The organism is Sphingobacterium prati (assembly GCF_013167215.1).
Classification (GTDB): Bacteria; Bacteroidota; Bacteroidia; order Sphingobacteriales; family Sphingobacteriaceae; genus Sphingobacterium; species Sphingobacterium prati.
The window spans coordinates 323,778-439,120 of the sequence record NZ_JABJWY010000038.1 but is presented as its reverse complement, the minus strand read 5'-3'; the positions used below and the strand labels follow the sequence as shown (position 1 = coordinate 439,120).

Genomic DNA, 115,343 nt, shown 5'->3' with positions numbered 1-115,343 from the left:
TTGACGGTATGATGCTTTTCGTTCACTTTGTCGGTAAGGACCATATTGGCCACCTTGTAAGGGACTTTCATCTGGAGTCAGGCCACACCAAGCTAAACATTCATTGATATACTCCTCTGCGCCTGGGACAAAACGAGTTTGATCCGTATCCTCGACACGTAAAATAAAATCACCCTGATGCTGACGTGCATAGAGAAAATTAAATAAAGCTGTACGTACGCCTCCAAGGTGCAGACCACCAGTAGGACTCGGTGCAAATCGCACCCTTACTCTTCTTTCTGAACTCATGTCGCAAAATTACCACAAAATTTTTGATTTGGATAACAGGATCACTTCTAAGGTAAAATAAAAGTGCAGAAACCAGACATTTATTCATTAATTTGCAATAGAGTACAAAATACGGAATCATGAAACCCTCTCAGATAAGCCAACAACGCTGGAAATTTATTTTGCTCATCTTTGCGGCAATCATCGCGATCGCATCCCTGGTTTACACCAATTATCTTGTCCGAAACCTTGCGCATGCCGAACGTTCAAAAGCTGAAGTTTGGGCAATGAGCACCAAAAACATTATGACGATGCCCGATGTCGACGATGAATTCATTACATTCATCTATGCCGTCAGGGATAGTTTAAATTTACCCGCAATTATTACCGACGATAAAGAGGAGATTATTTTTTGGCGTAATCTAGATTCTACCAAGACGAATATCAAACCAATCCACAACGACAGTGTTACAAAACATCTGGATTATGACCCTGCTTATTTCCAGAAACAGCTTGCCTTTATGAAGAAAAGTCATCCGCCCATTACCCTCGAATTGGAGAATGGTCAAAAGTGGCATGTTTACTATAAAGACTCCTGGTTTTTGCAACAATTACGGGTATTCCCTTATGTTCAGTTATCACTGATTGCTCTTTTCCTGATTATTGCTTATACCGTTTTCAATTCCATTCGAAAATCCGAGCAGAACCTTGTCTGGGTGGGGCTAACAAAAGAAGCTGCCCATCAATTGGGCACCCCAATATCTTCATTGATGGGCTGGCTGGAGCTGATTCGCATCAAATTTGACGCCGAAGACGATGATACCCTGAATGAAATGGAAAACGATATTAAAAGATTAGAAATCGTTGCCGATCGTTTTTCAAAAATAGGGTCAACACCGGTATTGACCACCCACAACCTGTATGATGTCATCAAAAATTACATTGATTATTTCCGCATACGTACCAGTAATAAAATTACATTCGAATTAACCGGAGATACCCATGTAGAGGCCAAACTTAATGTTCCCCTCTTTGATTGGATCATTGAGAATTTATTGAAAAACGGCGTAAATGCAATTGGTACCGAAGGCAAGATAACTGTTAATATTTCAGAAAATATTGCGAAAGAAGAAATTTTTATAGACATTAGTGATACGGGCAAAGGAATTTCAAGGTCAAATTTTGATTCTGTCTTTCAGCCAGGTTTTACAACGCGCAAAAGAGGTTGGGGACTTGGCCTTAGCCTAACCAAACGGATGGTACGGTATCATCAAGGACAAATCTTTGTTAAAGAATCTGAAATAGGTAAAGGAACAACATTTCGAATAATCTTAAAAAGCAACTTAAAATATGAAGCCACTCAAATCTGATGAATATCCAGCAGTTTATGCTCCTTATATTGAGACTGTAGTCGATAACGTATTAGATACATTAGAAGAACAAACACTCTCCTTTCCGGCATTTTTGGATACCATCCCAGAAGAAAGGGGGAATTTCAAATATGCAGAAGACAAATGGACAATTAAAGAAGTCGTGGGACATGTTATTGACAATGAACGTATCATGGCCTACCGTGCATTACGTTTTTCACGCAACGATCTGAAAGAGCTGGCTGGTTACGATCAAGACTATTTAATTCAATATTCCCGTTACAATGATCGCACATTGGAAAGTCTAAGCAAGGAATTTACTTATCTACGTAAGGCAAATCTAATGCTCTTCCGCAGCTTTAACGATGCAGAATTAGAACGCAAAGGCATGGCTTCGGAGCGACTGACCAGTGTAAAAGCATTATTATACGTGATTGCAGGGCATCTCAATCACCATCGTATTATCATCCAGGAACGTTATTTAAATTCAGACGATGTCAAAAATTTGGTTTCAGCCTTACAACATTGAGGAGATAAATGTCTTTTTCAACAAATACCTCTCGGGACTATTGGAAATCAGGGCAACCGAAATAGACGATGATAGTATTACGGCTACCATGCCTGTCACGGACAATGTGAAACAACCACATGGGATCCTGCATGGTGGTGCCTCGGTCGTACTTGCAGAATCTTTAGGAAGTATTGCATCCAATTTGGTGGTCGATCCGGATAAATATCGAGGTGTAGGACTCGAAGTCAATGCAAATCATATTAGACCGGTAAGCAGTGGAATTATTACGGCAAAATGCAGCCCAATTCATATCGGGCGATCGACTCATATTTGGGAGATAAAAATGTATGACCGCTTCAATAAATTGAATTGTATCTCAAGACTAACAGTGGCTATAGTACCAAAGTAACCAGCTACGGCTAGCTCGAATTATAAATACCGCACAATTCAAAATCAACAATATTTGCGCATAAAGAAGGATAATAACCATAATTTATTCTTCTTTTTTTTGCCAAATAATTATCAAAATACCCCTTTATTTATTTCCAATATTCAAGAAAATTAAGTAGTCTTGTAAGATGGATATTTTAAAAATCAACAAAAATAGCATGCAATCGTTTGTTTAAAGCTATTTTTTTCTGATTGACAATCCGTCAACGATAACTTAACTAAATATATAAAACAAAACATGACCACTAATCCTAACGTTGGTAAAACAGCTTTTCGCCCTATGGCCATTTGCTGTGGATTATTTTTTATCCTCGGTTTTATTACCTGGGCAAATGGAACACTAATTCCATTCCTGAAAATTGCATGTAACCTAGAAACAGACTTGCAGGCATTTTTCGTAACCTTCGCTTCCTATATTGCTTATTTTTTTCTGGCACTTCCAAGTTCAGTTATAATTAAAAAAATAGGCTTCCAAAATGGCTTAGTCGTCAGTCTTGTTATATTAGGCTTGGGATCATTGATTTTCATACCTGCTGCTGACAGCAGAAGTTATGCCTTATTCTTAACGGGTATATTCATTCAGGGATCCGGAATGGCCTTACTTCAAACTGCTGTCAATCCTTATTTAAGTATTATTGGCCCGATTGATAGCGCTGCACAACGGATTTCAATTGCGGGATTCTTTAATAAATCAGCGGGAATCATCGTTCCTATACTATTTGGAACACTTTTTTTGAAAGATGCACAAAATGTGACGGCAAAATTAGAAGCGACGGCAGATATAGTACAAAAAAACGCTATTTTGGATGATCTTCTTCAACGCGTTCATACCCCTTACATCTCCCTTGCAGTAATCTTCGTTGCATTCGCAATTTTCTTAAAATTCACCCATCTTCCAGAAGTTGATGTCGATGCAGAAGAAGAAAGTGGAGAAGAAAATGGTGCTGTCACAGTGAAAAAGACTTCGATCTTCCAATTCCCACATCTATTTTTGGGATCATTGGCGATCTTCTTCTGTGTTGCGGTTGAAGTAATGGCGGGCGATATTATTGGCGTATATGCACGCGAGCTAAAAGTTGATCCGTTCTTTACGACCTATGCCACAGCTTTTACACTTTCATGCATGTTGATCGGGTACATCATCGGTATCATCTCGATTCCTAAATATGTGTCCCAACAAATGGCATTACGGATCTGTACAATTATTGGAATTACATTTACACTGATCTCTGTATTTACGACAGGAACCACATCATTCGTCTTTGTTGCTTTGTTGGGGATTGCAAACTCCTTAATGTGGCCAGCGATCTTCCCACTAGGAATCAAAGGTCTTGGAAAGTTCACCAAAACTGGTTCTGCTATTATGATTATGGGGATTGCGGGAGGGGCAATTTGGCCTTTAGTATACGGCTATTTAAAAGACCACCTACATATTGATTTCCAACATGCATTCCTTTATGCGATGATTCCAGGATACCTGTATATCATGTATTTTTCAATAGCTGGCCATAAAATTGGTAAAAAAGCGTAATGTAATACAAAAACTATATAATTTCACAAAAACGGGCATCTAAAAATAGATGCCCGTTTTTGTGAAATTCTTGTTATTTTTAAGAAATGAATCCGAGTTAATTGCAACAGGCTTCATTCATACAATCATGCGAAATGTTTTTATAAAATAAGAAAGCGTTAGCCATTAATTAGCAATTCAACATGCATAAATAATCGGGCTGAAAAGCTCAAACAATAATTATCGAACAAATGAAAAAGAAATTCTTTGCCATTGCTTTTGCAGCAGCCTTACTATTTACTGCGAATGAATCTTTTGCCCAGTTAAAACTACCGGCAGCAAGTAGCGCCCAAACCATCACACAAGGTTTAGGAATTGAAAATGTAACGCTTAACTACAGCCGTCCAAGTATGAACGGCCGTAAGATTTTTGGTGAGCTCGTACCTTACAACGAGGTATGGCGTACAGGTGCCAATACCAATACAACCTTGACATTTGAAGGCGATGTCACGCTAAATGGACATACACTCCCTGCTGGAACATATGCATTATTCACCATTCCAAACAAAACTGAATGGACCGTTATTATTAGCAAGAATACCAAACAATGGGGTGCTTATACCTACAATCAATCCGAAGACGCTGTTCGTTTTAACGTTAAACCACAGCCTTTAAGCAACCCCGTAGAAACATTTACACTGTCTTTTGACAATGTTACTCCAACGGACGCCGTATTAACGCTTGCGTGGGAAAAAACAGCAGTAAAGATTGACCTTAAAGTCAATCAACAGGCAAAAATTATTGCATCCATCGACGAAGCAATGAAAGGGGAGAAAAAACCATATTTCGCCGCTGCCCAATACTATTTCAACAACAATCTGGATTTAAATAAGGCATTAACATGGTTTGATGAAGCAGCCAAAGCACAACCTAAGGCAGCCCATGTATTGTACTGGAAAGCAAAAGCGCAACTTAAAGCTGGAGATAAAAAGGGAGCTATAGAAACCGCCACCAAGGGAGTTGAAGTCGCTACAGAAGGTAAAAATAGCGAATACATCAAGCTGAATACGCAAGTAATCAATGCCGCAAAAAAATAAGGCATTTGAATAATTTTAAATTATAAAAAACGGCATCGTATTTACGGTGCCGTTTTTTATAACTCATCTTTTAGCAACTGTTCCAATTCTTCGGGTGAAACATTCATATTCACGTTTCCGTCTTTTGCAAAAGATATCTCGCCAGTTTCTTCAGAAACAATGACCGCAATTGCATCAGAGATCTCCGTCACGCCGATTGCCGCACGGTGCCGCAATCCAAACTGAAGGGGTAGGTCGTCACTATCCGAAAGCGGCAATACACAGGAAGCCGTCATAATCTTGAAGTCGACAATCACAACTGCCCCATCATGTAGGGGACTGTTTTTATGGAAGATACTTTCTATTAACCGTTTCGAAATATGGGCATCAATATATTCGCCGCTGCTCTGGTAATATTCTTCATCAAAATATTTTGAGAAGACCAGTAAGGCCCCTGTCCGTGTACGTGACATACTCCTGCAGGCCTCGACAATTGGTTTTAGATCTTCAGTCAGATCCTTCTGTATCGCTTTTTTATTTCCTAAAAAAGACCAGAATACCTTTTTCCGCTTCATCGATATATTTTTACCCACGTGAAGTAAAAAGCGCCTGATTTCCTGCTGGAATACCACAATAAGCGCAATGGATCCTACGGATATAAATCCGCCAAATATCTCGGTCAATAGACGCATGTGCATCTGTTTGACAACAATATAGACACCATAAAACAAGGCAACTCCGATCAAGATATTCACGGCGATGGTACCGCGAATCAAACTATAGATATAGTAGATAATAATCGCCACCAATATAATATCGATAACGTCCAATAGGCGAAAGCCACTAAACAAGCTATAATCGATTCCATCCATACATGCAAGTTAAAAAAAAATAGATATTATTTGTATTTTTACGGTATAACATACAGGAAAATGACTAGACTTTCAGTAAATATCAATAAAATCGCAACACTCAGAAATTCCAGAGGGGGCAACAACCCTAATCTTGTATCTGCAGCATTAGCTTGTGAACGTTTTGGGGCACAAGGCATCACGGTACATCCAAGACCGGATGAACGGCATATCCGTTATCAGGACGTATTCGATCTAAAAGCTGAAATTCAGACTGAGCTTAATATTGAAGGCAATTGTCAGGAACAGAAATTCGTTGACCTTGTATTGGCGAACAAACCTGCCCAAGTCACATTAGTTCCTGATGCTGAAGGACAATTGACCTCCAATCACGGTTGGGATACCATCAAAAACAGCGCTTATTTAAAGGATATGTGCCAATTGTTCAAAGATGCGGGCATCCGGGTATCAATCTTTGTAGATCCCATTGAAGACATGGTTGAGGCTGCTGCAGAGACAGGCACAGATCGAATCGAGTTATATACCGAAGGTTTTGCCAGCGAATATGGTTTTGATAAAGAAGCTGCGATCCAACCTTATTTCAAAGCGGCGCTTAAAGCACGCGAGGTAGGACTGGGTTTGAATGCCGGTCATGATTTGGACCTCAATAATCTCCAGTATTTCAATCAGCATATACCTGAACTATTGGAGGTGAGTATTGGTCACGCCTTAATTTCAGATGCTTTATACTTGGGGCTCGAGGAGACAATCAAACGTTATCTGGCCTGTTTAAAATAAACGGGACAATGGGATTGCACCTATTCCGCCATTCGGGGATCTCTTTCAGTTTTTCTGAAAGAAAAAATTATTCAAAAAAAGGCTTTCTTGCAGAAAGCCCTTTTTTATTCAAATCATTTATCAAAACGAACGCCCCCCCTTAACGCTATTAATGAATTCCTTTAAATATACGGTTCCAGCGAATTTTAGAAAGGCCCGAACCAATCTCATCCCAACTCATCCAGGTAAATAATGCTTTACCTACGATATGATCTTCAGGAACAAAACCCCAGCCTCTGGAATCCAACGAATTGTGGCGGTTATCCCCCATCATCCAGAAATAGTCCATTTTAAAGGTATAACTATCTGCTTTAACATCGTTGATATAGATCCCGTCGGCGCGCTTTTCGAGTTTATTGTTTTCATAGACGCGAATTGCGCGCTCATAGATTGGTAAAGTTTGTGTATTTAAAGCAACCGTCCAGCCCTTTTTCGGAATCAAGATCGGCCCAAAATTATCAAAATTCCATTTATATTGAGGATCGTACGGATAGGCACCTTCTCCAACCGGGCTTCTCCTGATTTCTTTCACATTGGACCATGACTTCACCAATGCCAACTCATCCTTGGTCATAAACAACTGGTATAAGCCAGGCTGTTGGTCAGAACCAACGGCTTCAATTCGCAGTTCACGTAGACGGTCCATATTCAATGGTGTCCCATCGGTCAATACCATATAATCCAGCTGGCTTTCGGGCGGATCAAATCCTGGCTGGTCATTGATAAAAAGTTTGGCATCCTTCATCGCTATCTTATCGCCTGGCAAACCCACACAACGTTTGATATAATTTTCGCGTTTATCGATTGGTCGAGCCTGGATGGTAAATTGCGAATTGACGGTCTGCCAACCGTAGGCCCTTACAAGATCATAATAACTCGCATTCTGATTTTCCAGAGCGACTGTATCTCCTGCGGGGAAGTTAAAAACCACAACATCATTTCGTTCGATCTTTTGAAATCCCGGAAGACGTTTATAAGGCAATTCAATCAGTTCTGAATAGGCCTTACCTCCTGTTATTGGCATGGTATGATGCGCAAAAGGAAAAGCAATGGGTGTATTGGGGACGCGAGGGCCATAATTCAGTTTGCTCACAAAAAGAAAATCTCCGATCAATAGCGTGCGCTCCATCGATCCCGTAGGAATCATATAAGCTTCAATTAAAAACCCACGAATAAGTGATGCTGCAACAGTGGCAAACACAATGGCATCCGCCCATTCACGCACCATAGATTTTTTATAAGGATACTTAATTTTATACTCCTGATAAGACTCCTGTTCAATCTCTGCCCGCTTTTCTGCAGTTAATTCCAGCCCCTCCTGAGTGGCAGCCTTCAGATTTTTAGCGTACAAACCATTCAAAAAACGTACGTTATTATCTTTCGCCCACATGGGTAATACAATGAATGGTACCACAACAGCAGCAGCATTTTCCCAAAAACGGCGTTTGCCAAAACAATGGATAAAGTCGAGATAAAGGTTATAGAAAACAAAGATATTGACGATAGGCACCAGCAGTAAGATCACCCACCATGTTGGCCTCCCTGTTAATTTAGCTTGAATATATTGACTATAAAAAGGTACGATTGCTTCCCAGCCTTTTCTGCCAGCTTTAACAAACAATTGCCACAATCCATATCCCGCTATTGCTGTTAAAACCGCAAAGATAATTAACCACATAATCTATTTATTAGTACTATTTATTAAAATCAAAAATTTCCGTCACCTGATAGAATCCTTTTCTACCATTCAACCATTCGGCGGCGACTACAGCGCCTAAAGCAAAGCCATCACGGCTATGGGCAGTATGTTTAAATTCTATCTGATCCACTTCGGAACTGTACAACACAGTATGCGTACCCGGTACTTCTTCAATTCGATGGCTCTCTATAAGAAGTTCCTGTGGTTTAGGAATAATTTCATCTTGCTCTCCAACAACGGTATTCACCCAGTTTGTCTTCACATCACTGTTATCTAAGATACCTTCAGCAATGGTAATCGCTGTACCACTCGGTGCGTCCAATTTGTGGATATGGTGAATTTCTTCTACCTGAACATCATATTGTTTATAAGGCTGTAAAGCCTGTGCCAACATACGGTTGATATGGAAGAACACATTCACGCCGATTGAAAAATTTGAACCATATAAAATAGTTCCCTCCATGTCCAAACATTTTTCTCGGACGCTTTCCAGCTGATCGTACCAGCCTGTTGTACCGACTACAATCGGCACCCCTGCTTCCAAACAAAGGTTCATATTATCCAAAGCAGCAGATGGTACACTAAAGTCGATTGCTACATCAGCCCCCTTGATATCATCAACTGTCAGGCCAGGGCGATTATTTTCATCCACAACTAAAAAAATTTGATGGCCTCTTTTCAGTGCATACCTTTCGATAATCTGCCCCATTTTGCCATATCCCAAGAGAATGATGTTCATATATCTAGAAAATAAGTATAGTTTATTTTTAAAATTAAAAAATTCCAGTGAAAAACAGACACAAAACCGTGGTAAACAACGTTTTTTTTATCAGGTGCATGCCTATTCAAAGATTAATAACATCTCAAGTCTCCCTGGTTTATTGCTTGCGCGGCCCGTGGGAGTAAGTTATTAATTGAATTTCATGGACAACTTTAATCCAACTGTAGGCTTAAAAGTAGACGTTCCGGATGCGAGACTGGCATCCATCAATGTAGGTCCAATAGAAAAAGCGGTCTTCTTAGGTTTGTCGTCCCCGATACTCCATCTATATTTTAGCATAGAATCGATATAAGCTTCGGCAACATTCAATCCATAGACGCCAAGGGTAAGCAGTACCATCAGATCCCGGTTTCGCCTTGCATTATCCTTTGCCCGAATAATGGACTCATCTGGAATATTGAGATAAAAAGGATCTACTGGCCGACCTTCGGCTCTATCTTGCAATACCCCCAATAGTTCTTTATAGTACCGATTATTAAAATCAAAAACGAGGACTGTGGTAGCCAATCCCCCATAGATTACAGGCACTTTTATCCACCACACACCGCCATTGGTATATTGTCCCCAGCCCGGAAGCACCAGAGAACGTTTCCAGGCCTGTTTATTTTTTGCCTCAATAGCTAATCGGGTTGAATCTTTAAACACAACCTTCTCCTTGGCTTTAGCTTCCTCTTTTTCACGCTTTTTGCGCTCTTTTCGGGATTCTTTTTTAACCGTATCCTGTGCTGCTTTGGGATTCAAACCTTCCTTTTTGATTGTCTGAACCGGTTTTTTGGAAATTGTATCGGTAGTTTGTCCCTGTACCATAAGTACAGCAAATACAGCAAAGAACAAGCTTATTAACTTGGTCATGTTACCAGTCTAAAAGTTCAAGAATACGGCTCAAATCATCCTCCGATTCAAAAGGAATCTCAATAGCCCCCTTACCTTTGGTGCTCTTTAAGTTCAACTTGACTCTTGAAGAAAATTTTGAAGCCAGATCATCTTCTATTTTCTGTAGCTGAAAGGACTTTGGAGCTTTGTCCTTATTTGCTTTTTTCTTGCCTCCTTTTTGGATTTCACGGACAAGTTCTTCGGCTTTTCTAACGGAGAGCCCCTGATCGATAATCAATTTAAAGATATATAGCTGCTTATCGACTTCTGCGATATTGATCAATGCACGTGCGTGCCCCATGGTCAATGCGCCATCACGAATAGCCGCTTGAATAACGGGTGGAAGTTTCAATAAGCGCAAATAATTCGTGACTGTTGAACGGTTCTTGCTAACACGTTCCCCCAATTCCTCTTGCTTTAAATTACACTCCTCAATCATGCGCTGAAAACTCAAAGCAACTTCAATAGCATTTAAGTTTTCACGTTGGATATTTTCGATCAATGCCATTTCCAGCATTTGCTGATCATTGGCCGTACGTATATAAGCTGGAATTTCTGTTAATCCCGCTAATCTTGAAGCCCGAAGACGTCGCTCCCCAGAGATCAATTGATAGTTTCCGTCCGAAATCTTACGTACTGTAATCGGCTGGATTAAACCCTGTAAGATAATGGATTCAGCTAATTCCTGTAATGCAACCGGATCGAATTCCGTACGGGGCTGAAATGGGTTCACCGATATTTCTTCTACCCGGACATGACTGATGCTGCCGTTCTCTTTCGTTGTATTTATTACAGAAGAAGTCACTAATGGTGCCTCTTCAACTTGCTGATTACTTTTAGCAGGAGCTTCTACACTATCGTTTAATAGCGCACCTAAACCTCTCCCCAGTCCTGTTTTACGCTGATGTGCTGCCATATTATGCGGTTACTGTTGTATTCATTTCATTAAGATGCCCGTTTTTCTGTAATATTTCACGCGCTAAATTCAAATAATTGATCGCACCTTTACAGGAAGCGTCATGCATGATAACAGAAATACCGAAGCTAGGAGCTTCACTTAAACGGGTATTACGTTGAATGATGGTGTCAAAAACTAAATCCGTAAAATGTGTCTTTACTTCTTCGACAACCTGATTGGAGAGTCTTAAACGAACATCATACATCGTCAATAAAATCCCCTCAATCTCCAAACTAGTATTTAAACGGTTTTGAACAATTTTAATTGTGTTCAGCAATTTACCAAGTCCTTCCAAGGCAAAATATTCACATTGAACAGGGATGATTACGGAGTCAGATGCCGACAGGGCATTAATGGTAATTAAGCCCAATGAAGGGGAGCAGTCGATGATTATAAAATCATAATCGTTTTTCACTTGATCCAAGATCTTTTTCATCTTGTACTCGCGCTCGTGCATATTGATCATTTCAATCTCTGCACCAACCAAGTCGATGTGAGCGGGCAACAGATCCAGATTTGGCGTTTCAGTTGATTGAATAGCGTCTCTCGGGTTTAGATCGTTAACCAAACATTCATATATACTCTCATTGATTGTACGAGGGTCAAAACCAATCCCAGAAGTTGAGTTCGCTTGAGGATCCGCATCCACCAACAATGTTTTATATTCTAAAACCGCCAAACTAGCCGCCAAGTTAATTGACGTTGTGGTTTTTCCGACCCCACCTTTTTGGTTTGCGATTGCGATTACTTTTCCCATCTTGAATGAAAACCTTTCTTAATTAAAATGTCATTTTACACTACATTTCACTTTCCTGAAGATTTATTTGTCCAAATATTTACACTAAATTTAAATTAGCCTAACAAATTCAGCATATTTTGTACTTTTGATTGATCAAAAGCACATATCCTCAGGATGCTAAGATACAAAAAATCAAGATATGTATCCACTTTGAAATAGTGCTTTTTATAAGTATCAACAACACAATGATTTTAATAATATCCGGAACAAACCGTCCTCATAGTAAGACGTTAAAAATAGCAAAATGCTACCAACAGCTACTTAATCGTAAATCCATTGAGAACGAGATCTTTTCCCTATCAGATCTGCCTGCAAATATTTTAGAAACAGACCTTTACGGCAAAAGAAGCGCAGCTTTTGAACCTATACAGAAAAAGGTTAGCGAAGCTGATATGTTTATTTTTGTGGCACCAGAATATAATGGGAGCATACCAGGTGCCCTCAAGCTGTTTATTGACTGCTGCTCCTTTCCCATCAGTTTTTACCACAAAAAAGTTGCGTTGGTCGGATTATCTTCTGGAAGATATGGCAACCTACGCGGGATAGACCATCTCACCGGCATATGCCACTACCTCAGAATGCATGTTCTCCCTCTCAAGATCTTCCTTCCCAATGTACAGCAGGAATTAAACGAAAATGGGGAATTATTTAAAGAGGATACACTGCAGTTTATCAACGAACAGATTGAAGAAATCGCGCGGTTTTGATTCGCCTTCTGGGAACATCTTCAAATCACACCATCCCTTTATACGCACTACCCTCTTCCGCTTTCCTGAGGTAACGGCAGGCTCAAGCGTTGAAGATAAAGATACAGTAATAACAAGAAGGCCCTCGATACATATCGAAAGCCTTCTTATTCAAGTAACCTAAAGAAAGGAGACGTTAGTCAGCCAAAGGATAAAAAAACTAACGTCTCCTTTCTACAAACTAATACCCAAACAACTCGTTTAAGTCTAGTTTTTTTACTTCGCCTAATTTTGCAAGATCTTCTTGCTTAAGATTAGTCTCCTTTGCTACAATACAATATACATACGACTTTTGGCTCATCTCTTTCTTATGAAACGTGCTTAGGTCACCGTACGTCAACTTAGGAGCCTGCTCATACACCGTTTTACGAATATCCGTTGCATTCCCCAAACGCTGAGCGGCCAAGTAGCTGCTTAAAACAGACGCATTTAGCACACGCTCACTGGCAATCGATTTCTGCAAGCTTACCTTAGCGATATCCAAGCCTTTCGCACTTTCAGGCAACAGGTCCAGTAATTCATTCATCCCCTTTATAGCTTCATTGAATTTATCAGCCTGTGTACCGACATAAGCACCTACCGTATAATGATTTTGCTTTTTATAAGGCTGCCCATAAAATGCGTAAGTCGAGTAAGCCAACGCTTTTGATTCACGGATAGTCTGGAACACGATACTTCCCATACCTCCTCCAAAGTAGTTATTGAACAATGACACGGTAGGGGTTAGTACTGCAGAATAAACTCCTGATGTCCTGTACCAGAATACCTCAGCTTGCTTCATATCAAAATCTGCAAACAACACTTGATTTTTACTGGTCGGCTGCTCAGTGAACACCATAGCTTTCGCTCCTTGAACATAGTCCCCTGAACCTTGTTTTAACGGTTTTGCCTTTGCAACAAATTCACCGACACTCAAGGGCCCAAAATAAAGCAAAGTATGTTTCATATTAGCCAGATCATGAAGTGCTTTCACCAAATCCTCTGCTTTCAATGCATCCAATTCTGCATCCGTGAACACGTTATTGAATGGATTTTTGGCCCCATATTTTGCATACGATTTCAGCCCCTCCATAATAGCAGCCTTATTTTCCTTGGCATTAGCTCTTGATTTTTTAAGACGCGCGATATACATCTTGAAAGCTTCCTGGTCAGCAACACAATTGCGCAATAAGTCTTGGATTAAAGTTTGCGTGGCGATAAAATTCGAATTTAGCCCCGAGATCGAAACCAATGTCTCTTCGTTTCCAGCCGATACCGAAAAATCAGATGCTAATTGATAAAAATCTTTACTGAATTGCTCACTGGACTTGTCTTTCGTACCTAAAAATTCCAGGTAACCAGCCGCCAGCGAAAGTAATTTATTATTCCATTTACCCACATCAAAACGATAAGACAGGGAAAATAATTCGTTATCATTATTCTTGACAGCAAGTACCGGCAATCCATTAGCTGCAGCTTTCTGAACATCTTTATTATAGTCTACCCACACCGGTTGGATTTTGTCCTCGGGCATTGCCGCCACTGTTTTCAAGAAATCAGATTGATCGTCACGATTCACAGTGACAGGCGTAATTTCCGGTTTCACGACTTTAACTACGTTATTATCTACGCCCTTGCGTTTATACACCACGACATAGTTGTTCTCGTTTAGGTACTTATTGGCAAAATCGACGATATCCTGTTTTGTGATTTTGTTCAATCCATCAGAATAACTCACTACCGATGCCCAGTCCTGGCCAGATGTGAAAGCATCCATCAGTGCTTCAGCCCGCTCACCATAACTTTCATGCTGTTTGATCTCATCTTTTTTCTCATTGTTGACAATTGCACCGATCAAATCATCCGAAAACTCGCCTTTACGCAGTTTTTCCAATTCTTTTAACAGCAACTGCTGCACTTCCTCCAGGCTCTGTCCCTGGCTAGGATTCCCCTGCAGGATCAATAGCGAGTAATCTTTCAATACATACGGAAAGGCTCCTGCCCCCAATAATTTCTGGTTCTTCACTAAATCCAGATCAATCAGACCAGCGGAACCGTTGGTCAAAATCTGACTCATCAGATTTAACAGCTGCGCATCCTTGGTCGCTGCCCCGGGAAAACGAAAGCCCATAAACATAAATTCAGCATCGGGACCTTTCACCTCACGGACAATTGGACTTAAAATCGGCTTTTCCGGATCAAAAGTATATGCAGGTATTTCTTTTGGCTGCATATAGGCAAAACTCCGCTCTACCTTCTTGACCACTTCTGTGGGATCAAAATCCCCGGACATGATCACCCCCATATTGTTGGGCACATAATAAGTATGAAAATATTCACGGATTGCTTTTAATGACGGGTTTTTCAGGTGTTCCACTGTCCCAATAGTAGTTTGCTTTCCGTAATTATTATTTGGGAATGCAGCTTCAAACATAGCTTCAACAGCCTTGCGGCTATCTTTATCCAATCCAATATTTTTCTCTTCATATACCGCTTCTAGCTCTGTATGAAAAAGGCGGAGGATAGGGTTTCTGAAACGCTCGGCTTGGACAGCAAGATACTTATCCACCACATTGCTTGGGATCTGCTCTTGATATACCGTCTGTTCAAACGAAGTAAATGCGTTGGTACCTTCTGCCCCCATGGAAGCCATCAGCTTATCGTATTCATTTGCAATTGCATACTTTGCAGCTTCGCCAGACACACGATCGATCTCTTTATATATCGCTTTCCGCTGTGCTTCATCAGTTGTACTATTATACTTCTCATACAGTGCGTCGATCTGATCCAATAAAGGCTTTTCCTTGGCCCAATCTTTAGATCCGAATTTGTCCGTACCCTTGAAGAGCATATGTTCCAGATAGTGGGCCAAACCTGTGTGATCTTTTGGATCCGTTTTACTCCCTGCTTTGGTTGCGATGTAGGTTTGGATACGCGGTTCCTTTTTGGTTGGACTGAGGATAACGGTTAAGCCATTTTTAAGTTTATAAAACCTTGAATGGGTAGGATCATTGGTCACGTACTTGTAGGTATACCCGCCCTCTGTGGTTTCTTTCCAGTCAAACTTGGCGTTTTGGGCAAACAAAGTAACCCCCGCTGTTGTTAAGGCAAACGTAACAGCGGTAATTTTAAATAGGTTTTTAATCATATTTCCTTTTTCTTTTCAATTCAAACTTAGATAAATTGCTGTGGATATACAATATATTTAAATACACGACAAAAACAATTTATGCTGCTGCGCTGTTGCATGTTGTTCGCTGTGGCTGGAATACGGCAATTTATCAATTATATTTCCCAATAGTTTAATGAATATTGTTACAATGGTTAATCATTCTTATTTTTGCACAAGTTAAAAAAACGCTAACGTTTTAATTCATGAGATCAAGCATACTTGTTTTTGTGGTCTTCGCGCTCTTTTCCGTTTGTGCAAAAGCGCAGGTCACCCCCAGAATCGAAAATCAAAAAGACACATCAAATAGCCATAAACCTGCAAAAACAAGGCTAATATTTCAAGTTGAGCATGAGAGCGGAGGCGAACTCAAATTCAACGAACGAACCAAGGAAACCCTGGCCGATTCTTATTATAGCGGCCTAAACTTTCGCGTTGGCTTTCAGACACAATTTCAAGATTCGCTAAAAAGTATCTATAACGAAATATACAATTATCCGATCTATGGCGTGGGCGTCTATAGCAGCACATTTGGCCAGGAACACTTGGGCAGACCCTTTGCGCTTTATGGATTTGTTGCGATCCCCATCAAACCGAAAATCAATAGTAAATGGAACTTTAACTACCGAATTGCGCTGGGCCTTTCGGGCAGGTTCAACCCCTATAATGAGGAGGAAAATCCCTTCAACCTTATTATAGGGAGCAAAAACAATGTATTTATTGATCTCGGTCTTCAGGCCAATTATAGATTGAGCCAAAAATTCCAGGTCGGTGCCGGTGTGGCTTTCCACCATTTCAGTAATGGTGCATTAGCCTTACCGAATACAGGAATCAATCTACTCCCCTTGAGTTTGTCGGTATCTTATACCCCAACAAGCAAACCATTTGACTTCAGAAAAAGCGCCATTCCAAAAATGGAAGAAACGGAAGAGCTCCACTTCAACTATGCCTTTGGATTTAAGCAGATCGACCGGGAACATGATGGTCAATATTTTAAATCAACATTTGGTGCCTATTACAGCAAGCATTTAGGTTACAAATGGCGTCTTGGCGCCGGGCTGGATGCATTCTATTCAGCAAGTGGTAACGATGAGAAAATTGCAGGTGACAAAGCAGGCAACTTTGCTTCATTGTTTTCCTATGGCCCTGCTTTTTACATAGACCATGTCCTCAACTCCAGATTATATATTAATGGAAATGTGGGCGTATACCTGCACCGTAACAAGTTTAATGGGGAAAGCACTCCTGTATATTTAAGAGCTGGCTTACGCTACAAAGTATATAAAGAGTTCTTTGCTGGAGTTTCCATTAAAGCACATGGTGGTAAGGCAGACTTTATTGAATGGACTACTGGCTACGGTTTTAAATTAGGCAAGAAACGCACAAACCCAGCCTACCATTAAAAGCAAAAACGCCCCATCGTTTTAAAGACAGCGGAGAACTTAAATAAAAAAAGCGTTCATAAGAACGCTTTTTTTATTGTGGACCCAACTGGGCGCTTCTCGAACCATTTCCTATCTGATTTGTGCTTAATCGCCGATTTAGCAAAAAAAATCGTATAAACCTTACTATGAGTAATCTAGCAAATAGTTATCAAAAGGAAATTTAAGGGTGTATAATTTAGAAGCGTTCAAAATATCAAATACTCATCATCAAAAACGAAAAATGAGATTTGATTAATGGAATGAGTTTATGATAATCCATAATTAAAATAACAATGCAGCAGGAATTATAAGGCCAAATAAATACAATTATCTCTGAAGTACTGATTTTATTACAAAATGAGGGAATATTGATAATGCCAGTTTCAGCTGTTATTAAATTTTATTTGTACAGTTTGGATTGTCTTGCAATTAATTTTAAATCTTTTATTTCTAAAATGTTTTTGTTGTATCCAAGTGTCAGTGTCCGCATTAATGCAGTTCCGATTTCATCATAGGTCAAGGTTTTATTTGGAAAAACAAAAGGGTAGATAAGGTTAAGTCCTTTATAAATCAATCTTACATTTTTTTGTGCTTTCAACGGAATAATAAAACCTGGTCGGAAACTGTAAGCGGCTTTAAAATGTAGCTCTTTTAATGCGTTCTCTGTTTTGCCTTTTATCCTTGCCCACATTATTTTTCCATTTTCCGAACTATCTGCATACACTCCAGATAAGTAAAAGAAAACCATATTTGAATTGAAACGGGCAAGCTCCTTTGCAAACATTATTGTGGTATAAAAAGTGATGAAGTTGTACTTCTGCTCCTTCATTCCAAAGGAACTTATTCCTGCGCAATAAAAACAGCCATCGTAGCCAGTCAATTTAGCGCTATATCCGGCTAAATCTGTAAAATCTTTTACGATCAATTCAGAAAGTTTCGGATGCTTTAATGGAGAAGCTCTTCTGTTCACCATCAATACCTCAGTAATATTGGGATGATAAAGAGAAGCTAGCAAAATGCCTTCCCCTATCATCCCGGTGGCTCCTGTAATTATTATTTTCATTTTCTCATTTTCATTACGTTGCTCATCAGCGTTCAATCATTTTCCAAAACATAAAGAATGTATCCTGAATGATGTTGTGCTGTTCTTTTTTGGTGAATTTATTTGCCGAAAGGAATTGATTTACACCAAATACTTGATTACTAATCAATGCATACAATAAATTTACATCAATATCAACGATCTGTTGTTCCTCGATAGCCAGACGAAAGTGTGGTAGTACGGGAGCTATCTGAGCCGAAATTTCATCAGCACCAATTTTTTTCAGATAGGGCGAATTGGAGAACTGAGCAAGAAATGAAAATTCGTTGGGATTACGAAGCGACCATTTCAGCGATTGTTCATAGTAAGTTTTGATGACTTCCTTTGTTGATTTAACTTCTGTCAGTGCAACATTTATACTTTCTGTCGCCTGCCCTTTTACTTTCAAGTAAAGTGAAATAATCAACTCATCTTTAGTCGGAAAAAAATAAAACAAAGTCCCTGTTGCTATACCTGCCTCTTTTGCTATTTTACTTGTTGGTGTATCATTAAATCCTTGTTTTACAAATAATTCTAATGCTGTTTGAAGTAGCTTCTCCCTTTTATCCATAGATTCAGATTGCATTCCTAATGTTGTTAACTATTACTTTTCATCATCCATCGGGCCACAGAATAATTCATTAACCATAATGGTATCCAAATACTCATAAAGCCCGGTAATTAAGCCGTCGTTGAAGGTTAAAAGTAGTATCACATTGTTTTCGTAAATACGACCATCCTTTCTAGTTCCCACGATATGAACATAAAGTGCTGCCCGCTCTTCGTCTGCTGTGAGAGATTTAAGCGTCATCTTCATTCCCCCCGGAAACCGTTCTGCTACGGTGCCCCATAATTTTGCTTGGTTTTCTAACGATTGGTAACCTCCAAATGGCCACGATCCATCTCCACTCAACCAATAAACACAATCAGGCGTTTTTAATTTGGTCATTTCATCGAACTTTCCGGCCACCATTGCATTGAAATATTTTTCTGCGATTTCTTTTGTTCCCATATTTATAATTTAGTGACTGTTTAGTCAGTCATTCAAATGTACAACAATTTATTTATGGAATAACTAATAAAAAGGTTTAAAGCGTTTGTCTTAAATCTTAAGCTAAGTCGAGTTAGATCAATGGTGAATAATGGACGCGGTCTTCACCTTACTAACAAGTAGAAAAATTGGTAATTATCAAGATTACTTAAAAGCTTTGTGATTATCTCTTGTACCATAAGACAAGTTTAGGTACAGAATATGAAATCGATGAGGTAGCGCATGTTACTGACGAAATTCAATTTAATAACCAATTAATGCTTATGATATTTGACTGTTTTTTAGTTCAAAAGTTATCGGATAAAGGTATAGCACCTTTGTCCGGCTATAAAATTCTCTTTATCAAATAACGGTCGTTTTTTGATGTACACTTTTGTATTTCTCAAATGACTACTACGTTCAGATCGTAAAATTTATATAACATTGTTTATGATCGTATTCCAATCTTTAACACTTAGTCGGAATTTACTAGTCTATCTGACCAAAAACCTCAATGGGCTCGAATCAAAAAACAGCCTTTACACTACTATTAAAGCCAATAAATTTTCCGCCAAAAATACAAAACCCTCTTTACGGACTGTAAAGAGGGTTTGTGGGGATTACTGGGTTCGAACCAGTGACCCCTACCTTGTCGAGGTAGTGCTCTAAACCAGCTGAGCTAAACCCCCTAACGAAAAAAAAAGCACCAGTTGAGATGCTTTTGTGGAGGCTACTGGATTCGAACCAGTGACCCTCTGCTTGTAAGGCAGATGCTCTGAACCAGCTGAGCTAAGCCTCCGTTTTGGATTGGTGGAGAATACTGGATTCGAACCAGTGACCCTCTGCTTGTAAGGCAGATGCTCTGAACCAGCTGAGCTAATTCTCCGACTTTGTATGGTGGAGGCTACTGGATTCGAACCAGTGACCCTCTGCTTGTAAGGCAGATGCTCTGAACCAGCTGAGCTAAGCCTCCGTTTTGGATTGGTGGAGAATACTGGATTCGAACCAGTGACCCTCTGCTTGTAAGGCAGATGCTCTGAACCAGCTGAGCTAATTCTCCGACTTTGTATGGTGGAGGCTACTGGATTCGAACCAGTGACCCTCTGCTTGTAAGGCAGATGCTCTGAACCAGCTGAGCTAAGCCTCCATACTTTTTTAAAGAACGCCGTTCCCTAATTGCGTGTGCAAATATAGCTTAAAAATTCTATTCTCAAAATTATTTTCGAAGATTTTCCACATCAAAACCCGCAACAAGCTAAGAAACACCCATATAATTTTCACAGAAATTAATCGTAAAACTTCCATGAAATACCAAATCTAAAGTTTGCCGTATTCATCGGATAACGTCTCACCGTATAATAACCATTTGGATAAAAATTCTGATTTAGAAAATTATAACTTAAAAACATATTAACACGCTGTATATTTGCAGTGATCCATAAGTCCATAATCGGATAAGTAGAAAATTCGATCTGCTGATAAGCGTTATAAAACTGTCCTGTTGGTATTGAATAATTTGGATTGGCATAAGGTGTATTAAATTTAGCGTCAATCCCGATACTGTAGTCAATGACTTTATAAAAGAGATTGCTATAATACAGGCTGTGCCAAGTATAAAGTTCGGGAACAGCCAGCACATTCTGTTGATCAGTCTTTTGGTAAACGACCAAGTTATCGAATGTAAAATGGTTGAGTTTAAATTTCTGTCCCACGCTCACCTTCAACAGGTTGGCATTATCCAATTGCGCCGGATTGATCCATTTGTCCTTTTTTCGGTCATTCTGCGGATTCGACAACTCCTCAAAATAAGTATAGTTATTCATTAGGAAATACTCCACTTTTCCATTAAATCCAAGCGTAGGGTTACGATATTGAAAGGCTACATTTTGAATTTTGATCTTTTTAAAATCCAGGTCATTCCACTTGGCATAGGTATAGTTTAGGTTTTCAAAAACCATTTCAGGTGATTTGTTCTGCGAATAAGCAGAAAGCGTTACCTTTCCGATTTTATCTCCCATGGAAATATCCGCTTTTGCTTCATAGAGAAAATCACCAATATTATGTCCAAAAACAATTTGATTAGCTTTCACACTAAAATCTAACCGATCTGAAAATTTGTAGCCCAACTCTCCTTTAACGATTCCATTTTGATAGAAACGGTCAAATGTTGTACTATCCGGCAATTTCTTCAGTGGTTCGGGATAGGCAGCCTGGTTGGTATAGAAACGCAAAGAATCTAATTGGCTCTGCTCTACCCAATTCATATCGTGTTGAAAAGCAAGATTTAGCTTAGCTTCATTTTTAAAAATTGATTTACCACGCAAAAAAAAGCTGTATTCGAATTCATTAGACACGTTTGTGATGCCCGTTTTATCACTATTGAGCGTCAAAGCTTTGTTATTATAAGGCAAGGCAGCATTTTCATCAGGCATATTTTTGAAAAAGTTATACGTCTGCTTTCTGATCCGCGTATTATGCGCCATGCTGTTTGTCGGATAAATCTGCTGGGTAGGCTTCCCCTTATCCACGGTATCAATCCGGCCAACATAGAGCGACTGCCGCAGGAACAGTGAATTATCCCACCATTTGGATCTTGGTATAGTCGCATTGGAAGGATCCCTAAATTTAGTAGGAAACCGATCCGGAGCCTGTTTGTTCTCCGCGGCAAATGGCCGATCTTCAATGATAGATCCATTTTCCATAGCATCCAATCGGTTGAAAACCGCATTGATCAACAAATTATAACGGTTGTTTTTCGATTCATACCATGAGGCCACCGATGCTTTCAGATCTGCATAGCTTTGATTAAGATAAAATCCATCTGTTTTCGTTGAATGGAAATCAACATTCATATTCCATTGCGAATTGATATTTTGCGCCACCCGGGCCCGAAAGACCTGATCATTGAAAAAGAATCCCACCGCCGACAATTCAGAATAACGCGCCCGCGCCCTAAAATATTGAACAGAGTCCGGATTTAACAAATATCGTTCAAGGGCAGAAAACCCAGATTGAAATCCTATTGTTTTTTTGGGCTGAAATAATAAATCGCGTGTTGCGAGGCCGTAAGCACCCAGATTTACACTTGGGTTCCAGGGTTGGTTTTGGGGATTATAATATTGGTAATTGCGATGTGAAGTATCTATTTGTCTTGTATAGGTGCCCTTTTTCAGCATATCCAATGTTGCATAACGGATATACTTTGCAGACAGGATAACCGAATCTTTTTTACCATCTTCTTTGGCTCTCGCCGAATCCAATGCGCTGCTCCAATCCTCATTGCTTTGCGCAACAACATCCAAGGAACAAACCAGTAAGACACACAGTGCGGCTAATACGCGTACGATCAACTTCATCTAAAATTGTATATAGTCTAAATTTACTGCAAAGCTATCAATTCTTTCAAAATTAATGTCATCTTAGGTTCTGCTTTCTCTGCAACGGCGACGATTTCCTGCAAGGAGACAGGTTTTAGCTCATTGTGAAAACCTTCGTCGGTAACAACAGAGATTGCAAACACCGGAAGAGCCATATGATTGGCAACAATGACTTCAGGCACTGTGCTCATCCCAACGACGTCACCACCGATCAGTCGCATATATTTATATTCTGCTTTTGTTTCCAGATTTGGCCCGGGAGAAGAGACATAAACAACCCTTCGTGCTGTAATTTTATGTTTTGAAGCAATCTCAAGCGCCTGTTCAATCATTTCACGGCTATAGGGTTCGCTCATATCTGGAAAACGAGGACCAAATTCGGCTAGATTCTGTCCACGTAAGGGATTATCAGGCAAGAGGTTGATATGATCTTCGATAATACCCAGATCACCCATTCTGACATCCGGGTTCAGCGATCCGGCAGCGTTTGACACAAAGAGCTTGTTGACACCCAGCACTTTCATGATACGGATAGGAAAAGTAATCTGCTGCATATCATAACCTTCATAATAATGAAGTCTACCTTGCATGGCAACCACATTTCTACCATTCAATTTTCCAAAAATCAATTTACCGGAATGAAATTCGACTGTAGAGATGGGAAAATTAGGGATATTGGAATACATCAGCTGATACTCGACTTCAATCTCATCAACCAATTTACCCAAACCAGTACCTAGGATGATACCGAATTCTGGAGTAAAATCTCCAATTTTTCTACGGATAAACTCCGTCGTTTCATTTATGCTATGATACATACGTACAAAAAAACTAAGTATCTCAAACTTAACTTAATTTTTTTGTACGCACAAATCAAATATAGCAGCTTAATTATGGGAAAGCGCCTTCTCGTCCGCTTTACCTGGAGAGCTGACCAAAAGCATCAAGAAAGTGATAAAACCATTGATGATAATCAAGTCGAGCCCGATAACATACGGTGTATATACTTCAATCACATAAGTTTTCAATACATACAATACCGTAGGGGACAGCACACAGATATAAGGCACTGCCTTGTCCCGCACCGCATATTTGGTAAAGATCCCAAACACAAATAATCCCAATAGTGGTCCATAAGTGTAGCTGGCTGCAGTAAATATCGCATTTACTACAGAATCATCATTGATCAGTTTAAATACAAGTATGACCAATAACATAACGATCGAGAAGCCAAAGTGAACGTAATTACGCTTTTTGACAAGAGCAGGATCATTTGGGTTTTCCTTCTTATTGAAGTTCAGGAAATCTACACAGAATGAAGTTGTCAACGCTGTAAGCGCACTATCAGTAGTTGCAAATGTTGCCGCAGTCAATCCCATCATAAAGATGATTGCCGGAACAATCGCCAGGTGGTTCAATGCAATCTCTGGGTACAGGTAGTCACGTGTGGCTAACTGCGATACATCAATGCCATTTTTGGCAGCATAGATATACAACAGGGCTCCCACGGCCAAAAAGAAAATATTGATTACCACAAACACACTTGTGAATGTAATCATGTTCTTTTGTGCTTCTTTGATCGTTCCCATTGACAGATTCTTTTGCATGAGATCCTGATCAAGCCCTGTCATGGCAATGGTAACAAAAATTCCGCCCAGGAACTGTTTCCAAAAATTGGCTTTGCTTCCTACAAAGTCATCCCAAAAAAATATTTTGGAGTAGCTACTTTCTTTGACTGCTTCGAAAGTATCCACAATTCCAAAATCCAGTCCCTTAGCCATAAAATAGATCGATAGAATGACAGCGGTCACTAAAAAGGTCGTCTGAAGGGTGTCCGTCACAATGATGGTCTTTAAGCCGCCCTTATTGGTATACAACCAGATAAGCACCAGGCAGATCATCACTGTGATTGCAAAGGGCACATTCCAAGCGTCAAAAATAAAGTGCTGCAAAACAATAGCGACCAGGTATAAGCGAAAGGCCGAACCGATGGTACGGGAAACCAAGAAAATCGCCGCACCGGTTTTATAAGTTGTATGTCCAAAACGTTCTTCCAAATACGTATAGATGGAGGTTAGGTTCATCCTGTAATATAGTGGGAGCAATACATAAGCAATAATAACGAAGCCCACTGCATTGCCCAGAACAAATTGAAAATAGCTAAATTCAGAGGCACCGACTGCCCCCGGGACGGAGATAAAGGTTACACCGGAGAGTGCGGTACCGATCATCCCGAAGGCCACCATATACCATTTCGAATTTCGGTTAGCCACAAAAAAGGTGGAATTATCTGAAGATCCTTTTGAGGTAAAGTGTGCTACGGCGAGTAAGACCGCAAAATAGATTACGATAAAGGATAATAATATGACTGGTGACATAGTTTGTTTTTAATGGGTGAGTGAAAGGTCATGATTTTAATGTGTCGCCTGATAGGCTTCGATCGCTTGTCTTACATTGCCAAATTGTTCCAGCAAAGCGGCAGCATCCTCTTCTGCTGCACCTGTCTGATCCATGATGATACGAACACCGCGACCCACCAATTTGTGGTTTGACAACTGCATATCGACCATTTTATTCCCCTTAACGCGGCCAAGCTGAATCATTACGGCCGTGCTAAACATATTTAATACAAGCTTTTGGGCTGTACCAGATTTCATACGGGTAGACCCCGTCACAAACTCCGGACCGACAATAACCTCAATTGGATATTGCGCAACTTCGGCAATCGGAGAGCCATCATTACAAACGATACACCCCGTTACAAGTCCTTTTTCGTTTGCGGTCTTCAAACCACCGATGACATAAGGTGTTGTACCCGAAGCAGCAATACCGATAACAACATCATTCTCGTCAATATCGTAAGCTTCCATATCCTTCCAAGCCTGCTCTAGATCATCTTCGGCAAACTCCACTGCCTTTCGGATTGCGGTATCACCACCCGCAATTAATCCAATGATCCATTCAAATGGCACACCATAAGTTGGAGGTAATTCAGATGCATCTAAGACCCCAAGTCTACCACTGGTACCCGCCCCGATATAAAACGTTCGGCCTCCAGCTTTCATTTTCTCCACAGTAACCTTAACCAATGCTTCGATCTGAGGAATTGACTTTTCAACAGCTAGCGGCACAGATTTATCCTCGTTATTGATATTAGTCAATAATTCATGTACAGACATCTTGTCCAAATCCTGATAATTCGAATCTTTCTCCGTTGTATTAACCATTCTTAATATATATTGTATTTCTTAATTCAATAAACTTGGTATATCCACTATTTGATAACCTTTCTTTTTTAATATTGTGATGATATCATCCAAATGATGATATAGCTTATCTTTTCGTCTGGCATCGGTACCCATATGGATCAAAATCATAAAACCATTCAGGCCGAACCGCTCTTCATAAGACCAAAGTCCCTCCAAAATCGCCACTGAAGACAGATAACGTTTACCCATTCCCGGATAAGTGTAATCTGCGGCAGTCCGTATTCCGGGCGTATAATTGATGGAAGACAGCCCGATTTCTTTTGCCCAATCAACCGTCTGATTGTTATACCATTCGTAAGACGGCATATAATAGTGCAGTCGCCCTGTATCTATCCCCGAAAGTGCCAGCTCATCCAGATTGGTCTTCAAATCCCGCAGGAACGAATCCCGGCTGACCAGCAATTCATCCCGGCTTCCCCAGTCACTGACCAGGAGATGCTTATCGGAATGCCCTGACAGCACATGTCCATCTTTTAACATCCGTCGAACATAAGGTTTGAAACCTGCATTCCGCAGATAGTCCCCTGTAAGGAAAAAATTCCCTTTCACATGATGACGCGTTAAACTATTCAAAACCGCATCCGTCCCCTCCGATAAATCGTGCCCCGTAAAAAGCAAGGCCACTTTTTTGACTAGGGAATCACCTCGGACAATAGCACCGAAGGGGTCCCTACTTACTTTTTTCCAGCAGGCTCCCCCAACGCCTTTCCTTCTTTCGCTGCCAACAAGTAAATCAGTGAAGCCGTTCCATCCATCGTAGGTTCATTGGTACTGTAATCACCATAATCGTCATGATAAACTGCTAGGTCACTCTGAAAATCTGCATAACTATCGGGGTTATTCAACTTAATACCGATCAAGTTACGATAAGTAGACGCCATAATCGGACCATCCACCAATCCACCGTCAATCGGGTGCTTGCCCAAATAGGTAAAAGCAGAATGCGGATCAACGGGTGTGTCGCCCCAAGACGGAAGTCCGTATACCATACTTGTTCCCCAAGGGTTGGCACCAAAAAGCCAGTCAAAGTTGGCCTGCTCCAGTTCATCAAAACGATTATCTCCTGTCAACTCTTTATACCAGAGACATTGAATAGCGAAAGAAGCCGTCAAATTATTGCTACACCAAATAAAAGGGATTCCTCTTAAAAATGCATTTTGCTCAGCCCTCTTAGTCACCTCTTCAATACCTTGCCTGTAGTATGAGACAATCTCCTCGCGATCCTGTCCTTTTAATTTTTTAGCCAATTCATAATGTCCCAAATTGATAAAAGGATACCACTGATAATGTGCGGCAGTATCTGTTACCATCCAAGGCGTTATTTTTTCCTGTCTGGCATACCGCAGCGCTTCTTCAGCAAACTTCCTTTTCGCTGTTACCGAAAACCCCATGGCTGCCGCCAGCTGCATATCATCCACCCAATTGTCCTCGGCATAGATATAGGGTGATTTGACGGACACCGTCTGTGTCACCCCCGGTTTTATATTTGCATACGCATAAGCCGTCTCTGCCTTCCGAGACAACAGCTTTGCATAATTTTTATCATCTTTTCCAAAAAGTACCGATCCCAAGCGGAAGGCACTGCTGAATTTCCCCGCAGTAGAGCTTGTCCCCGTCGTATTATTCATAAACTTGCCCCGTTGTTGCGGATCACCATCAATAAAATACACCGGGCGTTCGTAGCCCCTACCATAATACGGATCTTCCTTAGGCATACGCATACTTGCATGATCCCGATCATCCGCGATCTGATTGTACATCTGATTCGCTTTTGGATGCATCTTCAACAACCAGTCCAATCCCCATTTGGCTTCATCCAGCACATCAGCACGACCATTCTTTCCATCTAAGCCATTTGCCTGCTTTTGATCAGCAAACACCTGTGGAAAGTCCCGATAGGCTGCCAGCAGGTGAAATGTCGCATTGGCCGAGGTAGTTGCATACTGCAAATAATCAGACGCGTCATGCCATCCTCCGCCAGCATCAATATGCGTACTATCCGCTATCCCCACTTTACCTGCATACAGCGTAAAACCATCGTGCGTATGGCAACTATCCTTCAAAAAAGGATTGAACAATGTTCGTTGTTGACGCATATAGCGTAATACAAAGTCTGCGGCACCCTTATAAACATCAGGGGAAATTCTAAAATATGGAGATTTAATTTCAGCCGCTTGAATAAAAAAACTTCCCGTATCCTGTATGGCCGAAAAATCAAATCGAAAACTTTGAACGAACGGGCCATATGCGCCATAATCCCTTCCTACAGGATGGGCGTAGACTGTTTTGCCTGTCTTTGCATTCTTAACCTCAAAAGAACGAAGCTGCCTGATTGATTTCCCGCCCCATACTGCGACCTTTTTGCCTGCCGGAGTATAGCCTAATTGGTTTATTCGAATCCAAGCATTTTGCTGTGCTTGCGCAAAGTTAAAAACAAAACATGCAAAAACAAGCAAAAAAGCTTGACGTAAATTTAAGAAGTTTAGACATTCTTTTATCATAATAAGGCATTTATTTTTAATAAAATCGATTCAAACGGTTGTTTAGAAACGCAAAGAAACTATTTTCCCATCCATCGTACTCGCCACGACCTCCATATTTCCGTGAACAGCAACAGGATTAACCATACCGTTGGAAATTTTGTATTGCCAGATAACCGCGCCTGTTTTTGCATCCACCGCCGAAAGCAAACCCGAATGACTCGGCACAAACACCAGTTTGCGGTTTGTCTTAATCGCAGAAGGAGTTAGCTCATAAGGTAATTTCAGCTTTGATCTCCAAACCACATTCATCTGCCCTCCCTTTGTAGCGATGCCCAATAAATCGCCATCCATTGTCTTTACGTACACCTGTTTTTTATTCACCCCTAATCCCATAGACTCACGTACACGAATCGAATCTTTCTTTTCGCGCCAGATTACAGCACCATTCTTTGCATCCAGCGCAGTCATAAAGCGATCCGGTGCAACGACAAAAACACGATTATTTACCCCAACAGGATTACAGGCAGCAGCTGAAAACATCCGGTTCGCGTGTCCGTTATTCCATTCCCAGGATAGTTTTCCAGTTTCTGCATCCAATGCATAAAATCCGTTCCCCCAAGAGCCAAAAATGACATTGCCCAAATAATACGTTGGCAAAGTAGACACAAAACCCTTGACTCCGTTAAAACTCCATTTTAATTGTCCAGTCTTTACATCCAAGGCTCTGAATTTACCATCTGATCCGCCGATAAAAGCAACACCATCCTGTATCAGGGGTGATCCCAATACAGCTTTATCTGTTTGCACCTTCCAGAGGAGTTTTCCATTTTCTGCATCGACAGCATAAATAAAATGATCTGAAGATCCTGCCACGACAATACCCTTCCAGACGCCAGGAGTGGAATACACCTTTCCTCCAGTCCGATAAGACCAAAGTTTTTTACCAGATCTAAGATCCAGCGCAAAAATATCCCCAGCAGTATTTGAAGTAATTACTTTGTTTTTATCAATGGTCAGTCCGGCACCTATGTCGCTCGCGTCTTCGAAAGTCCAGTTCACATGAACGGCATCCGCATATTTTTCGTTGACAGCATAGCTTGGACGTGGGTAAACAGCAGTCTCCTTTTCATAATGATGATCAAACAAAGGCACCTCCAGCCAAGGTTTTTCTTGCGTCCCTACGCCTGGATTACGTTCCTGATAGGAAGCTTTCCCATCGGCAATGGTGACGATATTATATCCACCCACAGCTTGATTTGCGCGCAGATTAGACCGTCCCATCACACCCGGAATTCCTTCCCAATCGTAGGCCTTATTACTATGACCATGTCCACAGAACGCCAATTGAACATTTCGTGTCTTGACACGTTTTAATGCATCAAACCAATTGTTCAGGGAAGAATCTTGGGGATAGTGATTGATATAAATTAATGGTGTTCTTTTATCTGGATTCGCAGCAAAGATAGAGTCCATCCACACCAAATTTTCACGCGGGATCTGCCCCGGACTCATACGCATATTCGGACCCGAATTGGTGCCTATAAATTGATAGCCCTTATGTTTAAAGAAAAAAGTCTCCCCCCCAAAGACAGTACGAAAGGTATTGGCTCCATTTTCAGACCAGTTGCCATCGTGATTGCCCGGAATTACGTACCAGGGTAGCTGCAAGCTATCCAAAATCCGCTTTGCCAATTTCAGTTCCTGATCAGCGCCAAACTCCGTGATATCTCCGGAGAGAATAACAAAATCAATATCTGTCAATGTATTTAGATCCTTTACAGTACGGCGCAGATCGTCCGCTCCTGTTGCACCACCAACATGCGTATCCGTCACATGGGCAAATTTAAAAGATTGCGCAAAGGAGAAGTTGAAAATGCATAATAATGCAATAATAACAGCAGTAAACTTCGGTTTCATGGATTAAGTTTTCTTAAAAATAGCGTTTTTATGCGCAAATAAAAAATAAAAATGCGTTTTTATGCATGATATTATATACCAATAAATTGGTTATTTAATAAAAAGCCTTTCTGAATATTTCAGAAAGGCTTAGACAATTCGCCATCAGCGTTACCAACCTGGTGTTTGTGCCAAAATATAGCCCAAATCAGCATACTGCTGGATTTGATTTAATCCGACAGGTGACAAATAAACACGATCAGTAAAACTCACCCGGTTTGCAAATTTCGGAACCATATAGTAGCCAACCATAGCATCCCCGTTCGTGCCATTGTAAGTTATTGTATTACCCGCAGCATCACGAACTTTCAAAACACCCTCGTAAGCTTTTGTCAAACGATTAGGAAGATCTTTTTTAATATTCACCCACGGACCTAAAGAATAATCCACATTTCGGGAGAAATTCATGTAATCCAATTTCTTCCATCGACGAATATCATTCAACCTCGCATATTCATAAACAAATTCCATCCTCCTCTCTCTCCGGATCTCCCACATCAACGGCGAAACATCTGCATCGCGCTGCGGATCATTTGGCAAAGCACCCAACAACAAAGGAGCTGTTTTTTTAACACCTTTTGCTATAGCGTCAGCATCCAAAGGCCTATTTCTAACTGCATTAATGGATTTATCCAAATCAGCTTGCGTAACCGCTGCACCGCCAAAAAACTCCGCGAGAATCTGTTTCGCTTCAATCCAATTGAGCACGACTTCACCTAAGCGAGCAACAGGAGCATCATTTGTATTTGTATTGCTACTCCATTTTGCCGGATACGTCTTACCAATGTAAGAAAGAACTTCTCTTGCCGCAAACTTATGACCATAAGCCAAGGTAGATGAAGCCGTATTGACAACGTTCATAAAAGTCGCCTCAAAACGAGGATCTCTGGTCTCTGCCAAAGATTTCATAGAGAAATCAGATGCATTTGCAACAGCCGAACTCTGCCAAACCTTACCATCATTACAGATAAATGATTTTAACAAATCCAAGTTAACACCCTTTTGCCCTTCAGTTCCATTGCTATAGGAACCTACTGCATGGGTTACTTTCAATGCATCATTATATGTTCGGAAGAAAATCACTTCCGCATTGCTCGATAAGTCCTCTGACGCAAACAAACTTTTGAAATCGCTACTAAAAGACCATTTACCACTATTCATAACCACCTCTGCAGCTTTTAGAGCGAGACCAAGGTATTTTTTGGCACGCTCCTGATCTAGTCCATGATATTTTTGCCAAGACCCCTCAAATAGCATAAGATTAGAGATCAAAGCAGCTGCCGCATATTTATTTACATACCCCTTGCCGTCATCTGCACGCATATTATCTAATACATACTCAAAATCAAGATAAACCTTATCCATGACCTCGCCACGTTTTGTCCGCTCTTTATACATCATAGCTTGATCCATCGGATCAACTTCTACATCAAAATAAGGAACATCACCGAATACCGAAACTAGCCTTGAATATTCATAGCCTCTAAAAAAACGAGCCACAGCAGTCCAATGCTTATACTCCGTTTCGGTCATATTTGCTTTCGCTTTTGTATCAACTCTATTCAGCATGATATTCGCCTTTCTCACCCAATAAAAATTCCATGTTGGGCCAGAATAGGTCGTCAATATATCCGGAGCGGGAGTACCACCTGTCAACGATGGTGTCGTCCCCCGCGTTGTCGGAACAATTGTTTCAAATCCCCCTTGGGTACCCTCCGAGGTAAAATCATCCGCATAGTTATAACCTACCAAAGGCGCATATGCTGTACCATAAAACGTATTATAGCCAACAAAGTAGTTTAGGTAAAAATCATTTGCATATAAGCGAACATCTGCTTCATTACGCCAAAAATCCTTATCAATTACCTTCGTTTTATCCGGTCTATCGAGAACATCTTTATTACACCCAGTGCCCAGCAATACTGCAGACAGGATGATAGATCCAATTTTTATTCTATTTAATTTCATCTGTCAAATTCGTTTAAAAGTTTAACTGAACACCAAATGATGCACTTTTAAAAGTTGGCGTTCCTACCCCAGTACGCCCACTGTTGTAATTCGTCTCATTAAAAAGCGAATACCCTTCAACTTCCTCCGGATCGATAGGCAATCCTCGCAGTTTGTCCCAGGTGAAGAAATTCTCTAAAGAAACATACACTCTTAAATTATTCAGCTTCGCCCGTTTGAGCACATCCTGAGGAAGAGAATAGCCTAATGTTAAGTTTTTAATCCTCAAATATGACATATCTAACAAATAACGGGATTGTATCTGCATATTATTTACATTTAAACTTCCACCATTATTAAATGCAGCCGGATAAAACGCATCCTGATTATCTTCGGTCCAATAATCGTTTACAAAAGTAGCTGGCATAGCACCATCCGAAGTATTGAAACCCGGTATAGCTAAGAATCCTGCTCCCCAAACTTTTCGTTGGCCAACCCCCTGGAAGAAAATAGACAAATCAAAGCCCTTCCAGTCTGCTCCCGCTCTAAAACCATACTGATAACGCGGTGTAGAGTTACCGATAATTTTCATATCCCCAGGATTATCAATAGTACCGTCGCCATTATCAATTTCTCCATCACCATTTAAGTCTTTGAATTTCACATCCCCAGGACCAAAATAAAAATTGGTAGAATTTTGGAAACGAGGCTGATAAACAGGTTTTTCACCATTCGAACCTTCTTTTAACAGATAAGCACTTCCTGTAGCATACTTACTCATCCCTGCATTCATCTCCACGAGCTGCGGTTTGCCGTCACCACCTAAAACGAAGTCGCTATATTGATACAAACGATCCGTCTCATACCCCCAAATATCGCCATACACCCTACCATCATAATTTATACCTGTTGTTCTTGAAGACGTATAACCACTAAATACAGATTTCGCATCATCAAAGTTGGCCCTAAAATTGACCCCTAAACCATTTTCAAAACGATGGTTAAAATCTACAGCAAGCTCAAAACCTTTTGTCGTCAATGTACCGAAATTCCCAAGCGGTGCAGGTGCACCCAACGTATATGTAGTACCCTCTAATGGCGCAAACATATTTTTGGTTTTTTTCTGATACCAATCAAACGTAATTCCTAGTTTATTTTTAAAGAAGCGGGCATCAGCACCAAAATCCAATGTCTCAATATTTTCCCAGCTCACATCTGGCCAATTCAATTTAGGCGAACCGACCGCGTTCAACAGCGCCCCATTCACGATATAGTTAATTTGCCCAGCCGACATATTTGCAATATATAGGTCTGAATCTACAGTTTGGTTTCCGATTACCCCCCAAGACCCTCTAAATTTCAGATGACTAAGTGCAGATCTTGACCAGTCCATAAATTTCTCTTCCGAAGCTACCCAACCCGCCGAGAAAGATGGGTACCACCTCCATTTCAAATCCCCTGGAAATTTTGATGCTCCATCATAGCGAAGATTACCTTCGAACAGATATTTATTTTTATAAGCATAATTTATCCGGCCAAAATATCCCAATTGCGACTCCCAGTACTCGCCGCCACTACCAGTAACCTGCCCTACTGCCAAATCAAATTGAGGATTTTTAATATCCAATAAATCTGCACGCTGTGTCCAATGATAAGAACCATCGTTTGTCACCCGGTTCAACCCTAAAATAAACTTAAAGTTGTGGTCTTCGTTCAGAGCAAGCTCATATGTCGTAAAGGCATTCACTGTATGTTTATGTTCGTTTTGCGAACGCATATAAATATGATCCTGCGCGGAACCATTGGCTGTATACATATCATTAGAAAGATCATAAGCCAAACTTGCACCATCATCACCCTTATTGACAACAGTGCCTTCTCCATTCACATAAACAGGATTTCCCTGTGCGTCAAACCGCTGTTTGGCAGCTACCCAAGAGTTTGCAGCCGTATAACGTGTTCCATTCTTCCGCCAGTTATAATCTTCATTGGTAAATGTATAGTCAATATCAACTTTCCAGTTTTTCATGATATTAACCGTAGCACCAGCACTTAAATTAATATAATTGCGCAACATAGAAGCTTGGTTAGCAGCTTCATTTTCACTCCATGGACTTCTTATCGGGTTATTATTTTCGTCATAGCCCATTGGATAAAGGGAACTCCAACGATACATATATAACCACGGATCTGCAGTAGTCGAGTTTGTCGCATATGGATAAACCTTGTTCCGTTGTGCAAACATAGCCCCTGCCCTCACAGTTACAAACTTATTTAATTCTGTATTTAAGCGCAGAGCTGCATTATATCTTTTAAATTTATCTGAATCACCGGCCTTCAACATACCACTTTGATTTAAAGAACCGAATGAAGCTGTATATTGTGTTTTATTTATAGAACCATTTAAGGATAGGTTATGCGTTTGTGTCGGAGCCCATTCACGCACCATATAATCATATGGATCATAGGTCCTAACACCATACTTTTTCGTCGGCGCCCCTGGATCAACATACCAATCCCGACCGTATACTGTCGGATCATCTTTACCTATAGATGACCCATATTTTTTGTCCCATTCAACAGCCCGCTCATAACTTTCCCTATTAACCTTATAGAAAGCACCAGTCTCGGTTCCACCAATACGCTCGAGTGCATCAATTGTATATTTCAATGCATTTACACGGCCCATCTCCAATTTTTTATATGGATTTTGGAATGAGAAGTTGTTCGAGTAATTTACTGTAACTTTTTCCGAGCCACCACCGGTTTTTGTCTTAATCAATACAACGCCAAAAGCGGCCTTTGCACCATAAATAGAAGCAGAAGCGGCATCCTTTAATACAGTAATTGATTCCACATCATCAGGGTTAACATACTGAATACTTGGAATCTCAACATTATCCACTAAAATCAACGGACTACTATTTCCTTGAATAGATGATATTGCACCCCGGATACGCATTGTCGGGTCAGATCCTACTTCACCACTGGGCACTGTCACACTAAATCCTGGCGTCGTACCTTGAATGGCCCTTCCGACATCTGCAATCGGACGGCTTTGTAAATTTTCTTTCACATTAATTGTTGAAACAGCCCCGGTCAAATTCCCTTTTCTTTGAGTACCGTAACCGACTACAACAACTTCGTCCAACGCTTGGTCATCGCTAACCAAGGTCACATTAAGCGAATTCGAAGTAACGGCAATATCTTTTGAGATATAGCCTACCGATGAAAATCGCAACCTGCTTCCCACAGCAGCTATAATTTTGAAATGCCCCTGTGCATCAGTCTTAGTTGACACCCCTCCGCCAATAACAGATACACTTACATCAGAGACTGGACCTTTTCCATCCGTTACAGTACCTTGCACCGTATTTTGAACCGTAGTTTTCGATAAAGAGCGAAGAAGAGCGCTCGGTAAGTTAGAGCCACTCAAAGCGCCTTCTTTCTTTACGAAAGAATAGGATTCAGAAGGAAAACTCAATCCAAGAGCAACAGAAAATAGTACTAATTTTCTCATTGATTATAGAGTTTTAAAATAAATGATTTTAGTTAATATTGTTAGTTATTCGTTATTATTGCTTGCTATACCTCATTCAAAATCAGTGTACAGCAGATACTTTTTGCGCATTTGCTTGTAAGCCTTTAAGTCAGCAGCCCAAGAATCCCGGATCTGCATCTCAGATTCCCCCGCAATAATTTGCTTGCGCAGTTGGTCTGTACCAGCCAGCTTGTCAAAAAACTCAGGTCTCGCAAAAAACGTGGACTTGTCTGGTGTTTTCTGATAGAAGTCTAAAAGATATTTTAGTGTGAATTTTTGCTCATTAGGATTCAGATCACGTAGATCTATACCATAATTCTTGACTCCTTTTCCTTCCACATGTTTTGACATACCGTGACGCTCACCAGGCGTAAACGTAAAAGATCCATACACTGGATTTGTATATCCGAGAACCTGGAAAGGCCAATCAGTACCGCGGCCTACCGAGATATCCGTACCTTCAAACAAGCATAAAGACAGATACAGACGCACGGAAAGCTGATTAGGCAAACTCGGAGATGGAATTACCGGCAAGTCATACATCTTCTTATGATCCCAGTTTTGAACTTTTATGATCTCTAGGTCAGCCTGACGCCCATTCTCCAACCATTTTTCCCCATTGATCATCTGCGCGAGTTCACCGATCGTTAACCCATGGATCATTGCGATTTTATGCCAGGAAACATCAGACTTGAATTTATCGTCGTGCCGCACAGGCCCATCCACCTGATCACCATTTGGATTGGGGCGATCCAGCACAATGAGTTTTTTATTATGCTTTGCACATAACTCCATGACACGGTGCAACGAAGTAATATACGTATAGAAACGTGCACCAACATCTTGTAAATCAAAAATCATCACATCAATGGAATTGACAATCGAATCTTGTTTTTTATTTCCTCCATACAGGGTAAACAAAGGCAATCCTGTTTTGCGATCTATGTCATTACCAAATTTCTCCCCACGTTCAACATTACCACGAAAACCATGCTCTGGAGCAAAGGCAAACTTCAGATCCACCTTATTTTCAAGCAGAACATCCACTAAGTGCCTTTTATCCACCCCTACGATGGAAGTTTGATTCCCCATAATACCAACTTTCTTACCTTTTAGCTGCGGTAAATAAGACGATAATCGATCAGCTCCGGGAGTAATAGCAACAGCAGCAATATCGTTCACAGTGCCAATCGCATTCTTATCACCCATCTGAACAGATCTTCGTGTTTGACCACAAGAGGCTAGAGAAAGAAAAGAGACCACACAGGTTAACATTAGTAAGGTATATTTCATCATAAATAGACTATTTGCTCACACATAAATGCAGTTTTATGCATGAATAATTGAAAATCAGAATAAAAGTAAGTAGAAGTTTTCGTTTTTAAAACAAAATCCCCTATAAAAACGCAAAAGAAAGTAAGTGAACACTTACAAATAACAAAAAGATAGAGTATTAAATATTCAATTTATAAAGCAAAAAAAATAAATTCTAAAATACAATACACTTATAAACAGCTAATTAAATACTATAAAATATTTAATTAGCTGTTTATAAAACAACAGAAAAGAAACAGAAAAATGGAAAAGTTTATATTAACACCTTCTTAACAATTCGGCAAAATACGGCAAATATGCAAAATCACAAGGCAAACCCAAAATTGTTATAGAGAAAATCAGGCTCCAATAATGGTGTCAATTGATGTACTGTAAATCGTTAGGGTAAGGGTTTTAGCTTTAATTCAGACAAATGACCTCTCAGGGCATTCATAAATATATCTCCTGGATCGTCTTTACCCGTGATATATTTTGGATCAGTTTCCTTCCACCAGGAAGTCTTTTTAAAGCGCTGATATTCATGATGACCGATCACATATTCAATAGGATATTTCTTACTAAGATAACGTATAAGTTCCTCATTTGCCTTTAGCTGCGCATCAGTTAAAGGATTCTGCCGACTACCTATATTTTCGATGCCAATCGCACAATAGTTGAGACCAATGGTGTGTCTGGCAAAAATTGTATCTGGCAAAAATTGATAGATTGTTCCATCGCGATCAATGACAAATTGAGAAGAAACATTCAGGGCACTGGCTTTCGTCAGTTCGGGTCTTCCCGGTAGTTTCACCGGATTGAATGTATTAAAGGTTGCCTTTACGCTGTTGTTTGCCGTCCAATGTACCACAACTATTTTAGGATGAATAGTTGGCGTAGCTTGGCTTAACCCATGTCTATTCTTCAAATAATCCATGGACAATTGTATACGTTCTTGATTCCAAGTGATTGGCTTTTGGACAATCTTGGGCGATTGGGCAAATCCCACAGATGTTAACATCAGCATAACACCTGTCATTAAATAACTAGCGAATTTCATAAGTCAAAATTAAAAAACAAAGCCGTTATAAAACGGCTTTGCACAATCCATATTATATTAGTCAGCAATATCCCACCATACAGGATAAGACCAAATATCATCACTTAAAGCATTTGGATGCGACGCCATTAGACTTTCTGCATTATAGTTAATCTCATGTGAAACTTGCCTAACACGCCTAAACTGTTTACCATCAGGTATTTTTGTCTTCGCCGCTGCGGTAACCTTATATTCATAGGGAACGCTCCAGCCAGGATATACATTTGCGCTAAAGTCATAACGACGCATATCATTCCAGTTCTGTTGCGTAAATGACATGGCTATAAATTTTTGAGTCATAATCTTTGCCAACGTAATATCTGCCGCAGTTCCGATACCTTTATTGATAAATTCGTCAATTTTACTTTCAACCATTGGCGATTTACTTTGATTTACATTTCCATAAGTGGCCAACTTAAGGTTCATCAAGTCAATGTGCCCCTGAATAGCGGACTTATAAGCTGCAAATGCTCCTGCCTTATCACCCTTTTTAAACAATACCTCAGCTTTGATAAAATCCATTTCAAATGCCGTCAACAGATGAGTTGGCGCATCAGGTCTAGAATAAAAAGTTCCACTTGCAGCTATGACACCATCATCCCATTTATAAATATCAGGTGTTTTCTCTGCCTTTGCATTAGAAGTACTTCGAAACGAAACATAAACGGTATCACCCCATCGACCAGTATTCGCCGAATTGATATACCAACTATGCGGAGCTACAGAGCGATTATTACTTGTAATAGCAACATCTTTGGCATTATATGACGCTACGATTGGTCCGGATTGCATACGGATATCCGATTGCATATCAACACCCTTGGAACGCACCATTTTTTTCGGAATGCCATATTCCGCCCAAGGAATCAATTTATCGGCTCTTGGGTCCTCAATATTTTTATTGTCAAAATTGGTCAATAAATTCTCATACCATTTAGTAATCAGAATATTTGAGTTCATTCCCACGTTATCATAAATAATTGAAGTTTTCACAGGATCGGCAAACAAAATATCACCGAGATTGTCCCCCTGCACGTCAACATGATTTACAATTGTACTTTCATTAATAGATAGAGGTGCATTGTTCAATGCAGCCAAAATATCATCGGGTTTGTACAAACTTGACTTTTTGGACAAATTATTCAGCCACCGCGCTTTTACCCCATAGCACATCTTTATCCATTTTGAAACATCTCCCCCGTTCCAGCTATCTCCTGCGGACAAAGCTGTTGCTGTTGCTGGCTGTTCCATTTTAAAATAAGCAATAGCCTCATCAATTTCTTTCAAACAGCCCTCAAAAATCGTTTTCCCATTATCAAACTTAGGTGTAATTGCGGTACCCAACGCCTCCGTATAAGGCATCTCCCCATACCAATCCGTCATCAGCATAAAACCCATTGCCCGAATAGCCTTCATTGCGCCAATATAATGGTATGCATTTTCCGCCTTGGCTTTTGCTTCTAAATCGGAAAAATTAGCTCCTGCCCCTACAAAGAAAAACTGATAGGGAGTTGTGGACATACCCGCAATAGGATTCCAGCCCGCAATCATGCTATTGGATGCAGTACTATTTGTAAAACTTAGTTGCTGAGTTACATATCCCGCTCGCGCGCCAGCGGTACCTTGAGCATATAAATAATAATGCTGAATCCAGGCCAATCGACTATCAACCGACGCCACAGTACTAGAAGGTGTATTAGGATCCACATTGATATCCAACCAACCCTTACTACAAGAAGAGAGACTCGCCAATCCTATCAACAAGGCCAATAAATATTTTGATTTTTTCATAATGTGCTTAGAATTTTAAATTAACACCAAAAGTTACGCCGGCAGTACTTGGCACTCCATTAAAATCTATACCAACAGAACTTGACCCTGTAACGCCTGACCCTGCTGCGCTTGCTTCGGGATCCAAACCTTTGTAATTAGTTAACAGCCATAAATTCGTCCCTGTCAGCGTCGCAGTCAAACCTTTAATAACTTTCGATACATTGGATCTTTTAAAGAAAGAATTTCCAAAATCATAAGAAACAGAGACCGTGCGCAATCGCAGCCAATTTGTATTCGTCATAAAATTAGCGCTTTCTTTTACATAATGTGTTCCCCAATAATCCTGAATTATCTTTTTACCACTTGTTTGCGCGCCACTTACCAGATAAGATTCATTTGCATTGAATGTAAATGTTTTATCCTCATAGACTGGCGCGGCGGTTGTTCCAGTATTTACAACACCAGAAAGTGTCAATTCATCACGCTCCAATGTACGCATACTCAAACCATTAAGTGTCATTGCATAATCTGTTCCATTATAGATATCACCTCCAATACGATAATCTAGCAAAAAGGATAAGTTGAAATTCTTGTACGTAAAACTATTATTTAAGCCTCCTATTAATTTCGGCTCACGATTCCCAATGTTATAAGTGGCCGCATTATCACTTGTAGGCATACCAGTATTCGCATCGAGGATTAATTTACCATCCGCAGTTCGCGCCCATTTGGATCCGGAAATCCCCATAAAGTTTCCCCCATTAAATGATGCTGCCTTAGCATTGCCAACTTGCACATCAGTCACATAAAGAATATCCACTCCAGAAATTAGATTATCTACAGTCCCTCTATTTCCAGACATGTTCAACGTAAGGTCCCACTCAAAATTCTCTCTTTTTATAGGCTTACCTGTCAAAGAGAGCTCCATCCCTTTATTATAAATATCACCTGCATTTACCGACACAAAAATATAACCTGTCGATTGCCCTAGACGAGGAGATAGGATCTGGTTGTAAGAGTTATTGGTATAATAAGCATAATCTATCCCTAATCGGCCATTTAGGAACCTTAATTCAGCACCAATTTCAAAAGACCCTGTTGTTTCTGGCTTAAGGTATGGGTTTCCTTTTGTCCAGCTGTTTCCAGTTCCAATAATTCCGCCAAGAGATTCTCTAGGTGTCCACAAATAGGTATTTGTAGCATAGGGCGTCGCATCCTTTCCAACACGTGCCCAGGAAGCGCGCAGCTTACCAAAACTCAACCAATTTAGCCCCTTGTCTTTCAATAACTCCGTAAAAACAAAACTTCCCCCTACAGAAGGATAAAAATAGGATTGGTTCGCAACCGGAAGTGTGGATGTCCAGTCATTTCTTCCTGTTACGTTTAAGAAAAGGAAATTTTTATAAGAAGCTCTTAGTTCCCCGTATAGACCGTACAGCCTTTTCTTAGAGGTCACTTCATCAAAAAGCTTATTTGCCTTATCGATATTTCCAAAACTGTAGAAGTTATTAACAACAAAATCATACCCCATCCTTCTGTTCGTATTCACTTTTGTTTCCTCTGCAAAATAGCCGACCATAGCTCCCAAATCAAAATCACCAAATTTTTTATTGAAATTGGACATTAAATTAGAAGACCAATAATTAAACTTCAAATCATTTTCAGACATCATACCATTTTGCCAAAGCTGTTTGACGGCGCCATTTTCAGCAATTAATGTCGAATTTTTTGTTAAATAGCTATCCATACCAACGCGGTAAGACACATTCCACCAATCAAAAATGTTCATATTGGCATTGATACTTCCTGTAATCCGCTCGGTATTATCGGTTAATTTATTTTTATTGATGGTCCAATAAGGATTTTCTATATCGTCCTGAAGTTCTTGCAGACCTTCGAACATCCGATATTTCGTCCCATCGTCATTAAGATATTTCTTCATATCGTCACTTCTAGACCAACCGTAGACTGAAGAAATTGCTCCAGCTCCGCCTGAGCCATACAACCCTGCAGAAGTTAAGGTTTTATCGGTACTTGCTAAAGTATAGGCCACGTTAGCTCCCACACTTAATTTACCAAATTTTTGATCACCATTGAAACGAAAAGCTGTTTTTCCATAACCTGTTTCCGGGATAATACCTTGTTGATCAAAACGTGATCCAGATAAATAAAACGAGCCATTCTTATTACCACCGGTAACATTGACGGTATTATCAAAAATAGTCGCTGTCTGAAAAAAGTCTCCTATGTTATCATAAATCCTCTCTCCTGATTTGAATTCATCCCCCCAAGATTGTGTTGTATAAGTATCTAAAGTCCCAGCACTATTGTAGTAACCGCGTTTATATCTCCCTTGTTGTTCAGGTAAACGATTCGCCCAATTTGCCGAGAAGCGGCTTGAAAAACCAACTTCCATGCGTCCCTCACTTCCACGTTTTGTAGTAATGACAACAGCTCCAGCCGCAGCACGAGAACCATATAAAGCCGCCGCCGCCGGGCCCTTCAATACGGAAACATTCTCGATATCTTCGGGATTAATATCCATGACACGGTTACTATTGGAGGTTGAGGTAGCTTGCATTCCATCAAATCCACTATTTCCACCAATAGGTGTTGAGTTATCGTAGATAATTCCATCAACGACAAACAGCGGCTGGTTATCTCGCTCAAGAGAAGTCCCCCCACGCAGAATGATCTGCGCGCCCGCACCTGCAGCACCGGAAGATTGAGTTACGTTGACACCGGCTATCTTGCCCGCCAATGAGTTAACCACATTGGCAGTCTTATTCTTCATCAATTCATCAGCCTTAATATCTTGAACAGCATAACCTAAGGCTTTCTTCTCTTTTTTAATCCCCATCGCTGTCACAACTACCTCCTCAAGAGCTTCCTCGCTACCAGCGAGAGAAATATTGATTGTAGCATCCGAGCCCACGAGTTGCTGCCTTTCTTTAGAACCAACAGCCCTAAATATTAAAATATCTCCGGACTCGGCTTTAATTGTGAAACTTCCATCTGGATTAGTTTGCGTACTGACAGGTTTACCTTTGATGCTTACCGTAACGTTTGCCATCGATCCACCATCTGAGGCATTCGTTACCTTACCAGTAACTGTTTTGGTCTGCGCCCATAAACTGGTAGATAGCATCACTCCTGAGCAGATTAAGAGTAATTTTTTATTCATGGTATTTAGTTAGTTGTTAATAACTGATCATAACGGGAGATTCCAACCCGAGGTTTACACCAATTATAATACAATACTATAAAAAGTGAAGTATTTATGCAAGTTTATGCGTAATTATTTGAAAAAGAAATAAAAATAAAAACACTAACGCACGATTCGACATAAAATAACTCAAAAATCAATCGTATAAACAATACAAAAACGCAAGCATCAGCAAAATTTAAGATCAAAACGAGATTAACAACATTTTAATCTTACCTGACTCTGCTTAAACAAACTATTATATCGCGTATAGCGTATTGTATCAAGCAAAACCTAATAAAACAGCAAACTCCACAAACAAAAAAATCCATACCAATGCATGAGACGCTTATATTTAATATAAAAAATGGTGATAGAAAGAATAGTATTAGCAAGATTTAAGTAATTACCAGATGTTTCTATACTGCTGAGAAGGGACTAATAAGCAATGTCTTTGCAAATGAAAGCGGCAACATCCTCAAGCACAAGTCGCAATCTGTCGAGTTAAGCGAAACCCAACATATCGAAACGTACCATATCTATGTATATTTCTTTAAAACAAATGGAAGTAATAAACGTACAGACAGTAAATATTTTGGTACCTTCGAATGGCAGAAGATGCAAACCTAAGGTGCCAAATTAATCTTAACATCATAATGTTTTTTAATATAGGCCTGTTGCTCGGCAGAATCTGTCTCCAGATCATGAATAGCACGATCACGCTCCTTATCCACCTCCATCTTGACAACACAGCGATAAAATCGGAATACATCCTTTTCGTTCTCCAGAATCAACCGTGGTACGCGGGCAGGTTTACCGGTTTCATCCTTGGCAACCATCGTAAAATAAGAGGAGTTACAGTGCTTTGTTTCACCTGTCTGAATATTCATGGCCTCCACACGGATCCCCACTTCCATCGATGAATTACCGACATAATTAACCGAAGCAATTAACGTAACCAGTTCTCCCACTTCGATTGGTTTCAAGAAATCAACCTTGCCAACAGAGGCTGTAACGCAATAATGTGCCGAAAACTTAGACGCTACCGCAAAGGCTATTTGATCCATCAAAGACAAAATATATCCTCCATGTATTTTTCCTCCAAAATTAGCATTAGATGGTAACATTAGCTGTGAAATTCGGATCACCGACTCACTAACAGTTTTATAGATCTCTTCCATATCCCTAAATTTACTCCGGACAGACCATAAATCAAAACAAAAATCACTGTGTTTCAGCAAATACGGTCTTTTTTGATCAAAAAGAGACAAAATCCTCGGCAATGAAGTGGAAAACTATAAAAAAGCAAAAGGGATACCCGAATTGATGGATACCCCTTTAAAATAGTACAAAATTCTTTATTTGATTTTTTCAGCGATATAAGGACTTTCGTTACTCAAACGATCAATAGCCTTTACAGCAACATATTGCAATTTTTTGTTATTCAATGTTGTCGGCACATCTTTCGTTGTCACCCCAGGTTCCAAAATCTCATATTTCCATTCGCCACCGTAATTCAGGTATAAAACCCATCGTGCGACCTGGTCAATTTGCTGATGTTGCCATTTTAAGAACATATTATTTCCCTGTGGCGTCAGTAGCAAAGTCGGCTTCAACAAAGGATTTGCATTGAGCCACGGACTTGGCGGAACCAAGGCTTTAGATCGATAAGGCCCCTCCACAAGCGCCTGCGTCATTGCTGGATTTTTGGTCAGCCCGGCCAAACTCCAATGGATGACGCCATCGCGGTTATCCGGCAAAATATTACGTGCTGCGGCAACCTGATTCACAATCTCCTGCACATATTCAGGGCCACGTCTTCCGACTGTATTAATACCCGGCCAAAGGTGCCGCCCCATTGTATTCTCACTTTCCCACCATTTTAATAAAGCCGTATAGCTTTGTTTCGCCGGTTGGATAGGCCAATAAAGCTGTGGCGCAAAATAATCAATCCAGCCTTTATTCAACCACAATTTAGCATCCGCATACAACATATCATATTGACTCGATCCCTGAATTCCAGCAGGATATCCCGGCTTCCAAATTCCAAAAGGGCTAATACCGAATTTCACAAAGTTCTTTTCCCTTTTGATATCCTTATAGATACGCTCAATAAAGGTGTTCACACTGTTTCTTCTAAAATCACCACGTGACAAGGTGCCACCATTGCGTTTAAACTCATTATAGCTTTCCGAATCCGGAAAATCTTGTCCACCATTGTATTCGGCATAGGGATAAAAATAATCGTCGAAATGCACCCCGTCAATATCATAACGCTTAACGATATCCATCACAACACGTGCGGCATGCTCTTGCGTCGATTGTTTGGATGGATCAAACCAGTAATAGCCCTGTTTTAGCTTAACCACAGACTCTGGCATTTTACGCGCCATCGAAGCTGATGTCACAGCCCCACCAGCAGTATGATGCGCACGATAAGGATTCAACCAAACATGAAGTTCAATTCCCCGCTTGTGTGCCTGCTCAACCCAAAAATCAAGTGGATCATAATAAGGTGAGGGAGCTTGGCCTTCCGTTCCTGTCAAAAAATACGACCAGGGCTCAAGATCACTCTTATAAAAAGCATCAGCCGAAGGACGCACCTGAAAAATAACTGCATTGAAATTATTAGTCTTCAAAAAGTCGAGGATACCAATCGCTTCTTGCTGCTGTTCGGCAGTACTGAGATTATTTTTGCTCGGCCAGTTGATGTTGGCTACAGAAGCAACCCAGGCCGCACGAAACTCACGGGCCACGGGGGGAAGATCAACAACGATATCCTTCTTTTTCTCAACCGTCGGCTGCTCTTTTGTTTCTATCGTATTTTTCATCCGCTCCCTCTTCGGAACTGAAGGGGGATCTTTTTTTACAATTTCAACATTAGTATTCGTGTTCACAGGTTCTTGCTTTTTATTTTTCTTGGAGGAACAAGAAGACAAAAGAAAGAGTGCCGTAGTTAAAAATAATAAGGAACGTTTCATCAAGCTATAGAATATTGTGTTTTTTTCAAACTAACCCCAAAACTAAGCTAAATTTCAATAGAAAAGAAATTTAGCGACTCCTCATCCCTGTTTAAAATATATTTCGGTCGGATGAAAAGACACTGCATATAGTTGCTTATGGGATTAAATACAAGCTATGCGAATCTTCAGATCAATAACGTAGTTCCCCCTTAAAGATAACATGCTCCAGCTTGAGGTCGTCCGTAAAAACAATGATGTTAGCAATGCTTCCTGGATTTAAATTCCCAATATCGCTTCGTTGCAATAGCTTAGCTGGATAAGTCGTAGACATCCGGATTGCCTCATCCAGCGGAATCCCAACATGTTCCACACAGTTTCTGATTCCTTCAAATAGGGAAATTGCCGCACCCGAAATGGTGCCATCTGGCAAGGCGTAATAGCCATCATTCAGGACATGCTGATAGATCCCTTTAGTACATGCCGCAACCGCGTCGGTAATCATAAACAAACGCTCCCCCATTTGTCGTTTGGCAATTTTTACAGCTTCAAAGCTGACATGATGCCCATCCACAATAATGCTCGCACAGGCGCTGTTGTGGTTAAAAATAGCTCCGACCAACCCTGCTTCACGATGGTGTAGCGGCGACATGGCATTGAACAGATGTGTACTCGTCGGAATTCCCAAATCGTAGCCATGTGTGCCTTCCTCGAAAGTAGCATTGCTATGCCCCGCACTAAGCAGCAACTGGTATTCTTGCAAATATTCCAGCACATCGTCCGAAATACATTCAGGGGCAATGGTCATCATTTTGACAACTTTATTTCCCTCCAACAGATCTTTGATCCTTTCCTTTGTTGGCGTTATAATCAGTTCTTCAGGATGAGCGCCCCGTTTTTTTGCATTCAGAAAGGGCCCCTCTAGATGCAGACCTAAAAAGGCATCATGATAATAGTCCTCAGCGATACGAATGGCTTCTTTGAATACTTGAATCGTATTTGTTGCCAAAGTCATCATATAGGAAGTCGTCCCTTTATCAATCAACCCGTTGGAGATCCGTTCCAAAGAATCCAAGGTAAGTTCGGCAGAATACAAATCCGAACCATCACCATACAATTGCAGGTCAACCAAACCCGCGCAAATATTGGATCCTTTGACATCAAGCAGCTGATATCCTTCTGGAAGATCCTGCTCGTCGACGATCCCTACAATTTTTCCTTCATCCAGAAGCAATGCCCGCTGTTCTATAATTTCACTACCGGTATAGATCTTACCGCCAATCAATGCTGTTTTTTTCATCAAAAATAATTATTACATGTTATCCGGTCTAACGGCAAAATTCATTACACTTCCTCAGCTAAAGTTAGGATTTGTGTCTTCGTTATCCCAAAATTTTTGCTTTTTAATTTTAACTTTTTAATTTACTGTTGTAACTTAGTTCCATGTACTTCTTCAGAAAGCGCAATGCCGATCGCCCTACAAATGGCAGCATTAAAGCCATGCATATCATTAATGCAACGGCCATTATTGTGTTTTTATTGGGGTTGATCTACAAAATATTTTTTTCATCCTAAACAAGCAACCATGTCAAAAAAAGAGATTTTCAACACAGACAAAGCTCCTGCGGCAATAGGCCCCTATAACCAAGCAATTAAAGCTGGCAATACCCTTTATGTTTCCGGGCAGATTCCACTTGTCCCAGAAACGATGGAATTGATTTCATCGGGCGTTAAAGATGAAGCGCATCAGGTGTTGAAAAATTTGGAAGCCATTTTAACGCACGCTGGGTATACATTTCAGGATGTCGTTAAGGCATCAATCTTTTTAAGCGATATGGACAACTTTAGCCTAGTGAATGACGTTTATGCCGAATATTTCAAGGAAGCCCAACCGGCACGTGAATGTGTCGCTGTGAAGACATTGCCAAAAAATGTCAATGTCGAGATTTCGGTCATTGCCTGGAAAGATTAATCCGTGGAAAATAACAACGAAACAGTAAGCCGCGGAAAATATCTTTTCGCGGCTTTTTTGGCTCCCTTCATGTGGGGGTTCATGTCTATTCCCGTCCGCTGGATACGGGAATATCCTGCCGAGGACATTCTATATTTTAGGATAGTTACGGCCTTAGCTGTGCTTTGGTTCTATATCCTGCTCTTCCAACGGAAGACTTTGCGCTCAGATATTCAGAAATTTAAAGATCTATCAAAAAATGGTAAAATTAAGCAAACGGCCTTAATTGTCCTTGCTTCCCTGTTGATCTTCGGCAACTGGTTCACCTATATTTATGCCGTCAACCACATCAGTATCCAGTCCGCAGCCCTGGCTTATCTAACTTGCCCCTTGATTACCGCAGCAGCAGCCTATTTCATCTTAAAAGAAGAACTGCGCTCGATGCAGAAGGTGGCTCTTCTCATTGCCTTTGGCAGTGTCTGTCTGCTGGCCAAAGGATCGCTGAATGATGTTTTATGGGCAGCCACCATCGCCACCTGTTACGCCTTCTATCTTATCGTACAGCGCATAGCCACAGGGTTTAATAAACTCAACCTGTTGGTTGTGCAATTGACTATCTGTGCGCTATTCGTTATCCCCAAATTGATCTATAATCATCATGAGATCCCCACAGATCCTGTCTTCTGGGGTACAATCATACTGATTGCAGTTATTTTTACCATTATTCCACTATTTCTGAGTATGTACGCTTTGATTGGTATTTCCTCTACCACCACAGGTGTATTGCTATACATCAATCCAATCATTGCCTTCACCTTGGCAGCAACCTATTTTCAGGAACCTGTCCCCTTCGTCACGTATCTGGCTTATGGAATTATATTGATGGCAATCGTCCTTTTCAATAGTATCAATTTCCGCCAGACCAGAAAAAACTAAAGTAAATTGTAACCAAAGGTCAACTGCTCCGGGAATTAATCCACACTGGACAATCCGGCTTATCATTGTCTGCTCGTTTTATAGCGTAATGAACATAAGTCGGATTATTTTATCCTTTTTGGAAAAAAGATACATTTTTTCCAAAGCATAAAAAATGACAAATCATACTTAATTATAAATCAACAACTTAGCAAGAATCACTTGGTATTTGTATCAACTTTGTTTACCAAAATTTTTGATTTTTCATCAACAGTAGTAAATTAGTGCTCAATTTAAGGGGAATCACACCCCCTTTTGCTCCTATCACTTCAGTATTGAATAGCATACTATAATCACTGATTTTGCTTTCCAGTCATATTCAATACGTTTTCCTAACCAGCATGCTAAATGGAATTAGCCCATTACCGTGGAAAAAATCTACTGTTATGAAAAATATGTATATAAAACTGAATATAACACATATACTATATGAATAACAAATTATACACAACACTAAGGATGTTGAGTATTGTTCCGACAATGCTCTTTTCGGCATCTTTACTCCATGCGCAAAGCAACCAAGTGAAAGGTACGGTTGTTGATGCAAAAACGAAAGCTCCACTTGTGGGGGCTACTATCAAAGTACTAGGCACATCAACAGCTAGTTCTACAGATAGCAAAGGAGCATTTCAGATCAATGTAGACGATAAAAATCGTGTTCTGAATATCAGCACGATTGGCTACGAAAATAAAACGGTCACACTTGGACCAGGCGAAACAACAGTTACCGTAAGCATGGATGAACAGACCCGTCAGCTTGAAAGTGTTGTTGTTACCGCGCTCGGTATCAGCCGTGCACAGAAATCATTGACTTACTCTACCCAACAGGTCAACGGGGATGAACTGAACAAGGTAAAAAGTACCAACTTAGCCAACAACTTGAACGGTAAGGTAGCAGGGGTCAATATTGCTTCCAGCTCATCAGGACCAGGTGGCTCCGCGAAAGTCATTTTACGTGGTAACAAATCGGCTTCCGGCAACAACCAGGTATTATATGTTGTCGATGGTGTACCGATCAACAACCAGACATTGGCAAGCCAACCAGACAACGTCTTTGGAGGACAGCGTGACGGCGGTGACCCTATTTCATTGATCAACCCAGAAGATATCGAAAATATCTCTGTATTAAAAGGCGCATCTGCTGCAGCCCTATATGGTAGCCAAGCAGCCAATGGGGTTATCTTGGTGACAACAAAATCAGGTAAACAAGGCCGCACAACGATTAATTTTTCTTCAAGTGCACAGATAGAACAAGCTGTATCCACGCCTAAATTCCAAAATCAATATGGCCAAGGCTCAGGCGGCAAGAACAGTAATACCAGTGTATTCAGCTGGGGTGACAAAACCAATGGCACCAACTATGATAATCTAGGTGAATTTTTCCGCACAGGGAGCAACTTCACCAATTCATTGACATTATCTGGAGGTAACGAAAAAAATCAGACTTACTTTTCTTATGCCAACACCCTTGCAAAAGGTATACTCCCTGAAAATGACCTAATGCGTCACAACTTCAATCTCAAAGAAAGTGCTACATTCTTCGATGATAAATTGACCGTTGAAGGTAGCGCCAACTACATCACGCAAAAGCTAGATAATGCGCCTTCTTCAGGTTTTTATTACAATCCATTGGTTGGAACCTATCTATTGCCACGGAGCTTAAATATCGCAGATTACAAAAATTACGAAACGTTCAATACAAGCCGCAACCTTAATGAACAAAATTGGTTCAGCCTAAGTGATAGTCCTACAACACAACAAAATCCATGGTGGATCGTCAATAGGAACCCGACACGCTCAACCCGAAACCGTTTGCTTTTAAATGGTAGTGCAAAATATAAGGTAGCCCCATGGATTAGCATTCAGGCTAGAGGAAGTGTCGATCGCACTTCAGAGGTCTGGGACCGCAAAGTTTATGCGAGCACGCCAAATCCTTTAGGAAAAGCAAATGGTAACTATAATTATACAAATACCACCATTACACAGCAATACGGTGATGTCGTTGCCAATATGAACTTTAATGTCAGCGATAAATTTCAGATCACTGGATTGGTCGGAACAAGCATCACTGACTGGAAAACTGAAGGTGTAGATTTTAATACAGGTATTGATGGATTAAAAATCCCGAATCAATTCTTTATTCAAAATACAACAACACCTGTCACTTCAACATTATCCGCTAACCGGAGGCAGCTGCAATCGGTATTTGCATCTGCAAACTTAGCTTATGACAACTGGATCTATTTGGATCTGACCGCTAGAAATGACTGGTCGAGTACATTAGCATTCACAGGAACCAAATCTTTCTTCTACCCATCTGCAGGATTGGGCATCGTATTGAACGACAAGTTAAACTTACCTGAATTTGTCAATATGGCTAAGGTACGTGGTTCGTATGCAGTAGTGGGTAATGACTTACCTCCTTACACGAGCTTATTAACAAATACAGTGAATCCATACGCTGTATTGACAGTGAACGATATTGCCTTCTTAAAAACATTAAAACCTGAAAAAACGAAATCTTTTGAAATCGGGACAGAATGGCGCATGTGGAACAACCGTTTGAATGTCGATGTAACTTACTACAAAACAAACACGACAAATCAATTCTTTAAAGTCGCCGCAAGCCAGGCATCATTAAACAAACAATATGCTATTAATGCTGGTGACATCCAAAACCAAGGAGTTGAAGCATTGGTATCGTTGGATGCCATCAGAAATGACGATTTCAAATGGACAACAAGTATTAACTTCACCTACAACAAAAACAAAATAAAAAAACTAGCAGATGCTGTTCCTGAATTTAATCTAACAGGTGAAAATCAAAACAACTTTGCTTCCAAACTTGAAGTTGGAGGGTCTTTTGGCGATATCTATGGACAGGATTTTGTTCGTGATGACCAAGGGAGAATTATTATTTCAGAAGACGGCATCCCTCAGAAAACAAGCGCATATACCAAATTAGGAAATTCAAATCCAATTTGGCAAATGGGCTGGAATAACAGTTTCAATTACAAAAATTTCAATTTAAGTTTCTTGATTGACGGAAAGTTTAATTATGATGTCATGTCAATTACACAGTCTGTGATGGATGGCTACGGAGTATCTGAAGCAAGTGGAGCGGCCCGTGCAAATGGAGGTGTTTCTGTAAACGGTGTCACACCAAATGGAACCCCTGTTTCTGTCGTGGATGCGGAGAAATGGTACACCTCAACTGGTGGTATAGGTCCAGTCAGCAGCCAATATATTTATGATGGAACGGTTGTGAGATTACGAGAATTGACATTCGGTTATGACTTCAACATCAAAGATAGCTTCTTCAAAAAACTACGTGTAAATGCTGTGGGAAGAAACCTATTCTACATTTCGAAAAAAGCTCCTTTCGACCCAGAAGTAACCATGTCAACAGGAAATGCGTTAAGCGGTGTAGATATCTTTATGATGCCTGCAACCCGTAACTACGGACTTACATTAAATGCAACTTTCTAAACGATCAACAATGAAATTTAATAGCAAACATATAGCTAAATTCTCACTTGCAATTTTACTCCTTGGCGGAACAATGAGCAGTTGCACAAAGAATTTTGAAGACTACAACAAGAACAATATTGGATTGACCGATGAAGATCTAAAAGGTGATGGACAGGATCTTGTGCTTTTTCTCAAAAATGCACAAATGTCTATCTATAACTTTTCAGGTGCCGGAGACCCTAACTCTTATCAGGTCCAACAAAACCTGAATGCGGACGTTTTCTCAGGCTTTTTCATGTCCCCAACACCTTTTAATAGTGGCCAGAACAACCTGAATTATGCGATGGTTAATGGATGGAATGGCGAACCTTTCCAGGTATTATATCTTAACGTTATCAAATCCATTGAAAAGTTAAAAGGCAATGGACTTGCAGAAACATATCCAGCGTTATGGGGTTCGACATTGGTCATCAAAGTAGCCGCTGCCAGCCGTGTTACAGATATCTATGGACCTATTCCATATAGTAAAGTAGGTACTTCCAACACTGTACCATATGATAAACAGTCCGATGTATACGCTGCTTTCTTCAAAGAGCTTGATGAAGCCGTAACAGCCCTAAAATCGTACAAAGCAGATAGTCCAATGGCGGCTAAAATCGACCAGATCGATCTTGTATTTCCAAATGCAGATAATCAGGTCCGTTTTAAAAATTGGCTAAAAATTGCCAATTCATTGCGTCTACGTTTGGCAATGCGCTTGGTTAAAATTGATGCAGCATTAGCAAAAACACAAGCTGAAAAAGCGTTGGATCCTGCAAATGGCGGTGTATTGGAAAGCAATGGCGAAAACTTCAAGATCACTATACCGGCAGACGGGACCTATAGCAACCCGCTTTGGTTTATTTCCAAAAACTGGGCTGATACGCGTATCAATGCAACACTTTCGTCGTATATGGTAGGGTTAAAGGACCCGCGTATTTCCAAATATATGTCTCCTGTGACTAAAGATGCAACAACAACAGCTTTCGCTGGCCAATATATTGGAATCCGTACCGGTGCTGAGAATATTGAAAAAGATAAATACCAGAAACTTTCAGCGTTGAATACAGAAGGTACAACACCAACTTTTGTTGCAACAACAGCTCCTATATTGATGACCGCCGCAGAGGTATATTTCCTCCGCGCTGAAGCAGCTCTTAGAGGGTGGAACAATGCGGGTGGAACAGCACAATCCTTGTATGAAAAAGGGGTAGAGACATCTTTCACACAGTGGGGAGTAGCATCAGAAGCAAGCACTTACCTTAATGACAATACAAGTAAAGCAGCTGCCTATGTAGATCCTTTCAATGCAAAAAACAATGCTGACTCACCGAGTTCCTTGACGATCAAATGGAATGAAAGTGCATCCAACGAAGAAAAATTGGAACGCATTATCACGCAAAAATGGTTAGCTATCTTCCCTGAGGGACAGGAAGCCTGGAGTGAATTCCGTCGTACAGGCTACCCACGCTTATTCCCTGTCGTAGTAAACAACAGCGGTGGATTGATTGATACCAAAATACAAATCCGTCGTTTACCATTCCCTCAGAATGAATACAATACAAACGCAGCCGAAGTGCAAACCGCAATCTCTCTGTTAGGTGGTCCTGACAATGGTGGCACCAGACTTTGGTGGGATGTAGCAAAAGGAAATTTCTAAAACTGATTTTTTCGCTATATCAAGCGGCTTAACGACAACGTTAAGCCGCTTTTTTTGTCGTTTTTAACTTGTTATATTGAAAGAAATCACTATTCTTTCATTCAAATCAGTCCTATTACTTAAAAATCACACTATTGAGAAATTCCGAGTGAGCGATGTAGCAATCGATTAAAATTGTCCGTTCTATGACTAAACCAAACACGCAATTATGAAAAATTTATCAATCTTAGGTTTAACCTCTTTGCTTACCTGTAGCATGTTATTTGTTGTTTGTAAATCGGAATCCCATCTTGAAAATCCTTATAGAGAAAAGACTGAGAAAGAACTAGAAACGCTTTCAAATGAAAAATACAGTGAAATTATAGCGCTAGCCAACCCAAAAGAATGTACTGATCCGGGCGATTGGAAAATAATAGACATCCAAACCCTATGTGGAACCAGTCATATCCCTTACCATCGTTCAGTTGACAAGATGACCTTACAAAACATGATCAATGACTACAATAAGTTGATGGAGATATATCAGCCCATGATGGCTCCACGGATAAATTGCACCCCCTATCAAAAACCATTAGATGTTATCTGTAAGGAAGGAAAAGCTGCAATTAAATATGAAGATCCTCAGACAAACTAGCACTTGTAGCGCGGATAAACCCTAAAAAATTAAATTTTTCGTATTTTAGCCGTTCGAGAAAATGGCTGAATTAAGTTTAATTACCCCAATAGAATACCTCAAAGGTGTTGGTCCCCAAAAGGCAGATGTGCTCAAAAAAGAGTTGCAGGTGTTTACCATTGGCGACCTTTTGACTCAATACCCCTTCCGTTATATCGACCGTACAGAATTCCACAAGATACGGAAGCTGCATCCCGATATGATGGCGGCACAGGTCTTAGGCCGTCTGATTTCATTACAGCTGGTAGGAGAAAAAAGAACCAAACGCCTCGTCGGCTCATTTAAAGATGAAACGGGTTCCATGGAACTTGTCTGGTTCCAGTCCATTCCCTGGCTCCAAAAATCATTGAAGGTAGGCTCGGCTTATATTATCTATGGCAAACCCAGCGAATTCAATGGGCAACTGTCCATTACCCACCCCGAAATGGACCTGTATAATCCGCAGGTCAAACAGGCGGGCAACATGAGCTTACAACCGGTCTACTCTTCTACTGAAAAACTCAAAAAATTCAATCTAGACACCAAGGGCATTCAACGCTTGCAACAGACGGCATTGGAAACCGTATTTCGGAGTATCGATGAAACGATTCCCCAGGAGATACTGGCAAAACATCAGTTAATTTCTCGGCAGCAGGCGCTAGCTTCCATTCATTTTCCGAGCAACCAGAAGGAATTGAATCAGGCGATCAAACGGATCAAATTTGAAGAACTGTTTTTCATCCAGCTCAAGCTGCTCAACAATAAACAGTTGAATACGCAGAAATTCAGGGGTCAGCGTTTCAATAAAGTGGGTGAAAAGTTCAACACTTTTTTCAATGAGCGTCTTCCATTTCCGTTGACGGGTGCACAGAAACGTGTTGTTAAAGAAATCCGTATCGATACCAATACCGGTGCACAGATGAACCGTCTCGTGCAGGGCGATGTGGGCTCCGGAAAGACCGTTGTTGCCCTAATGAGTATGCTTCTTGCTGTTGACAATGGCTTCCAGGCCTGTATGATGGCACCGACAGAGATCTTAGCCACACAGCATTACCATGGGCTCAAACAGCTCGTCGGTGATGATCTGGTCAGCATCAAGCTGCTCACGGGATCGACCGGCACCAAAGAACGTCGGCTGATCCATCAGGCCCTCGAAGAGGGCACACTCGATATCCTGATCGGTACCCATGCACTGATCGAAGATAAGGTGCAATTCAAGAATCTCGGTTTCGTCGTTATCGATGAACAACATCGTTTTGGTGTAGAGCAGCGCGCCAAGCTCTGGCGCAAGAATGTTATCCCGCCGCATATGCTGGTCATGACAGCTACGCCCATTCCACGGACGCTAGCGATGACGATGTATGGGGATCTCGATATTTCCGTGATCGACGAACTCCCTGCCGGACGTAAGCCTATTAAGACGGTGCACTTCTTTGAGAGCTCCCGCCTACGCATGTTTGGCTTTATGCGGGAGGAAATCGCCAAAGGCAGACAGGTGTATCTCGTCTATCCGCTGATCAAAGAAAGCGAAAAACTGGATCTAATCTATTTGGAAGCGGGCTTAGAAAATTTGCAGCGCGAATTTCCCCTTCCACAATATAAGATCAGCATTGTCCATGGCAAGATGCCCGTGAAAGATAAGGATTTTGAGATGCAGCGTTTTGTGAAGCACGAAACACAGATCATGGTGGCAACAACGGTGATTGAAGTGGGCGTCAACGTACCGAATGCGTCGGTCATGGTCATTGAAAACTCCGAACGGTTTGGTCTCTCCCAACTGCACCAATTACGGGGACGTGTGGGGCGTGGAGCCGAACAGTCCTTTTGTATTCTGATGTCGGGCAACAAGCTCAGTAAGGAGGGACGTCTCCGACTCGATACCATGGTGCGCACCAACGATGGCTTTGAAATCGCCGAAGTTGACTTAGAATTGCGAGGTCCCGGCGACATCTCCGGCACACAACAATCCGGTGTACTCGACCTGAAGATGGCCAATCTGGCGACAGACCAGGCCCTATTGACCGAATGCAGAAATACCGTCATTGCCCTGTTCAAAGAAGACCCCACACTTCAAAGCGAGAAAAATCAGTTACTTCGGAGCTTTCTGGCGCGGAAATCAGACGGTATTGCCTGGGACAAAATTTCCTGATCACCAACCAATCAGCTCTGGCGCGTTCAAATTCAAAACAAGAAACGATAATTGTTTGGCAAAATCCATCTGACGATGCCTTTAGCCGCTCAAATCAATATCCAATAACAAATCAATATCCGGTAAACTATTTGACCAGGTCTAGATTCCAATAGATCCAAGGAGCCTACCAACGGGACTCCCAAACTCAAACATTGCCCAAAAGCATACATTTTTTTCCAGTGAGACTCCATCCCCTAAGCCCCGATGATCAAAACCAAGGTAAACAGATCGTCATAAATAACTTATACAAAAACCCAGTGATCAAATCATTTGTATATAAAACCAAATTTATTTATTTTTGTATCATTATGAACATGATATAGAAAATATCCCCTTCTTTTACTAGGCAAAAGATGGCGACTGACCGCTTACTTATTTTGAGTTGCCCTGGTAAGCAAATCACAAAAAACTTATTGGTTTTTCTTAAATTCACCTTTTTAAAACAACACATAAAAGTGGATGTATGAGAAGAGACAGACGATCGCCATCCATAGGTAGGTGAACGCGCTCCATACGCTACAATATACTTAATAGTACAAAATGGCCAGAATTAAAATACACGATACAGCAATAAAACCCGAAACAGCCGTCTTGGTGAGTGTTATCCCACAGGGCGTGACTGAAGCAAAGGCGAAGGAATACCTGGAGGAACTCGAATTTCTCGTGCAGACTGCCGGCGGTGAGACCAAAGGAATGTTTACACAGAAATTAGCTTTTCCTGATAGAGCGACATTTGTCGGCAGCGGAAAACTGGAGGAGATCAAGGCTTATGTTGAAGCTGAAGAGATCGACATTGTTGTCTTTGATGATGAGTTATCCCCATCCCAATTGCGCAATATTGAGAAAGAGCTCAAACGCAAAATCCTGGACCGCTCCAATCTGATCCTGGATATCTTCGCCCGACATGCAAAGACCGCACAGGCAAAAACCCAGGTAGAACTGGCACAGCTGCAATACCTATTACCACGATTGACTCGCCTGTGGACTCACTTGGAGCGTCAACGTGGGGGTATCGGTATGCGTGGTCCCGGTGAATCGCAGATCGAAACGGATAGACGGATTATCTTGGACAAAATTTCGTTGTTCAAAGAAAGACTGAAGGCGATTGACAAGCAGAATGAAACCCAGCGCAAAAACCGCGGCGAGATGATCCGCGTAGCTCTGGTAGGTTATACAAACGTTGGTAAATCAACGATCATGAATATGATCTCCAAATCTGACGTATTGATCGAAAACAAACTTTTTGCAACGCTGGACACCACGGTGCGTAAGGTCGTTATCGACAACCTTCCGTTCCTGCTGTCCGATACGGTCGGTTTTATTCGCAAACTGCCGCATCACCTGGTGGAATGTTTTAAATCTACGCTGGACGAAGTCCGAGAGGCTGATGTGCTGATCCACGTGGTGGATATTTCGCACCCTAACTTTGAAGATCATATCCAGGCGGTAAATGAAACATTGAAAGATCTGAAAGCTTTAGATAAGCCCGTTATTACGGTATTCAACAAGATTGACCTGTACAAACCAGCCGTTGAAGAAGGACATGATGGTGAAGAGGTAGAGATCACATTGGAGGATTTCCGCAATTCATGGATGGCGAAAAACTCCGATCCGGCGATCTTCCTTTCTGCAACAAACAAGACGAATATCGAAGAGTTCAAACAAAAACTTTACGATATTATCGTGAAGATGCATAATGAACGTTATCCATACAACAACCTGTTGTATTAATTTGACAAACATGACAGCGGATCGTCAGAAACGATCCGCTTCTTAAAATAAAATAAGCAATGAATAAAGTGGTACAGTTCCAAGATTGGGGACTTGTAGACTATCAGGAAGCCTGGGACAGACAAGAGTCCATCTTCAAGAGTGTATTAGACGTCAAACACGACAATCGGGTCAATGCGACAACAACAGACACACCAAACTACCTGATTTTCACAGCCCACCCCCATGTCTATACCTTAGGAAAAAGCGGACACGAGGAATACCTGCTCTTGGATGAGAAAGGCCTGGAAGAAAAAGAAGCGAAGTTCTATAAGATCAACCGTGGTGGTGATATCACCTACCATGGACCGGGTCAGATTGTGGGATATCCGATTCTGGATCTCGACAACTTCTTTACCGATATCCACCTTTACTTAAGGACGTTAGAAGAAGCGATCATCCTGACCTGCGCCGATTACGGTGTTCCTGCAGGAAGATATCCTGGATTTACTGGAGTCTGGATCGAGCCGGACAAGCCTACGGCCCGCAAGATCTGCGCGATGGGCGTGCGTGCCTCACGCTGGGTGACCATGCATGGCTTTGCCTTTAATGTCAATACAGACCTGGATTATTTTAGCAATATTATCCCCTGTGGGATCGACGATAAAGACGTGACCTCATTGAAGCGGGAACTTGGTCAGGAAGTCGATATGGATGAAGTGAAGGAAAAACTTCGTGGACACATCGCCCGACTTTTTGAAATGGAAGTAATCCAGCATTAGAAATCATAAAAACGAACAAGGAGCTGCTAAACACAGGTCCTTATTCCTTTTATAATGCTTATAAGATTGGAAAATCCGTGTAAGATACTTTCCTTATTAGTCACCTTACGCTGATCCACTAACAATAATACATGCATTCATAACGAAACAGTTTACCATCTTTGAACGTAATGATAAACTGTCCTGCATCGCCATTTTGCATACGGTACACATGTGGCTCCTCGATCATATTTGCAGAGACCATATCGCCAAAATGATCGATAAAATCCCTTTCAGTATAATTGGCATCCATACGCTCGTTGCCTATCACCAAGATCTCACCATCCGTAAAGTATAACTTATAGACCGTTCCGACGATCTTCTTTTTGTAATTTTCCTCAAAGGCCACGATCAGATTCGGGGCTTTATAAAAGTAACGCGGTTCCCAGCCACATTCAGGCATATCCGGTATATCAGCCACCCGCTGCATTTTCAACTGATTCATTTGTGCATCCTTAATCTCACCGTCCACAAGAGACAGCCCCTGCCAGACAAAATAGAAGTCGAGCGTCTTCATCTTTTTTTCATACGCCTCATAACCAATGTATTTCTCCAACCTGCTTGCTACTAACAGCTCAAAATCAATATCAACTTTCGGATTTTCTAACCCATAGGCGGCATAAGATTCCTTCCAATAGGACAGAGCCGGTTTCAGATTTTTCGACTCCCGCCAGGCCAGCTCCCGCAATCTTCCTACCTGAGCCAGTTCCTTTTCCTGATCCATACCTTTTACAGCCAAATAATCTTTCAGTACTTTATCGTAGGTCAGGACGGAACCCAAAAATTTCAATTGAACATATTCAGGATTTTCATGAAAATGATCACCGATATAGACCCAACCATCTGTATACAATGGCACATAGTCAATACATAATAACTCATTGAGTGAAGCGCGACGGACAGCAAGACTTGTTGTGGTCGGTGCTTTTCGCACACGGAGTTCAGCCACCTGTACATAATAATGCGGGCACTGATACCCTTCAACGCCCCGATAGAAATATTTAGCGGGCTCACCAGCAGATTTTTTTCCGTCCATGAATTTCTTCAGCGGTTGTTGGTCGATAAATCCAATATCACCGTTGCTGACCTGCACCTTATACTGCATGTTGGTCGAATCGAGCAGATAAATAGGCGCTTCGGTAATAAATACCCCCAAAGGATCATTGTTATTTCCAGCCTCCCGATAGAGATACCCCCACTTGGATGTATACACAGGCCGTTCACCCGCTGGTTGCGCCATGCTCCGGTTTACCAAACAACTGTATAGGATACAGCACAGGAGTAATACTTTTCTAAGCATATAACTTTATTTCTTTAATAGCGATGCAGATAAGCATTGACCAAAGACATTAAAATGGAGCGCCCTAATTTACGGACATCTCAGCATATAAGGCCAACCGGCTAATGCACTAATCTTTGACAAAAATAGGCAAAAAGGAGGCCAATCAAATCGCTGTAATCAGCTATTTCATAAATGAAGAGCAGATCTGCTCCGATTTGATCAAGCGGCTGTATTATTGAAAAATAGTTTAATGCCCCCCTTAGAAACAGCTTTTATAGCTAACGTCAGAAAACAAATCAGGTTTATCCATAAAGCAATGATCTTACTTCCGATTCAATAGCGCCACCTGTCCTTCCAAGGAGAGAATTGTTTTTTCCTGTGCCTTGATCGTCTGTTCAAGTGCGGTGATTAATTGCTTGTAGACCGATAGACCTTCGGCGTTCATAACGCCGGTGCCTGTGGCAGGGCTAAACGCTTCAACACGACGCATCATTTTCCCCTCACCCAACAATAACCAAGCAGGACTAATATCCGGATGGCGGGTCAATATGGCAATCATCGCGTCAGAACTCAGCGCTGTATTTTTCTGGCCGCCTTTGAAATTGGCGTAGGAAAGCCCTACATCTTTGAAAAATTCAGTTTTACTGATTTCCTTCCTTTCGGCAATCAATAATACACGTTCTTTTACGTTCACAATTATTCTACTTTTAAGCCGCTATTATTTTTAAACCGAACCAAAAACCAAGTTGCTCGTTTGTATAGGAGTTTATCTCCACCAAAAACGAGGACTGGTAATTCCTATTGATTTCACTCTGATTGAATAACTTTTTCCCATTAAAAATAATAACCAATTAGCTTTCCATCTCCGCTAAATAACAAAAATTCCGGTTAGCATCTATTTATTCCGCAGCGATTCAATCTCTTGCTCAAATGAAGACAATAATCTTTCTAAAGACATAATTGTCTTCTCTTGAGATTTAATAGTCATATTTTGAGAAGCAATCAATTGCTTTAATGTGTTAATCTCTCTATTCGCAATTCCCTCCAATTCAGGTGTAAGATATGTTTCTCCGTCTTCCTTAGCTAAAACAGGTTTAAGCATCTCACCTTCTCCTCTCAATAACCACTCCGAGGAATAATCGGGATATTTTTCAGCTACATTTACCAACCACTTCGCCTGGATGTCAGTATCATTAGCCAGTGCCCTTGTAAAAACGCCTTTACTTGCGCCAATAGACGCTTCCAAAGCGGACACACTTATCCCCTCTTTTTCTGAAATAATCTTAATTCTCTTCAAAATAGAACTCATTTCTGAAAATTTTAATATTATAAATTTGTTTTGATGAAATATAGTTCTTAAATTAGCTTTATAGATGATAATTATAAACCAAATATTTAACCAAAAAACATTCCTAGCATGAAAAATACGCAAAAGAAACTAAAAGCGAAACATTTTCGCTATTTAAGCAAGGAGTATATTGAAGATCCGCTGAAATATCTCGAAGATTTTTATGAGCAAGAGACTTACCATCATTACTTTGTTATGGAAATAAACTTGCTTATAAACGCGGCGTCAAATGTAAAGATGAATTGCCCTAATTCCAGTTTAGGCTACAACACAAAAAAACTGATTACGTTTGTTGAAATTGCCTATGTCATTTTCAAAAAATGCAATTTGAAAAAGCTGAAAAATCCCTTGAATTTTATTCAATGTGTTTCCGACTATTGGAATTACGTATCAGGGGAATGTTTCAGTGTAAATGACATTGAATCGCCAGAAGATGAGATCAGCCGATTTTTCTCACATCAATCATTAGGACAATGGTACGAGACTCTGGATGAAATCTGGATAAATATTAGCGATAGAAATGGTGATTTTCTAGGAAATGAGGGAAATAACATCCTTGCCGTTAGAGAATTATTACAAAGATTAGCGATATCGCTGCATAAAATATATGAAAATAAATCACTTCCAGACAGTATTGCGAACAATCAAGAAGAGATTGAACATGAGGAAAGCCAAGATCAAAAGTCTTTGGAACAGACCAACAGCATAGAGACAAAGGAGGAACCCTTCGATGATGTAGCAGAAAACGAAATATTGAACCCAAAGGAACGGATCATATTGCCTGCATGGCTTGCTCCCCACCCCTACTCCATTTCAGCACTCAAAAACTTCTTCGATAGAGATGACCTAAATGGTTGGAAAGAAGATATTCGATATTGGTACCGGACAGTCATTACCGAAAATGAATTCTGGTCCGCTGACAATGAAAACCATAAATTCTCCGGAGCAAATCTCCTCTATACTTATTCCTGCATTTGCTCTTTATTGGAAATGCTGTTCAATAAGCTTGAAGAGTCTCCCATCAGCTTAATGGATATAGAATCCTCCATCTCCATATTGCCAGAATGCCAATCAATTTTCATTAGGCATGAAAACAAGGAGATTATACTCTATTATATATCAGACGAAGAATTGCGATACCCATTATCATCATTATTAGCGACTGTTAACACCTACAGCCAGCAACAATGGGATGAGATCTTATATGATTGGGTCAATTATGGACTCGATAAAAATCGATATACCGGAGACTATTCAGATTACAGTACACGCATCTATCAAACAATTATCAAAATAATAGAGCTCGCTTATTTAGTGGCCTTCTCGGACGAAATAGATCTTCTAAATCCAAATCAAACAGCCCCAATAGAAACAGAAATATAGCAGATTTCTATTCAACCAATCATTTTGTCCAGCATCGTGGCGAGACAGCTAACCTGTTTGACTTTCAAAAATAACCACAAGACCAAACCAATCGATTATGAACACAGAACTTACTCCAATCATCGAAGCTATCCTTCGCGCTATTGCCGTTGATGAAATCTACCTATGGACTTATATCTGCGATGACAAGAAATATCAAATACTGCAGATTAACCGCCTGTCAAATACAGCAATTCGATGTATAGATCCTCTTGGCGCGATTAACAAGATCATCAACAAGCATCCAGACCTATACGTCAAAGTAAATTTCACCCACGAAATACAAAAACAACTCGATCAAGGATTGGGCCGTACCTCTCTTATTTATCAATCAGAAAATCGCATTTACCAAAATCCGGCGCAGGAAATTCCACTTGTGTTACCCCAATATACTCCAGCTGAGATTGTCGAAAAAACCAGATTATATATCGAGAAAGAGAAAAGTAAGATCCGATCGTTTATAGATGGGCACTTTTTCTATTTGGATAGTAACAACCATGCACACGCAGCCTTTATGCTCCATCAGGCCATCGAACTATCGCTAAGAACCGCAGAGAATCTTCTCTTAAACAATGACAGGAAATCACATTCGCTTAGAGGCAGCATAGGGTATCTCAAACCTTTTGATTCTAGATTGGCTAAACTAATTGACAGCGAAGAGGAAAAAAAAGCATTAGAAAAGATTGACGAAGCCTATCTTGGTTATCGTTACAATCAAGATTATACAATTGACAAAAGTCTATTAGAAACAGCTTATCAAATCGCTATAAATGCGTTAAACTGGATCTACGATTATTCCAATCTTTTATTCGAAGAAATTAGAGAACAACTTATTCCAAAGCAAAATCAGCACAGGAAGATTGAAAAATTCAAAAATAACATCGCTATTTACAATAAAAATCATTGCAATAGCAATTACCGTGACCTGATCTTAAATATTCTAGAGTTATACTGCACCCCTTCTTTAGTTGCCTGCTTCGGTTATCATTCTGATCAACATAAGTACAATAGTTTGCTCCAGAAGAAGAAAGAAGACCGAATTACCCACTCCTACTACCTATTTATTGCTTATGATAGCCTAAATACCGACATCGCCCACCTACAACAAAAGACAATGGATCTGCTACCGAAAAATGTTTCATTGACCTTGGTCACAGAAGAGACGGCGCACTTTGTCAAAAAACTTTCCAAAGGCCATCCTTTCTTTCTATCGCTGATAAAAGTCGGTGATATCTGGTTTCAAAATGCTATAGTTGAAAATATCAACCCTGACAGCATCGCTGTTCCTCAACTAGATTTGGATTACGCGCGTCAACAATGGCACAATCGCTATAATAATGCCCGCTGCATCTACAATGCTTTTGAAGAGGATTGGTCTTTTGGCGTCGAAGCCGTATATCATTCCTTATCACAAGTTTTAGAACAAACCTGTCTCGGTGTTATCAATACAATACTTCAATACAAACCTCAAACCGTTGGACTTCCTTTTTTAATGAATCTCTGCCGGTTAATTGTTCCCGATGCACACGCGACCTTTTGTCTCAACAACAGCGACCATATCAAACTGTTTAAAGAAGTTATCAAAGCTCAGCAGGAATTTAGGTATAACGCCAACTATAAAGGAGACCCATTCGCCATTATAAGATTACAGGAGCTTACAAAGTTGTTTATCGAAAGATGTAACCAAGAGATGGAAGATTACTTTGGAAAGATCTCAAGCACTATTCAGGTCGAGAAAATCGAATAGGTAGAAACGCCCCGCATTTTCCAACAGAAAACGATATATATTTGTACAATCAGTTTTATGAATTACAAACTCTCTAAGCAATTTTAATCAAGCCCAATAAACGCTCTAAAATTATCCTTTGAGATCACCTTAATTTCGGCGTTGTAGGCTTCCACAAAATTCGATGGTATTTTTGCTTTCGCCTTAGGATTCCATTTAAATTCATAACCGGTTATTCTACCATTTCACCGAAAGTAATGCTTTTTGGTGAATTAATTCACTAAAAAGCATTACTTTTGGTGAATAGCATGATTTTTACCGCTTTTAGTCAAACTCTGGAGGTTTGCTCGTGACCAATCCCAATCCTATATTCTCGGCTCTCTACTGGTGTAAAAAACTGGATATGTCGAAAGCCCCGAATTTCAAAATCGGGCCGGTAGTTACCCGGATCATATTATAAATATCCTAAATGGAAATTAAAACCCCACAGATCCTTGTCATATTTTTTACTTTTTCATCTGTACCCTAATTTCCCCGCAGTTCTGTACCTTAATTCCCACCTGTACCCTTCCTAAATTAGCAAAAAGATTTATTGCTATGTCGACTAAAACACTTCAACCGTATTCCATCAGACAGGTCGACCTCTCTGATCTATCCTTGCTAAAAAAGGTCCAGCATACTGTGAAAAACAAAAGCCTGTTGCACATGCCTTTTCTGCTGCTTACACAAGATGAATCAATAGCTGCCTTTTCTTTGGCTACCGTCTCCGAAGACAATAACCTGGCTGTTGAAATTTGCTATAGCACCAATGTCTCCGAACAACTCTCGATAATATTTAAAAACAAAGCACAACTTTATTTTAAACAACAGTTATTGACCATGTTTGGTAGTGAAGAATCGCTAAAAAGGGGCATCAGTCATTTTCACAATTGGGCAAATCCAAACGGAAACAGTAAATTAGTATAAGTATGGAGCAGAAACAATTATACAAGAAAATTGCAAACATCGTAGAGAACCAGATCAAAAATGGCTCTTTGGTCTATGGCGATCGTCTCCCTTCTGTTCGCAGTGCGCAAAAGCTTTATAATGTGAGCTTAAATACGGCAAAGAGCGCGTATATGGAACTCGAGAGCAGATCCCTGATTGAATCGCGCCCCAAATCTGGCTTTTTTGTTAGTCTGGCCGGAAAACGCCGGATGTCGATCCCTTCGATATCGACATTTAAAATTGACGAAAAGAAGCAGGACCCTGCCGCATTGATCGACAAGGTATTCCACTCCCTGGAGGATAAGGAAATTACACGATTTTCTTTGGGTTTGCCCAGCCCATCGCTGCTTCCCATTCAGAAACTCAATAAATGTATCCTGGAAACGGTGCATGAACAGCACGATTACGGCGATCAGTACGGACAGGTACAGGGTAGTCCGACTTTACGTAAAGAAATTGCCAAATGGTCGCTCGTATTGGAGGGGAAGATCAGCGATGAAGATCTGATCATCACTTCTGGCGCCATGAACGCCATCTATAGCTGCCTACGCGCGGTCACCAGCCCCGGAGATACCATTGCCGTGGAAAGTCCTTTATATTTTGGCTTTATCCAGGCCTTCCAGGTACTGGGCTTAAAGACGATTGAGATACCGACCCACCCCATTACAGGCATTGAACTGGACGCATTGAAAAAGGTAATCCACAAAATCGATGTATGCTGCTTTGTTTCCAATTTTAGCAATCCCCTCGGTGCACTCATGCCGGATGGACATAAAAAAGAACTTGTCAAGCTCTTGGCTTTTCATCATATCCCCTTGATTGAAGATGACCTCTATGGGAATATTTATTTTGGAACCTCAAGACCTAAGCCTTGTAAATACTTTGATGAGGAAGGCCTGGTCATGTGGTGTGGTTCTGTCACCAAGGTATTGGCTCCGGGTTTTCGGATAGGGTGGGTCGAGCCTGGACAGTATAAAGACAAAATTCTAAAACAACGACTGATCCAAACCATCTCACAGCCCGCAATTTATCAGGAAGCGGTAGCCAAATTTCTGCAGATCGGAAGATACGATCATCACCTCAATACGTTTAGGAAGAAACTGTACAGCAACTATATCAATTTCAGGAACAGTATAGAAGCTCATTTCCCCGAAAACACAAAGATGTCTCAACCCGAAGGAGGATTTGTACTCTGGCTGGAAATGGATCCAAAAATTGATTCAACGGTACTCTATGACTACGCACTGAAACAAAAATTGAGCTTTGCCCCTGGCCGAATGTTTACACAACATGATCAGTTTAAAAACTGTATCCGGCTGAACTATGCCGTTGACTGGAATGAGAAAACAGCGCATGACCTGATGCGATTGGGCCGTTTCTTTAAAGCTGTTATTTAAGGAATTAATCCCAGTCAATCTCATCATCATCGTCCGGTAAAATAGGCGGTGGCAGGTTATCAGATTTTTCTTCTGGGAATATTGTATGTTTACCCCCACGAATCAAGAGCACATCGAAAATTTCACCCGCCATCAAGGTACTACCGTTTGACATAAATTCGCTACTTCCGTCAGGGCTTGTCAACCAGCATCTTACTGTGGCCAGACATAAAACGACGGCATCTTTACAGTCCTCCAATGTGAAAGTAACTCCCCGGTTCACTTTTCGATCTTCTGCCCTCAGCTCCAATGTCTTGCTGGCATAATGGGATAACGTATTCTGATCATCCAGCTGGATTACCAGGCTGTATATTTTTAAGTCTATTTTGGCTAGTCTTTGGTGAATCGATTCAAATTTGCGGATACCTGTCAATTGGAGCTGGACCTTAACTTGCTGTTTCATTTCATCAAAATGCACCATGGGATGATTTATAAAGAAATTGTTCCAGCTGACTCGCTTGGAATATCGGAAACCTTTTAAGGGCAGTACTGATCCATATCCGAACCGTAAGCTCCCGAGCTCGTGTACCCGGTCATTACGCACAGCTTCATAGAGGCTATTTTGTAGTCTTGTATAGGTGCTGCGCACACATGCGACTTTTAAAATTGATTTTAAAACCTGATACAATCGGCTCGCCAAATTACTGTTGTACGTAAAATCAAATCCTGCGAGTTTGCTGTTTTCACTCAGATCATAAGCATCCCCTCGCTTTCGTTCTTTTTTTCCACTGCCAGAAGGTTTTCTCATCTTAATCAGTTAAGTCGGTATACTTTAAAAATACAATAATCACAAGAATTAAACAACAACTCCTTTAACACCACATAAGACCAAGATAACACAGCGAAACAAAGTCTCTTCAACTCCCTTAAAGTCTCCTCAAGTCCGTTCAAACGCCAACAGCATTCGAGTACGCTCTACACATGCTTCGCACCAACTTCGGGATTGCTTCGGGGCTGGTTCGACATTTGATCGGTTCGGCTTCGATCCTTCATCGGTAACAAGGCAAACAACAGGCGAAGAACAGTCAGACCAATCCCAACGCTGTCCCGAAGCAATAGCAATGCAAGCTCGAAGGATTACCGAACAACATCCGAATAGTTGTCGAACGAGAGACAGCGGACCAACGCAAACACCTCACCTGTCCAATACTATATTCCCTCGCAGATTGTATAAAGCGAAAAGTACTTTAACAATACTTTAGCGGTACTTTATATAGGACTTATTTACGCATTATAGGAGTACCCTTCTGGGATATAGTATCTCATATATCGTATATAGTTACCTAAGCCTAGAAGAAGAAATAAGCAATAATAACAGATATCTGACATGTCTATAAAAAGAAGGCGACCAAAAAGGGTCGCCTTCTTTTTACTGTATTTTCTGAAAGAATTTTTTTGTCTTATAAAAAGCCAACAGCCCGATAATACCGATCATCAGCCATAGAAAATCGACAATAAATAAATCGCGCTGTCCATTCACAAAAGTTTTCCAAAGCCAGTTGTGCGTTACCAACCCATTAGCGAGGGGAACAATAAATGCGAGAATACTGCCGACCAAAAGCGTTTCGCGATTTGTTCTTCGTATACTTCGACGAGCGATATAATACAGCGAAAGGATTAACCAGGCATAAAAATAGACCCGATAGATAAAGTCCTGGTCAACTTGGGGACTTATTTTAATCGCGATAAATGCGATCGCTGTGACAGGGAGCATTGTCAGACATATCGCTGTAAAGATATTGGCTGCCCAAAAGTTGAATTTACGTTTTCTAGGAATGACATTGTTTTTATCCCGTGCCACGAGCCAGATTAAAATTCCCGAAATAATAACCAGACAGCCCATCACTCCTAAGATAAAGTAAACCATTTTGAGTGGATATCCACCATAATCACCATAGTGCAGACGATAAATAACACTTCTGACATAGTCTCCATAGCCTGTATCCGTTAACGGCGATTTCTCTTCTACAATTTTATTATCCGCAACCTTCACCGTTAATATACCAGATCCTGCAAAGCTGCTGTTAAAATGTGGCTCGAGTTCCATAATAACATGCATATTCGAATCCGCATAATTTTTTACGACAATACGCTTAAACTCGCTTTCTGGCCATTTTTTCTTTGCTAGCTCTAAGAAAGGTGCAATTTTCACATCAGCCCTTAAAGGTTTATAGCTATAAGGATAATTGTCATGAGCAGTTACGCCGATATCCTGATACATCTTTTGCTGGTCACCATCGTACAACAACTTGCTAAATGGTAGAACCAAAACAGCGTTGACAATCAGAAATGTTCCAGTAACGGCAAAAATAAACTGAAAAGGAAACCCAATCACCCCCAAGGCCGTGTGCATATCTGTCCACACGGTCTTCCATTTGCTGAATGGTCTGAATACAAAGAAGTTTGAGACTAACTTATCCCAATGCAATAATAAGCCGGTAATTAAAGCAAATAAGAAAATAAAAGCTGTGAGGCCGGCAATAAGGTATCCAAATGGTGCAATCCCTACATTGATGGGGACTTGATTGAGCTGTGCCAAAAAATGTAGGCGGAATAAAAATTCGCCCATATCATAGTTCTTTGTATAGTCGCCTGCTGTTTTATTAGCAAAATTATACATGAAATTCTTCGAATCGTCATCGCCCCCTCTACCCCTACGGCCTTTCTTTTTTTCCGCTTTCTGTTCAGGTGTTATCTTCGACAAATTTTCCTTGTTTAGGATCGTATCGTTTGACGCCGTGTAGCCAATATAAGCAGAAGTCCCCTCCCGGTGCATATAGAAATTGATATCACGCCCATGTAGGTTGGTTTCTCCTTTTAACGAATCCAAAAATTTATCAAAGTTCTCATGGTTTTCTTGGTAAGTTTTGTACGATGCATTATTTTGCCAAGCCGCAATCTCATTTCTAAAAAAGGCAAATGAACCTGCAAAAAATATCACATACAGGAGCACACAGATGATAATCCCGCTTATGGTATGGGTATTAAAATAAATATTATAATTTCTGTTGTTCATGATTGATTACATCTTTAACAAATAAGGCAATGAAAAAACTGCCGCCAGGAGCATATAAATGCCCCATACTTTCCATCCGCTTTTGGAAAGAAAAGCCAGCAGCATCAGAACCGCCCAAAGCAGGTAACCTGTAAATCCGGCAGTCATAACAACATCCTTTTTCTCAAAAACAGTTGTCAGCAACACATGAAATGAGAGCATAACAACATACCCACCGATAAAACCTGCCGTTATCTTTAGGAACCGCTGAAAAGGTGAGCTAAGGTATTTTTTATTTGCTGGCATAGAACGAATCAATTACGATATCAAAAATTCGACACAAAGACTGACTGTATACAGTCCGAGAACATGGTATCCTGTTAAATAGCGATAAGGATTCAATAAAACGACAAGGCTCATCATGCACATCACATAGGCAAAAAAAGCAAAAAATCCAGCACCGAATCCCTGCAAGTAAAGAATTATCCCAAATGGCAGCAGAAGTATCCCAATGCTCAAGATGCGCACAGACTGAGTCTGTGCGCAAAGCTTTTTCAACCAGTCGGGTCTATGATGAAATTTTACCTTTTTACTACTGTTGTAAAAAAGATAAGCCCCAATGAGTACGATTATTAAAAGAGTGCTATACATCAGATAAATGATTACTATAGAATCGCTTAATTAAAATTTGTAGGTTATTCCTAAACGGAAATTTCGTCTTGCCTCAACGATGTAGGAGTAATAATCTACTTTACCCTCTCTTTTCATTGCCTCACTCGTTCTGGTAACAGACCCTGCAGTCATAAGCTTACGATTGTCCAACAAATTATTGACCATAAGCGAAATATTATAACGGCTGCGTTGGTAGCTAATACCACCATCCGTACGTAAGTAGTTTTTAAAATTAGATTCCTTCGTGGTGCCAATCGCACGATCAAACATGCCCTGTACACTACCTATAAAACCAACACCTTTCAGTGGCCCCTGTTGCAAACGATAAGTTACCCAAGCATTTGCCGTATGTTTTGCTGTATTGGGTGTTATATTACCTATATTTTCTTCTTTCGTATCTTTTGATATTTTGGAGTCCGTCAATGCATAATTCGCATTGACATTTAGTCCTTTCACAATTTCCCCGGTAATATCAAACTCAATTCCTTTGGTCGTTGTCTCACCCAGCTGCATCATGAAATAACCACTGCCATTGGGAAGTGGGTGATCAAAGTCTGTGGCCGTTGCATTCTTGCGTTTAATCTGATAAGCACTTAATGTAGAAATCCATTTTCCACCGCCCCATTCTTTTTTCAGACCTGCTTCCATGCTATTACCACGTATGGGTTTGAATGCTTTTCCTTCCCAGTCTGCTCCCGCCACAGGTACAAAGGACTGATCAAACAATGCATAGGCACTTGTTGAAGGAGTAATCAAATAGTTTACCCCCACCCGTGGGCTCCAGACCTTGTCCTTTACCGGATCTGCACCTGTTTTTGATACAACACTGGATGTAGTAAAGCGCAGTCCCAACGATAATTTCAGACGATCTTCCAGGAATGCCATCTCATCGTGCACATAAAAAGACGTATAGGATGAAGTGGTAATATAATTTTGGCTCTTGGCGCGTTCCTTAACGCTCAGGCTACGATCTACTTTTGGAAAGACGGACTCAGGAATACCATAAACCGGATTATAAACATTAAGTGGATCTGAAGGGATTGAATCTAATATGGAGCTAAAATCTCCCCAAAACTTCTTGTTCCCATAGTCAACTCCGGCTAAAATCCGATGTCTAATGCCACCTGTTTGCTCTTCACCATTAAAAGAGAACTGCCCAAATTTATTCTCGCCATGTTCGTCTGCAGTGCTATAATATCGTGGCATATCCCCATTGGCTGTCATATAATTTAACCAGGTGCTGGTTGCCTTCATGTCGAAGTTAAAATAAGCGGCTTGGGCGTGAAATTTCCACTTTTGGCTAAGTTTTCGGTCAAAATAAAGATAAGCACTGTGATCCCGCAGCTTGCCGGGTTCCATACCCGGATCACCATAGAAAAAGTCGTTGGCAATATCCGGATCAGCAAATCCCTTGGGCGAGAACGTATAGTTTCCGTTGCTTAGGTAAGAAGAGCCCTGAAAGGTATATTCTGCCGTTATTGAAGTCAGTGAATCGATATTATAAGTTAATACCGGAGCGACGATAAGACGTTTACTATTATTGTATTTTGTAAAGAAGCCTTTTTTCTGAGCAGCTACATTCAGGCGGTAAAGCAACTTATTGCTTTTGGTAATCCGACCGTCCAAATCCACGGCTCCACGGTACAAATCAAAACTTCCGGTATTAAGTGTAACTGATCCTTTGGTATGACCTGTTGGTTTCTTCGTTACCACATTATAGAAACCTCCGGGTTCACCGCTAGCCAACATAAAACCCGCTGGGCCTTTTACAAACTCGATACGTTCGATCATACTGGCATCTTCTGCTGTGGGCCCCCAGGATGCTTCGATATTCATACCATTACGAAAGGCTGGGATCTTGGATCCACGCATACGGATATTGGCATACTGATTATCCCAGTGCCCCTGACGTGTTGCCCCACTGATATTACGTGTAATTCCGTCAACAATGTCAAAAACCTGTTGATCAGCCATTAGATCCGAGGAAATCACCTGTATATTTTGAGGGAGCTCCAAGATAGGCGTCTTCAGACGTAAAGAGCCTGATATGCTATCAAATTTATAGTTTTGATAATATTTTCCATAAACAGCGACTTCATCAATAGACTCCGATTGATCACTGAGCTTAATCTCTCCCAAATGATTATCTTGATCTGTCAGAACCGCTTTAAAGTTATGCTTACTATAGCCAAATGCCTTGATCTCGATCGTGTAGGTGTTCGGAGATAATTTATGGAATACAAAACGTCCCTCACTGTCGGTACTCGTGGTAACACCTGTATTCGATAATTTAATTGTCGCGCCAGAAATAGGTTCGGATCTTTCATTAACAAGAATTCCATCAATTTTCAATTTGCTCTGTGCATGTGCTACAGAGAAAATTGAACTAATCATCGGAATAGCTAAAAAGGATAAAGTTTTATTCATAAATGTTTTACTAGTAGATATGTAATAAAGGATGGATTCATTTTGAATTTGGGATTTAAAATGAATCCATCTAAGTTGTAGGTATCAACGATTTATTTTACTTGCAAAAATGTTGTGCTTCCCTGCCAAGATGATGCATAAGGTTTTCCTTCATGTTCACCTGCTTTTTCCACGAAAGTACTTGCTTCGAGCACATAAGGACCTGACCACAGTGCCTCGAATGTAACTACACCATTGGCATCAGCTACAAATTCTTTACCCCATCCCGTGGATGAAAAAACGGATACTTTGGCATTTGGAACAACGTTCCCTGCGCTGGTTATCTTTGCCTTTAGACTAGCGCCTTTTTTTGCATTAATTGAATTCAGCAGCTCTACCTGTAAGGGATTTTTTACTGCACTATAGTCTAAATTACCTGGTTTACCAACAATAACAGGCATTAAAGAGGAAAACTCATATTTGGTTTGACCACCTAGATCTTTAGGTGCTTTTACAACAGATAAAAAGTAAGTCCCCTGTTCGGTCGGTTGGAATGAACCAGCAAAATGATCCCCTTTATTGGTCAACTGTACCTGAACAGGTGCTTTTCCGGGTACATGTACCAACAATTTAAAATCCTTTACATCTGAATACCATTTTGCGATATCATCTCGTTCGTTGGTCACATATTCACCATAATAGACCTTTACTTCATGCGATTGATTAACAGTACCGTAGGGCGCCGATTCGATCCAAAGCGCGTGAGCATAACTGCTGTTACAGTAAAATAGTACTGTAAGAAATGTAAAAAGCGAAACTAAAATTTTCATATTATATTGATTGATGGTATAGTATTAAACTTATTAGGAAGGATTTTACCCGCCAAAAACAAACCTTCAACAATAAAAACCATTAAAGTTCGCATTTTGTAAGTCCTTCCATATCCTTTATCCACGGTGACTGCCACAATTTTCTGCTTCGGCCGACTACAGCCAATTGTCGCAGCCTGTAAATTTTTTGCTGCGTGACAGATTACAATCTATCAGATGTTTTTGTCAAAACACCGTATTTTAATCAGTCTAAAACTATTTAGACTGATTAAAAACAGAGCAAATATAAAAGGAATTCTTTGGATATCAAGGATATTTTACATTTTTCGCTTCGTGTCGTAAATCTACCTCGGATTTGATCTCCTTTGGGCATTATCATCACATCTAAAAGAAGAAGAAAAAACAAACGCAATAATCTTATTTCCAGCTATCTGAAACAAAATCTACATCCACTTAGCCAAGGATCTAGGAAAGAAGGGAGGTGTAACGCATTACGATAAACGCGCATTGTAAAGAAGATCAGGAAAAAACTACTTCCGCACTGTAAATGTGAGCAATATCAAATAATTCTGTTTCCTGATAGCGTGTAGCAACATGAAGCTTAATATTTTCACAATGGGGCTCAAATGTGGCATGAACAAGGTCAACTGTATTATTTTCACCGGAGAGGTGCGTTAAGATTAAGTGTTTGAGGCGATCTGTTCTATATTGGTTAAACAGTTCAACGGCAATGCGGTTGGAAAGGTGTCCCCATCCGCTACTAATCCTGTTTTTCAAAAAATAGGAGTATCGCCCAGTACGCAGCATATCCTCGTCATAATTGGACTCCAACAAGAGGATATCGGAATGTTGTATAACCTGCTGCACATTTTCACAAGGCCGCCCAATGTCGGTCAACACGCCAATATTATGAATACCATCCGAAACAAGAAAACTACAGGGTTCCTTTGCATCATGGTATTTGGGAATTCCATAAATTTTAAGTCCACCTATTTCAACCTCCTCATTAGGTGCGATGATATGCACCAAGTGGGAAGGCAAATGCAGCCGGGATCCATCGTAACTTCCTTTGGTGATATACACCGGTAAATTGTACTTTTTGGCGAAGACAGATAATCCACGGATATGATCCGAATGTTCATGCGTAATGAAAATTGCTTTGACCTGCGTAGGTATAATCCCTAAATTATACATCCGTAGATGAATATGCTTGCTATTGATACCGGCATCAATCAAGATGGCCGAATCATCTTTGGCTATATAATAACAATTCCCATTACTACCGGAAGCTATCGCACAATATTTCATTTGCCTGTATTAATTTATAAGCGATTTATATTCAACAGCGTCAAAGATACGAAAAACAGGAAAATTCAGTAAGACCCTAACATTCGGGTAAACTTAACGGAATATTTACGGCTAACCCTCCATCTGCTGTTTCTTTGTATTTGGCGTTCATATCCAACGCTGTCTCCCACATGGTTTTGACCACAGTGTCCAAGCTTACTTTCGCTTTATCAGGATTGGACTGTAAAGCCAGCTGAGCCGCGGTGATAGCTTTTATTGCTCCCATGGTATTACGTTCGATACAGGGGATCTGTACCAGTCCGCCGATCGGATCGCAGGTCAATCCAAGATGGTGTTCCATCGCGATCTCCGCCGCCATCAAAACCTGGCGTTGTGATCCGCCCAGCACCTCTGTCAATGCTCCAGCAGCCATTGCCGAGGACACACCGATTTCCGCTTGACAACCACCCATGGCTGCAGAAATCGTTGCATTCTTTTTGAAGATCGATCCGATCTCCGAAGCTGTCAGAATAAATTGGACAATTTTATGTTCTCGCATGCCATCATGGAAAGTAATAAAATACTGTAAAACAGCAGGTATCACACCCGAGGCACCATTCGTTGGCGCAGTAACAACACGACCAAAGGATGCATTTTCTTCATTGACCGCCAGGGCAAAACAACTGACCCAATCCAGGATATATTGAAAGTTTTGTCCTCCTTCACGAATCGCTGTAACCCAAGATTCATAATCTTGGTAGCTGCGTCCCTGCATCAATTTTTTATTAAGTTTAGCTGCCCGGCGCTCTACATTCAAACCTCCAGGTAATGTTCCTCCCGTATGACAACCGCGATAGATGCACTCATAAATCGTCTTATAGATATTCAACACACCTGCGACGGTCTCACTTTCCTCGCGCCAGGCGCATTCATTCTCAAGAACCAGCTCCGATATTTTCAGCCCCGTTTTCATAGTCCAGTGCAGCAGCTCCTGGGCCGTGTCTACCGGGAAAGGGAGATCAACTTCGGACAGGACGCTTTCAGTATCATTTTCTTGAACAACAAAACCACCACCTATAGAATAATAAGTTTCGGTAATGGCCTTACCACTTGATAGGAAAGCCTGAAATGTGACAGCATTGGGATGGAAAGGCAAACTTTCGGTATATAAAAAAAGTAGATCTTCTTGATAGGAGAATGGGACCGTCCGTTGGCCGGCAACTTCAAGTTCACCAACGGCTTTGATATGCGCCACCTTTGGTGTGACGCGATCTACATCGAAGGTAACCGGGTCGTCCCCGCTCAGTCCAAGCAATACAGCAATATCCGTACCGTGCCCAGCTCCTGTTTTGGCTAAAGATCCATAAAGCAAAATCTTGACCTGTTCCACTTCATTCAATACTGCTTTTGCCTGAAGGACACGCGTAAACTGCTGGGCTGCACGCCAAGGGCCTAAGGTATGCGAACTGGAAGGTCCGATACCAATCTTAAACATATCAAAAACGGATATTTGTTCTTTGCTCATTATCTTAATTATTGCGGTTAGCTCGCTTTCCATAGCTTTTGTGAAAACCGCATCTAAATTAGCACAAATAAATGTACAATGTTACTGTATTTGCATTATTATCATTTTGAGAACTAAGCTGACATTCTTTTAACAAGAATCCAACAAACATCTTACATTTTTTAGCGAAAAAGTAAGAAATGCTTCCCTATCTTTGTTGGCTACAATTTATAGCATGACGGGAAAAACATTTTTATATTCTTTTTTTGCCTTTTTTATCTGTTTATTTTCAATAAGAACATATTCTCAACAACTACCTAAACGGGAGTTTCGTGGCGTATGGGTAGCTACCATCGGTAATATAGACTGGCCTTCTGTCAAAGCGAGCAACAATGTATCGTTGCAAAAGCAGGAATTCACCGACCTACTGGACCAGCATCGAAGTGCTGGCTTAAATGCGATCATCTTACAGGTACGGCCTGCTGCAGACGCATTTTATGCAAAGAGCCGGGAACCCTGGAGCCGATATTTAACCGGAAAACAAGGTCAGGCCCCAGCCCCATTTTATGACCCTCTGCAATTTGCCATTGAGGAAGCACACAAAAGAGGAATGGAATTACATGCCTGGTTCAATCCATACCGAGCTTCAACAACCTTGAATCCTGCTCATTTTTCAGAAGATCATATTACCAAGCGCCATCCCGAATGGTTTTTTACATATGCCGGGAAAAAGCTTTTCAACCCCGGGCTACCTGATGTCCGCAATTATATCATTGATGTTATCATGGATGTTGTTAAAAATTACGATATCGATGGCATCCATTTTGACGACTATTTTTATCCCTATCCAGACAGCAGGAATACATCCGTACCGGATCAACTGACCTTTGCTCGATACAACAATGGGATTGAAAATATTGAAGACTGGCGGCGCAATAATGTAAATATGCTTGTGCGCGATCTTGGTATCGCCATCAAAAGAATAAAGCCTTATGTCAAATATGGTATCAGTCCGTGTGGTGTATGGGACAACAAGGAGAATAATCATATGGGTTCGGAAACTCGCGGACTAAGTGCTTACCGGGAGCTGTATGCGGATGGGGTAAAATGGATGCAGGAAGGCTGGATCGACTACATCAATCCGCAAATTTATTTTCCATTTAAAAACCGTGCTGCGGCGTATGAAGTACTGGTATCCTGGTGGCAGCAGCATACCTATGGGCGGCATTTTTATGTCGGGCATGGTGCTTATCGGGTAACAGAGCATAAGGCCGGATGGACCGACAAAAGCCAGATTCCGCGACAGGTACGTCATCTACGGGAGGAACATGATGTAGCGGGTAGTATATATTTCAGTTCCAGATCCCTTACCGACAATTTAGTTGGATTGCAAGACTCTATGCGCAACGACCTGTATCGTACACCTGCCCTTCCCCCGACAATGCCCTGGCTGGATAGCATTCCACCCAATGCTCCTTTCGGCTTACTGGTAAAACCATCCGGTAACGGGAAAATGAATACGCTTTTTTGGCAGAAACCGGATGCAGCTAGCGATGGTGAATCAGCCTATGGTTATGTTGTGTACCGCTTTGCGGTGGGCGAACGCGTTAACATCAAGGACCCTGGAAAAATTATTTTTATCACCTACAATGCCGATAAACTTCAGTACACAGACGATGACATCAGACAACATCAACAGTATAAATATGTCGTCACAGCGATAGACCGAATGAAAAATGAAAGCCGCCCTTCGGATAGTCGGCAGACAAATGAAGATACCTAATGATTGCAAAAAACCTCCCAAATCGCAGCTGTTGTCAGCTTAGCTATCTAGGAGGCTCTTTTATTTAGTGTGATTTTAAAGCGAATTTATTTACCTTCCCCGTATTTGAATTTCTTGTTGATGGTCACAGGCAATTTCCCTGTCGCAATATTCTGCCCTAGGATGGTTTTGACAGCAGCCTTCTGCATAAAAGCATCATTTTGGTACGCCAGCAATATGGTCTTTGCTTTCTTCGAGGCTTCGACACCATCTAAGGCATATACATTTGTAAATAGCGTCAAAATAGATTTCTTCGCAAATTTCTTCATCAGATCCTGTACCTTTTCATTCAATTGCATCGTAGGACGCGGGCGTAGTCTGGTATCGTGTACAGCAATGATATATTGTTTGTTTTTCTTGATTTCTTTGATCAGGCGTTTCATATCGTCCTTACTCAAGCTGTCGGGTATAAAATATTGCGTTTCGTTGGTCAAGGCAGTTGCCAATTCATTTTGAAAGGTCTGATTGGCAGAAATACCGATATTGATAATCGCAGTAGGTAACTCTTTATTGAACGATTTCAATTTTTCGGTTGAATTGAGCGCCGTAATGGCTGCATTGGAAAGTTCATCGATCAACTGTACGGCGGACGCCCTGTGCAGATCGGCATACAAGTTTTGCTGAGGCATAGCTTGATACTTATCCAATCCCAACCATAGTTTGGCAGCCAATACTCTTTTCACCCGTGCGTCAATATCCGTTTGCGAAATACGGCCTTCTTCGATCGCCTTAAGGATAAGATCAATCGCACGTTTACTATTTTCGGAAACCTCCAGTAGGTCGTGCCCAGCAATGATCGCCTGTACATCCGCTTCACCGTTCGGGAAGAACTTTTTGACGCCCTTCATATCCATCGCATCGGTTACTGTTAACCCATTAAATCCAAGTTCATTCCTTAGTAGGTCGGTAACAACTTTTTTAGAAATAGAAGACGGCATATTGGGGGTGTCATCCAAGATGGGGATATTCATATGCGCAACCATGACTGCGGGGGCTCCTGCTTTAATAAGCTCTTTGAAGGGATACATTTCAAGTGAGTCCAATCTCTTTTTATCAAAAGGGAGTTGTGGGAGATCATAATGGGAATCTACGTCTGTATCACCGTGCCCTGGAAAGTGTTTGATGGAGGCCAGTATACCGCCATCCACCATGCCGTCCATATAGGCTTTTGCTTTTTTGGTGACATTGTATTTATTATCGCCAAAAGAGCGAATCCCTATCACTGGATTTTTGGGATTGTTGTTGATATCCACATCCGGTGCGAAATTGAAATGCATACCGATGCGATGAAAGTCCAGTGCGACCTCTCGTCCCATGCGGTAGATCAATTGATTATCCTGCACGGCACCAAGTGTCATCTGATAAGGAAAAGATAAAGTAGAATCCGGCATACGCATACCAAGTCCCCATTCTCCATCAAACGTTATCATCAATGGCACTTTGGATAGAGACTGGTAACGATTGAACATATCCACATGACGCACGGGACCACCCTGAAAAACAACAAGACCACCCAAATGTTCGTCCTGAATAACCTGCGCAACGGAATCAATATACTTCTGACCTAAATTGGTATGTGCCCGCACTAGGAATAACTGTGCTACTTTTTCCTTTGGTGTCAAGGTATTAAATACGGCATCCACCCAATCGTGCTGGGAATTGATGTATTTTACAAAATCTTTCTTGTCCTGTGCTTTCGCAATGGATAGCGCACCGACCAATGCCAATAGGCCCAGACTGAGTTTTTTGAACATAAATTAGTTTGTATAATGTCTTAAATAGATTACTAATAACGTTATTATTTTGGATAATATAAAATTGTTTTTGCAACAATTTTATATAAACACGCATAAAGGCGCAATTTATCAGGGACAGTATGAGACAAAAAATGCACGAATTAATAAGATGAGATGCAAGCTATAGCTGTTATTTGCCCTTGAATTTATGGTGGATAAATTTCAAATGAGTCCCGTTATGGATATCATGTAATTTACAGCGATTATGTACACACTGAGATGGCGAATAGTTACCTTTTTCAATGCTAAATCAAATTATATTTTTTTTCCAGAAAAAGCGTCAGTTCCATTACGTTTTCCAATTCACCGATCGCCTCCTTTTTCCACAACTTGTCGATAATCAACAAGAGAAATTGAGTTTCAAGATCTGGATTTTCATAGTTCAGGTCTTGAAAGGCGCGATGAATAATAGGTTGCACGGGTTTCATGAACTGCTCGTGCTGTTGTTTGGAAAAGGGATGGTGCGACAGACGCTCCTGTAATTTCCAGAATAGGGGTTCGGCGGTAACCAATTTGTTGGGTAGATTGATCATCGTCCGCAGGAACTCTTTTGGTTCACGGTAAGTCATCATTCCACGGTGATGGGTGAGGACTTTACGGTAGCCCGATTTAATCAAATAGACCAAAAGCGCGTCCTTGTTACCAAAATGTTTGAATATCAACGCCTCAGAAACCCCAGCGTTCTGCGCTATTGTTTTGGTAGAGGTATTGGTATAGCCTTGGTCTGAAAAAAGCAACAACGCTTCTCTCATAATACGCTCTTTTCTACTCAAAACACTTTCTTTCATATACTATGCCGTTCAGTTGATTTCTAATTCTACTGCAAATATATCTAATCTTTCCGTTCAGTTAGGATTATTGTAACTAAAATGATAGTAATTCGTATCAAATAGTCGCATAAATTTGACAAATAAATATTCACAACCAATAACAGCGCATTAAACGACGCAGACAACCTCAACCAATGAAAATCAACACCTGGACAATTATTATCCTTTCGCTTAGTTTAATGCTAATAAAGACGAATGCTCATGCGCAGCAACATATCGCTGGAAAGCTTACAGACAGCAATAATTCGAACCCTATTTCGGGCGCCAGTGTTACCATTATCGCGTTAAAGGATTCCAGTAAGACGCAAACACCAACCGATATTTTGGGCAAGTTTGTCAGTACGGCTCTTCCTGATGGGGATTATCTCGTATCGGTACAGCCAATGGGCTATACCGCGGGCATTCGAAAAATAAAATTAGCGGGCAAACCCATCGACATCAATTTTAAGCTCAACGGCTCGGAGATCGTGCTAGATGAAATCAATATCTCGCCAACGAGTATACAGGTGCGGGGCGACACCTTGGAATTTGACGCAAAGAAATATGTCACCCCGGATTTTGCGGATGCCGACGAACTGGTCAAACAGATACCCGGTGTAGAAATTGATGAAGACGGTAATGTAAAGGCACAGGGGGAAGCCGTAAGTAAGATTATTGTTGATGGCCGTGAATTCTTCAGCACTGATCCAAAAGTTGCGCTCAAAAACTTGCCGGCAGATGTCATTGCCAAAGTTCAGCTTATTGATGACAAGACCGAGCAAGCGAAATTCAGCGGATTTGATGATGGCAAGCGCATGAAAGTGATCAATATTGTCACCAAACCGGATAAGAGGAAATCCTACTTTGGCAAGATCAGTGGCGGAGCTGGCCCGGACAATAAATATGCAGTCAATACGCAAGTCACCAAAATGAATCCGAAGCGGCAGTATTCCATCGATATCAACACCAATAACGTCAACCAGCCCAATGGTTTTGCGCCACGTGGCAACACGCGCGGACGCACAGGACAGGGGGTTACAACGCGATTCAATGCCGGATTCAATTACCTCGACCGCTTCTTGGCGAACCGGATGGATTTCAACGCCAATTATACCTACAACTATACCGACAATAATACGATCAGTCAGAACAAGACTGAATATACCGCAGGCAACAGAGCCAACCAGATCAACAGTCAGCAACAATTTGGCAGCACCTATACAAACAATCATGCTTTGTCCTTGCGGGCAAACTGGAAAATAGACTCTATGCAGAAGCTGGACATTCAGCCCAATTTTTCCTACCAGAGCAACGATAGATTAGGTGGAACGATCGGCAATACACTGTTAAACTTGCAGGACACGCTCAATAGATCAAATCGTAACAATAACAGCTTTGGTGAAAACTTTAACTGGGGTGGCGACCTGACTTACATGCGGAGGTTGAACAAACCTGGCCGTACAGTCAGTATTAATTTCAATGGTTCTTTCAATACCAACAAAAGTCATGCGGCCAATTATTCCCTCAACTCCTATTATCGGGATGGCCTGCCTCAACGGATTGACACAGTAGACAACCGTAATTATTCGGAGGGTGACAACAACGGTTTTCGCTCGAAAATTGCCTATACGGAAATGTTGAGCAAATACTCGCGTTTGCAGGGTAATTATACTTTCCGGAATACGGCACGGTATTCCGACCGTAAAACCTATGAATTTCTCGCGGAGACTGAGCAATTGGGGGAATTAAAAAACCGGCTATCGAATGAATTTCGCAACGACTTTGTGTACCATAGTGCTGGCGTATCTTATTTATTTCATAAAAAAGATAGCATACGTTTCCAAATTGGATTGGATTACCAGGCAGCAAATCAGGTGAACGACAAACTATTTCCGAACACATTGAAAACCAAAAGTCATTTTAACAGCCTATTGCCCAACTTAAATTTCCAATACAATTGGAATAAAGAAACCCGTATTGAGATACGGTACAATGCCAAAACCAATACACCGGCTATTGAACAGTTACAAGATTTTATTGATAATCAAAATCCATTGCGCATCAGTTCGGGTAACCCAAACCTGAAACAAGAATATGACCATAACCTGGTCATGCAATTTAGGTCTGTCAACAAAGCTTCGGGTAGAAGCTTTACATCAGATTTTACGGCCGATTTTATTCAGAATAAAATTTCAACAACCATCTTTACGACAGATTCCGCATTTGCCATCGCCGAGGATATCATACTCGGACCGGGAGGCCAGTATATCAAACCGGAAAACTTTGACGGGGTATATAACCTGAAATGGCATAATAGTTTTGGTTATCGGGTAGAACCATTAAAACTGAATATCAACCTCAACAACAATGTATATTTCAATCAGAATTACACGTTGTTGAATCTGGAAAAAGTAAACGCCAAAACATACGGTATAAATCAACGTGTCGGGGTAAATACCGCTTTCAGCAAAGATGTCATTATTGGGCTGGACTACAACGGAAATTTATCCTATTCAAAAAACTCTGCAACGGAGAAATCCAACTATTCTGTTTACAAGCATACAATCGGCAATTCCATTGCTTTGACATTGTTGAAAAGTTGGACGTTAAATTCTACATTCAATTATCTGTACAACGGTAGCATCCTCAATGCCCCAAGCACAACAAGCTTGCTGTGGAATATCTCTATTGGGAAGAAATTATTCAAAAGGAGAAATGCGGAGATTAATCTGACTGTTTTTGATATTTTCAACGATAATAAAAACGTCAATCAACAGGTCAATGACCTTTGGGTACGTGTATCACAGTCCAACGCAATTACCCGTTATGCAATCTTAAGCTTTACGTATCATATAAGGGGTATGGGCGGAAAATCAAATCGCCCGCGAAAAGATTAAAAATCTTCACGTGGAACACCGTTTTTAATCTACTGTCAGCATGTATCCGACGCCGCGAACGTTGGTAATTTTGATTCTAGGATCCTGGCTTAAATACTTTCGGATACGACTAATAAACACGTCCAGACTACGCCCGGTAAAGTACTTATCATGGCTCCAATAGGCACGCATAATCTCTTCTCTAGGGATTACCTTATCTTTCTGCTCGTACAATTTACGAAGGAGTTCACTCTCACGAAAGGATAATTTCAGTGTTTCTCCCTGATAAATCAACTGATGTTTCAGGCTATCCAAGGTGTAATTTCCGATCATCAGTTTTTGTCCAAACAGCATTTTGGGACTATTCTTTAACAAAGATTCTATCCGGACTACCAGTTCCTCGATTTTAAATGGTTTTTTGACATAGTCATCTCCACCCAGACGAAATCCCCGAACCACATCCTCTGTCTGTACTTTAGCCGTCAGGAAGATAATAGGGAGCAATGTGTCCATCTCCCGAATTTTTGTCGCCAATGTAAAACCATCCATAACGGGCATCATCACATCCACCACCATAATGTCGGGTCTTGCGGTGTTGAATGACTCCAAAGCCTCTTGCCCATTATTGCAGTGCACGACATGGAAACCATTTGCTTCTAAGCTATCCGCCACGATCATTGCCAGACTTGGCTCGTCTTCTACATATAAAATATCAATCATAACTCATGTAGTCCAATAACAATTTAATTTTCCATTCCATCATGCTACTGAAGATAGCATAGTTTACGTTAATATGGTAATCGAACGATAAAAGTACTTCCTTTTTCCAATTCACTTTCAACGCTGATCTTACCTTCGTGGCGTTTCACCACTTGCTTGACATAAGCAAGCCCTAATCCGAAACCTTTCACGTCATGTAAATTCCCGGAGGGGACCCTAAAAAACATATCAAAAATCCGCTGTTGGTATTCCGGAGCGATGCCCTTCCCATTATCCTTAATTCGGATCTGCACGTATTCTTTGCCGCCTTTGATTTCCACGCAGATCTTAACATGGTGCCCTGCATATTTAATGGCATTTTCCAATAAATTATTGATGACATTTTTCAAATGAGATTCATCCCCTTCGATCAAAATTGAGTCCGGATCGGCAAGTAGTTCAACATCAACTATTTTTGTTTTATTAAGTTGTGCCACTTCAATAACACTTCCAATCATTGCGACAATGTCAAAGTCAGATCGTTGCAGAACAATCCCCTTCGAGGCATCGATGTCCATCTGCAGTACTTTTTCGATCATGCCGGAAAGGTGGTCAAGTTCCTTCTTCGAAATATCGAGGTAACGGTCCATCTTTTCCTTATCTTCGCGTACGCCGTAGCGTTGTATGGCCTCAATCGCCGCCATCACGGTGGAAACTGGAGTTTTCAACTCATGGGTCATGTTATCCACAAAATTTTTTCGCAGTTCGGCCATTTTATTTTGGTTAAGAATGGTTTTCATGAGGTAGAAAAAAGTACCTAACAAAAGACCAATCAGCAGCAGCGAGATCAACAGCTGCCAGCTTAGGCTATACAGGAGATATTTCCAGTCCTCCTGGAATTTGGCCACCAGGAACTGATTTTTTAAAGGATTGACCATCATTGGCCGTGTCCAAGCCAAGTTTTTTTCCCGATATTGGCGCCGCATATCTTTTACCTGTTCGCGTGGGATCGTAACGATGTTTAATTCGTAGGGCACCGAGATGCCTTTATTGTTGAGTGATTCCTTGAATTTATTGTCGATCAGGTGCAGATTGGTTTTGTTCATCTCGAAATCACGGAATAAAAAGGGCGGAATAATGGTATTCTGGCCATCGCGGTCTTTGAAATATATCTTTCCCTTTCGATTTGAATCATCCCGAAAACTATGTTCCTTTTTGGGCTGGCTGGCGCGCACTTTTTGCAAGGCTTGATCAAGTTGTGCTTCGGGTAGAAAGGCTAGAAGTTGCTTTTTCACGTCGCTTAGCAGGCGATCTCTTTCGGCCTCAGGCCCATCCAGACGTTGGCTGCCATTTTCAGCCTGATACACTTCCTGTACAGCATTAAAAAGTGAACGTTCGGCAGTGGACAGAAAAAGATCCCGGCGATTGGTATAACTTCCATAAAGCCAAATCCCCAGGACAATGGCGATTCCTATACCGATTAATACGATCAAGCTGATCAGTAATTTAAATCTTCTACCCATAATGAAAACAAATTTAAATTACTAGATTTGCAATCGCTGTGGTAATTAACCATATTTAACAAAATATAACACTGATTAACAGTAAGCATTGATTACTTTTGCACTATTCAAAAATTAATATGATCAAAAACTTTAAGAGACGTAGTATACAATTTTTACTTCCAATTTTTACGCTGGCAGCCTTTGTCGGTTGTAATAAGGACATTTCACTTTCTTTGGATAACTCAAGAGATGAAACGATTGGCGTAGTACCAATTGATACGGTTTCAGTCAAAGTTTCGACTTATCAATTGGACAATATTCCGACGTCAGCCACAGGAACAATTTTGGTCGGAAAAAACAGCAATTTGGTTACTGGAAGCATCAAATCAACGTCTTATATGCGTTTGGGAATCGGCACAGTAAATAGTGCCAGCATCCCGGATGACGCAGTATTGGATTCAGTGAGCTTGGTCGTTCCTTTAAATAAATATTATTACGGTGATACGACTCAAGTTCAAAAGATTTCTGTCCATCGTGTATCAGAAGAAATTACTCAAACACAGATCGACCTGACAAAACCTGCTGACGAACGTCCTGTATTTGTCACTTCAGCAGCCATATTCAGTAAACAAAAATTTGCTTTTGACAACGCTGCATTGGCGGAACTTTCATTCAAACCCCGTGTTAAATCAATTGATTCTTTACATTTTAGATTTAATAATACGATCGGCAATGAACTGTTTACGATGATCAAAAACAACGACAACAGAATTCAGAGTAATACAAGCTTTCAGGAATATTTCAAAGGTTTGGCACTTGTGCCTGACAATAACAATAGTACACTTATTGGCTTTAAAGACACAGTCTATTTACAAGTCCACTATTCATTTTTAAACAATGAAGGGACAAAGTCCAACGGGAAACAGTACTTTTCAATAGACAACAAAGCCTACCAGTATAATCAGATTGAAACTGATCGCTCAGCGACAAATTTTGCACCATTGACACTGGTGAATCCACAACTCTCAAGTCAACAAACTGATGGTTATACATTTTTAGAAGGATCTACGGGTGCTGTAGCAAAACTGGAATTCCCTACGTTATTAGAATTAGTGAATGATCCATCGGTTTCTATAAATAAGGCTGAACTGATAATCGAAGTGGAAAACGCTTCTTCGACAAATTTTGCACAGCCAAAAAGTCTGATATTAATGGTTGCTAGTAATAACGGTAATCCAATTAATCTAGTAACTACTCCTTATGGGACGACAACGCAACAAGTATCTTTGGTACCTGGCAACGATTTCGGTTCAAATGGCAATTATACGTTCAATTTAATTGAATATTTGACAAAAATTAAAACAACAGCATATAAAAATACTTCATTATATCTATCTTTACCAACATCGGAGCTATTTTCAACAGGAAACAGATTAATCCTGGCAAAAGATAATGAGAATGACCCTAAAATTAAATTAAACATCCTTTATACTAAATTTTAATAATTTATGAACAAGAAAAATTGGCTACTCGTTTTATTAGCTTTTGTATTTACAGTTACAACTTTCTCTTCTTGTAAAAAAAGTGACGACGATGACGATTCTGATAAATCAGACGAATGGTTTGAAAAAGCTGCATTTAAAGGGCCACAAACTTCATCTGCTGCAAGCTTTTTGATAAATAACATTGCTTATGTTTCAACAGGTTTAGCAAGTAATGCTGGAGGTAAACCTTTCCGTGTTCAAGATACTTATGCATATGATGCTGCCTCCAATACCTGGGCAGAAAAAGCTCCTTTTACTGGTGTAGCGAGAAATGGCGCTATCGGTTTTTCTATCGGTAATATCGGTTATATTGGTGGTGGAAATGATGGAACCAATAATCTAAAAGATTTTTACAAATTTGATCCTACTGCGGATGGTGGCAAAGGCGCATGGTCTCCTATTGCTCCCCTACCAATTGCTTTATCTAATGCAGTTGCATTTACATTAAATGGAGCAGCTTATGTGGGTACAGGTGAAACTGTTGTTAACGGTGGAATAACGAATACAAATGAATTCTATAAATATGACCCATCTGCAAACACATGGCAGGCGATCAGTGATGCTCCTTTTTCCGCAAAAAGAAAATCGGCATTCTCTTTCGTGGTGGGTAATGTAGCATACGTTGGTGGTGGTATTTCAAATGGTTCTTACCCGAAAGATTTCTACAAATTTGACGGTAGCAAATGGACTAAATTGAACGACTTAAACAGAGCTGACGACTCATATACTTATGATTTAACACGTTCTAGTGCTGCTGCATTTGCAATTAATGGTACCCCATTTGTTGTGGGTGGCTACAAAAATGCCGTCATCAATAGCGTTTGGAAATACAATATCGGTGGCGATTACTGGACAAATGACAATGGCAACTTTGCTGGTTCAGCACGTCAGGATGCCATTGGATTCGCAGTACAAAACAATGGTTATGTAACTACGGGTCTGAACGGATCAACTCGTTTTGACGATACTTGGATGTTTACTCCGATTTATTAATCGAACTAAATCAAGCATAAAAAAAGGGATGAAAACTAAGTTTTTCATCCCTTTTTTTATGCTTGATGCTGTATCTTGAAGGGCCAACAGACATCCGAATCAACTTCACCGTAGCCATAGATGTCAGGTCAGGAATACAATAGAAATCTTCATGACTACTATAAGGTTAACTTTAACCGAATGCCCTGTGCAAAATCATCGCTTCAGCTCATAAAGCTTCTTTGACAACGTCGGGTATCATACGATACGGGGATATTTGGTATTCACATGATTCATTCGGAATGGATTGCCCGTATATTGATGGTGCCAAAAGAAAAAGCCCTATCCGAGGATACAGCTTTTTCAAAATATTTTACTGGTCTATTCTACTACTTTTCAATCGCTTTGATTTCGTATAAGGTATTCCACAGCTTACCTGTCACAAACAAACGTTTATTTGCTTGATCGTAAGCTATCCCATTCAGTTCATTGTCATAAGCGGAGGTATGCTCATAGATGCCGACGAGGTTAATTCTACCCTCAACGGCGCCTGTTGCCGGATTGATAATAACGATAACATCCTTCTGATAAACATTGGCATAAACTTTTCCATCAATATATTCCAGTTCATTTAGTTCATCAACAGGTCCATTCTCGTCATATACACCAATCACATTCAGTTCTTTTCCCGTTACAGCGTCCAAAAAGAATAATTTGTTGGAACCATCCGACTTGATCAAGTGTTTTCCATCATAAGTAATTCCCCAGCCTTCTTTGCTATTTTCGTATTTGAACGACCCCTCTTTTGCAAATGAGTTTTTATCAAATACATATCCTTCGCCTTGCTGCCAGGTCAACATAAAAAGTTTATTACCCACTAATGTCATTCCTTCAGCAAAGGTTTTTTCATCGAATTTAATCTCTTTCAATACTTTACCAGTCTTGAGATCAACTTTTCTGAGGTTTGACTCACCATACCGCCCATTTGATTCATATAATACTCCATCGGCAAACTGAAGCCCCTGAGTAAATGCCGTGGTGTCGTGCGGGTATCTATTGACAACCTCAAACCCATAGTTCTTGGCACTAGCTGGAACTACGTAGAAAGTGCTCGATACAGAATCGGCCTTACCACCACTGTAGACCGTAGCAGAAATATTCCGCGTACCATAGGCCATATCTTTGGTTTCTACCGTGATGGCAACCGTGTCGGTTGTAGAACCCACGTGTTTATCGTCCACAAAATAAGCGACAGAATCCATGGTAATTGCATCAAATTTTAATTTTAATTGTACTTGACTGCCCTTTAACACAGCCTGGTTCGCTTCTGGAGATGCAAATTCCAAGGCAGTTTTTTTCGATTTACAGGAAGTAAAAGCAAGTATTGCAATTGCTATAAAATACGTGATTTTTTTCATCTATATAATTTATTTATAAAGCGGATGAAACGATCTGATTTATTCGCACAGCTGGTGTTCAAATAAAAATACAATGGTTTCATTTCTATAATTTAAAAACTCAAACTCAAAAAGACGGTATGTAAGCTACTTGACTGTAACATGAGCGGGCCCATCCTAAATCTAATAGTTTACGATGCATATCAGGCATCCCAAAATGCATCTTTTATATAAGTAAGTTCGGAATGGGCTCCATTCGTCACAGCCACAACATCGAATCTTACTTCGCCGACATAAGCATGTTTTAAGATATACGCCTGAGCTGCTCGAATCAGCCGTCGCTGTTTCGGGATATTCACAAATTCAAAAGGTTCGCCAAAATCTGTTCTCGATCTTGTTTTTACCTCCACAAATACCAGCGTATCGCCATCCTTGACGATCAAATCTACTTCTAAATTCTTAAATCGCCAATTTCTTAACACAATTTTACAGCCCAGCTTGATCAGATATTCCATGGCTAACTGTTCACCCTGCGCGCCTATTTCAAGATGTTTTGCCATATTGTAATGTTACTTTACGATCGTATTGCCCAAAAATCCACCCAGAAGACGCTCTGCTTCTTTAAGTTTTTGATACTTAAAGATAAGCACTTCCAAATTAGCAACATCCTGTTCGTGTTTCATTTCCTCGCGAATATGGTGCATTTCAGCCTCGATCTTACGTTTTTTTATCCGATAGATGGCCGTAACAACAAGCTGTTTAAGATGCTCATACTCCTGGCTTACATAGATCTTACGTTTATCATCATTCCAGTTTTCACTGAGCGAATATTTCGTTGCCACGCAATTAATTGCCAGTTCAGAAACGGCAGCATCGGCATTAGAATAAAATAATTTTGGATCGGGAATTTCATAATTTTCAGCAGCATCCCGATATGCTTTCAAAATAAATGCCGCCGCCTTATCTTTAAAGACGACGTCGCTCATATTTCCCAACAATACACCTGCAACAGGAATATCACCGTCTCCCTCCCAGGTCGCCAGGTAATCCCCATAGTTGATCAAGATGCGGATGATTTCACGTTCCTGTAGGATCTCAGCAGTCAACTGTGTAGGTTGTTCTGTCGCTTCCATGGCTGGTATGCCCCCCCGTTCATCATCCGTCATGAAGAAATCAGGTGGTGGGCCGTCCATTCCAAAAGGAGGCATCCCTGTATTTGCGGAACTACTCTGTGCTTTGCGCGCGGCATCCTTATCCGCTTTCTTTGCTTTATTCAACCTTATTTTGTTGAGTTCGGCAAGCAGAATCCGCTCCTCAATATCCAATAAGCTACTACACTCCCGAATAAAAACTGAAACCTTTATCTCGTCGGGAATTAGCGCAATACTTTCAACAACATCCCGAATGACTTCGGCCCTCTTGATCGGATCGTTGTTGGCGTCGCGAAGTAAAATATTGGTTTTATAGAAGATAAAGTCTTGCTGATGGGATTTCACATAGTCCTTAAACGCTGTGGCGCCATATTTTTGCACATAGGAATCGGGGTCATTCCCATCCGGAAAGAGTAATACTTTGACGTTCAAACCTTCCTCGAGCAACATATCGGTACCGCGTAATGAAGCCTTTATACCGGCTTCGTCACCATCATAAAGTATAGTTACATTTTTGGTAAACCTAGAAATTAATTTAATCTGCCCTGTCGTCAGGGAAGTTCCTGAAGAAGAGACCACATTTTCCACCCCTGCCTGGTGTACAGATAAGACGTCTGCGTAACCTTCGACAAGGTAGCAGTTGTCCTCTTCCATAATCGCCTTTTTGGCAAAGTTCAAGCCATAGAGTACGTCTGACTTATGGTAAATCTCACTCTCTGGAGAGTTTACATATTTGGCTACCTTTTTGTCTGTTTTTAGCGTACGTCCACCAAAACCTATGATACGTCCTGTCAAATTATGAATAGGAAACATAACGCGTCCCCTAAAACGATCGTAGAGCGACTTATCATCACGTTCAATGGCAAGCCCACTTGCTGCCAGGTAATCCGAATGGAAACCCGCTTCTTGTGCTTTATCCACTAAAGCCGTCCACTCTTCTGGCGAATAGCCCAGTTCGAATTTCTTAATGATATCCTCGCGGTATCCACGCTCTTTGAAATAATTGAGTCCGATAACCTGCCCCATTTCGCTTTTCCAGAGTCGCTCCACGAAAAACTTGCCTGCCCAGGCACTCAGCACATAAAGGCTTTCTCTTTTATCTTGGGCCGCTAGCTGCGCAGGAGAGCGTTCAACCTCTTCGATCTCAATGGAATATTTATCAGCTAGATACCGGATCGCCTCAGGGTAGGAAAACTTCTCTAGTTCCATGACGAACTTGAGCGAGTCGCCCCCCACGCCACAGCCGAAACATTTATAAATACCTTTCGAAACAGAAACGTGAAATGAAGGCGTTTTTTCGTGATGGAATGGACAGTTTCCGATCAATGAGGTACCACGCTTCTTTAAATCAACGAAGTCACCCACCACTTCTTCTATCCGCGCCGTTTCCAGTACTTTATCAATTACGTCTTGCTTTATCAAAATCGTGCTCCTATTTTTAAATGTAAAATTAGCATAAATCTGATAGATTTCCTCGCAAAGCAATTATTTATGCGAAGCTATTCCGTTATACTTTAAAACCTTTTCAAAGGGGGGCTTCGGCGTTGTAAAGCGTTGATCTTGCCAGATTTAATTAGAAAAAGATCAAAGATGAGATGAAGAAACCCACTTTTGTCTTTGAGAGACAGAAGTTATTGGATAGGGAACAACTTGAAGACCTGCATTTTAAATACTACCAAATGGTGAATAACCTTTTGCTAAGATAAAAAAATAACCCTCAGTAGCTATCTGTATATCATACAGTTATCACTGAGGGTTTTGTTTGTGCCTGTTAGCAACGCATAAGGAAAGAGAGATGAAACACAAGCGAAGCAACAGGACTTTTTATCTTAATTGTTTAACATGCCATAAAATTCATTCATATAATAGGATTCCTGTAACGCATCCCTAAAGTTTTGCCATTGCTCCTCATCAAAAGAGAAAACAATATCCGGATAAGGTGTCTTCATGATCAAGCGAAATTCACCATCCGGAAATGAACTGAAAAAAAGTTCATCCCCATTGCTCTTGATAATATTCAGGAAATCGATAAACTTATTCTGCGTAAATGTCAGTACAAAACTTTGCTGCCAGATATAATATGTTCTGCACTTATGACAGACACTAATGTGGGTATCTCCGCGTTGACTTAGAATCTTAGTATCACACATACTGAATATATTTATTTAGACTCGTTATAAATAACATTCAAATGTAAGCATTGTTTTCAGAATAACAAGTATTTTTTATAAAAAAAGCCATTGATTGTGTTTAAATATTAAAAAAGCGGAAATTTTATTGCGATTTATCGAAAAAACCGAATAAAACGCTGTATGCAGACAGAAATAAATGATTATTCGACAATTTATTCAAAAAATTAAAAGTGAATTCCAATTTAATGTAATTAACCCTAATTTTGAGTAATTACAGACTAAAAACCAATTTATTATGAATAATCCCAAATAAACATATCAAATGTTTACTTATGGTGATGGCCTCGCTGGCATTTATTACTATGCGTCTATCCCCACTTGACATTGATAAAAAATGCATATCAATCATATTAAGTAAAAATTATAAACAGGCCTTGACCTTATTTAATAAAATCTGTATAATTGGAAAAAGTTACATTCCTTTAAACTACCAATCTAAGGAACTCAGCTTCACACTACCACATCATGAAAAACGATAAATATGCGTCTCATAATAACATAAGCCTATTAGCAAGGCTTCGAGAAGGCGATTTAGAGGCTTTCAATATTTTATATAATAGGTATTGGTCTTTACTGCTAGATGAATCCTACAAAAGGCTTGAAGACCTAGCTTCCTGTGAGGAGATTGTTCAAGATGTATTTATCGACCTTTGGGAACACTGTTCCAAAAGGGAAATCCTGAATGTGGAGGCCTATCTTTTTACCTGCATGAAATACAAAGTCTTCGAAACGTATAAAAAAAGCAAACGCAGAAATGTATTGATAGCGGAAAATAAGCAACTCTACCAAAGTCAGGAAGTTGTGGATGGCAATACCTATGGGGAAAAGGATCTAAAATCGCTCATCGAACAATGGGTATCTAATCTTCCGCAAAAAAGGCAAGAAATTTTTAAAATGAGATATCTGGATGGACTCACTACAAAAGAAATCAGCGACCTGACGAAAACTTCCCAAAACACAGTTCAAAATCATCTCGGTGTATCGATTCAAAAACTAAAGAAACTTGTTCTCCAGCACTTTTTGACATTACTTATGATTTTTTACACCTGTAAATAAGACACTTACAAATAAATATTTATTTAGACTAGTACATTTCCCTCACTCAGGGGCACTATTTAAGTGAACTTGTACTAATCATATGCAACACCCTAACCAAGAGCTTGAAAAGCTAATTGACAAATACTTAAACGGCAAAGCCAGTTCGGAAGAAGTAGCGCTTGTAGAACGTTTTTTCGATTCATTCTCATCCCGGCCAAATTTACTCACAACACTTCCTGATGAAGTACAAGAAGCCCTAAAAACTCGTATCCATACTGGCATTATGGATAAACTAGCGGCTAAAAAGAAACGTACATTCAGTTTCGCTCAAATTGCCGCAGCTGCCGCCCTCTTGTGCATCGCTTTTGCGAGTTTATATTTATACACAATAAAAGCACCCAACAATCAAGAAATCAGGTTAACAAATGGACAACAACGTCAAATTGTGCTTGAGGATGGTACTAAGATTACACTAAATGCTTCGAGCAAAATAATCTATCCCACTTCATTCAAGGACTCGAACACACGTGAAGTTACCTTAATAGGAGAAGCATTTTTTGATGTTGCAAAAAATCCTTCCAAACCTTTCCTTATTCACACACCGAGAATGGAAATCAGTGTATTAGGTACTGCATTCAATGTACGTGATTATGCTGAAGAAAACAATGCCGAAACAGCTTTGGTGCGTGGTAAAGTATCGATTTGGAAAACAGGGGCCAACGATCAGAAATTTATATTAAAGCCCAAAGAAAAATTTGTGATCACAAAGTTAGATAGACCTGTAAAGGAATCGGCCGCTACAGATTTTAAAACTGTAGCAACTCCTACAGCTATAGCCATCCAACCATTCTCTATAGCTGAAAAAGATGGTTCTGCTTTAGAAACCGAATGGTTATTAAATCGGATTACAATTCAAGACGAAAGATTGCTTGATATCGTCCTGAAATTAGAGCGCATGTATGGAGTAGAGATCAAAATTACAAATAAATCAATCGCTAGCCAACGCTACTCAGCGACATTCGAGAACGAACAACTGGAAAATATCCTAAAAGCATTACAAACTGTCAATTACTTTCAAATAAAAACAACGGGGAAAAATCAACTACAGCTATTTTAAAAACAATCAACCTACATAACTCCATGAACAAAACAAAACCCAAATTTAGAAAAGAATCGAGATTGGCTTTACTGCTTGTTTGTCTAAGCACCATGCATGTACAGAGCTTCGCCTACTCTCAAACTGAAAAAATTGATGTCTCCATCCAAGGCGGAAAGCTTGAAGATGTCTTTCAAACAATTAATGACAAGAGCAAATACAAAATGTTCTTTAGCAAAGCGACTCTGCCTAATGTGACGGTCAATATTGTAGGAAAGAAAATCAGTGTCAAAGATATTCTTTCCCAATCTCTGGCAGGGAGCAACTTAACATGGGAAATATTGGACAACAATATCATCGCTGTAAAAGAAAAACAACAAAATCAGCAACACATCGCGGGTCAAGTAGTCAACGAAAATGGAACGCCCCTAGCTGGCGTCTCCGTCATTATAAAAGACTGGCAAAAAGCAGAATACCGCAATATGCAAACCAGTACCGCAACTGATGTCAATGGGCAATGGGGGCTCCGTATTCCAAATGACGATGTCATTATAACTTTTTCTTTTATAGGGTATCAAAAGATTGATATACCAGCGAGACAACTTATAGCTAATCCTAGCCCGATCAAACTTAAGCCCGAAGAAGGCAGTTTGGAAGAAGTGGTCGTCATCGGCTATGGTACAACAACCCGAAGGCTGAATACAGGTTCGGTTGCTTCGATCACTGCAAAGGACATTACTTCCCAACCTGTAAGTAATCCCCTTGCGGCCCTATCAGGGAGAATGTCCGGCGTATTAATCGCTCAAAACAACGGCGTACCCGGAAGCGCTGTTCAGATTCAGATCAGAAACCAGGCATCATTAAGTGGAACAACCTCAGGATCAATCCCGCTATATGTTGTTGACGGGGTTCCGTTCACGAATTTTAATGGTGGACAACCAGCTACCGATAACCTCAATTCATTTGGTATCTTAGCTTCTTCTGGTGGCTTAAGCCCGTTCAGCATGATCAATCCCGCAGATATCGAACGTATCGATGTTTTGAAGGATGCCGATGCCACAGCGATCTACGGTAGCCGTGGTGCGAATGGTGTTGTATTAATCACAACCAAGAAAGGTCAAGCTGGCCGTACCCGTATCGGTGTCAACTTCAATACCGGATTTACCGAGGTCAACCGCTTTATCCCCATGTTAAATCTGGATGAATATCTGACCTTAAGAAAAGAGGCTTTTGCAAATGCAGGGGTTACGCCTACTGCCGATAATGCCCCGGATCTTATGCTATGGGATCAGAACAAATCAACAGACTGGCAGAAAATGCTGATTGGAAACAAAGGCCACATAACCGAAGTGCAGGCGAATATGTCTGGTGGAAACGAGTCCACCCGCTTTTTCTTCAATTCGGGATATAGACGCGAGAGCACTGTATTTTATGGGGACAGCAAAAATAGCCGGTTTACTTCCCGCTTAAATCTCGATCACACCTCTTCCGACAAAAAATTCAATGCCGCCCTTTCGGTTAGCTATGCCAACGATAATTCGGATATGCCTTCATCGGATGTGACATCACTCTACAATTTGGCGCCAAATTATCCAATTTATGGCGACAATGGAAAATACTATTGGCTACCATCCTCGGCGTTTATAGACAATCCCATCGCCATGCTTGAACGAAAATACTTTGGCAATACCAATAATCTGATCTCCAATGTTAACTTAAGTTACAAAATTGTACCAGGACTGACAGCAAAAGCAAATTTTGGTTACACGATTACCCAATTGAACCAGAATAATCAACGGCCAATTACGTCTTTAAACAATACTGTTTCCAACCCACTTGGTTCTTCCAGTTTCTCCAACACAAAGGCCGAAAACTGGATTATTGAACCTACACTGGATTATGTAAAAAATATCGGCGAGGGTAAATTGACAGCATTGATCGGAACAAGTTTTCAGCAGAATTCATCACGCTCGCAGACAACCAATGGTTCCAATTATTCAAACGATGCACTTTTGGGTTCACTCAGTGCCGCAGGCTCATTCACTGCCAGCAATAACCTCGTATACTATAAATACAATGCATTATTCGGAAAAGTAAATTACGACTGGAAAGAGAAATATTTGTTTAATGGAACGTTCAGAAGAGATGGCTCTTCCCGTTTTGGTCCCAAAAACCGATTCGGAAATTTTGGCGCCGTAGGATTAGGATGGGTATTTGGAAGGGAAGATTTTGTGCAGGACAATCTGTCCTTTTTAAGTTTTGGTAAATTAAGAGCGAGTTATGGAACTACAGGGAATGATCAAATCTCAAATTACCTTTACCTTCCACTCTATTCTTCGATAGCAGCTTATCTAAACAATCCTTCCATGAATATCGGAACGCTTCCGAACGAATATATCAAATGGGAAACGACAAAAAAAATGGAGTTTGCACTCGATCTGGGTTTTTTAAGGGATCGAATCTTATTTACTGGGAACTTTTTCAGAAATCGTTCTTCTGATCAAATCACTGATTTAGTTTTGAGTACCCAAACAGGCTACAATAGTTACAAAGAAAATTTGCCGGCATTAATCCAAAATACAGGTTTGGAATTGGAGTTGAACACCACCAATGTGACGAATGAAAATTTTAGATGGAAAACATCAACAAACTTTACATTTTATAAAAACAAGCTCATCGAATTTCCTGGAATTGAAAACACATTTTATGCAAATAACTTTCTTGTTGGAGAACCGATCAACATGATTCGTTTGTATCACTATCAAGGTGTGGACGCGGCAACAGGAAGAGCTTTATATGAAGATCGCGATGGTGATGGAGCTATGACAGTCGATGATCGCTATGTTGCTGACTTAGGTACGCCTTTCTATGGTGGATTTAACAATACCTTCTCCTATAAAGGCTTTGAAATTGGCGTATTCTTTCAATTTAACCACCGCTTTGGTGTAACCAAAATCCTCAATACAAGACCTGGCGCTCTGGTCAACCAGAACGATTACTGGTTAGACAGATGGACACCAGGTAATACCAATGCAACTATCCCGGGTGCTATTATCCCAACAATACCTGCCTCTTCAGCGGATGGAGCTGCTTTAAACGATTCTTATAATCAGTATACCAACTCAGACGCAGTCTATGGTGATGCTTCTTATATTAAATTAAGGTCTGTCAATCTATCGTACAACTTACCAAAGAGCTGGACTTCGAGATTAAAAATGTCTAATTGCAATGTTTTTATGCAAGGACAAAATCTCTTTACATGGGCCAGGAACAAATATGTTCTGGATACCGAAACGACCGTCCAAGGTGGCCCATCTGGTTTAGGTACCGGAACGATCGCCCAAGTATTGCCACCATTACGCACGATTGTATTTGGATTTAACTGTCAATTTTAAAACTCGAGATCATGAAACTAAATATCAATAAAAATATACTAATACTAGCCATTACCAGTGGAACTCTTCTAGTCAGTTCCTGCGAAAAATTTGTGGAGTTGGGTGCTCCTCCGACACAAGTTCTCGCTAGTGAAGCATTCGTTACAGATGCTTCTGCGAATAGCGTCATCCGTGGATTATATGCCACAACATTAAGTATCAATCTAGCTGGAATTTCCACCTTCTATCCGGGGATCGCTGCTGATGACCTTCAATACAATGCGGCTGATGCAAATACCTCCGAATTTGCCAGCAATAACCTATTGAACACGAATGGCAATGTCGCGAATTTCTGGTCAAATTGTTACCAGCTTATCAAAAATGCAAATAATGCTATTTCAGGTCTCGAAGCATCAACCACTCTTACCCCAACTGTAAAAGATCAGCTCTTGGGCGAAGCTAAATTTTTCAGGGCCTATGCTTATTTCTATCTCGCTAATCTTTACGGCGATGTGCCCTTGCAATTACGCGACGACCTACACGCTTTTGAAGATGCAACGCTTTCACGGACTCCTGTAGAACACGTGTATGATCAAATTATTGCTGACCTCAAAGATGCGGAGAGCAAAATGGCTACCGCCTATGACGCAACCGCAAATCCAAGAGGCCGTGCCAACAAAGCCGCCGCCAGCGCACTGTTAGCAAGAGTCTACCTGTATCAAAAAGATTATCAAAATGCGGAATCTCATGCGACCAAAGTATTGCAATCCGCTGATTATGGTATGCCTACACCAGATAAAAACTTTGTCAACTCAAGTAATGAGGTTATTCTACAACTTGCGAGTCAGAGTGGAGTGACAACATTTGGTGCCAATTATATAACGACAGCCACAGTTGCACCTGGATACACCCTTCCTGATGCAGTATACAACAGCTTTGAGACCTCGCCCACAATTGACTTAAGAAAAACAAATTGGACAAGTTCAAAAACGGTCTCAAACAAAATCTATTATGCCATAACCAAATATAAAGTATCCTCAGGCGCAGGATCCGAGTATCACATTATGCTTCGCCTAGCCGAGCAGTATCTTATTCGTGCTGAAGCAAGAGCAAAACTTGGGAAGCTTGCCGAAGCCCGCGCTGATGTGGATGCCGTGCGTGCGCGTGCTGGACTTGCTGGGCTTAGTACAAGCTTAAACCAAACACAATTATTGTCTGCAATAGAGACCGAACGTCTCCATGAATTTTTTGGTGAATTTGGCCACCGCTGGCTTGATCTTAAGCGAACCGACCGCGCTACTGCTGTACTTTCGCCGATCAAATCAAACTGGCAAACAACAGATGTGTTATTCCCAATTCCACAGTCCCAGATTTTGATCAACAGAAACTTGACACAGAACCCGGGATACGATGATTAATGAATTAGAAATTATAAAGATAAAAAATGAAAACAAACATCTTAACGGCTGCTTTCGTCGTTTCGCTAACAGCGGCCTTTGCACAACAGCCTGCAAAAAACAAATACCAACAATACCTGCCTATTATAGAGAAAGGAACGTTGGTACAAAAGGATTCACTCGCCAATGTATTGATGAGTGAATTAAAAATGTATAAATCTGAAGAAGACTACCGCACCACGATCAACGTTTTGCGTTCTTTAGGTAAAGAAGATCTGCAGGCTTCAGCAGAAGCATTGGCGAAGAAAAAATATCCAAAAGGATCACTAACCCGTGATGCCTTTATCACCGATGTTTTTTACAATGCAAGTACGCCCGTACAGAAAGAAAAAGCATATAATGAGCTCATAAAAAAATGGCCAGTTAAAAACTTTAGCGAAGAACCGCTGACATACGATTATGTATTGGCTAATCTGGCACAGAGTTTTGCCAACGATGGCAATGCCCCCAAAGCATTGCATTATCTTGGTGAAATGAAAGAACGATTCTGGCGTGGAAATGGATATATCCCTGTCGGTCAAATTCTATTGAGCGAAGGCGATACGACCACTGCCGCACCACTCCTAAAAACCGCAATGGATGATAGCTACTATTATTTAACCCTTCCAGAGAGTCAAAAAGACAATAAAGCCCGATTTGCGGCCATGGGGTATGCAAGCTCCATGTCAGCTTATGTAAACATCCTCGTTGCACAGAAAAAATACGCTGACGCGCTGGGCTATATAGAGAATGCACTAAAAGCAGCGCCGGAGCAAGCAGATGGTCTTGCCATGGTGCACTACAAATCTTTAATGGGCACCGGCAGAAAGCTGGAAGCATACAACATCTTGACCAAATTGTATGCTAAAGGACAGTTTGCTATTGAAAATGATCTTAAAAAACTATATACGGAATTGAATGGATCAATACAGGGATACGAGAACTTTAATGCTTCACTGAAAACGGAGTTGACACAAAATATCCGTAATCATATCAAGGAGATGGCAACTTTTAAACCAGCACCCAATTTTGAACTACTCAATATAAAGGGTGAAAAAGTATCTTTGGCCAGTCTAAAAGGAAAAGTTGTCGTCTTAGACTTCTGGGCAACTTGGTGTCAACCTTGTGTCCGCTCGTTCCCCGGTATGAAAGCGGCTCAAGAATCTTATGCAAATGATAAAGATGTACAATTCTTATTTATGAATACTTGGGAACGCGATAAGAATTATAAAGAGAATGTTGTATCCTTTATCACAAAAAATAATTATCCGTTTGAAGTGCTTTACGACGATCAAAAAGATCCGCAAACTGGTGAGGTTATGGCGGCGAAATTTGGCGTCAAAGGTATTCCAGCCAAATTTATTATAGACAAAGAAGGGAATATTCGTTACTTTCTGACCGGATCAACGCCAAACGTGGACTATATCAAATTAGAAATGAAGGAGCTCATCGAAGCTGCTAAAAAACCTTATAAAGGATAAAAATACAAAAGGCTGTCTCCGACATTTGCTCAATACAAACATAGGTGACAGCCTCTTTTCTGTGTCTGCTAGACTAATTCAAGCCTCTTTTTTTCAATAAATATTTCGGATCGGGATCTGCTCCCCTGAAAATGCGGTACATTTTTTCCGGATCATCCGTTCCACCTTTTTCAAGAATATTCTTACGGAATGAGTCTGCTGTTGCCTGATCATATAAAGATCTCTCCTTAAAGGCAGCAAAAGCATCTGAGTCTAATACTTCCGACCAAATGTACGCATAGTACCCTGCGGAGTACCCTCCAGCAAAGATATGTTGAAAATAAGTACTTCTATAACGCGGAATAATTGCATCAATAATGCCTATTTTTTTCATTGCTGCTTTTTCAAACGCATTAATATCTTTAGAAATCTCTTTTGTTGTGGCATGGTAGTTCATATCCAGCAATGCTGCTGAAAGATATTCCACCGTTGCAAAGCCTTGATCAAAGGTTCCTGCTTTTTCCATTTTTTGGATCAAGGAATCCGGCATAGCCTCTTTGGTCTTAAAATGTTTCGCATAGGTTTTTATTACCTCGGGATCTGCAGCCCAATTTTCCATGACCTGGGATGGCAATTCCACAAAGTCGCGCGGTACTGAAGTACCGGCCATTGATCTGTATCTTACATTGGAGAGCAGGCCATGTAAGGCATGTCCAAATTCGTGGAACAAGGTAGTGGCTTCGTCAAATGTCAGTAACGCAGGATTCTTTCCGACAGGTTTTGTGAAATTACATACGATAGAAATCACTGGGGCAACACGTTTACCGTCTTTTGTTGATTGATTGCGGTAAGACGTCATCCAGGCTCCGCCACGCTTAGATTCACGTGGAAAGAAGTCTGCATATAAAAGTCCCAGATGTGAACCGTCTTTGTCTTTCACCTCATATACTTCAACTTCTTTATGATAAGTTGGTACATTGTTTAAAGCAACGAATGTCAGACCATATAGTTTGTTTGCCACAGCAAATGCGCCTTCGCGGACGGCTGGTAGGCTCAAGTAAGGCTTGATCTCATCCTCGTCCAAAGCAAAGCGTTTTTTACGGATAATCTCCGTATAATATCTCCAGTCGTAAGGTGCTACCGCAAAACTGCCCCCCTCTGTTTTTATCTCTTTGGCAATATCAGCTTCTTCGCCTTTTGCTTTGCCCAAAGCTGGCGTCCACAATTTATTCAATAAGGCATATACATTTTCAGGTGTCTTGGCCATGGATTCCTCCAGCACATAAGCGGCGTGAGAAGAATAACCCAACAGTTTGGCTTTTTGAAGACGCAGATTGACAATCTTCTGAATAAGTGCTTTGTTGTCATTCGTATTGTCATGATTACCGCGCATCTGATATGCTTCCCAGATCTGCTTTCTCAGTTCACGGTTTTTGGCATACTGCAAGAAAGGCATGATCGAGGGATTCTGTAAGGTAAACACCCATTTATCCTTTTTACCCTTGGCAGCAGCTTCTTCAGCAGCGGCTGTTTTCAATGACTCGGGCAGGCCTTCCAACTGGCTGGCCGAATCAACCACAAGCTGATAAGCATTGGTTTCAGCCAACAGATTCTGGCCGAACTGTGTTGTCAATGTCGAAAGCTCGGCATTGATCTTTTTCATTTTTTCCTTGTCCGCCTCTTTCAAATTTGCACCTGAACGTACGAAGCTCTTATAGGTCTCTTCCAGAAGCTTATTATCCTGAGAATCTAAGCCTAACGTATTACGGCTGTTCCACACCGTTTTGATTTTATCAAATAACTTGGAGTTCATCGAAATTTCATCCGAATGACTCGACAATATTGGCGCCAAATCCTTTGCAATAGCTTGAATACTATCGTTGGTATTAGCGCTATTAAGGTTATGAAATACCGTAGATACATTGGTTAACAAGCTTCCTGCATTTTCGAGCGCTACTATCGTATTTTGGAAAGTCGCTTTATCGGAGTTATTGACTATAGAGTCAATCTCCAGATTATGTACTTTTATTGCCTCTTCAAAGGCAGGTCTGAAATGTTCGGTTTTGATCTTGTCAAATGGTGGAACATTAAAGGGCGTTTCATAGGCTAATAAAAGAGGATTATCTGTCATCATTTTTTTTTCCTCACAACCAACAAATGCAGTTGCCACTATGATTAAGAATGGCAAAAGTTGTCTTTTCTTCATATCGTCTGATTATTCCTGATTTTTTTTCAAAGATAATAAAATTAGGCAAATACGGGACTTCTCTTCTAGACATCAGCAAGCGCCCCAAAAAACCGTCATCCTATTGTAAAACAAAAACTTATTCGCAAATCTTGTTAAAAATATTCTGTCAATTTGGATAAAAATATTTTAATGAACGCTATTAACCGTTTCTTTTGGGGATGTGCAGGTGTACATCAAGAAACTCTTGAAAAGTATCCCGAGGAGCATAGTAAGTACACAGCCATAGGTGCTACTATCTTTTTTACCGGATTATTTGCCAGTCTTTCTGGCGGATATGCGATGTATTTTGTATTCAGCGGAGGAACGTTGGACTGGCTCCTGGCAATCGCATTTGGCATCATTTGGGGCTTGGCGATATTCAATATGGATCGATATATCGTATTGAGCATCAATAAATCCAAAAATGGTTGGATGCAGCTCTTACAGGCCTTGCCCCGTATCTTGTTGGCTATTTTAATTGGTTTGGTCATTTCACGGCCATTGGAGCTGAAAATTTTCGACAAAGAGATCCGGGAGAATTTACGGGTACGTTTCCTTGCGGATCAGCGTGCAAAAATTGATACTCTTAACAGTACATTCAATAAAAAATACAGCAATGAGGTCAATCAGCTAAAAACGATGACCGTAGAACGTGATTCACTGGAATCAAGTATCAAAACCGACCGCACCAAATTGAACTATGAAATCTTCGGCAATAAAACGACAGAGACATCGGGTGTAATGGGCTATGGTCCGTACGCTAAAATGAAGGAAGAAGAGCTCAAAAAGAAAGAAGCTTATCTGGATACCTTATGTAACAAAATAACGGGGCAACAAAATGCCCTCCGTCAAAAGCAAAAATTTGAAGGGATACTGGATCAAAAGGTTCTATCAAATGCTTCACTGGATAGCGCTGTCAATGTAGCAGGTTTTGCGGACCGCAATTCGGCACTGGGCAATCTACGCTATGACGCCAATGGAAAGGTCAACGAGTCCAATGCAAATGCGGTTTTTTTTATCGCGCTGCTCTTTGTCTTTCTGGAATGTCTTCCTGTCATTGTCAAGCTTTTGGCCGGACGTGATCCTTATGACAATGCCATTCAAAATTTAAGGACCTTACACGATTACGAATCGGATACTAATCTCAATGTGGAGAAAGAGGCTGTCGACCGCTTAAAGGATACCTATGTGGATGTTTCAATCAATAAACGTATGAAAGAACTGTAGGGAGTTATTAGTATTGAGTAGTTAGTAGTGAGTATTGAGACTTTAGTGAGTTCAAGCCTTCGGCTTACGACCTTAGCTTGAGGATTGAAGAGCTTATCTGCAAGAAGCCTAGCGTTTTTATGACCAGCTCTTCAATCTTTGTTGTTATGCCTGCAGAACCTGCCGGACAGGTAGGACTTCATTATTCGTCTTCGTCCAGAAATTTAGCGTCGATCTGCTTGTTTGCCTTTGCACCTAAGCGTTTCAGCTTCTCTACTTTCCCGATGACATTTCCAGCGCCTGTTGACAGTTTTTTGGTCGCATCCTCATGGCTCCTCAAAGCACGTTCCAGCTGATTCTGGACTTGTTCCATATCAGTCAGGAAACTCACGAATTTATCATACAAACTGCCGGCTTCCTTGGCGATTTCAATGACATTACGTGTCTGGCGTTCTTGCTTCCAGATACTGGCGATGGTACGCAATGTCGCCAGCAGCGTGGATGGGCTGACGATCACGACCTTGCGGTCCCAGGCATCACTAAATAGATCCGGTTTTTGCAACACCGACATACTCAAGGCCGATTCAATCGGCATAAACAACAACACAAACTCGGGTGATTCTATTCCGTATAGCTCATGATAGTTTTTAGCAGACAGTTCCTTCACGTGATTTTCGACGGACTGAACATGTTGCTTCGCAAAAATCGCCCGGTCTTCATCGGTTTCGGCATTTACCCAACGCTCGTAAGCGACCAAGGACACTTTAGAATCCACAATGAGATGTTTATCCTCTGGAAGATCAATAATAGCATCGGGTTGCATTCTCCGGCCTTCTGCATCCATTAAGGAAACCTGTAGCCTAAATTCACGATCCTTCATCAGTCCCGAACGTTCCAATACCCTCTCCAAAATTACCTCACCCCAATTGCCTTGTTTTTTCGTATCTCCTTTTAACGCTTTGGTTAAGCTATTGGCTTCATCTTTAATTTTGAGGCTTTGTTCGACCAATTGCAATACAACGCCCTTCAGGGAATTGCGTTCAGCCGCTTCCTGGTTATAATTTTTATCGACTTTCTCTTCAAACAACTTGATCTTTTCTTTTAATGGATCGAGGATCAGGCCGAGCGAGCGGTGGTTCGTTTCGGTGAATTTTTGGGTTTTCTCTTCCAAAATTTTATTCGCAATCACCTGAAATTCAGTATTGAACTGTCTTTTAATTTCAGCAATTTCGTTCTTTTGCTCCTGAAATTTATCGAGCTGCGCTTCGTAAAAAGAACGCGTACTTTCCAGCGAACGCTCGGCAACCAATACACTTTCACGTTCTTTGTCCAATTCATCTCTCAGCATCAGACGTTCTTCCAGCAAACTTTGTTCCCGTTGCTGGGAACGCGCCAGTTCTATTTTCAACGTCTCTATTTCTTTACGCTGACCGATATCTACAGCAGGAGCCCCACTTCTTTTCAATACCAAGATGATCAAAACGACCAACAGCAAAACAATTCCTGCAAAGAAAAATATTTCCATGATTTATATTTTAGGAGAATAACAGCTTCTGCTTCTTATTGACCGCTTAGCTGCTATTGAATTTTTAGTCTTTTAATGACGATAGATCGCCCTGTATTGTTACCTATTGTAGTTTCTGATGCGTCTTCCACCACAGATCGGGCATCTCGCCAGAAACAGCCAGCTGGTAATCTTCGTAACGGCAGGGCACGAGATAATAACGTTCGTTGACTGATTTTGATCCAAAGTAAGGTACTTGGATCCACCACCGGTCGGATTTTTTGCTTTTCACAAAAACCAATTCATGTTCCTCATTCTCCAGTGTAGTACGATAGATGATATAGGCCGATTTAGGATACAACGGGGTATCTTGCTTTCGGTTGTAATAGCCATCAATAAAGCACCAGATCATCTGTGAAACCAACATCGCAGTCTGTTCCATGGGGTCAAATGTGGGATTCAATTCATAGAAACCAATAGAGGTGCATTTGTCCGACATACCGGCATAACGTGCCAGCTGACATGCTTCGTCGCCATACAGACCATTTGGAATCGCATTGGCATTTCCAGGGGCTTCTGAGGCTCGGATAGCGCCAATGTCGAAACTAATCAAGTCGGCAGCACGGATAAGGGGTTCGGACTGATCCATTTTTCCTGCAATCATCCCCACGCGCGTAGCATTGAAAAACAGCTTGTCGTACATATTGATCGATTCCTTGCTGACAAGGTAGGTCTGATAAGCAATGGAATTCAGGTTAAACAAATAATCAGGCTGATGTAGGATAATGTGATTAACATAAGACCGCGAGTTGAGGCTGACATTTTCAGCTTCCTCCTGGTTGAGATCAAAACGCGGATCCACAATAGCAAGCTCAATCTTTCGTTCTAAATTTTGATAGCCCAGATATTGTGCATAAGTCAAATCCTGTCCGCCACCAATGATAATTGGAAGGATGTTGGTTTTCACCAATTCCTCTACCACAGATTTCAATGCGACATAGGTATCTTGTATGGTATTACCCGCTTTTATATTGCCCAAATCAACTATATTTATCTTATAATCACCTTGATACAGCGTATAAAGATGTTTGCGTACCGCATCAGGAGCTTTGTCGGTCCCATTGTTATTGATGGATGCCCGATCTTCCTGTACACCGACAATCGCCAACTGGGGTTTTTCACTTTCCTCCCAAGTAGGGAAATCAGTCTCATAAGCCTGGATCACATTCCCTAACTGGGAGTTCAGGAAACCATGCTCAGGGGAGATACTTGTAGTTGAGATCGGACTGAAAAATACGGACAATGACGACATAAGCTATAGTTTGTTTAAGACACCTCATTTTTTGGGATGCAACTCACACAAATATCCATTTATTAACTAACTTTTGAAAACATTATTTTTAACAGTATCTTTATCAAGTGATATTAATAACTGGAGGAACAGGTTTTTTAGGGTCTACGCTAATCAAACAATTGATAGACCGCGGAATTGACGTCATTGCCATCAAAAGAGCTCAATCGACTATTCCGGCAGCCCTACTGTCCTCATCATTGATTCAATGGATTGATGCAGATATCAACAATTATTTTGAGCTCGAAGATGCGCTGGAAGGAGTGACAAAAGTATATCATTGTGCGGCGCTGGTCTCCTATCAGAAGAAAGACACTAAATCACTTTTTAAAGTCAATGTAGAAGGGACGGCACATATTGTCAATCTATGTTTAGAAAAGGGCATTCGCTTGCTTCATGTAAGCTCAATCGCGGCTTTGGGCACAAATAAGGACAACCTGCCAGTCTCGGAGAAAGACCATTGGGAGCACAGTCCCACGACTTCCAATTATTCGCTTTCTAAATATCAGGCAGAAATGGAAGTCTGGCGCGGTATTACAGAGGGGCTGGACGCTGTTATTGTGAATCCATCTGTCATATTGGGTTCAGCGGCCAAAGATAAGGGATCCGGAGCATTGTTCTCAATGATCAATAAAGGATTGAAGTTTTATCCCAAGGGGAGTGTTGGGATAGTTGACGTAGAGGATGTTGCAACAATCATGATCCAATTAATGGAAAAAAGTGATATTACCGCCGAACGTTATATCATCAATCACATCAACATCCTCAACAAAGATTTACTCAGTATAGCCAGTGTCCTGATGAACAAGCCTGAGCCTACGATTGAAGTTTCCGAAACACTTCTTCAGATCGCATCCACTGTCTCGGGTATGTTATCTGTTTTCAAGAAATCTGGCTCTTCGCTGACCAAAGAAACAGCCGCGGCATCAAGTGCTAAATTACAGTATTCCAATGCAAAGGTCCAATCACTGTTGAACCACAGCTATCGTCCATTGGAACAAACATTAAAAGAAATTGCAAATTTGTACAACAAACAGTAAAACGATATAAATAATAAACAACCGAACCCTGAACCCGTCATGAGCGTATCAAACTATCCGATAAAAAAATAAAGCCTGCATGTTTATGATTGATTCATTTGCTAAACAGTATTCCAGTGAAACAATCACAAACCTCCAATGCTTATTAAGGAATGATTAATTGCCCATGATCGCTTCATCATCATTAAAATACAAGTGATTACGATGAAACCATCATGAGGTTAACCAAGTCACATTCAATAGAGATACGTACTGTTCATGATCGCTTCATCACCATTAAAAAACAAGTTATTACGATGAAAAATTATTACATCATTGATTTTGATAGTACATTTACACAAGTAGAAGCGCTCGATGAGCTCGCCCGGATCTCACTTGAAAATCATCCTGACCGCGAAGCTATCTATCAAGAAATCGAACGATATACCAACCTTGCGATGGAAGGCAAACTTTCTTTCCGCGAAGCACTTGCCGGTCGCGTGAAATTATTGAATGCCAACAGAAGCCACTTGGACAAACTGGTATCTCACCTCAAGAGAAAGGTATCAACGTCCTTCTCCCGTAACCGCGAATTTTTCAAAAAACATTCAGATACGGCTTGGATCGTCTCTGGAGGTTTTAAGGAATTTATCACCCCCGTTGTGACGCCCTATCATATCAAAACCGAGAATATCTATGCAAATACGTTCAGATTCGATGCGGAGGGTAATATTATCGGGTTTGATGAAGAAAATCCTTTGTCCAATGAAGGTGGAAAAGTACAACTTCTTAAACAACTCAATATCGAGGGACGGCTTTTTGGCATCGGCGATGGTTATTCGGATTTCCAGCTAAAAGAGTCTGGATTGATTGAAAAATTCTTTGCCTTTACAGAGAATATCCAGCGCAAAAGTGTCACTGAAAAAGCAGACTTTATTACACCGAGCTTTGATGAATTCTTGTACGTGAATGATCTACCACGTGCGATCTCTTACCCTAAAAATCGGATTCTTTGCCTCATTGTCGGCGATGTCCCGGAGATTGCAGCGCATATTTTAAAGAGAGATGGATTCTCGGTTCGCACAAAAGATACTTTCGAAGAAAAATATGTGAAGGATGTTGGAATGCTTTTGCTGGGTAACAATATCGACATTACCGATGAACAGCTGCAACAGGCAGATAAGCTAAAAACGATCGGATATCTGGGGGATATCAAGGGGCATATCAATAAGGATATCTGTAATGCTAAAGGAATTGTCGTCTTTGATGATAAAAAAAGCAAGAAGAAAAATTCGGAATTTATCCCACGTCGAATGGCCGAATTTATCAACAACGGTGATACATATTTAAGCCGTAATTTTCCGAATTTGGTCTTACCAAAAGTAAAACAGGTGACGAGATTGCTGCATATCCATAAAAACGTTCCGGGTATTATGGCCCAAATCAATAAGGTATATGCACAGAATGATATCAATATCGTTGCACAGTTCTTGATGACTAAAAGTGATATCGGTTACGCTGTCACCGATATACAAGGTGAATATGATAAAGATCTACTGAAGCAACTGAAACAGATTGAAAATACGATAAAGTTTAGAATATTGTATTAGATCCTTGGATCGGGTATCGACGCCATGATGGTGACTCCAATTAAATAAGATAATGGATTAAAGAGCAAAGATGACGGACTATTAGCTGAACAATCAGGAGTCTTTCATCTTGTTCTTTAATCTCTAATAACAAAATAATTTTTACGTAAACATTATGTCTCTACATCAAGATGCCGAGTTAAAGAAAGCTATCCTTGAACTGCCACAAAAGGAAAAAGACAAATTGCTTGTCCGCCTAGTCAGTAAGGACAAAATGCTGATGAAACAATTGCATTTTCAATTGCTGGAAAATGAATATGATCTGGAAGAACGTATTGAGAAATTGCGTAAGCAGCTCGCCCAATTATTTGACATCGGAACAAGTCAGATTGCCGATACACCACATCACAGCAATTTTATTTCACTTAGTAAGCTGGTCAAACAGGCAAGCGGCTTGGTTAATGAGCACGAGAAAGTTACGAAAGACAAAACGAGTGAAGCTGAATTTCGTTTTTATATTCTAAAACGGGTCATAAGTGATTATGGGCGATTATTTGATTCATCCTATCAATCGGCAGCCCATAAATTACATAAATATATCACAGGGCGTATTAAACATGCCGTCGGGAAATATGATAAGCTCCATGAGGACTTTCAATTCGATTATCGGGAAGATTTTCAAAACACACTCAACGCTTTTGGTAATACAACATTAAAAAGCTATATTAGTGAGCAGAGAATTGATCTCGACCTGAATTAATTATGAGAAACAGCAAAAATCGTGTTAAAATTGGATCCTATCGTGTCACAGCTTACGAGCAGCATAAATTAATCTATTTAGCGATCCTCTTAGCCTTATTGGCCTTCGTCTATACACTTCATCTGGCAAAATAGCTTACACCTCCCTCTTTGTCCTAGTAGCCATAATATTCCTTTCGACAAGTTTTTACCAAAAAAATTAGCACAACATACCACATACTTAAGAGGTTTTAATTAAATTCGCAATTATTCGAAATTTTTGCTCGTGGGAATTCAAGAAATACTAGAAAAATACAGTCAAAGCGAATCCGTCCAGTCGCTTACGAAGGCCATGCAATCCAAAAACCAAAAGATTCAGCTCAAAGGTCTCATCGGTTCTGCGGATGCATTTATTGCCGTTTCATCCTATAAATTGCAGGAGCGTCCAATGGTTTTTATTTTACCGACGCACGAAGATGCTTCTTACTTTTTAAGTGATCTGGAGAGCTTACTGGACAAGCAGGTGCTTTTTTTCCCTTCTTCCTATCGAAAAGCCTTTGATTTCACACAGACGGATTCTGCAAATGTATTACAGCGTGCCGAAACATTAAGTTCGCTCAACCATACCTCGGAGCTGCCCAAGATAGTGGTCACCTACCCTGAAGCGATTGCCGAAAAAGTAATCAATCGTACGGATTTGGAGAAAAATACCCTGGAGATTACAGAAAATACGGCTTTAAGTATTGATTTCATCAATGAATTTTTGATTGAATATGATTTCGACCGGGTAGATTTTGTCTATGAGCCCGGACAATTTGCTATACGAGGTGGCATTGTAGATATCTTTTCTTTCTCCAACGACCTTCCCTACCGTATCGAATTCTTTGGTGATGATATCGAAAGTATACGGACATTTGACATTGAATCTCAACTCTCGGTCAATAAAATCCATAAGGTCACCATCGTTCCGAATGTGCAGGCCAAGTTCCTGACCTCGCAGCATATTTCCCTGCTGGAATATATCGATCAGGATGCTTCGATCTGGATCAAGGATGCCCAATTCACACTTGATATTGTCAAGGATGGATTAAAAAAAGCAAAACAGCTGTGGCTGAGCCTGAGCGACAAACAAAAGAAAGAAAATCCAGAGTGGCATAATCCCGAGCACGAATTTACCGACGAGAAAAACCTCAACGCCTTATTTTTTGAATTCCCGATCATTGAATTTGGGAAACAGTTTTTCTATAAAGGGGAAGTGGTACTTAAGTTTGACATTCATCCGCAACCTTCTTTTAATAAGGATTTTAATCTGCTGATTCACAATTTTAAAGAAAATGAGCGTCAAAGGATCCAGAATCTGATCTTTTCAGATTCAACAAAACAGGTCGAACGGATCTATACGATATTGGAAGATCTCGACAAGGCGGCTACCTTTATTCCTATTCACAAAGCGCTGCGTGAAGGTTTTAGGGACGACACGTTAAAACTGGCTTGTTATACCGATCACCAGATATTTGACCGCTACTACAAATACAAACGAAAAAAGGCTTATGAACGCTCACAGGCGATCACGCTGAAAGATCTACGGGATCTCAAACCGGGAGACTTTATTACGCATATTGACCACGGCGTGGGGCGATACGGCGGACTGGAAAAGGTCGATGTCAATGGAAAATCACAGGAGATGATCCGATTGATCTATGCGGACAATGACCTCCTTTATGTCAATATCAACTCATTAAATCGTATTTCAAAATATTCCGGCAAAGAAGGCACGGTTCCAAAGATGAACAAGCTCGGTACAGATGCCTGGGACAAATTAAAGAAAACGACTAAAAAGAAGGTCAAGGATATTGCCCGAGACCTGATTATGCTCTATGCGAAACGGAAGGCCCAACATGGCAACGCCTTCTCTCCGGACAGTTATTTACAGAATGAGCTGGAAGCATCATTTATTTATGAGGATACGCCAGATCAGGAAAAAGCTACTGCTGATGTAAAAAAAGACATGGAGTCACCGCACCCAATGGATCGGTTGATCTGTGGTGACGTCGGCTTTGGAAAAACAGAGGTTGCTATCCGCGCGGCATTTAAGGCTGTAGCTGATAGCAAGCAAGTTGCTGTTTTGGTTCCGACAACGATCTTGGCCCTGCAACATCATCGCACGTTTACAGAGCGCCTGAAAGGGCTTCCCTGCAACATTGATTACATCAATCGTTTCAAAACGACAAAACAGATAAAAGATACCTTGGCCCGGCTTGCGGAAGGAAAAATAGACATTATTATCGGTACCCATCGCCTGGTGAGCAAGGATGTAAAATTCAAAGACCTTGGTCTGATGATCATTGATGAAGAGCAGAAATTTGGTGTCGCCGCTAAAGAGAAACTAAAAGCAATGCGCGCCAATGTCGATTCGCTGACCCTAACAGCGACTCCGATCCCAAGGACCTTACATTTCTCTTTGATGGGAGCGCGAGATCTAAGTATTATATCAACACCGCCCCCCAATCGGCAACCTGTACAGACCGAGCTGCATGTCTTTAATGAGGCATTGATCGGAGAAGCGGTCAGCTATGAACTTGATCGTGGCGGGCAGGTTTTCTTTATCCATAACCGTGTCGCAGATCTTCCCCAGCTAGGCAATTTAATTCGCAAGCTCGCTCCCGGAGCACGCGTTGGTGTTGCTCATGGGCAGCTCGAGGGGGATGAATTGGAAGATGTAATGCTCAAATTTATTAATCATGACTTTGATGTGCTGATTGCAACGACAATTATCGAAGCTGGTCTGGATATTCCGAATGCCAATACGATTATCATCAATCACGCCCATATGTTCGGCCTCAGT

General features: G+C 40.7%; 84 protein-coding genes and 6 tRNA genes (2 of these 90 cut by a window edge). 36 read left to right on the top strand and 54 right to left on the bottom strand.

Annotated features, from left to right (window positions below):
- On the bottom strand, positions 1-288 hold the beginning of the coding sequence (gene gltX / locus HPC41_RS21330) for a glutamate--tRNA ligase (protein ID WP_172396109.1). 1,233 nt of this gene lie to the left of the window's left edge; 288 of the gene's 1,521 nt are visible here — the first part of the coding sequence; its start codon is at positions 286-288; the stop codon falls past the left edge of the window.
- A 119-nt stretch (positions 289-407) separates the two neighbouring features.
- On the opposite strand from gltX, the gene HPC41_RS21325 reads away from it, so the two are divergent.
- The 5 genes from HPC41_RS21325 (at position 408) to HPC41_RS21305 (ending at position 5,205) form a co-directional block, all read left to right on the top strand.
- A complete protein-coding gene (locus tag HPC41_RS21325) occupies positions 408-1,637 on the top strand; it encodes a sensor histidine kinase (RefSeq protein ID WP_172396108.1) in 1,230 nt (409 codons plus the stop codon).
- On the top strand, positions 1,618-2,166 hold the full coding sequence (locus tag HPC41_RS21320; RefSeq protein ID WP_172396107.1) for a DinB family protein: 549 nt from the start codon (positions 1,618-1,620) through the stop codon (positions 2,164-2,166). Before HPC41_RS21325 ends, HPC41_RS21320 begins: the two co-directional genes overlap by 20 nt.
- Entirely contained in the window at positions 2,132-2,557 is a 426-nt protein-coding gene (locus HPC41_RS21315) for a hotdog fold thioesterase (RefSeq protein ID WP_172396106.1), read from the top strand. The genes HPC41_RS21320 and HPC41_RS21315 overlap by 35 nt, the downstream gene beginning before the upstream one ends.
- 279 nt (positions 2,558-2,836) lie before the next feature.
- On the top strand, positions 2,837-4,129 hold the full coding sequence (locus HPC41_RS21310; RefSeq protein ID WP_172396105.1) for a sugar MFS transporter: 1,293 nt from the start codon (positions 2,837-2,839) through the stop codon (positions 4,127-4,129).
- Positions 4,130-4,359: 230 nt separating this feature from the next.
- Entirely contained in the window at positions 4,360-5,205 is an 846-nt protein-coding gene (locus HPC41_RS21305; protein WP_172396104.1) for a DUF2911 domain-containing protein, read from the top strand.
- 56 nt (positions 5,206-5,261) lie between these two features.
- Here the strand turns inward: HPC41_RS21305 and cdaA are convergent, their stop codons facing one another.
- Positions 5,262-6,056 (bottom strand): diadenylate cyclase CdaA, encoded by a 795-nt coding sequence (cdaA, locus tag HPC41_RS21300; protein ID WP_172396103.1) that lies wholly within the window; start codon positions 6,054-6,056, stop codon positions 5,262-5,264.
- Positions 6,057-6,116: 60 nt separating this feature from the next.
- Here cdaA and HPC41_RS21295 point away from each other — a divergent pair, with 60 nt between their 5' ends.
- Positions 6,117-6,833: a pyridoxine 5'-phosphate synthase gene (locus HPC41_RS21295; RefSeq protein WP_172396102.1), complete on the top strand. Its 717-nt coding sequence runs from the start codon at positions 6,117-6,119 to the stop codon at positions 6,831-6,833.
- 148 nt (positions 6,834-6,981) lie between these two features.
- On the opposite strand, the gene lepB is transcribed toward HPC41_RS21295, so the two are convergent.
- The 5 genes from lepB to HPC41_RS21270 form a co-directional block, all read right to left on the bottom strand.
- The gene (gene lepB / locus HPC41_RS21290; RefSeq protein WP_172396101.1) at positions 6,982-8,550 is read right to left on the bottom strand and encodes a signal peptidase I; all 1,569 of its coding nucleotides are present in this window, start codon (positions 8,548-8,550) and stop codon (positions 6,982-6,984) included.
- A 16-nt stretch (positions 8,551-8,566) separates the two neighbouring features.
- Entirely contained in the window at positions 8,567-9,310 is a 744-nt protein-coding gene (gene dapB / locus HPC41_RS21285) for a 4-hydroxy-tetrahydrodipicolinate reductase (RefSeq protein WP_172396100.1), read from the bottom strand.
- Between the two features lie 171 nt (positions 9,311-9,481).
- Positions 9,482-10,204, bottom strand: coding sequence for a DUF5683 domain-containing protein (locus HPC41_RS21280; RefSeq protein ID WP_172396099.1), 723 nt, complete (start codon positions 10,202-10,204; stop codon positions 9,482-9,484).
- Between the two features lies 1 nt (position 10,205).
- Positions 10,206-11,141 (bottom strand): ParB/RepB/Spo0J family partition protein, encoded by a 936-nt coding sequence (locus HPC41_RS21275; RefSeq protein ID WP_172396098.1) that lies wholly within the window; start codon positions 11,139-11,141, stop codon positions 10,206-10,208.
- Between the two features lies 1 nt (position 11,142).
- Positions 11,143-11,940, bottom strand: a complete 798-nt coding sequence (locus tag HPC41_RS21270) for a ParA family protein (RefSeq protein ID WP_172396097.1) — start codon at positions 11,938-11,940, stop codon at positions 11,143-11,145.
- A 227-nt stretch (positions 11,941-12,167) separates the two neighbouring features.
- Between HPC41_RS21270 and HPC41_RS21265 the strand changes: the two genes are divergently transcribed.
- Positions 12,168-12,689 (top strand): NADPH-dependent FMN reductase, encoded by a 522-nt coding sequence (locus tag HPC41_RS21265; protein ID WP_172396096.1) that lies wholly within the window; start codon positions 12,168-12,170, stop codon positions 12,687-12,689.
- Positions 12,690-12,909: 220 nt separating this feature from the next.
- On the opposite strand, the gene HPC41_RS21260 is transcribed toward HPC41_RS21265, so the two are convergent.
- Positions 12,910-15,855 (bottom strand): M16 family metallopeptidase, encoded by a 2,946-nt coding sequence (locus HPC41_RS21260; RefSeq protein ID WP_172396095.1) that lies wholly within the window; start codon positions 15,853-15,855, stop codon positions 12,910-12,912.
- Positions 15,856-16,082: 227 nt separating this feature from the next.
- Here HPC41_RS21260 and HPC41_RS21255 point away from each other — a divergent pair, with 227 nt between their 5' ends.
- The gene (locus HPC41_RS21255; RefSeq protein ID WP_172396094.1) at positions 16,083-17,279 is read left to right on the top strand and encodes an acyloxyacyl hydrolase; all 1,197 of its coding nucleotides are present in this window, start codon (positions 16,083-16,085) and stop codon (positions 17,277-17,279) included.
- 421 nt (positions 17,280-17,700) lie between these two features.
- Here the strand turns inward: HPC41_RS21255 and HPC41_RS21250 are convergent, their stop codons facing one another.
- The 25 genes from HPC41_RS21250 to nagA form a co-directional block, all read right to left on the bottom strand.
- Positions 17,701-18,363 (bottom strand): NAD-dependent epimerase/dehydratase family protein, encoded by a 663-nt coding sequence (locus tag HPC41_RS21250; RefSeq protein WP_172396093.1) that lies wholly within the window; start codon positions 18,361-18,363, stop codon positions 17,701-17,703.
- A 25-nt stretch (positions 18,364-18,388) separates the two neighbouring features.
- Positions 18,389-18,967 carry a TetR/AcrR family transcriptional regulator gene (locus HPC41_RS21245; RefSeq protein ID WP_172396092.1) on the bottom strand — a complete coding sequence of 193 codons (579 nt, stop codon included), beginning with the start codon at positions 18,965-18,967 and terminating at the stop codon, positions 18,389-18,391.
- Between the two features lie 18 nt (positions 18,968-18,985).
- Positions 18,986-19,393 carry a nuclear transport factor 2 family protein gene (locus HPC41_RS21240; protein WP_172396091.1) on the bottom strand — a complete coding sequence of 136 codons (408 nt, stop codon included), beginning with the start codon at positions 19,391-19,393 and terminating at the stop codon, positions 18,986-18,988.
- A 632-nt stretch (positions 19,394-20,025) separates the two neighbouring features.
- Positions 20,026-20,100 (bottom strand) — tRNA-Val (locus tag HPC41_RS21235).
- A gap of 35 nt (positions 20,101-20,135) precedes the next feature.
- A tRNA-Val gene (locus HPC41_RS21230) sits at positions 20,136-20,210 on the bottom strand.
- Between the two features lie 9 nt (positions 20,211-20,219).
- Positions 20,220-20,297: transfer RNA gene (locus tag HPC41_RS21225), tRNA-Val, on the bottom strand.
- A 9-nt stretch (positions 20,298-20,306) separates the two neighbouring features.
- Positions 20,307-20,384 (bottom strand) — tRNA-Val (locus tag HPC41_RS21220).
- A 9-nt stretch (positions 20,385-20,393) separates the two neighbouring features.
- Positions 20,394-20,471 (bottom strand) — tRNA-Val (locus HPC41_RS21215).
- A gap of 9 nt (positions 20,472-20,480) precedes the next feature.
- Positions 20,481-20,558: transfer RNA gene (locus HPC41_RS21210), tRNA-Val, on the bottom strand.
- Positions 20,559-20,697: 139 nt separating this feature from the next.
- Positions 20,698-22,767, bottom strand: coding sequence for a putative porin (locus tag HPC41_RS21205; protein WP_172396090.1), 2,070 nt, complete (start codon positions 22,765-22,767; stop codon positions 20,698-20,700).
- Positions 22,768-22,790: 23 nt separating this feature from the next.
- On the bottom strand, positions 22,791-23,606 hold the full coding sequence (locus HPC41_RS21200; protein WP_172396089.1) for a purine-nucleoside phosphorylase: 816 nt from the start codon (positions 23,604-23,606) through the stop codon (positions 22,791-22,793).
- A 69-nt stretch (positions 23,607-23,675) separates the two neighbouring features.
- Positions 23,676-25,166 carry a sodium:solute symporter gene (locus tag HPC41_RS21195; RefSeq protein ID WP_172396088.1) on the bottom strand — a complete coding sequence of 497 codons (1,491 nt, stop codon included), beginning with the start codon at positions 25,164-25,166 and terminating at the stop codon, positions 23,676-23,678.
- 36 nt (positions 25,167-25,202) lie between these two features.
- A complete protein-coding gene (murQ, locus tag HPC41_RS21190; RefSeq protein ID WP_172396087.1) occupies positions 25,203-26,015 on the bottom strand; it encodes an N-acetylmuramic acid 6-phosphate etherase in 813 nt (270 codons plus the stop codon).
- 21 nt (positions 26,016-26,036) lie between these two features.
- Positions 26,037-26,681: a polysaccharide deacetylase family protein gene (locus HPC41_RS25460; RefSeq protein WP_343043867.1), complete on the bottom strand. Its 645-nt coding sequence runs from the start codon at positions 26,679-26,681 to the stop codon at positions 26,037-26,039.
- Between the two features lie 50 nt (positions 26,682-26,731).
- A complete protein-coding gene (locus tag HPC41_RS21185) occupies positions 26,732-28,558 on the bottom strand; it encodes a glycoside hydrolase family 9 protein (RefSeq protein WP_246250938.1) in 1,827 nt (608 codons plus the stop codon).
- 42 nt (positions 28,559-28,600) lie between these two features.
- Entirely contained in the window at positions 28,601-30,457 is a 1,857-nt protein-coding gene (locus tag HPC41_RS21180) for an outer membrane protein assembly factor BamB family protein (protein WP_172396086.1), read from the bottom strand.
- Positions 30,458-30,607: 150 nt separating this feature from the next.
- Positions 30,608-32,464 carry a RagB/SusD family nutrient uptake outer membrane protein gene (locus HPC41_RS21175; RefSeq protein WP_172396085.1) on the bottom strand — a complete coding sequence of 619 codons (1,857 nt, stop codon included), beginning with the start codon at positions 32,462-32,464 and terminating at the stop codon, positions 30,608-30,610.
- Between the two features lie 13 nt (positions 32,465-32,477).
- Positions 32,478-35,963 carry a SusC/RagA family TonB-linked outer membrane protein gene (locus tag HPC41_RS21170; RefSeq protein WP_172396084.1) on the bottom strand — a complete coding sequence of 1,162 codons (3,486 nt, stop codon included), beginning with the start codon at positions 35,961-35,963 and terminating at the stop codon, positions 32,478-32,480.
- Between the two features lie 72 nt (positions 35,964-36,035).
- Positions 36,036-37,280 carry an exo-beta-N-acetylmuramidase NamZ family protein gene (locus HPC41_RS21165; protein ID WP_172396083.1) on the bottom strand — a complete coding sequence of 415 codons (1,245 nt, stop codon included), beginning with the start codon at positions 37,278-37,280 and terminating at the stop codon, positions 36,036-36,038.
- Positions 37,281-37,698: 418 nt separating this feature from the next.
- On the bottom strand, positions 37,699-38,355 hold the full coding sequence (locus HPC41_RS21160) for a peptidoglycan recognition protein family protein (protein WP_172396082.1): 657 nt from the start codon (positions 38,353-38,355) through the stop codon (positions 37,699-37,701).
- Positions 38,356-38,412: 57 nt separating this feature from the next.
- The gene (locus HPC41_RS21155) at positions 38,413-40,185 is read right to left on the bottom strand and encodes a SusD/RagB family nutrient-binding outer membrane lipoprotein (RefSeq protein ID WP_172396081.1); all 1,773 of its coding nucleotides are present in this window, start codon (positions 40,183-40,185) and stop codon (positions 38,413-38,415) included.
- Between the two features lie 7 nt (positions 40,186-40,192).
- Positions 40,193-43,351 (bottom strand): SusC/RagA family TonB-linked outer membrane protein, encoded by a 3,159-nt coding sequence (locus tag HPC41_RS21150; RefSeq protein ID WP_172396080.1) that lies wholly within the window; start codon positions 43,349-43,351, stop codon positions 40,193-40,195.
- A 647-nt stretch (positions 43,352-43,998) separates the two neighbouring features.
- The gene (locus tag HPC41_RS21145) at positions 43,999-44,553 is read right to left on the bottom strand and encodes an acyl-CoA thioesterase (protein WP_172396079.1); all 555 of its coding nucleotides are present in this window, start codon (positions 44,551-44,553) and stop codon (positions 43,999-44,001) included.
- Positions 44,554-44,730: 177 nt separating this feature from the next.
- Positions 44,731-46,269, bottom strand: coding sequence for a glycoside hydrolase family 10-like protein (locus tag HPC41_RS21140; protein WP_288808201.1), 1,539 nt, complete (start codon positions 46,267-46,269; stop codon positions 44,731-44,733).
- Positions 46,270-46,525: 256 nt separating this feature from the next.
- Complete coding sequence (gene nagA, locus HPC41_RS21135) at positions 46,526-47,632, bottom strand: N-acetylglucosamine-6-phosphate deacetylase (protein ID WP_246250936.1); 1,107 nt, start codon at positions 47,630-47,632, stop codon at positions 46,526-46,528.
- A 143-nt stretch (positions 47,633-47,775) separates the two neighbouring features.
- On the opposite strand from nagA, the gene HPC41_RS25730 reads away from it, so the two are divergent.
- The 9 genes from HPC41_RS25730 (at position 47,776) to lipB (ending at position 59,763) form a co-directional block, all read left to right on the top strand.
- Positions 47,776-47,907, top strand: coding sequence for a DUF6728 family protein (locus tag HPC41_RS25730; protein WP_310446321.1), 132 nt, complete (start codon positions 47,776-47,778; stop codon positions 47,905-47,907).
- A 10-nt stretch (positions 47,908-47,917) separates the two neighbouring features.
- Positions 47,918-48,304, top strand: a complete 387-nt coding sequence (locus HPC41_RS21130) for a RidA family protein (RefSeq protein WP_172396076.1) — start codon at positions 47,918-47,920, stop codon at positions 48,302-48,304.
- Between the two features lie 3 nt (positions 48,305-48,307).
- Positions 48,308-49,219, top strand: a complete 912-nt coding sequence (locus HPC41_RS25725) for an EamA family transporter (RefSeq protein WP_343043866.1) — start codon at positions 48,308-48,310, stop codon at positions 49,217-49,219.
- A gap of 468 nt (positions 49,220-49,687) precedes the next feature.
- Positions 49,688-52,747 carry a SusC/RagA family TonB-linked outer membrane protein gene (locus HPC41_RS21120; protein ID WP_172396075.1) on the top strand — a complete coding sequence of 1,020 codons (3,060 nt, stop codon included), beginning with the start codon at positions 49,688-49,690 and terminating at the stop codon, positions 52,745-52,747.
- A gap of 10 nt (positions 52,748-52,757) precedes the next feature.
- A complete protein-coding gene (locus HPC41_RS21115; RefSeq protein WP_172396074.1) occupies positions 52,758-54,428 on the top strand; it encodes a RagB/SusD family nutrient uptake outer membrane protein in 1,671 nt (556 codons plus the stop codon).
- A gap of 208 nt (positions 54,429-54,636) precedes the next feature.
- On the top strand, positions 54,637-55,062 hold the full coding sequence (locus HPC41_RS21110; RefSeq protein WP_172396073.1) for a hypothetical protein: 426 nt from the start codon (positions 54,637-54,639) through the stop codon (positions 55,060-55,062).
- A gap of 61 nt (positions 55,063-55,123) precedes the next feature.
- A complete protein-coding gene (gene recG, locus HPC41_RS21105; protein WP_172396072.1) occupies positions 55,124-57,229 on the top strand; it encodes an ATP-dependent DNA helicase RecG in 2,106 nt (701 codons plus the stop codon).
- 582 nt (positions 57,230-57,811) lie between these two features.
- Positions 57,812-59,002, top strand: coding sequence for a GTPase HflX (gene hflX, locus HPC41_RS21100; protein WP_172396071.1), 1,191 nt, complete (start codon positions 57,812-57,814; stop codon positions 59,000-59,002).
- Positions 59,003-59,061: 59 nt separating this feature from the next.
- Positions 59,062-59,763, top strand: coding sequence for a lipoyl(octanoyl) transferase LipB (gene lipB / locus HPC41_RS21095; RefSeq protein WP_172396070.1), 702 nt, complete (start codon positions 59,062-59,064; stop codon positions 59,761-59,763).
- 118 nt (positions 59,764-59,881) lie between these two features.
- Here the strand turns inward: lipB and HPC41_RS21090 are convergent, their stop codons facing one another.
- From HPC41_RS21090 to HPC41_RS21080, 3 genes are all read right to left on the bottom strand, one after another.
- Positions 59,882-61,102, bottom strand: coding sequence for a hypothetical protein (locus tag HPC41_RS21090; RefSeq protein WP_172396069.1), 1,221 nt, complete (start codon positions 61,100-61,102; stop codon positions 59,882-59,884).
- Positions 61,103-61,406: 304 nt separating this feature from the next.
- Positions 61,407-61,778, bottom strand: a complete 372-nt coding sequence (locus tag HPC41_RS21085; protein ID WP_172396068.1) for a hypothetical protein — start codon at positions 61,776-61,778, stop codon at positions 61,407-61,409.
- A 201-nt stretch (positions 61,779-61,979) separates the two neighbouring features.
- Positions 61,980-62,393 (bottom strand): hypothetical protein, encoded by a 414-nt coding sequence (locus tag HPC41_RS21080; protein WP_172396067.1) that lies wholly within the window; start codon positions 62,391-62,393, stop codon positions 61,980-61,982.
- Between the two features lie 108 nt (positions 62,394-62,501).
- Between HPC41_RS21080 and HPC41_RS21075 the strand changes: the two genes are divergently transcribed.
- The 4 genes from HPC41_RS21075 to HPC41_RS21060 all read left to right on the top strand — a co-directional run bounded on the left by HPC41_RS21075 (position 62,502) and on the right by HPC41_RS21060 (position 67,964).
- Positions 62,502-63,815, top strand: a complete 1,314-nt coding sequence (locus HPC41_RS21075) for a hypothetical protein (RefSeq protein WP_172396066.1) — start codon at positions 62,502-62,504, stop codon at positions 63,813-63,815.
- Between the two features lie 97 nt (positions 63,816-63,912).
- Positions 63,913-65,601 carry a HEPN domain-containing protein gene (locus HPC41_RS21070; protein ID WP_172396065.1) on the top strand — a complete coding sequence of 563 codons (1,689 nt, stop codon included), beginning with the start codon at positions 63,913-63,915 and terminating at the stop codon, positions 65,599-65,601.
- A 576-nt stretch (positions 65,602-66,177) separates the two neighbouring features.
- On the top strand, positions 66,178-66,546 hold the full coding sequence (locus tag HPC41_RS21065) for a hypothetical protein (protein WP_172396064.1): 369 nt from the start codon (positions 66,178-66,180) through the stop codon (positions 66,544-66,546).
- 2 nt (positions 66,547-66,548) lie between these two features.
- The gene (locus tag HPC41_RS21060) at positions 66,549-67,964 is read left to right on the top strand and encodes an aminotransferase-like domain-containing protein (RefSeq protein ID WP_172396063.1); all 1,416 of its coding nucleotides are present in this window, start codon (positions 66,549-66,551) and stop codon (positions 67,962-67,964) included.
- A 4-nt stretch (positions 67,965-67,968) separates the two neighbouring features.
- On the opposite strand, the gene HPC41_RS21055 is transcribed toward HPC41_RS21060, so the two are convergent.
- From HPC41_RS21055 to HPC41_RS21025, 7 genes are all read right to left on the bottom strand, one after another.
- Positions 67,969-68,751: a hypothetical protein gene (locus tag HPC41_RS21055; protein WP_172396062.1), complete on the bottom strand. Its 783-nt coding sequence runs from the start codon at positions 68,749-68,751 to the stop codon at positions 67,969-67,971.
- A gap of 621 nt (positions 68,752-69,372) precedes the next feature.
- Positions 69,373-71,019: a PepSY-associated TM helix domain-containing protein gene (locus HPC41_RS21050; protein ID WP_172396061.1), complete on the bottom strand. Its 1,647-nt coding sequence runs from the start codon at positions 71,017-71,019 to the stop codon at positions 69,373-69,375.
- Positions 71,020-71,025: 6 nt separating this feature from the next.
- Positions 71,026-71,304: a hypothetical protein gene (locus HPC41_RS21045; RefSeq protein WP_172396060.1), complete on the bottom strand. Its 279-nt coding sequence runs from the start codon at positions 71,302-71,304 to the stop codon at positions 71,026-71,028.
- Positions 71,305-71,679: 375 nt separating this feature from the next.
- Positions 71,680-74,097: a TonB-dependent siderophore receptor gene (locus HPC41_RS21040; protein WP_172396059.1), complete on the bottom strand. Its 2,418-nt coding sequence runs from the start codon at positions 74,095-74,097 to the stop codon at positions 71,680-71,682.
- A gap of 92 nt (positions 74,098-74,189) precedes the next feature.
- The gene (locus tag HPC41_RS21035) at positions 74,190-74,906 is read right to left on the bottom strand and encodes a DUF4198 domain-containing protein (RefSeq protein ID WP_172396058.1); all 717 of its coding nucleotides are present in this window, start codon (positions 74,904-74,906) and stop codon (positions 74,190-74,192) included.
- A 519-nt stretch (positions 74,907-75,425) separates the two neighbouring features.
- Positions 75,426-76,214 (bottom strand): MBL fold metallo-hydrolase, encoded by a 789-nt coding sequence (locus tag HPC41_RS21030; RefSeq protein ID WP_172396057.1) that lies wholly within the window; start codon positions 76,212-76,214, stop codon positions 75,426-75,428.
- 76 nt (positions 76,215-76,290) lie between these two features.
- Positions 76,291-77,718, bottom strand: a complete 1,428-nt coding sequence (locus HPC41_RS21025) for an L-serine ammonia-lyase (protein ID WP_172396056.1) — start codon at positions 77,716-77,718, stop codon at positions 76,291-76,293.
- Positions 77,719-77,932: 214 nt separating this feature from the next.
- Between HPC41_RS21025 and HPC41_RS21020 the strand changes: the two genes are divergently transcribed.
- A complete protein-coding gene (locus tag HPC41_RS21020; protein ID WP_172396055.1) occupies positions 77,933-79,480 on the top strand; it encodes a glycoside hydrolase family 10-like protein in 1,548 nt (515 codons plus the stop codon).
- A gap of 86 nt (positions 79,481-79,566) precedes the next feature.
- Here HPC41_RS21020 and HPC41_RS21015 read toward each other — a convergent pair whose 3' ends face one another.
- Both HPC41_RS21015 and HPC41_RS21010 read right to left on the bottom strand, forming a co-directional pair.
- On the bottom strand, positions 79,567-81,273 hold the full coding sequence (locus tag HPC41_RS21015; protein ID WP_172396054.1) for a glycoside hydrolase family 3 protein: 1,707 nt from the start codon (positions 81,271-81,273) through the stop codon (positions 79,567-79,569).
- A gap of 287 nt (positions 81,274-81,560) precedes the next feature.
- The gene (locus tag HPC41_RS21010; protein WP_172396053.1) at positions 81,561-82,103 is read right to left on the bottom strand and encodes a TetR/AcrR family transcriptional regulator; all 543 of its coding nucleotides are present in this window, start codon (positions 82,101-82,103) and stop codon (positions 81,561-81,563) included.
- Positions 82,104-82,279: 176 nt separating this feature from the next.
- On the opposite strand from HPC41_RS21010, the gene HPC41_RS21005 reads away from it, so the two are divergent.
- Complete coding sequence (locus HPC41_RS21005; protein WP_172396052.1) at positions 82,280-85,021, top strand: TonB-dependent receptor; 2,742 nt, start codon at positions 82,280-82,282, stop codon at positions 85,019-85,021.
- A gap of 24 nt (positions 85,022-85,045) precedes the next feature.
- Here the strand turns inward: HPC41_RS21005 and HPC41_RS21000 are convergent, their stop codons facing one another.
- Both HPC41_RS21000 and HPC41_RS20995 read right to left on the bottom strand, forming a co-directional pair.
- Positions 85,046-85,720 (bottom strand): response regulator transcription factor, encoded by a 675-nt coding sequence (locus HPC41_RS21000; RefSeq protein WP_172396051.1) that lies wholly within the window; start codon positions 85,718-85,720, stop codon positions 85,046-85,048.
- A gap of 68 nt (positions 85,721-85,788) precedes the next feature.
- Positions 85,789-87,222: a sensor histidine kinase gene (locus HPC41_RS20995; RefSeq protein WP_216660846.1), complete on the bottom strand. Its 1,434-nt coding sequence runs from the start codon at positions 87,220-87,222 to the stop codon at positions 85,789-85,791.
- A gap of 119 nt (positions 87,223-87,341) precedes the next feature.
- Here HPC41_RS20995 and HPC41_RS20990 point away from each other — a divergent pair, with 119 nt between their 5' ends.
- The gene (locus HPC41_RS20990) at positions 87,342-88,706 is read left to right on the top strand and encodes a DUF4270 family protein (RefSeq protein WP_172396050.1); all 1,365 of its coding nucleotides are present in this window, start codon (positions 87,342-87,344) and stop codon (positions 88,704-88,706) included.
- A 6-nt stretch (positions 88,707-88,712) separates the two neighbouring features.
- A complete protein-coding gene (locus HPC41_RS20985; RefSeq protein ID WP_172396049.1) occupies positions 88,713-89,741 on the top strand; it encodes a Kelch repeat-containing protein in 1,029 nt (342 codons plus the stop codon).
- A gap of 368 nt (positions 89,742-90,109) precedes the next feature.
- Here the strand turns inward: HPC41_RS20985 and HPC41_RS20980 are convergent, their stop codons facing one another.
- The 4 genes from HPC41_RS20980 to HPC41_RS20965 form a co-directional block, all read right to left on the bottom strand.
- Positions 90,110-91,138, bottom strand: coding sequence for a glutaminyl-peptide cyclotransferase (locus HPC41_RS20980; protein WP_172396048.1), 1,029 nt, complete (start codon positions 91,136-91,138; stop codon positions 90,110-90,112).
- A gap of 182 nt (positions 91,139-91,320) precedes the next feature.
- Positions 91,321-91,677: a YraN family protein gene (locus tag HPC41_RS20975; RefSeq protein WP_172396047.1), complete on the bottom strand. Its 357-nt coding sequence runs from the start codon at positions 91,675-91,677 to the stop codon at positions 91,321-91,323.
- 9 nt (positions 91,678-91,686) lie between these two features.
- Positions 91,687-93,690, bottom strand: a complete 2,004-nt coding sequence (dnaG, locus tag HPC41_RS20970) for a DNA primase (RefSeq protein WP_172396046.1) — start codon at positions 93,688-93,690, stop codon at positions 91,687-91,689.
- Positions 93,691-94,097: 407 nt separating this feature from the next.
- Positions 94,098-94,418: a hypothetical protein gene (locus tag HPC41_RS20965; RefSeq protein ID WP_172396045.1), complete on the bottom strand. Its 321-nt coding sequence runs from the start codon at positions 94,416-94,418 to the stop codon at positions 94,098-94,100.
- Between the two features lie 507 nt (positions 94,419-94,925).
- Here HPC41_RS20965 and HPC41_RS20960 point away from each other — a divergent pair.
- From HPC41_RS20960 to HPC41_RS20940, 5 genes are all read left to right on the top strand, one after another.
- Positions 94,926-95,516, top strand: a complete 591-nt coding sequence (locus tag HPC41_RS20960) for an RNA polymerase sigma factor (protein ID WP_172396044.1) — start codon at positions 94,926-94,928, stop codon at positions 95,514-95,516.
- Positions 95,517-95,598: 82 nt separating this feature from the next.
- The gene (locus tag HPC41_RS20955; protein ID WP_172396043.1) at positions 95,599-96,615 is read left to right on the top strand and encodes a FecR family protein; all 1,017 of its coding nucleotides are present in this window, start codon (positions 95,599-95,601) and stop codon (positions 96,613-96,615) included.
- Positions 96,616-96,638: 23 nt separating this feature from the next.
- Positions 96,639-99,989 carry a SusC/RagA family TonB-linked outer membrane protein gene (locus HPC41_RS20950; RefSeq protein WP_172396042.1) on the top strand — a complete coding sequence of 1,117 codons (3,351 nt, stop codon included), beginning with the start codon at positions 96,639-96,641 and terminating at the stop codon, positions 99,987-99,989.
- A gap of 11 nt (positions 99,990-100,000) precedes the next feature.
- Entirely contained in the window at positions 100,001-101,386 is a 1,386-nt protein-coding gene (locus HPC41_RS20945) for a RagB/SusD family nutrient uptake outer membrane protein (protein ID WP_172396041.1), read from the top strand.
- Between the two features lie 26 nt (positions 101,387-101,412).
- Positions 101,413-102,885, top strand: a complete 1,473-nt coding sequence (locus HPC41_RS20940) for a TlpA disulfide reductase family protein (protein WP_172396040.1) — start codon at positions 101,413-101,415, stop codon at positions 102,883-102,885.
- A gap of 73 nt (positions 102,886-102,958) precedes the next feature.
- Here the strand turns inward: HPC41_RS20940 and HPC41_RS20935 are convergent, their stop codons facing one another.
- Positions 102,959-105,070, bottom strand: coding sequence for a M3 family metallopeptidase (locus HPC41_RS20935; RefSeq protein WP_172396039.1), 2,112 nt, complete (start codon positions 105,068-105,070; stop codon positions 102,959-102,961).
- A 171-nt stretch (positions 105,071-105,241) separates the two neighbouring features.
- Between HPC41_RS20935 and HPC41_RS20930 the strand changes: the two genes are divergently transcribed.
- Complete coding sequence (locus HPC41_RS20930) at positions 105,242-106,318, top strand: DUF4407 domain-containing protein (protein ID WP_172396038.1); 1,077 nt, start codon at positions 105,242-105,244, stop codon at positions 106,316-106,318.
- A gap of 181 nt (positions 106,319-106,499) precedes the next feature.
- Here HPC41_RS20930 and HPC41_RS20925 read toward each other — a convergent pair whose 3' ends face one another.
- Positions 106,500-107,822 (bottom strand): DNA recombination protein RmuC, encoded by a 1,323-nt coding sequence (locus HPC41_RS20925; RefSeq protein ID WP_172396037.1) that lies wholly within the window; start codon positions 107,820-107,822, stop codon positions 106,500-106,502.
- A gap of 103 nt (positions 107,823-107,925) precedes the next feature.
- Positions 107,926-109,113 (bottom strand): formimidoylglutamase, encoded by a 1,188-nt coding sequence (locus HPC41_RS20920; RefSeq protein ID WP_172396036.1) that lies wholly within the window; start codon positions 109,111-109,113, stop codon positions 107,926-107,928.
- A gap of 107 nt (positions 109,114-109,220) precedes the next feature.
- Between HPC41_RS20920 and HPC41_RS20915 the strand changes: the two genes are divergently transcribed.
- The 5 genes from HPC41_RS20915 to mfd form a co-directional block, all read left to right on the top strand.
- Entirely contained in the window at positions 109,221-110,192 is a 972-nt protein-coding gene (locus tag HPC41_RS20915; RefSeq protein ID WP_172396035.1) for an NAD-dependent epimerase/dehydratase family protein, read from the top strand.
- A 296-nt stretch (positions 110,193-110,488) separates the two neighbouring features.
- Positions 110,489-111,781, top strand: a complete 1,293-nt coding sequence (locus HPC41_RS20910; RefSeq protein ID WP_172396034.1) for an HAD-IB family phosphatase — start codon at positions 110,489-110,491, stop codon at positions 111,779-111,781.
- A 154-nt stretch (positions 111,782-111,935) separates the two neighbouring features.
- Entirely contained in the window at positions 111,936-112,520 is a 585-nt protein-coding gene (locus tag HPC41_RS20905) for a hypothetical protein (protein ID WP_172396033.1), read from the top strand.
- A 2-nt stretch (positions 112,521-112,522) separates the two neighbouring features.
- Positions 112,523-112,654 (top strand): hypothetical protein, encoded by a 132-nt coding sequence (locus HPC41_RS25635; protein ID WP_281358896.1) that lies wholly within the window; start codon positions 112,523-112,525, stop codon positions 112,652-112,654.
- 130 nt (positions 112,655-112,784) lie between these two features.
- Positions 112,785-115,343 carry the 5' portion of a transcription-repair coupling factor gene (gene mfd, locus HPC41_RS20900; RefSeq protein WP_172396032.1) on the top strand. Its footprint extends 780 nt past the window's final position, so 2,559 of the gene's 3,339 nt are visible here — the first part of the coding sequence; the start codon lies at positions 112,785-112,787; its stop codon lies off the right edge, out of view.

Excerpts from the sequence above, each read along its gene's own strand:
- HPC41_RS21325 (WP_172396108.1), top strand. The coding sequence starts at position 408 with ATGAAACCCTCTCAGATAAGCCAACAACGCTGGAAATTTATTTTGCTC.
- HPC41_RS21320 (WP_172396107.1), top strand. The coding sequence starts at position 1,618 with ATGAAGCCACTCAAATCTGATGAATATCCAGCAGTTTATGCTCCTTAT.
- HPC41_RS21315 (WP_172396106.1), top strand. The coding sequence starts at position 2,132 with ATGTCAAAAATTTGGTTTCAGCCTTACAACATTGAGGAGATAAATGTC.
- HPC41_RS21310 (WP_172396105.1), top strand. The coding sequence starts at position 2,837 with ATGACCACTAATCCTAACGTTGGTAAAACAGCTTTTCGCCCTATGGCC.
- HPC41_RS21305 (WP_172396104.1), top strand. The coding sequence starts at position 4,360 with ATGAAAAAGAAATTCTTTGCCATTGCTTTTGCAGCAGCCTTACTATTT.
- cdaA (WP_172396103.1), bottom strand. The coding sequence starts at position 6,056 with ATGGATGGAATCGATTATAGCTTGTTTAGTGGCTTTCGCCTATTGGAC.
- HPC41_RS21295 (WP_172396102.1), top strand. The coding sequence starts at position 6,117 with ATGACTAGACTTTCAGTAAATATCAATAAAATCGCAACACTCAGAAAT.
- lepB (WP_172396101.1), bottom strand. The coding sequence starts at position 8,550 with ATGTGGTTAATTATCTTTGCGGTTTTAACAGCAATAGCGGGATATGGA.
- dapB (WP_172396100.1), bottom strand. The coding sequence starts at position 9,310 with ATGAACATCATTCTCTTGGGATATGGCAAAATGGGGCAGATTATCGAA.
- HPC41_RS21280 (WP_172396099.1), bottom strand. The coding sequence starts at position 10,204 with ATGACCAAGTTAATAAGCTTGTTCTTTGCTGTATTTGCTGTACTTATG.
- HPC41_RS21275 (WP_172396098.1), bottom strand. The coding sequence starts at position 11,141 with ATGGCAGCACATCAGCGTAAAACAGGACTGGGGAGAGGTTTAGGTGCG.
- HPC41_RS21270 (WP_172396097.1), bottom strand. The coding sequence starts at position 11,940 with ATGGGAAAAGTAATCGCAATCGCAAACCAAAAAGGTGGGGTCGGAAAA.
- HPC41_RS21265 (WP_172396096.1), top strand. The coding sequence starts at position 12,168 with ATGATTTTAATAATATCCGGAACAAACCGTCCTCATAGTAAGACGTTA.
- HPC41_RS21260 (WP_172396095.1), bottom strand. The coding sequence starts at position 15,855 with ATGATTAAAAACCTATTTAAAATTACCGCTGTTACGTTTGCCTTAACA.
- HPC41_RS21255 (WP_172396094.1), top strand. The coding sequence starts at position 16,083 with ATGAGATCAAGCATACTTGTTTTTGTGGTCTTCGCGCTCTTTTCCGTT.
- HPC41_RS21250 (WP_172396093.1), bottom strand. The coding sequence starts at position 18,363 with ATGAAAATAATAATTACAGGAGCCACCGGGATGATAGGGGAAGGCATT.
- HPC41_RS21245 (WP_172396092.1), bottom strand. The coding sequence starts at position 18,967 with ATGCAATCTGAATCTATGGATAAAAGGGAGAAGCTACTTCAAACAGCA.
- HPC41_RS21240 (WP_172396091.1), bottom strand. The coding sequence starts at position 19,393 with ATGGGAACAAAAGAAATCGCAGAAAAATATTTCAATGCAATGGTGGCC.
- HPC41_RS21205 (WP_172396090.1), bottom strand. The coding sequence starts at position 22,767 with ATGAAGTTGATCGTACGCGTATTAGCCGCACTGTGTGTCTTACTGGTT.
- HPC41_RS21200 (WP_172396089.1), bottom strand. The coding sequence starts at position 23,606 with ATGTATCATAGCATAAATGAAACGACGGAGTTTATCCGTAGAAAAATT.
- HPC41_RS21195 (WP_172396088.1), bottom strand. The coding sequence starts at position 25,166 with ATGTCACCAGTCATATTATTATCCTTTATCGTAATCTATTTTGCGGTC.
- murQ (WP_172396087.1), bottom strand. The coding sequence starts at position 26,015 with ATGGTTAATACAACGGAGAAAGATTCGAATTATCAGGATTTGGACAAG.
- HPC41_RS21185 (WP_246250938.1), bottom strand. The coding sequence starts at position 28,558 with ATGATAAAAGAATGTCTAAACTTCTTAAATTTACGTCAAGCTTTTTTG.
- HPC41_RS21180 (WP_172396086.1), bottom strand. The coding sequence starts at position 30,457 with ATGAAACCGAAGTTTACTGCTGTTATTATTGCATTATTATGCATTTTC.
- HPC41_RS21175 (WP_172396085.1), bottom strand. The coding sequence starts at position 32,464 with ATGAAATTAAATAGAATAAAAATTGGATCTATCATCCTGTCTGCAGTA.
- HPC41_RS21170 (WP_172396084.1), bottom strand. The coding sequence starts at position 35,963 with ATGAGAAAATTAGTACTATTTTCTGTTGCTCTTGGATTGAGTTTTCCT.
- HPC41_RS21165 (WP_172396083.1), bottom strand. The coding sequence starts at position 37,280 with ATGATGAAATATACCTTACTAATGTTAACCTGTGTGGTCTCTTTTCTT.
- HPC41_RS21160 (WP_172396082.1), bottom strand. The coding sequence starts at position 38,355 with ATGAAATTCGCTAGTTATTTAATGACAGGTGTTATGCTGATGTTAACA.
- HPC41_RS21155 (WP_172396081.1), bottom strand. The coding sequence starts at position 40,185 with ATGAAAAAATCAAAATATTTATTGGCCTTGTTGATAGGATTGGCGAGT.
- HPC41_RS21150 (WP_172396080.1), bottom strand. The coding sequence starts at position 43,351 with ATGAATAAAAAATTACTCTTAATCTGCTCAGGAGTGATGCTATCTACC.
- HPC41_RS21145 (WP_172396079.1), bottom strand. The coding sequence starts at position 44,553 with ATGGAAGAGATCTATAAAACTGTTAGTGAGTCGGTGATCCGAATTTCA.
- nagA (WP_246250936.1), bottom strand. The coding sequence starts at position 47,632 with ATGAAAAAAACAGCATTGATTGGCGGTAAGATCTATACCGGTAGTGAA.
- HPC41_RS25730 (WP_310446321.1), top strand. The coding sequence starts at position 47,776 with ATGTACTTCTTCAGAAAGCGCAATGCCGATCGCCCTACAAATGGCAGC.
- HPC41_RS21130 (WP_172396076.1), top strand. The coding sequence starts at position 47,918 with ATGTCAAAAAAAGAGATTTTCAACACAGACAAAGCTCCTGCGGCAATA.
- HPC41_RS21120 (WP_172396075.1), top strand. The coding sequence starts at position 49,688 with ATGAATAACAAATTATACACAACACTAAGGATGTTGAGTATTGTTCCG.
- HPC41_RS21115 (WP_172396074.1), top strand. The coding sequence starts at position 52,758 with ATGAAATTTAATAGCAAACATATAGCTAAATTCTCACTTGCAATTTTA.
- HPC41_RS21110 (WP_172396073.1), top strand. The coding sequence starts at position 54,637 with ATGAAAAATTTATCAATCTTAGGTTTAACCTCTTTGCTTACCTGTAGC.
- recG (WP_172396072.1), top strand. The coding sequence starts at position 55,124 with ATGGCTGAATTAAGTTTAATTACCCCAATAGAATACCTCAAAGGTGTT.
- hflX (WP_172396071.1), top strand. The coding sequence starts at position 57,812 with ATGGCCAGAATTAAAATACACGATACAGCAATAAAACCCGAAACAGCC.
- lipB (WP_172396070.1), top strand. The coding sequence starts at position 59,062 with ATGAATAAAGTGGTACAGTTCCAAGATTGGGGACTTGTAGACTATCAG.
- HPC41_RS21090 (WP_172396069.1), bottom strand. The coding sequence starts at position 61,102 with ATGCTTAGAAAAGTATTACTCCTGTGCTGTATCCTATACAGTTGTTTG.
- HPC41_RS21080 (WP_172396067.1), bottom strand. The coding sequence starts at position 62,393 with ATGAGTTCTATTTTGAAGAGAATTAAGATTATTTCAGAAAAAGAGGGG.
- HPC41_RS21075 (WP_172396066.1), top strand. The coding sequence starts at position 62,502 with ATGAAAAATACGCAAAAGAAACTAAAAGCGAAACATTTTCGCTATTTA.
- HPC41_RS21070 (WP_172396065.1), top strand. The coding sequence starts at position 63,913 with ATGAACACAGAACTTACTCCAATCATCGAAGCTATCCTTCGCGCTATT.
- HPC41_RS21065 (WP_172396064.1), top strand. The coding sequence starts at position 66,178 with ATGTCGACTAAAACACTTCAACCGTATTCCATCAGACAGGTCGACCTC.
- HPC41_RS21060 (WP_172396063.1), top strand. The coding sequence starts at position 66,549 with ATGGAGCAGAAACAATTATACAAGAAAATTGCAAACATCGTAGAGAAC.
- HPC41_RS21055 (WP_172396062.1), bottom strand. The coding sequence starts at position 68,751 with ATGAGAAAACCTTCTGGCAGTGGAAAAAAAGAACGAAAGCGAGGGGAT.
- HPC41_RS21050 (WP_172396061.1), bottom strand. The coding sequence starts at position 71,019 with ATGAACAACAGAAATTATAATATTTATTTTAATACCCATACCATAAGC.
- HPC41_RS21045 (WP_172396060.1), bottom strand. The coding sequence starts at position 71,304 with ATGCCAGCAAATAAAAAATACCTTAGCTCACCTTTTCAGCGGTTCCTA.
- HPC41_RS21040 (WP_172396059.1), bottom strand. The coding sequence starts at position 74,097 with ATGAATAAAACTTTATCCTTTTTAGCTATTCCGATGATTAGTTCAATT.
- HPC41_RS21035 (WP_172396058.1), bottom strand. The coding sequence starts at position 74,906 with ATGAAAATTTTAGTTTCGCTTTTTACATTTCTTACAGTACTATTTTAC.
- HPC41_RS21030 (WP_172396057.1), bottom strand. The coding sequence starts at position 76,214 with ATGAAATATTGTGCGATAGCTTCCGGTAGTAATGGGAATTGTTATTAT.
- HPC41_RS21025 (WP_172396056.1), bottom strand. The coding sequence starts at position 77,718 with ATGAGCAAAGAACAAATATCCGTTTTTGATATGTTTAAGATTGGTATC.
- HPC41_RS21020 (WP_172396055.1), top strand. The coding sequence starts at position 77,933 with ATGACGGGAAAAACATTTTTATATTCTTTTTTTGCCTTTTTTATCTGT.
- HPC41_RS21015 (WP_172396054.1), bottom strand. The coding sequence starts at position 81,273 with ATGTTCAAAAAACTCAGTCTGGGCCTATTGGCATTGGTCGGTGCGCTA.
- HPC41_RS21010 (WP_172396053.1), bottom strand. The coding sequence starts at position 82,103 with ATGAAAGAAAGTGTTTTGAGTAGAAAAGAGCGTATTATGAGAGAAGCG.
- HPC41_RS21005 (WP_172396052.1), top strand. The coding sequence starts at position 82,280 with ATGAAAATCAACACCTGGACAATTATTATCCTTTCGCTTAGTTTAATG.
- HPC41_RS21000 (WP_172396051.1), bottom strand. The coding sequence starts at position 85,720 with ATGATTGATATTTTATATGTAGAAGACGAGCCAAGTCTGGCAATGATC.
- HPC41_RS20995 (WP_216660846.1), bottom strand. The coding sequence starts at position 87,222 with ATGGGTAGAAGATTTAAATTACTGATCAGCTTGATCGTATTAATCGGT.
- HPC41_RS20990 (WP_172396050.1), top strand. The coding sequence starts at position 87,342 with ATGATCAAAAACTTTAAGAGACGTAGTATACAATTTTTACTTCCAATT.
- HPC41_RS20985 (WP_172396049.1), top strand. The coding sequence starts at position 88,713 with ATGAACAAGAAAAATTGGCTACTCGTTTTATTAGCTTTTGTATTTACA.
- HPC41_RS20980 (WP_172396048.1), bottom strand. The coding sequence starts at position 91,138 with ATGAAAAAAATCACGTATTTTATAGCAATTGCAATACTTGCTTTTACT.
- HPC41_RS20975 (WP_172396047.1), bottom strand. The coding sequence starts at position 91,677 with ATGGCAAAACATCTTGAAATAGGCGCGCAGGGTGAACAGTTAGCCATG.
- HPC41_RS20965 (WP_172396045.1), bottom strand. The coding sequence starts at position 94,418 with ATGTGTGATACTAAGATTCTAAGTCAACGCGGAGATACCCACATTAGT.
- HPC41_RS20960 (WP_172396044.1), top strand. The coding sequence starts at position 94,926 with ATGAAAAACGATAAATATGCGTCTCATAATAACATAAGCCTATTAGCA.
- HPC41_RS20955 (WP_172396043.1), top strand. The coding sequence starts at position 95,599 with ATGCAACACCCTAACCAAGAGCTTGAAAAGCTAATTGACAAATACTTA.
- HPC41_RS20950 (WP_172396042.1), top strand. The coding sequence starts at position 96,639 with ATGAACAAAACAAAACCCAAATTTAGAAAAGAATCGAGATTGGCTTTA.
- HPC41_RS20945 (WP_172396041.1), top strand. The coding sequence starts at position 100,001 with ATGAAACTAAATATCAATAAAAATATACTAATACTAGCCATTACCAGT.
- HPC41_RS20940 (WP_172396040.1), top strand. The coding sequence starts at position 101,413 with ATGAAAACAAACATCTTAACGGCTGCTTTCGTCGTTTCGCTAACAGCG.
- HPC41_RS20935 (WP_172396039.1), bottom strand. The coding sequence starts at position 105,070 with ATGAAGAAAAGACAACTTTTGCCATTCTTAATCATAGTGGCAACTGCA.
- HPC41_RS20930 (WP_172396038.1), top strand. The coding sequence starts at position 105,242 with ATGAACGCTATTAACCGTTTCTTTTGGGGATGTGCAGGTGTACATCAA.
- HPC41_RS20925 (WP_172396037.1), bottom strand. The coding sequence starts at position 107,822 with ATGGAAATATTTTTCTTTGCAGGAATTGTTTTGCTGTTGGTCGTTTTG.
- HPC41_RS20920 (WP_172396036.1), bottom strand. The coding sequence starts at position 109,113 with ATGTCGTCATTGTCCGTATTTTTCAGTCCGATCTCAACTACAAGTATC.
- HPC41_RS20910 (WP_172396034.1), top strand. The coding sequence starts at position 110,489 with ATGAAAAATTATTACATCATTGATTTTGATAGTACATTTACACAAGTA.
- HPC41_RS20905 (WP_172396033.1), top strand. The coding sequence starts at position 111,936 with ATGTCTCTACATCAAGATGCCGAGTTAAAGAAAGCTATCCTTGAACTG.
- HPC41_RS25635 (WP_281358896.1), top strand. The coding sequence starts at position 112,523 with ATGAGAAACAGCAAAAATCGTGTTAAAATTGGATCCTATCGTGTCACA.